Consider the following 115,343-nt stretch of genomic DNA (forward strand, 5'->3'; position numbering starts at 1 on the left):
AACGTTGGGGTATCGCCAAGCGGTAAGGCTCTGGTTTCTGATACCAGCATTCCGAGGTTCGAATCCTCGTACCCCAGCCACATAAGAAAAGCTCGCTTCGGCGAGCTTTTTGCTTTTCTGCGTTTATTGCCTGATGGCGCTACGCTTATCAGGCCTACAATCGTAGGCCTGCATTCAAATTACAACCCTAACGCATATTTCAGCGCCTGGCGCTTAAGTACCCCGGCTCGTTCTGCTGCCATCAGCCCAATATTGCGCATGATCCTCAGCGGTTGCAGATTATTACTGAACCCGGCATAGAACAGATCCATCCCACTCTGCATGATGAAGTTATCGGTCATACGGCGTGTCTGATAGCGTTTCAGCACCTGATGGCTGGACCAGGATTCACCGTAGCTCCGCGCATTCGCCAGCACGTCGATCAACGCATCAACATCCCGATAGCCTAAGTTCACTCCCTGCCCTGCAAGCGGATGAATGGTGTGCGCCGCATCCCCCACCAGCGCCAGTCCTGGCTGAACGTACTGCAATGCATGCCGACGCGTGAGCGGAAACGCCCCTGCTGCTATGGCTGTGACGCTGCCCAAACGCGAAGGGAAATGTTTTTCAATCTCAACCTGCAACTGCGGCATGCTCAGGCTCTGCAACTGGCGAATTCGGGCTGGCGTGTCATACCACACCAGCGACGCCCAATTGTCGAACAACGGCAGAAATGCGCGTGGACCGTCTGGCGTAAATTGTTGCCAGGTGCTGTCGCCAGGATCGCGGTCACATTGCACGCTGATCAACATGCAGGATTGATCGTACTGCCAGGCATGGATACCGATGCCCGCCATTTGCCGAATCCGCGAGTTAGCGCCATCTGCGCCCACCACCAGTTTTGCCGTGATTATCTCGCCATCGGCCAGCTCCAGCTCGTGACGGTCATTGTTACGGTGCAAGGCAATGAGGGAGGCGGGAACACGCAGCGTGACTTTCGGATGCGCCTCCAGCGCCTGCCAGAGTGCACGTTGCAGAACGTTGTTCTCCACCATATATCCCAGCAGCGGTAATTTAAGCTCAGCGGCATCGAACATCACATGGGCGTTTTCCCACTCCCAGGTTTCCAGACGGCGGTATGGGTGGCTACGCATCCCTTGTACCGTATCCCAGACGCCCAAACCTTTGAGTAACGACACTGACGCCGCACTTATCGCCGAGATACGCACATCGGGCTGGCTGTCGGTAACAAATGGCGCAGGGGCGGCATGTTCTATGACCGTCACCGAAAATCCTTGTTGCGTCAGCCCCAGCGCCAGCGCGCCGCCGACCATCCCAGCGCCGACAATGGCTACTTCCGTTGGTTGATTTGTCATGGTCAATCATCCTGTTAGCAATATGCATTAAGTTTACAGGATTTTTTACCCCTTGAGGCTGATAACGGTCATACTGGTCACAACCGCGTCAAAGCATTACACTATGCGCCCTGCATTCCTGGCTACTATTTCGCAAGAGCAAGTCGATGACCAAAAAACTCCATATTAAAACCTGGGGCTGTCAGATGAACGAGTACGATTCATCGAAGATGGCCGATCTGCTGGACGCCACCCACGGGTATCAACTGACCGAAGTGGCGGAAGAAGCGGATGTGCTGCTGCTGAATACCTGCTCAATCCGCGAGAAGGCTCAGGAAAAAGTCTTCCATCAATTGGGTCGCTGGAAGCTCTTAAAAGAGAAAAACCCGAACCTGATTATCGGCGTCGGCGGCTGTGTGGCGTCCCAGGAAGGTGACCATATTCGTCAGCGTGCGCACTATGTCGACATCATTTTTGGGCCACAGACACTGCATCGTCTGCCTGAAATGATCAACTCCGTGCGCGGCAACCGTAGTCCGGTCGTGGATATCAGCTTCCCGGAGATCGAGAAGTTTGACCGTCTGCCGGAACCGCGTGCCGACGGCCCAACGGCATTTGTCTCTATCATGGAAGGCTGCAACAAATATTGTACTTACTGCGTGGTGCCCTACACCCGTGGTGAGGAAGTCAGCCGTCCGTCGGATGACATTCTGTTTGAAATCGCCCAGCTTGCTGCCCAGGGCGTCCGCGAAGTGAATCTGCTCGGTCAGAACGTTAACGCGTGGCGTGGCGAGAACTACGACGGCACCACCGGTTCATTCGCCGATTTGCTGCGTCTGGTCGCCGCGATTGATGGTATTGACCGTATTCGTTTCACCACCAGCCATCCGATCGAGTTCACCGATGATATCGTTGAAGTCTACCGTGATACCCCTGAACTGGTGAGTTTCCTGCATCTGCCAGTACAAAGCGGGTCAGATCGCGTGCTGAATCTGATGGGGCGTACCCACACTGCGCTGGAATACAAAGCGATCATCCGTAAACTGCGCGCAGCGCGTCCGGACATTCAGATAAGCTCCGATTTCATCGTCGGCTTCCCTGGCGAAACGACGCAAGATTTCGAGCATACCATGAAGCTGATTGCCGACGTGAACTTCGACATGAGCTACAGCTTTATCTTCTCCGCCCGCCCGGGTACCCCCGCAGCCGATATGGTTGACGACGTCCCGGAAGCAGATAAAAAACAGCGTCTGTATATCCTGCAAGAACGTATCAACCAGCAGGCGACGGCCTGGAGCCGCCGTATGCTCGGCACCACGCAGCGTATTCTGGTGGAAGGGACTTCGCGCAAGAGCATCATGGAGCTGTCGGGTCGTACCGAAAATAACCGGGTCGTGAACTTTGAAGGAACCCCGGACATGATCGGTAAGTTTGTCGATGTGGAAATCACTGACGTCTGGACAAACTCCCTGCGCGGTAAAGTTATCCGCACAGAAGACGAAATGGGCCTGCGTATTGCAGAAACCCCGGAGTCGGTCATTGCCCGTACCCGTAAAGAGAACGACTCAGGCGTTGGATTCTACCAGCCTTAATCCTCAAGGCCTGCCACCGGGCAGGCCTTGTAATTCCCCTCTTTGTCCCCATCTTCATTGCAATGCTTGCGCCTTTATCCTGTGGCGTGAATAATTTCCTTACAGGCCGGGAATATTCATCTTCCGGCGCCCTATGCATAAGAGGAACAGTTTGAACATAGACACTCGCGAAATCACCCTTGAGCCTGCAGACAATGCCCGTCTGCTGAGCCTTTGCGGCCCGTTTGATGACAACATTAAACAGCTGGAGCGCCGTCTCGGCATCGAGATTAACCGTCGTGACAACCACTTTAAACTGACCGGTCGCCCGATTTGCGTGACTGCTGCGGCAGATATTTTGCGCAGTCTGTATGTCGATACCGCGCCGGTGCGTGGTCAAACGCAGGATATTGAGCCGGAACAGATCCACCTCGCCATCAAAGAAGCGCGGGTGCTGGAACAGAGCGCAGAGAGCGTGCCAGAGTACGGCAAAGCGGTGAACATCAAAACCAAACGCGGCGTGATTAAGCCACGTACGCCAAACCAGGCGCAATACATCGCTAATATTCTTGATCACGATATCACCTTCGGGGTTGGTCCCGCCGGTACAGGCAAAACGTACCTTGCGGTCGCCGCTGCCGTCGATGCTCTTGAGCGTCAGGAAATTCGCCGTATTCTGCTGACCCGTCCGGCGGTGGAAGCCGGGGAAAAGCTGGGATTCCTGCCAGGCGATTTGAGTCAAAAAGTCGATCCCTATTTGCGTCCATTGTATGACGCCCTGTTCGAAATGTTAGGTTTTGAAAAGGTCGAAAAACTGATTGAACGCAACGTGATTGAAGTCGCACCGCTAGCCTATATGCGTGGTCGTACCCTGAACGACGCCTTTATCATTCTCGATGAAAGCCAGAACACCACCATCGAACAGATGAAAATGTTTCTGACGCGTATCGGTTTTAATTCTAAAGCGGTGATCACCGGCGACATCACGCAAATTGACTTGCCGCGTAGCACCAAGTCAGGCCTGCGCCACGCCATTGAAGTACTCTCTGAAGTTGATGAGATCAGTTTTAATTTCTTCCACAGTGAAGACGTTGTACGCCACCCGGTGGTCGCGCGGATCGTTACCGCCTATGAAGCCTGGGAAGAAGCAGAACAAAAACGAAAAGCAGAACTTGCTGCCGTTCGTAAGCATGAAGCCCAAGAGCAAGGACAAAAATGAGTCAGGTTATTCTCGATTTACAGCTCGCATGTGAAAGCAACGCGGGCTTACCGGAAGAAAGTCAGTTTCAGACATGGCTGAATGCGGTGATCCCACAGTTTCAGGAAGAGTCAGAAGTTACCATTCGTCTGGTGGATGAAGCCGAAAGCCACGATCTTAACCTGACGTACCGTGGCAAAGATAAGTCAACCAACGTACTCTCTTTCCCGTTTGAAGCGCCACCGGGTATTGAGATGCCGCTGCTGGGCGATTTGATAATCTGCCGTCAGGTGGTTGAGCAAGAAGCGAAGGAACAGGGCAAACCGCTGGATGCCCACTGGGCGCATATGGTGGTGCACGGTAGCCTGCATTTATTGGGCTACGATCATATCGAAGATGACGAAGCGGAAGAGATGGAATCCCTTGAAACAGAGATTATGCTTGCTCTGGGCTATGAGGATCCGTACATTGCCGAGAAGGAATAAGCGACCGGGCTGATGCCCGGCTGCTCGATATAATGCCGCGCGCTGAATACACGCGTGACGAGCAACCCATTAACTCACATGAGAACCCATACGACGCCATGAGCGACGACAATTCACACAGTAGTGACACATTAAACAGCAAAAAGGGATTTTTCTCCCTGTTACTGAGCCAACTGTTCCACGGTGAACCGAAAAACCGTGACGAACTGCTGGCGCTGATCCGTGATTCCGGGCAGAACGAGCTTATCGATGAAGATACGCGCGACATGCTCGAAGGGGTGATGGACATTGCGGACCAACGCGTTCGTGACATCATGATCCCCCGCTCCCAGATGATTACCCTGAAACGCAACCAAACCCTGGACGAGTGCCTTGATGTCATCATCGAGTCTGCTCACTCGCGTTTTCCGGTGATCAGCGAAGACAAAGATCACATTGAAGGGATTCTGATGGCGAAGGATTTGCTGCCGTTTATGCGCAGCGATGCCGATGCTTTCAGCATGGAAAAAGTGTTACGCCAGGCAGTTGTCGTACCTGAGAGTAAGCGTGTTGACCGCATGCTGAAGGAGTTTCGCTCTCAGCGTTACCATATGGCGATCGTCATTGACGAATTCGGCGGTGTTTCGGGTCTGGTGACCATTGAAGATATTCTTGAACTGATTGTCGGTGAAATTGAAGACGAGTACGACGAGGAAGACGATATCGACTTCCGTCAACTCAGTCGCCACACCTGGACCATTCGCGCGCTGGCGCCCATTGAAGACTTCAACGACGCTTTCGGCACCAGCTTTAGCGATGAAGAGGTCGACACCATTGGTGGGCTGGTGATGCAGGCGTTTGGTCATCTGCCAGCGCGTGGTGAAACCATCGACATTGATGGTTATCAGTTCAAAGTAGCGATGGCCGATAGCCGTCGTATTATTCAGGTTCATGTCAGAATTCCGGATGACTCACCTCAGCCGAAACTGGACGAATAAAACCAGGATTGGACTTAAAATGGCATTTGCCTCATTGATTGAACGCCAGCGCATTCGCCTGCTGCTGGCGTTATTATTCGGCGCCTGCGGCACGCTGGCCTTTTCTCCGTATGATCTCTGGCCTGCCGCGATTGTGTCGCTCATGGGTTTGCAGGCCCTCACCTTAAATCGCCGTCCGCTTCAGTCTGCCGCCGTGGGGTATTTCTGGGGACTGGGACTCTTCGGCTCCGGCATTAACTGGGTTTACGTTAGCATTGCGCAGTTTGGCGGCATGCCCGGCCCGGTTAACATCTTTCTCGTGGTGTTACTGGCCGCTTATCTCTCGCTTTATACCGGGCTTTTTGCCGGCGTATTATCACGCTTGTGGCCAAAGGCCACCTGGCTGCGCGTGGCGATTGCCGCCCCGGTTGTCTGGCAAATAACAGAATTCCTGCGCGGCTGGGTATTAACCGGCTTCCCGTGGCTGCAGTTCGGTTACAGCCAGATTGACGGGCCGCTGAAAGGGCTGGCGCCGGTAATGGGTGTGGAAGCCATTAACTTCCTGTTGATGATGGTCAGCGGTCTGTTGGTCCTCGCCATCGCCACTCGCCAATGGCGTTCCTGTGTCGTGGCGGTGGTGCTTTTCGCCCTTCCTTTCCCACTGCGCTATATCCAGTGGTATACCCCTGAGCCGGAAAAAACCATTCAGGTTTCCATGGTACAGGGCGATATCCCGCAATCGCTGAAGTGGGATGAGAATCAGCTGATCAACACGTTAAAAATCTATCTCGACGCCTCACAGCCTGAGCTTGGAAAATCGCAGTTGATTATCTGGCCTGAGTCCGCGATTCCGGACCTGGAAATTAATCAGCAGCGTTTTCTTAGCATGATGGATGACCTGCTGAAATCGAAAAACAGCACGCTGATTACTGGCATTGTTGATGCGCGTCTGAACAAGAAAAACCGTTACGATACGTACAACACCATCATCACGCTGGGTAAAGACAGTCCGTACAGTTACGACTCCACCAATCGCTATAACAAAAACCACCTTGTTCCGTTTGGTGAGTTTGTCCCGCTGGAATCTATTCTGCGCCCGCTTGCGCCGTTCTTCGACCTGCCGATGTCGTCGTTCAGTCGTGGGCCGTATGTGCAGCCACAACTGCATGCGCACGGCTTCAAACTGACCGCCGCCATTTGCTACGAAATTATTCTCGGTGAACAGGTACGGGACAACTTCCGCCCCGATACCGATTACCTGCTGACCATCTCGAACGATGCCTGGTTTGGTAAATCGATTGGTCCGTGGCAGCACTTCCAGATGGCGCGGATGCGTTCACTGGAACTGGCGCGTCCGCTGTTGCGCAGTACCAATAACGGCATTACGGCAGTCATTGGACCGCAGGGCGACATCCAGGCGATGATCCCACAGTTTACCCGTCAGGTGTTGACTACTAGCGTCACGCCAACGACGGGCCTGACACCCTACGCCCGCACCGGCAACTGGCCGCTGTGGATTATCACTGCATTGTTGGGTTTTGGTGCGGTGATCATGAGTCTGCGCCAGCGTCGTAAGTAATCTCCCTCCCCTTTTGCCCGGTGGCGCTTCGCTTACCGGGCCTACAACTTCCCTCCCGTATTTCACTCTGGCACGTCTATTGCTTTGTTATACAAGATAAATGCGTTTTTGACCGATTGTGCAACCTGGTCGCACCAATACCGTTCGTTGGTAGCGCCAAAATAGTGCAATGACAAATTATTGTCTCTAAACGGTGCGGCGCACTTCGCAAAAATAAACAATAACGCAGCAATATCTTTACATTAAGCCAGACTAAATGTTAACAAACAGTCATAACACTGCACATTAAAGTTGCAGGTGATAACAACACAGACACTCACAATGGGTATCAATGCGTTTCTGACGCAGACGATAAAGGAGTTGGATATGCAATTACGTAAGCTGGCCACAGCAATGCTGGTGATGGGAATGTCTGCCGGTCTGGCGCATGCAGAAGATGCAGCACCCGCCGCAGGTAGCACGCTGGACAAGATCGCGAAAAACGACGTCATCGTCGTCGGCCATCGCGAATCCTCAGTACCATTCTCTTATTACGACAACCAGCAGAAAGTGGTGGGTTATTCACAGGATTACTCCAACGCCATCGTTGAAGCCGTGAAGAAAAAACTCAACAAACCTGACCTGCAGGTGAAGCTGATCCCAATCACTTCTCAGAACCGTATTCCGCTACTGCAAAACGGCACATTCGACTTTGAATGTGGCTCCACCACCAACAACCTTGAACGTCAGAAACAGGCGGCCTTCTCCGACACTATTTTCGTCGTCGGTACACGTCTGCTGGCGAAAAAAGGCGGTGATGTTAAAGACTTCCCGGACCTGAAAGGGAAAGCGGTCGTCGTCACCTCCGGCACAACCTCCGAAGTGCTGCTGCATAAACTGAATGAAGAACAAAAAATGGACATGCGCATCATCAGCGCGAAGGACCATGGCGACTCCTTCCGTACCCTGGAAAGCGGTCGTGCGGTGGCCTTTATGATGGATGACGCGCTGCTGGCCGGCGAACGCGCAAAAGCGAAGAAACCGGACAACTGGGAAATCGTCGGTAAGCCGCAATCCCAGGAAGCCTACGGCTGTATGCTGCGTAAAGACGATCCCGAGTTTAAAAAGCTGATGGATGACACCATCGCCAAAGCACAGACCTCAGGTGAAGCGGAGAAATGGTTCGCTAAATGGTTTAAAAACCCGATCCCACCAAAGAACCTGAATATGAATTTTGAACTGTCTGAGCAGATGAAAACGCTGTTCAAAGAACCGAATGATAAAGCGCTTAACTAACTAAAATAATGGGAGGTTTTCCCTCCCTCTCGATTGCTGCTCAGCACGGACAGACTATATGCCAGGTGGTCGTTCCCCACCTGGCCTGAAAACCGCAAGTCGCTGCGCAACAATCTTCGAGGGTAGCCCTGCTACCCTTTTTTTTCTGGAGTAGATTTATGTCAATAGACTGGAACTGGGGGATTTTTTTACAACAAGCCCCGTTCGGCAACACCACCTATCTCGGCTGGCTCTGGAGCGGCTTTCAGGTCACCGTCGCGTTATCCATTAGCGCCTGGATTATTGCTTTCCTGGTCGGATCCTTGTTCGGCATCCTGCGCACCGTTCCTAACCGCTTCCTCTCCAGCCTCGGCACGCTGTATGTAGAACTGTTTCGTAACGTTCCGCTGATTGTTCAATTTTTCACCTGGTATCTGGTGATCCCAGAACTGTTGCCCGAAAATATCGGCATGTGGTTCAAGTCTGAGCTGGACCCCAACATTCAATTCTTTCTCTCTTCCCTGTTTTGTCTGGGGTTGTTTACTGCTGCACGTGTTTGCGAACAGGTTCGTGCCGCTATCCAGTCATTGCCGCGTGGGCAAAAAAATGCCGCGCTGGCCATGGGCCTTACGCTGCCGCAGGCGTATCGCTATGTTTTGCTGCCGAATGCGTATCGCGTGATTGTGCCGCCAATGACGTCAGAGATGATGAACCTGGTGAAGAACTCGGCCATCGCGTCCACGATTGGTCTGGTGGATATGGCCGCACAGGCGGGCAAACTGCTGGATTACTCCGCTCACGCCTGGGAATCGTTTACCGCCATTACGCTGGCTTATGTGTTGATTAACGCCTTCATCATGCTGGTGATGAGTCTGGTGGAACGCAAAATCCGCCTGCCTGGCAATTTGGGAGGCAAATAATGTACGAGTTTGACTGGAATTCCATTGTTCCCTCTATGCCTTATCTGCTGGCGGGACTGGTCATTACCCTGAAAATTACCGTCACCGCCGTTGTCATCGGGATTGTCTGGGGAACTATTCTCGCGGTGATGCGACTCTCCAGCTTTGCGCCTGTTGCCTGGTTTGCCAAAGCCTACGTCAACGTATTCCGCTCCATCCCACTGGTGATGGTACTGCTGTGGTTTTACCTGATTGTACCGGGGCTACTACAGGATGTTCTTGGACTCTCGCCGAAAGCCGATATTCGGTTGATTTCAGCAATGGTCGCGTTTTCCATGTTTGAAGCGGCATATTACTCAGAGATTATCCGTGCTGGTATCCAGAGTATTTCACGCGGCCAGTCCAGTGCGGCACTGGCATTAGGAATGACACACTGGCAGTCAATGAAACTGATTATATTGCCGCAGGCGTTTCGCGCGATGGTGCCGTTGCTGCTCACCCAGGGCATTGTGCTATTCCAGGATACCTCCCTGGTCTACGTATTGAGTCTGGCGGACTTCTTCCGTACCGCCTCCACCATTGGCGAACGCGACGGTACACAGGTCGAAATGATTCTGTTCGCGGGCGCCGTCTATTTTGTTATTAGCCTGAGCGCGTCGTTGTTGGTCACCTATCTGAAGAAAAGGACAGTTTAATGATTACCCTGAAAAATGTTTCTAAATGGTATGGTCACTTTCAGGTGCTGACCGACTGCTCCACAGAAGTGCAAAAAGGGGAAGTGGTGGTCGTGTGCGGCCCTTCGGGTTCCGGTAAATCGACGCTAATCAAAACGGTAAACGGGCTGGAGCCTGTTCAACAGGGGGAAATTACCGTCGACGGCACCGTCGTTAACGATAAAAAAACGGATCTGGCAAAACTACGCTCTCGTGTAGGGATGGTTTTCCAGCACTTTGAACTGTTCCCGCACCTGTCCATCATTGAAAACCTGACGCTGGCGCAAGTCAAAGTCCTCAAGCGCGAGAAAGAACCGGCTCGCAAAAAGGCGCTGAAACTGCTTGAACGTGTGGGTCTTTCTGCGCATGCCGATAAGTTTCCGGCACAGCTTTCCGGGGGCCAGCAGCAGCGTGTGGCGATCGCCCGTGCCTTGTGCATGGATCCCATCGCGATGTTGTTTGATGAGCCGACCTCCGCGCTCGATCCGGAAATGATCAATGAAGTGTTGGATGTTATGGTTGAGCTGGCGCATGAAGGTATGACCATGATGGTGGTGACTCACGAGATGGGCTTTGCCCGGAAAGTGGCCAATCGGGTCATTTTTATGGATGAAGGAAAAATCGTCGAGGACTCGGAAAAAGAGGCCTTCTTTGCCAACCCGAAATCAGAACGCGCCAAAGATTTCCTCGCTAAAATTCTGCATTAATCTTGCTGGCTGAGAAGTTCGCTTTTTACACCTGAACGATGCCGGATGGCGCTAACGCTTATCCGGCCTACGCAACAGTGCATTTGTAGGCCGGATAAGACGCGTTAGCGTCGCCATCCGGCACAATGCATTACGGCTCAAACGGCCTACGCTGGAACTGGTCGTGACCACATTTCGGGCACAGCGGCAGCACATCCGGGGTGTAGACCGCTAAATGGAAATGGCATTTTTCACAGACCAGATTGCCCAGCCCTACCACCTCTCCGCTATGATAGACGCCGTGGTGGCTCAAATCCTGAAAAACTTCGCGCCACTCCAGCTGCGTTTTGTCGGTGATGTCGGCCAGTTCCTGCCAGATGCTCTCTTTGATCACCCGCATAAAAACGCTGTCGGATTCCTCGCTCTGGCTCTCCTCGTAGCTCATGGCGAACTCTTCCAGGTCACGTCTGACGGCGCGCGTCAGTTCGTCCACCTCCGTTCGTGTTAACTCCCCTGCCTGCAAAACACGTTGACGCGCCTGTGCTACCAACGCGTCAATATCTCGTTCGCCATTTCGCAAGCGTTCGCTTAATGACGCCACCAGTTCACGGTAATATTGAGCAACCTTGTTCATCACTTCGCCTCCTGGGTCGTTAACTGTCTATAATAATAGACGTTATTTGCGTTCCACTCTGCAAGAGTGCCCACAGAGTATGTAAATTCGTGCAAGAATTGTCCTTACGGGAATTCAGAGCAGAATGCGCGAAAGGCTGTTTTGACGCGGGCGTTTGGGCTATGCTATGCGGATCTGAAACACCACCTCTAAGGCTACGTTTGTAGCTGTATTGAAAACAGGACCACTGGCTGCCATGCAAGAGCAATACCGCCCGGAAGAGATAGAATCCAAAGTACAGCTTCACTGGGATGAGAAGCGCACATTTGAAGTAACCGAAGACGAGAGCAAAGAGAAGTATTACTGCCTGTCTATGCTTCCCTATCCTTCTGGTCGACTACACATGGGCCACGTACGTAACTACACCATTGGTGACGTGATCGCCCGTTACCAGCGTATGCTGGGCAAAAACGTCCTGCAGCCTATCGGCTGGGATGCATTCGGTCTGCCTGCAGAAGGCGCGGCGGTAAAAAATAACACCGCCCCGGCACCGTGGACGTATGACAACATCGCCTACATGAAAAACCAGCTCAAAATGCTGGGCTTCGGCTATGACTGGAGCCGCGAGCTGGCGACCTGTACCCCGGAATACTACCGTTGGGAACAAAAATTCTTCACCGAGCTGTATAAAAAAGGGCTGGTGTATAAGAAAACGTCTGCGGTGAACTGGTGCCCTAACGACCAGACCGTGCTGGCGAACGAACAGGTGATCGACGGCTGCTGCTGGCGCTGCGACACCAAAGTTGAGCGTAAAGAGATCCCGCAGTGGTTTATCAAAATCACCGCTTACGCTGACGAACTGTTGCGCGATCTGGACAACCTGGATCACTGGCCAGACACCGTTAAGACCATGCAGCGTAACTGGATTGGTCGCTCTGAAGGCGTAGAAATCACCTTCAACGTGACCGGTTATGACAACACGCTGACCGTCTATACCACCCGTCCTGACACCTTTATGGGCGCCACGTATCTGGCGGTTGCTGCAGGTCACCCACTGGCGCAGAAAGCGGCCGAGAATAACCCACTGCTGGCGTCCTTTATCGACGAATGCCGTAATACCAAAGTTGCCGAAGCTGATATGGCGACCATGGAGAAGAAAGGCGTTGATACTGGCTTTAAAGCGGTTCATCCGTTAACGGGTGAAGAGATCCCGGTGTGGGCGGCAAACTTTGTTCTGATGGAATACGGTACCGGCGCTGTGATGGCGGTTCCAGGTCACGACCAGCGCGATTACGAATTTGCATCAAAATACGGTCTGAATATCAAACCGGTTATCCTGGCGGCTGATGGCTCCGAGCCGGATCTGTCCGCGCAAGCGTTGACCGAGAAAGGTGTTCTGTTTAACTCTGGCGAATTCAGCGGTCTGAGCTTTGAAGAAGGTTTCAATGCTATCGCCGACAAATTAACAGCGCTGGGCGTCGGTGAGCGTAAAGTGAACTACCGTCTGCGCGACTGGGGCGTTTCCCGTCAGCGTTACTGGGGCGCACCGATCCCGATGGTGACTCTGGAAGACGGTACGGTACTGCCGACCCCGGAAGATCAACTGCCGGTGATTCTGCCGGAAGATGTGGTGATGGACGGCATCAGCAGCCCGATCAAAGCCGATCCTGAGTGGGCGAAAACCACCGTTAACGGTCAGCCAGCGCTGCGCGAAACCGACACCTTTGACACCTTTATGGAGTCATCCTGGTACTACGCGCGTTACACCTGTCCGCAGTACAACGACGGTATGCTGGACCCGGAAGCGGCAAACTACTGGCTGCCGGTTGATATCTACATTGGTGGTATTGAACACGCCATCATGCACCTGCTCTATTTCCGCTTCTTCCACAAACTGATGCGCGACGCGGGCATGGTCAACTCTGACGAACCAGCTAAGCAGCTGCTGTGTCAGGGTATGGTGCTGGCAGACGCCTTCTACTACGTTGGCGAGAACGGCGAGCGTAACTGGGTTTCTCCGGTTGACGCTATCGTTGAGCGCGACGAAAAAGGCCGTATTGTTAAAGCCAAAGATGCCGCGGGCCATGAGCTGGTGTATACCGGCATGAGCAAAATGTCCAAGTCCAAGAATAACGGTATCGACCCGCAGGTGATGGTTGAACGTTACGGCGCGGACACCGTGCGTCTGTTTATGATGTTTGCGTCCCCGGCTGATATGACGCTGGAGTGGCAGGAGTCCGGTGTGGAAGGGGCAAACCGCTTCCTGAAACGTGTCTGGAAACTGGTTTACGAGCATACTTCTCAGGGCGAGGTTGTCGCGCTGAATGTCGAAAGCCTGAGCGAAGATCAAAAAGCGCTCCGCCGTGACGTGCATAAAACGATTGCGAAAGTGACCGATGATATTGGTCGTCGTCAGACCTTCAATACCGCGATCGCCGCGATTATGGAGCTGATGAACAAGCTGGCGAAAGCACCGACGGAAAGCGAGCAGGACCGCGCCCTGATGCAGGAAGCGCTGCTGGCGGTGGTCCGTATGCTCAACCCGTTCACACCGCATGCCTGCTTCACCTTATGGCAGGCGCTGAAAGGCGAAGGCGATATCGATAACGCGCCGTGGCCAGTGGCTGACGAAAGCGCTATGGTTGAAGACTCCACGCTGGTTGTGGTTCAGGTTAACGGCAAAGTCCGTGGCAAAATCACCGTTCCGGTGAATGCAACTGAAGAGCAGGTTCGCGAACGTGCTGGCCAGGAACATCTGGTGGCAAAATATCTTGATGGGGTTACCGTGCGTAAAGTGATTTACGTTCCGGGTAAACTTCTCAATCTGGTCGTTGGCTAAGCGCGGGAGGAAGCGTGCGATTTCTGACAACATTGGTGTTATCTCTGGCGGTGCTGACCACCGCCGGGTGTGGCTGGCACCTGCGTAATACCACGCAGGTTCCTGACACGATGAAAACCATGATTCTGGACTCAGGCGATCCAAACGGTCCGTTAAGCCGTGCGGTGCGTAATCAGTTACGTCTGAATGATATCGAATTGCTTGATAAAGATTCGATGCGTCAGGATGTTCCGTCGTTGCGTCTGGGCCGGGTGAGTATCGCAAAAGATACGGCCTCTGTTTTCCAGGACGGTCAAACGGCGGAGTATCAAATGGTGATGACCGTTAACGCCAGCGTATTGGTTCCCGGGAATGACATTTATCCTATCAGTGTGAAGGTATACCGCTCGTTCTTCGATAACTCGCAGATGGCGCTGGCGAAGGATAACGAAGAGGAGATGATCGTCAAAGAGATGTACGACAAGGCTGCCGAACAGTTGATTCGTAAACTGCCGAGCGTTCATGTTGCTGATGCTCAGTCATCCAAAGAAGACGACAAGACTGTTGAGAGTTCAACCGCCGCTCCGGCATCTTCTTCGTCACGCGTCACTACCACGCTGGGTAACTGATGCTTAAGTTGTACCCTGAACAACTCCGCGCACAGCTCAATGAAGGGCTGCGCGCGGCGTATTTATTGCTGGGCAACGACCCGCTCCTTTTACAGGAAAGCCAGGATGCTATCCGTCAGGTCGCTGCCGACAATGGATTTGAAGAACACCACACCGTCACGATCGATACCAGTACCGACTGGGATTCACTTTTCTCGATATGTCAGGCCATGAGTCTGTTTGCCAGTCGGCAAACACTCCTTTTACTGCTTCCCGAGAATGGTCCTAACGCTGCCATCAACGAGCAACTTGCGACATTGACGACCCTTCTGCATGACGATCTCCTGCTGATCGTTCGGGGCAATAAACTCACCAAAGCCCAGGAAAATGCAGCATGGTACACCGCGCTGGCAGCAGCTGGCGTGCAGGTCAGTTGCCAGACGCCGGAGCAAGCCCAGCTTCCGCGCTGGGTTGCCGCACGGGCAAAGCAAAATGGTCTGCATCTGGATGACGCGGCAAATCAGCTGCTGTGTTACTGCTATGAAGGTAACCTGTTAGCGCTGGCGCAGGCGCTGGAACGGCTGTCATTGTTGTGGCCCGACGGGAAACTCACGCTGCCGCGCGTGGAGCAAGCCGTTAACGATGCCGCCCATTTTACCCCTTTCCATTGGGTCGACGCGTTGCTGATGGGCAAAAGCAAACGCGCGCTGCATATCTTGCAACAGCTACGGCTCGAAGGCAGCGAACCCGTGATTCTGCTGCGCACAATACAGCGTGAGTTACTGTTACTGGTTAACCTGAAACGACAATCGGCGCATACGCCGCTGCGCGCCTTATTTGATAAGCATCGGGTATGGCAAAATCGCCGGGGCATGGTGGGCGATGCGCTGAATCGCCTGAGTCAGACCCAGCTCCGCCAGGCGGTACAGTTACTGACACGTACAGAAATTACGCTTAAACAAGATTATGGTCAGTCGGTGTGGGCTGAGCTGGAGGGACTCTCTCTCCTGCTCTGTCATAAAGCACTGGCCGATGTTTTTATTGATGGTTGATTATGAAATCACTGCAGGCTCTGTTTGGCGGCACCTTTGATCCGGTGCATTATGGTCATCTCAAACCCGTAGAAACGCTGGCCAATTTGATCGGCTTATCCCGGGTCATTGTCATGCCCAACAACGTGCCACCGCATCGCCAGCAACCAGAAGCCTCGGGTATCCAGCGCAAACATATGCTTGAACTGGCCATCGCCGACAAACCGTTATTTGTCCTGGATGAGCGTGAGCTGAAGCGCCCCACCGCCTCTTACACCGCGCAAACGCTGCGCGAATGGCGGATTGAGCAGGGCCAGGAATGCCCTCTGGCCTTTATCATCGGCCAGGACTCACTGCTCACCTTTCCCTCATGGCATGACTATGAAACCATTCTGGGCAATACCCATTTGATCGTCTGTCGGCGTCCGGGATACCCGCTGCAGATGGCAAATGAGCAACATCAGCAATGGCTGGAACGCCATCTGACGTCTCTGCCAGATGATTTACACCAGTTCCCTGCGGGCAAAATCTATCTGGCAGAAACCCCATGGTTCAATATCTCCGCAACGTTAATTCGTGAGCGTCTGGAAAAAGGTGAACCCTGCGATGATTTGCTGCCAGAGTCCGTTCTGAATTACATCAATCAGCAGGGGCTGTATCGGTAAACACTTCGCTTAGCGCAGTGAGCACCCGGTTATTCTCCTCGCGGCTACGAATTGCTACCCGGTAAAAACGGGCATCAAGCCCTGGGTAGTTGGCGCAACTGCGAATCAAAATATGTTGCTCCAGCAAAGCCTGTTGTAAATCAATGCCCTTCCTGTCACAGCGTAACAGAAGATAATTCGCCTGGCCGGGATACACCATCAGTCCCGGCAATGCACGCAAAAGCGCATAAAATCGCTGCCCCTCTTGCGCCAGCCACTGCCACGTCGCCTGCTGATAAGCGGTATCCTGCAAAATAATCTCGCCAGCAAGCGCCGCAAACGCATTGATAGACCACGGCATTTGCTGATTGCGCATCTTCGCCACGGCACATTCGTCGCTGTTGACCAGATACCCCAGACGCAGACCCGGTATGGCGTAAAATTTGGTGAGCGAGCGCAGAACCCAGATATGCGGATGTTTTTCCAGTCGCGGAATAAATCCCTGTTGATCAGGAATAAAATCAATGAACGCTTCGTCCAGGATCAGGGCGATCCCTAACGCTTTACAGCGTTCGGCGATCGTCAGGATCAAATGGGGATCAGGCAGCAGTCCGGTCGGGTTGTTGGGCGTACAAAGAAAGAGGCAATCCAGCTCAGGCGTCAATGCGTCGAGGATCGCGTCAGTCAACTGCCAGCCATCGGCTTCGCGAAGCGCAAACTCATGAATCTGACACTCCCCCCACTGTAGCGCCCGACGGTATTCGGCAAATCCAGGGGTCACTATCATCGCGTGGCGCGGTTTGAGGCCTTTAACCAGCGTAAAGATAGACTCTGTTTCGCCATTGCCCGCCAGAATCCACGCAGCAGGAATGTGGTGATGTCGTGCCAGCGCCTGATGCAAACTGAAATATTCCACGTCAGGATATTTCTCTGCACTGGCAAGATTGTCGATGATCGCGCGTTTTAGGCTTTCAGGCATACCCAGGGGATTGATATTTGCGCTAAAATCCAGCAGCTGTTCAGGCAAGATGCCCAACAATGCGGCGGCTTCCCGGGTGTTACCGCCATGTTCACTCTTCAGTAGAGGCATCGTGCCGCTCCGGTTAAAAGCGTCTAGTTTATTGAAAAATCCTTGCGCAATCAGGGCGAATATCATGTTTTGCGTGAATAGGTATCAAGAGGGGAAAAATGCGACTCTGGTTAGTACGTCATGGGGAAACCGAAGCTAACGTAGCCGGGCTATACAGTGGCCATGCACCCACGCCATTGACAGACAAAGGAATAGCACAGGCCAGCACATTGAATACATTGCTGCGTGATGTACCTTTCGAGAACGTGTTTTGCAGTGAACTGGAGCGCGCCCGCCACACCGCGCGGTTAGTCCTGCATGAACGCGACGTTCCGGTGCGTATTTTGCCGGAGCTTAATGAGATGTTTTTTGGCGACTGGGAAATGCGACACCATCGCGATCTGGCACGTGAAGACGCGGAAAGCTACGCCGCCTGGTGCGCAGACTGGCAAAACGCCATTCCCACCAATGGCGAAGGTTTCCAGGCATTTTCGCAGCGCATCGAACGGTTCATCGCACAATTATCTGATTACAAAGAATATAATAACTTACTGGTGGTCAGCCACCAGGGCGTGTTGAGCCTGCTGATTGCACGGCTATTATCGATGCCCGCTACCTCGATATGGCATTTCCGGGTCGATCAGGGCAGTTGGAGCGCCATTGATTTCTGTGAAGATTTTGCCACCTTAAAGGTTTTGAACAGCCGGGCAGTCTGGAAGCCAGGTGAGTAAAACGCTCTTTTTTCACTTCAGCGGCGTCGCGATCATTGACACCCCCTGACAGGCTGATATCCTCCGCAGCCAGACTTTTTTCGTCGTTCAGAGCTTCGCAGAAATTGTTTTACAAAAATGGCGATGCATTCTGTTGCGTGGGGTGGGATGATAGCCCACTTTCTAAAGCCTGTTCGGTGACTTTTGTCCCGACATCGCCTCTGGTTCAGGTATACTAACTGGCCTTTTTATCTCTATTCATACCCCAGGGGGAAAACTTGCAGGGTAAAGCACTCCAGGATTTTGTTATTGACAAAATTGATGACCTGAAAGGTCAGGACATCATCGCCTTAGACGTTCAGGGTAAATCCAGTATCACCGACTGCATGATTATCTGCACCGGTACATCCAGCCGTCATGTTATGTCCATCGCCGACCACGTGGTACAGGAATCTCGCGCTGCCGGCATGCTGCCGCTCGGCGTTGAAGGTGAAAACGTCGCGGACTGGATCGTCGTTGACCTGGGCGATGTCATCGTTCATGTCATGCAGGAAGAGAGCCGTCGTCTGTACGAACTGGAAAAACTCTGGAGTTAATGCGTGAAGCTTCAACTTGTCGCTGTTGGCACGAAAATGCCTGACTGGGTACAAACGGGATTTACGGAGTACCTTCGGCGTTTTCCAAAAGACATGCCTTTTGAGCTGATAGAAATTCCAGCGGGAAAGCGCGGCAAGAACGCGGACATTAAACGCATACTCGACAAAGAGGGTGAGCAGATGCTGGCCGCCGCAGGCAAAAACCGCATCGTCACCCTGGATATCCCAGGCAAACCCTGGGATACGCCGCAACTGGCGACAGAACTGGAACGCTGGAAGCTGGATGGCCGCGACGTCAGCCTGCTGATTGGCGGCCCGGAGGGATTATCTCCTGCCTGTAAAGCGGCGGCAGAACAAAGCTGGTCCCTCTCTGCGCTAACGCTTCCCCACCCTCTTGTGCGGGTGCTGGTCGCAGAGAGTCTGTACCGGGCGTGGAGCATTACCACCAATCACCCTTATCACCGTGAGTGATCGTTTAAGCCTTGAGTAGATTAAGCAGCGGATGAAACTACAGAATTCTTTTCGCGACTATACGGCTGAGTCCGCGCTGTTTGTGCGCCGGGCGCTGGTTGCCTTTTTGGGTATATTGCTGCTGACCGGCGTGCTCATCGCCAACCTTTATAATCTGCAAATCGTGCGTTTTACCGATTATCAGACCCGTTCAAATGAAAACCGTATCAAACTGGTGCCTATCGCCCCCAGTCGCGGGATCATATACGACCGTAACGGTATTCCCTTAGCCCTTAACCGCACCATTTACCAGATAGAAATGATGCCGGAAAAGGTGGATAACGTTCAGGAAACGCTGGATGCGCTGCGCAGTGTCGTCGATTTAAACGATGACGATATCGCTGCCTTCAAAAAAGAGCGCTCGCGCTCCCACCGCTTTACCTCAATTCCCGTTAAAACGAACCTGACAGAAGTACAGGTGGCGCGTTTTGCCGTCAATCAGTACCGTTTTCCCGGCGTGGAAGTGAAAGGCTACAAACGTCGCTACTACCCGTATGGTTCTGCGCTGACCCACGTCATTGGCTACGTTTCGAAGATTAACGACAAAGATGTCGAGCGCCTTGATAAAGACGGCAAACTGGCCAACTATGCCGCAACGCATGATATCGGTAAGCTCGGTATTGAGCGTTATTACGAAGAGGTTCTGCACGGTCAGACGGGTTACGAAGAAGTTGAAGTCAACAACCGTGGTCGCGTGATCCGCCAGCTCAAAGAGGTGCCGCCGCAGGCCGGGCACGACATCTACCTGACGCTGGATCTCAAACTTCAGCAATATATCGAAACGCTGCTGGCAGGCAGTCGTGCCGCTGTCGTGGTGACCGATCCCCGAACGGGCGGCGTACTGGCGATGGTCTCCATGCCAAGTTACGATCCTAACCTCTTTGTCGATGGCATCTCCAGTAAAGATTATTCAGGTTTGCTCAACGATCCGAATACGCCGCTGGTTAACCGCGCCACCCAGGGCGTTTATCCTCCCGCCTCGACGGTGAAACCGTATGTGGTGGTATCTGCGCTCAGTGCAGGCGTGATCAACCGTAATACCGGTCTGTTTGACCCAGGTTGGTGGCAGTTGCCAGGTTCCGAGAAGCGCTACCGCGACTGGAAAAAATGGGGGCATGGCCACCTTAACATCACGAAATCACTGGAAGAGTCGGCGGATACGTTTTTCTATCAGATTGCCTATGATATGGGGATAGACCGCCTCTCCGAGTGGATGAGTAAGTTTGGCTACGGTCATTATACCGGGATCGACCTCTCCGAAGAGCGTTCCGGCAACATGCCGACCCGCGAGTGGAAGCAAAAGCGCTTTAAGAAACCGTGGTATCAGGGTGATACCATTCCGGTGGGTATCGGTCAGGGATACTGGACCGCGACGCCTATCCAGATGAGTAAAGCGCTGATGATCCTGATCAACGACGGTGTGGTGAAGGTTCCCCATCTCCTGATGAGTACAACAGAAAACGGTAAACAGGTTCCCTGGGAACAACCGCCCGAAAAACCGGTCGGGGATATCCATTCGGGCTACTGGGAACTGGCTAAAGACGGGATGTATGGCGTGGCAAACCGTGGGAACGGTACTGCGCATAAATACTTCGCCAGCGCGCCTTACAAAATTGCCGCAAAATCCGGTACCGCGCAGGTCTTTGGTCTGAAAGCCAATGAAACCTACAATGCGCACAAAATTGCCGAGCGTTTACGTGACCATAAACTGATGACGGCATTCGCGCCGTACAACGATCCCCGGGTTGCCGTGGCTATCATCCTTGAAAACGGTGGTGCAGGTCCGGCGGTAGGTACGATCATGCGTCAAATCCTCGACCACATCATGTTGGGTGACAACAACACCAATTTGCCAGCGGAAAACCCAGCGGTTACAGCGGCGGAGGACCAATAATCATGACGGATAATCCGAATAAACGAACGTTCTGGGACAAGATTCATATCGATCCCACCATGATGCTTATTCTGCTTGCGCTGCTGGTATACAGCTCACTGGTTATCTGGAGCGCCAGCGGCCAGGACATTGGCATGATGGAGCGAAAAGTAGGGCAAATCGCCATGGGTCTGGTGGTCATGGTGGTGATGGCGCAGATCCCCCCTCGAGTCTACGAAGGCTGGGCACCCTACCTGTATATTATCTGTATTATTTTGCTGGTGGCGGTCGATGCCTTTGGCGCAATATCCAAAGGGGCACAACGCTGGCTTGATCTTGGCATCGTGCGCTTTCAACCCTCTGAGATTGCAAAAATAGCGGTCCCTCTGATGGTCGCGCGCTTTATCAACCGTGATGTCTGCCCGCCATCATTAAAGAACACGGCGATCGCGCTGGTATTGATCTTCATGCCAACGCTGCTGGTTGCAGCACAGCCCGACCTTGGCACTTCGATTCTGGTCGCGCTTTCCGGTCTGTTCGTGCTGTTCCTTTCCGGCCTGAGCTGGCGACTGATTGGCGTTGCCGTGGTGCTGGTTGCCGCGTTTATCCCCATCTTGTGGTTCTTCCTGATGCATGACTATCAGCGCCAACGCGTAATGATGCTTCTTGATCCGGAAACCGACCCTCTGGGTGCGGGTTATCACATTATCCAGTCTAAAATTGCCATTGGCTCCGGTGGCCTGCGCGGCAAGGGTTGGTTACACGGCACGCAGTCGCAGCTGGAATTCTTACCCGAACGCCATACCGACTTTATCTTCGCGGTGCTGGCGGAAGAGCTCGGTCTGGTCGGTATACTCATTCTACTGGCACTTTATATTTTGCTGATCATGCGCGGGCTGTGGATTGCCGCCAGAGCGCAAACCACCTTCGGCCGGGTCATGGCTGGCGGTTTGATGTTGATATTATTCGTTTATGTTTTCGTAAATATTGGTATGGTGAGCGGTATTCTGCCCGTTGTCGGGGTTCCACTCCCGCTGGTCAGTTATGGTGGCTCCGCACTGATCGTGCTGATGGCCGGGTTCGGGATTGTCATGTCGATCCACACCCACAGAAAAATGTTGTCGAAAAGCGTGTAAGGGGTACGCAATGCGTAAGCAGTGGTTTGGAATCTGCATCGCAGCAGGAATGCTCGCGGCGTGTTCGAGTGATGATGGTCAGCAACAAACGACCGTCGCACCTCAGCCAGCGGTATGTAATGGGCCGATTGTTGAAATCAGCGGAGCCGATCCGCGTTTTGAACCGCTCAACCCAACGGCAAATCAGGATTATCAGCGCGACGGTAAAAGCTACAAAATCGTGCAGGATCCTTCTCGCTTTAGCCAGGCTGGGCTCGCCGCTATTTATGATGCAGAGCCGGGTAGCAACCTGACCGCGTCAGGCGAAGCGTTCGATCCTATGCAGCTTACCGCCGCGCACCCAACGCTGCCGATCCCCAGCTATGTGCGAATCACTAACCTGGCCAACGGTCGCATGATTGTCGTTCGTATCAACGATCGCGGTCCTTACGGCAATGATCGGGTGATTTCACTCTCCCGTGCCGCTGCCGACCGACTGAATACGTCGAACAATACCAAAGTGCGGATTGACCCTATTATTGTGGCTCAGGACGGATCGCTCTCCGGACCCGGTATGGCGTGTACGACCGTTGCGAAACAAACTTACGCCCTGCCCTCTCGCCCTGATCTCAGCAGCGGCATGGGAGGTGCGTCTTCCGCACCAGAACCGACACAACCACAAGGTGATATTCGCCCGATCAGCAACTCGACGCTAACAAGCGAAGATTCTGCCGGGGCGCCAGTCAGCAGCAGTGGTTTCCTGGGGGCGCCAACTACGTTAGCGCCAGGCGTACTGGAAGGTAGCGAACCGACGCCTGCACCTGCGCCCACCACGACGTCACCCGTCACCACTCCCACATCAAGCGCGGCAGTAACGCCAGTCTCATCGGCGTCTACCAGCGGTCACTTTGTGGTTCAGGTCGGTGCCGTGAGCGATCAGGCTCGCGCGAAACAGTATCAACAGCGCTTAAGCCAGCAGTTTGGTGTATCGGGTCGCGTAGTTCAAAACGGGGCAGTCTGGCGTATTCAACTCGGGCCTTTCGGCAGTAAAAACGAAGCCAGTACCCTGCAACAACGTTTGCAATCCGAAGCTCAATTACAGTCCTTTATTACCGGCGCGTAGCGGTGTAAAGCAGGCATCTGAACTGTCAGTTTTGTCAATGACGCTAACAAAGTCATGCCGAAAGTCAGATGCCTGCGGGTATAGCATTTGCTATAGTAGGGCACTTTTTTTAATTTCATCACGGATGTCGTAGTTCAGACCATGAAGACCACTTTTTCCGCTCGTTTCCTGCAGCGCATGGCGCTCACCACGGCTCTTTGCGCAGCCTCCCTATCCGCTGTGCATGCCGATGACCTGAATATTAAAACCATGATCCCGGGTGTTCCGCAGATCGATGCGGAGTCATACATCCTGATCGATTACAATTCCGGAAAAGTCCTGGCAGAGCAGAACGCTGACATGCGTCGCGACCCGGCAAGTCTGACGAAGATGATGACCAGCTATGTCATCGGTCAGGCAATGAAAGCCGGTAAATTTAAAGAAACGGATCTGGTTACTGTTGGCAACGACGCCTGGGCGACAGGCAACCCGGTATTTAAAGGTTCATCCCTGATGTTCCTGAAACCTGGTATGCAGGTTCCAGTTTCACAGTTGATCCGTGGTATTAACCTGCAATCCGGTAACGACGCCTGCGTCGCGATGGCTGATTTCGCCGCGGGTAGCCAGGACGCCTTCGTCGGCCTGATGAACAGCTACGTTAGCGCGCTGGGCTTGCAAAACACGCATTTCCAGACGGTGCATGGTCTTGATGCTGACGGTCAATACAGCTCTGCGCGCGACATGGCGCTGATCGGTCAGGCCTTAATCCGCGACGTACCTAACGAATACTCCATCTACCGGGAAAAGGAATTTACCTTTAACGGTATTCGTCAGTTAAACCGTAACGGTCTGCTGTGGGATAACAGCCTGAAGGTCGACGGTATCAAAACGGGCCACACTGATAAAGCAGGGTATAACCTTGTCGCTTCTGCGACCGAAGGTCAGATGCGTTTGATTTCTGCGGTGATGGGCGGTCGTACTTACAAAGGGCGTGAAACAGAAAGCAAAAAACTGCTGACCTGGGGCTTCCGTTTCTTTGAAACCGTAAACCCATTGAAGGTCGGCAAAGAGTTTGCTTCTGAACCCGCCTGGTTTGGTGATACCGATCGCGCCTCGTTAGGTGTCGATAAAGATGTCTACCTGACGATCCCGCGTGGTCGAATGAAAGACCTGAAAGCCAGCTATGTTCTGAACACAACTGAATTGCATGCTCCACTGCAGAAAAACCAGGTGGTCGGCACAATCAACTTCCAGCTTGATGGTAAAACCATCGAGCAGCGCCCACTGGTGGTGCTGCAGGAAATTCCTGAAGGTAACTTCTTCGGTAAAATCGTTGATTACATTAAGTTAATGTTCCACCACTGGTTTGGTTAAAAATTGAACACTTGAAAGTGTGATTTCCATCCCCATATACTAAGCATCAGTAAAACTCCCGCTTTTGGCGGGAGTTATTATTTTATTTACGTTACGCCGGAGCTGACATGAAAACCAAACTTAACGAACTGCTTGAATTCCCTACACCATTTACTTACAAAGTAATGGGGCAGGCGTTGCCTGAGCTGGTTGATCAGGTGGTTGAAGTGGTACAGCGCCATGCGCCAGGTGATTACTCCCCGACGGTAAAACCAAGCAGCAAAGGCAATTACCACTCGGTCTCTATCACCATCAATGCTACCCACATTGAGCAAGTAGAAACCCTGTATGAAGAATTAGGCAACATCGACATCGTTCGTATGGTGCTGTAAGTCGTATTACCGTGGTTACCCGGCGTCGTCCGGGTAACAGCGTTTCCCTCTGTGTTATACTCTCCCCTCTTTAATTCATTCTCTACGGAGATGCCGTTTTGTATCAGGATAAAATTCTTGTCCGCCAGCTCGGTCTTCAGCCTTACGAGCCCGTTTCCCAGGCTATGCACGAATTCACCGATACCCGCGATGAAAACAGCAATGATGAAATTTGGCTGGTTGAGCATCATCCTGTCTTCACGCAAGGTCAGGCCGGTAAAGCGGAACACGTATTAATGCCGGGAGATATTCCCGTAATCCAGAGCGATCGCGGCGGGCAAGTCACTTACCACGGCCCTGGCCAGCAGGTGATGTATGTACTGTTGGATCTTAAGCGCCGTAAGCTGGGCGTACGTGAGCTGGTCACGTTGCTGGAACAGACTGTCGTCAATACCCTTGCCGAGCTGAATATCGACGCGCATCCGCGTGCTGATGCGCCAGGTGTTTATGTTGGCGAAAAGAAAATTTGCTCTTTGGGCTTACGCATCCGTCGCGGCTGTTCATTTCATGGTCTGGCACTTAACGTAAATATGGATCTCTCGCCGTTCTTACGTATCAATCCTTGTGGCTACGCAGGGATGGAAATGACCAAAATATCTCAATGGGATAGCGAAGCGACAACCGACAATGTACGCCCCCGATTGCTGGCGAACATGTTAGCTTTACTTAACAATCCAGAGCATGAATATATCCAGGCGTAATCCGTAAAATATAATGACCCATATATTTTTGGGTCATTAACTATATACACTTTGAATGCTTTACTTCTCCGCCCACTTTCTATACTTTCAATTAATCAACTATAACGTCGTTATGGAGTCCACTTTATCCAACCGTATGATGAATTGGCGGACTATATGAAAAATAAAGAATATTTTTCGACTCTTTTATTGAAAGAAATACAGATAACAACATTGATTAACTTTCAATCTAAAATATATATTTAGAATATTGTATTTATTACATCATTCATATCACGAATGATTCCGGAGCAAAAAAGTGAATGACAATAACCTGTCTGAAAAACGTCCCCCCGAACATCAACTAGAAGAAAAGCCTCAAATATTCAAGACACTAAGAAATATTGATCTTAACCTTTTGACTATTTTTGAAGCGGTTTATGTCCATAAAGGCATTGTTAATGCTGCCAAAATTCTCAATCTGACGCCGTCTGCTATTAGCCAGTCTATTCAAAAACTACGGACGATATTCCCGGACCCCTTATTTATTAGAAAAGGTCAGGGCGTTACGCCAACCACTTACGCCACACACCTGCATGAGTATATCAGCCAGGGCCTGGAATCGATTCTTGGGGCACTGGATCTGACAGGCAGTTACGATAAGCAACGCACGATTACCATCGGTACAACCCCTTCTGTCGGCGCGCTGGTCATGCCTGAAATCTACAAAGCCATCAGGCAGCGTTACCCGCAACTTCTGCTGCGCAACATTCCCGTCAGCAATGCGGAAAACCAACTGGCCCAGTTTCAGACAGACCTGATCATCGACAACCACACCTATAACAATCAGACGATACACCGCCACGTCTTGTTTACAGACACCATGGAGCTTGTCTGTCGTCAGGATCACCCTTTGCTTTCGGCATCACTTACCGAAGACAATCTGAAGAATGCAGAGCATACCCTGCTGATGCTGGAAGGTCAGAATCTGCACCCGTTACGTCAACGTGTGCAAGAGATGTTCCCGGAACGGCAGGTCAGTTTTAGTAGCTACAACATCTTTACTATCGCGTCGATGATTGCGAACAGCGATGTAATCGGCATGATGCCTGCACGTTTTTACACGTTGTTTAGCCATTGCTGGCCGCTTAAAAATATTCCTTACGCCGATCTCAACGATGAAAAAATCGCATTTTCGCTGCATTACAACAAAGTGAGCCTGCGCGATCCTATTCTTGAGAACGTTATCGACATCATACGCGATGCTTTCCGATGTGAAGATGTTGCTGCTTAGCCAGCCGGGAGGGTGGATGAAGAGCACAAAACAACAACTATTTTACATTTTGCCGGCCACTCAGGCTGCTTTATGGCCCGTTTCAATGATATACTGCGTATAGCTAATTCAAAAATAGTTGATAAATACAACATTCCCTTGAATTGAAACGCTTACCTTCGTTATTCGCAACTGGAACACGCACGCTATGAGTAAACCCATTGTGATGGAACGCGGTGTTAAATACCGCGATGCCGATAAGATGGCCCTTATCCCGGTTAAAAATGTGGCAACAGAGCGTGAAGCCCTGCTGCGTAAACCGGAATGGATGAAAATAAAGCTTCCAGCGGACTCCACTCGTATTCAGGGCATCAAAGCAGCAATGCGTAAGAATGGCCTGCATTCTGTCTGCGAGGAAGCCTCCTGCCCTAACCTGGCTGAATGTTTCAATCACGGTACCGCGACGTTCATGATCCTCGGCGCGATTTGTACTCGCCGATGTCCGTTCTGTGACGTTGCACATGGACGTCCGGTCGCCCCGGACGCCAACGAACCGTCAAAACTGGCGCAGACGATTGCTGATATGGCGTTACGCTATGTTGTCATCACCTCCGTCGATCGCGACGATCTGCGTGATGGCGGCGCTCAGCACTTTGCTGATTGCATTACGGCCATTCGCGAGAAAAGCCCGACGATCAAAATTGAGACGCTGGTACCAGACTTCCGTGGCCGTATGGATCGCGCGCTGGAGATCCTCACAGCAACACCACCGGATGTCTTTAACCATAACCTGGAAAACGTTCCGCGTATCTATCGCCAGGTTCGCCCGGGGGCTGACTACAATTGGTCTCTGAAGTTACTGGAACGCTTCAAAGAAGTGCATCCGGAGATCCCAACCAAATCGGGTCTGATGGTCGGTCTGGGTGAAACCAACGCTGAAATCATTGAAGTTATGCGCGATTTACGTCGTCATGGCGTGACCATGCTGACGCTGGGTCAGTATCTGCAGCCAAGTCGTCACCACCTGCCGGTACAGCGCTATGTCAGCCCTGAAGAGTTTGATGAGATGAAAGCGGAAGCGATGGCGATGGGCTTTACCCATGCCGCATGTGGACCGTTTGTTCGTTCCTCTTACCATGCAGACCTGCAGGCAAAAGGACTGGAAGTTAAGTGATCGTGTAACACTCATTTACATTTCAGACAAAAAAAACCGGCAAATCGCCGGTTTTTTTCTCTGTAGAGTATAACGTGCGGACATCCTGCTCCGGGTATTACTCTTTGTGAGAGAGTTTCTCAGCCTGAACGTCGCCGCTTGCGTCTTTCTTCGCTCCGGCATCTTCATCGTTCATCGCTTTCTTGAAGCCTTTAATTGCCGATCCCAGGTCTCCACCCAGCGTACGTAACTTCTTGGTACCAAACAGCAGAACAACCAGTGCGGCAACCACCAGCAGTTTGGTAATACTAATCTCACCCATAGATACCTTCTTAACTTAAAACAGGCTGCGTTACGCGCCGTATTAACCTGAAAATTGTAACGGTCTTTTGGCGCGCGCACACAATAGCAATCTGTAACAAGGTGAATCAAGCATTGTTTAAAAATACGTCATAATAATTGCGGTGGCGCAAATCGTCGGTTATGTAACACCGGAAGTTGCGCCCGGACCTGGCGAACTCGCTGCGCGGAAACCTCCGCCATAATCAATGTCGGTGTCTCGGCGGCAGCGGCTACTGTGACGCCAAACGGATCGATAATACGGCTTTGGCCAATATTTTTGTTACCGCACTCCCCAGCGGCAATCATATAGCATGTAGTGTCCAGCGCTCTGGCAGCCAATAACGTTGACCAATGATGCTCCTTAAGCGTCCCTCTGACCCACGCAGCAGGGAGCACCAGCACTTCCGCCCCCTGAAGCGCCTGCGCCAATGCCAGCTCAGGAAAGCGCAAATCGTAACAGGTCATCAGGCCAACCTTCATATCATCAACCTCCAGCAGCGGCGCAATGGCATCGCCTGCGTCCACATTGCGGGACTCTTGTATCGAGAAGGCATCGTAAAGATGAAGTTTCGCGTAATGTGCAACAATCTTGCCCGCACGCAGAGCGACCAGCATATTAAATGCCCGCCCCGGCGTGGAGGGAACATGAAGGGTCAGAATTGTCGTCATGGCATTGCTGGCACTCTCACGTAACAAGAGAGTCAAAAAGCCCCCTTCCAGAAGCTGGGCTGATTTTACCGACAAGTCGGGGTCAAGATCGTCACGCGCCAATAACGCCTCTGGCAACACCAGCAACGCTACCCCATTTTCTGCCGCCTGAGACATTAACGAGACGCATGTTTGTGCATTTTTCTCCCACAAGGGACTCACCGCAAACTGCCCTGCTGCAACGAACATATTCCCTCCACTTACGTTTGTTGAACTCGCCAAAGAGGATTATTCAGCGTTACACTCACCCCTATACCAATCAAATAGCAGGATTGTGTTGTGTTACAACTTCTTTTAGCAGTTTTTATTGGTGGCGGTACAGGTAGCGTTGCACGCTGGCTGTTGAGTATGCGGTTTAACCCGCTGCATCAGGCGCTCCCTGTTGGCACACTCGTGGCAAACTTATTGGGTGCTTTTATCATTGGTATGGGGCTTGCGTGGTTCAATCGCATGACGAATATCGACCCGATGTGGAAAGTGCTCATCACCACGGGCTTTTGCGGCGGCTTAACGACATTCTCTACCTTCTCAGCTGAGGTCGTTTTTCTGCTACAGGAAGGACGTTTTGGCTGGGCTATGCTTAATGTGCTGGTCAACCTGTTAGGGTCTTTTGCAATGACGGCAATGGCCTTCTGGCTTTTTTCAGCGTCGACTGCGCACTAGGAGCGAAAAAAAACCCGCAATTAAGCGGGTTTTGAATTCTTGCTGTCGTATGCTTACAGAGCGGTTACGTTTGCAGCAGAAGGGCCTTTGGCACCGTTAGTGATTTCGAACTCTACGCGCTGACCTTCAGCCAGAGTTTTAAAACCATTGGTCTGGATTGCAGAGAAGTGTACGAACACGTCTTTGCTGCCATCTTCCGGAGTAATGAAACCGAATCCTTTGGACTCATTAAACCACTTAACGTTACCTTTAATCTTAGACATCAAAATTACCTTTACATGAAAAATAGACACAAATGCTGTGTCGGGTATCAGTACATCAATTGTGGTGCATTTTGTCCAGTCGAACTTTGCCAAAAAGTGATAAATGTCGCGTTATTTTTTAACTCACCGTTATTACACTTTGTTTTTATTGATGTTTTTTGATTAAGAAAAGTCCGGAACTCAGGCATCAGAACTGAAAGCGCATCCATGCAAAGTAGACATTCCCGTTGTTATAGGTCCCAGGGATGTAAGTCATCTGGAATGTCGCGGGCCCATAGCCAATGGAAGCCAGCGGTAATAAAACGGGAACAGGGATATAATTCCAGTTATCGCGCGCGGTGGCGCCCGCCGTAAAACCTAACCCCATATGAAAATTCTCATCCGCTAGCGGTCGCCAGGTTTTTTCCCAGCCATAGCCTCCAATCGGCTCCCACTTATTATAAGAATCCTTAAAGGCCATAATATAAAGACCGTGCCAGTTACCTTTATCATCCCAGCGTGATTGACCAAACCCCACGCCCCACGGACGTTCATTGTAACGATCCGTTTTCTCCTTATCGTAGGCAAATCGCGCATGCCAGGTAATCGCTGGGACATAAAGATCATAATGTTCAGGCTGTTGCCAGGTTTGCGCAACATTCTCCTTCAGCGTATCAAGCCACCCTTTGTCTTCTGCAAAGACCTGAGGCAGGAGTATCAACTGAGCAAACAGAAATGAATAAATAAGAAAATACTTTTTAGCGACAATCACAACATAATTACCATTCTTGGGTTCGACGGCGATCGTAACAAAGCCAACTCAAATGAAACCTTAACAAAAAGGGAACTGAGAAAAATCGCAAAGTGCGGGTGTTCTATTGTCTGCGATTGTATTTCCTAGCAGGAATAACGCTCACAAATCCCCACCCTCATTGTATGGAAATAGACTCAACCTTATTTAAATCCAGCCATTACTTGCAAATTAACAATATCGCATCAAATTCACATCAAATTAAAAACAAATGAGATTTTGTCTAAAAAAAAGGCTGCCCTGCATTGAATCCGTCTTTTTATTGATTTCAATCAGCAAGGGAATACGGTTTATTCGGCACATTTTTATACTATTTTGAAGTCATTTACTTCGTTTTCACTTTCTGGGTGTCCATGCGACAGGGGAAATAATGTTGATATTTATTGAACTCCTTATAGGGGTTGTGGTTATTGTGGGTGTAGCGCGCTACATCATTAAAGGCTACTCAGCCACCGGCGTATTATTTGTTGGTGGGTTAGTACTGCTAATTATCAGTGCGCTCATGGGGCACAAAGTTTTACCCGCCAGTGAAACTGGCACAGGCTATACCGCGACGGATATCGTTGAATATATTAAAATTCTGCTAATGAGTCGCGGCGGCGATCTTGGCATGATGATCATGATGCTGTGTGGTTTCGCCGCTTATATGACGCATATTGGCGCCAACGACATGGTGGTCAAATTAGCCTCTAAGCCCCTGAAGTATATCAACTCGCCCTATTTACTGATGATCGCCGCGTATTTTGTTGCCTGCCTGATGTCGCTGGCCGTTTCCTCCGCAACGGGGCTTGGCGTACTGCTGATGGCGACCCTCTTCCCTGTGATGGTCAACGTCGGTATCAGTCGTGGTGCAGCCGCTGCAATTTGTGCTTCCCCGGCAGCGATTATTCTCTCGCCAACCTCTGGTGATGTCGTATTGGCCGCAAAAGCAGCGGAAATGCCACTGATCGATTTTGCATTCAAAACCACGCTGCCTATCTCAATCGCCGCCATTATCGGCATGGCGATCGCCCACTTTTTCTGGCAGCGTTATCTGGATAAAAAAGAAAATATTTCACATGAAATGCTCGATGTGAATGAAATCACCACCAGCGCGCCCTCTTTTTACGCAATACTGCCGTTTACCCCGATCATTGGTGTTCTGGTGTTTGATGGCAAATGGGGCCCGCAACTGCACATTATTACGATTCTGGTTGGCTGCATGTTGTTTGCGGCTTTGCTGGAATTTGTTCGTGGTTTCAATACGCAAAAAGTATTTTCCGGACTGGAAGTCGCGTATCGGGGAATGGCGGACGCCTTTGCTGGCGTGGTCATGCTGTTGGTGGCGGCGGGTGTGTTCGCTCAGGGTCTGAGCACCATCGGTTTTATTCAGAGTCTGATCTCTATTGCCACCTCTTTTGGCTCAGCAAGCATCATTCTGATGCTGGTCCTCGTGATTTTGACCATGCTCGCGGCCATGACGACAGGCTCCGGTAATGCGCCTTTTTATGCCTTTGTGGAGATGATCCCGAAACTGGCGCACTCTTCCGGCATTAATCCGGCTTATCTGTCGATTCCCATGCTGCAGGCGTCAAATCTGGGACGTACTATTTCCCCGGTATCCGGCGTAGTCGTTGCCGTTGCGGGTATGGCGAAAATCTCTCCTTTTGAAGTGGTGAAGCGGACATCTGTCCCGGTGATGGTGGGACTGCTGATCGTCATTGTCGCGACTGAAGTCATGGTGCCAGCCTCATCCGCGATCGTTGGCGGCTAACGTATCAATGCCGGGTAGCGACGCTCATTGCACCGCTATCCGGCATAGCCGAATCATCCTCCGTGGTAGATTCGTTGCGGCCTGCCAATCTTACCGTGAACGATCTCTGCAACAATCAGATGGCGACCTGCACAGTATTCCAGATAGCGCCGGGAGGTCGTCCGGCTAATGGTCAGCGCCTGCGCCACGGTTTCTGCGGTATGCTGAACCGTCGGATCACTAAACAGCTTGAGTATCGCATTAAGCGTTAACGCATCGATTCCCGTAGGTAGATCGCCTTTGGATTCTCCCCTGGCATATGCATTAAACATTTCGTCAATTTGCCGCTGACTGGCGCTGTCGTTACCCGCCAGCATGCGCCGGCGCTGCTGATACCGTGTAAGCGTTTGACCGAGTCGCTCATAGGCAATCGGTTTGATAAGATAATCAAACGCCCCGCTGCGCACGGCCTCAGACACCGTATCCATATCGCTGGCCGCCGTGGTAAAGACAACGCCGCCGGGATAGCGTGACTGCGTCAATTCGTGGAGTAACGTGATGCCCTTTCCGTCTGGCAGATAGTTATCCAGTAAAATGAGCCCAGGCTTAAAACGCTCAATCATCATCCGGGCCTGCGCCAGATTCCCGGCAAGCCAGATCTGTTTAAAACCCGGAATATGGCGAATATATTCCGCGTGCATTTCCGCCAGCAGCGTTTCATCCTCAACGATCAGTATGCTTAATGGTTCCGTCATTGTTTTTTTTCACTTTCGGAAGAAATAGAGAAAACAAGGTGCCGCAAGGATCATTGTCTTCCAGCGTAATGATCCCCCCACAGCGCCCCACATAACTTGCAATCAAATACAGTCCAATGCCATGTTCTCCAGGTTCGTCAGTTCGCGTACTGACCCCCTGTTCGAATATTTTTTCGCGCAATGCCTCAGGAACGCCGCAACCCTGATCGGCAACTTCGATGATGACTTCATCCCCTTCGTCGCTCAAAAAGAGCTCAACGACATTATTTCCTTGCGGAGTCCGCAAACTGGCTTCAAAGGCATTATCGAGCAGATTCCCGACAATCGCCGCAAACTCTGTGCTATCAAGCCCTTCCGGAAGCTGGTGTAACTGGCTACCGGGCACAATCGTCATCTGGAGCCCTAACTCCCGCGCACGCTGCACTTTGCCAAACAGTAGACCGGCGACCTGACGGTCGGAAAACGCGCTACGCAGGCTGTCAATAAGCTGTTGCTGCGCCTGCGATTCCCCCTGCACCATCTCCCGGACGCGATCATACTCCTTCATTTGCAGCAAACCATTGAGCGTGGACATCCAGTTTAGATGTTCATGGCGCAGAGTTCTGAGACTCTCAACATATTGTTTGATTTGGCTTAGTTGCGCATTAAGGGTAGAAATCTCATCTTTGCTTCGAAAGCTGATGATCGCCCCAAGTAACTCGTCGCCAGAGCGGATCGCCTCGCGATTAGCAATAACACTGAGCCCATTAAAATTGGCCATCACATTCTGGCGTGGCTCCGCGATCTCCTGAGTGAAAAAATCTGCGGGTTTCACCACCTCTTCAATCGGTTTTCCCAGCCACTGCCTCCCGGGAGAAGACAAACCCAGCATTTTCCTGGCGCTACGGTTAATGGCGGTAATAAACCCTTCAGGATCAACGGCAATCAGCCCTTCATAGACAGAACTAAACAACGCCTCCTGCTGGCGTACCACCCGCGCGATTTGCTTTGGTTCCATCCCCAACATCTGGCGGCGAATATGGGAAGCAAAAAACCATGAAAGTAGCATCAGTAGCAACAATAACAGGACAAATACGCCCGCCATCGGTAATAAAAAGTCCAGTCGCCAGCTATCGATTTTGCTGACCAGATAACCAATCGACACCACACCGATCACCTGACCACTCTCATTGAATATCGGCGTCTTGGCGCGCATCGCCATGCCGATAGACCCCTCCCCCATAATAAAATAGCTTTCACCCTTTTCAAGCGCGCCGGGTTTGGTGAACTGCATGGGCTGACCAATTTTTGCCGGATTCGGGTGGTAGAGGCGAATCGAATTGCGGTCGCCGATCACGACATAGTCGAAATCGGTATCGCTCTGCAGTTTATCCGCAATGCTGGCTAATCGTGTGTAATCACGGTGTTCGACGGCAGAGATAATGCTGTCATTCGAGGCAATGATCTTCGCCTGGTTCATCGCCATATCCCTGACATGGGTCACCAGATAGTCCTCGAAACTCGCAGAAAAATACCGCGCCAGGGCCGCGATGATAAAAATAGAAACCACCAGAATAAGGAGAAAAATGCGTAACGGAAACGCAAGGCGCCGGAAAAAAAGAAACTGCTTTTTATTTTTATGAGCGGGCATTATTGTTCCTTACCTATGTCAACCGGTACACTTAACGCATAGATGTAATAAAAATGTTTTCTTCCGGAAGAAGAGAATAATCTAAGATCGTTACAGATTCCCCACCTTAAATCAATTAAACAAATTAAAACCACGCCTTAAATGATCGTTAAGTTAATTAAAAAACTTAAAACCATAAAACACATAAAAACCATCTAACTCTTTGTGAAATAAATCAAAATTTACCTCTTTAATACTCCTTACGATGTATATGTCAGGGAGAAAGAGGACTAATGGCGAATAAAAAAAGCAAAACGCCCTGACGTAAACAAAACGTTATCAATTGACAAAATTGCACAACAAACACAAAAACCCAGCAACAATATATATCTTCAGGAGCCTTTTCACTATGTTTGAAAATAATGTGTTCACACAAGTCAAACGCTCTGAAAATATAAAAATGGCGGCGATCACGAAATTCCTGAAAGAGAATGATCTGAGCGTGGATACCACCGTTGAAATATTCATAACTGTTATGCGTGACGATCACCTTATCGCCTGCGGTGGCATTGCTGGAAATATCATAAAATGCGTGGCCATCAGCGAATCAGTACGGGGCGAAGGTTTAGCGCTAACGCTGGCGACTGAGCTTATCAATCTCGCCTATGAAAGACACTGCACACATCTCTTCATCTATACAAAAACCGAATACGAAGCGCTGTTTAAACAGTGCGGTTTCGCAACGCTGACCAGCGTACCCGGCGTGATGGTGCTGATGGAAAACAGCACCACACGATTAAAACGCTACGCCGAATCCCTGGCAAAACAGCGGCGGGACGGCAAAAAAATTGGCTGTATCGTGATGAATGCCAACCCATTCACACAGGGTCACCGGTACCTGATTCAACAAGCGGCAGCACAATGTGACTGGCTGCACGTGTTCTTAGTCAAAGAAGATACATCCCGTTTTCCGTACGAAGATCGATTTGATTTAGTGCTCAAAGGGACTGCGGATATCCCGCGATTAACCGTCCATCGTGGCTCCGAATACATCATCTCCCGCGCCACCTTCCCGTGCTACTTCATCAAAGAGCAGAGTGTTATCAACCACTGCTACACCGAAATCGACCTGAAGATTTTCCGTCAGTACCTGGCGCCCGCACTGGGCGTCACCCACCGTTTCGTGGGTACTGAACCGTTTTGTACCGTCACCTCTCAGTACAACCACGATATGCGTTACTGGCTGGAAACGCCCGCGCTTCCCGCCCCACCCATTGAGCTGGTGGAAATTGAGCGGCTGTGTTTTCAGGAGATGCCGATTTCCGCCTCCTGGGTACGCAAGCTGCTGGTTAAAAAAGATCTCACGGCTATCGCGCCGCTGGTGCCTGAAGCCACTCTGCACTATCTGCAGAACATGCTTGAGCGCAGCCCATCCAGCGCGACAGTCTGCCAAAAGACCCCCGCATTAGAAACAGGTGAAAAATGAAAATAAACCAGGCAGCCGTCGCCGGCACCCTTGAGTCTGGAGATGTGATGATACGCATCGCTCCGCTCGACACGCAGGAAATCGACCTGCAAATCAACAGCAGCGTTGAAAAACAGTTTGGCGATGCTATCCGCACGACCATTCTGGACGTGCTCTCACGCTACGATGTGCGCGGCGTACAGCTGAATGTCGATGATAAAGGCGCGCTGGACTGCATTTTACGCGCCCGACTGGAAACCCTGCTGGCGCGCGCCAGCGGTATCCCGGCACTGCCCTGGGAGGATCGCCAATGATTTCCGCCTCCTTACAACAACGTAAATCCCGCACCCGTCGCAGCATGCTGTTCGTACCTGGCGCCAATGCCGCCATGATCAGCAATTCGTTCATCTATCCGGCAGATGCGCTGATGTTCGATCTGGAAGACTCTGTCGCCCTGCGTGAAAAAGATGCCGCTCGTCGTCTGGTATACCACGCCCTGCAACACCCACTTTATCGCGATATTGAAACCATTGTGCGCGTTAACGCCCTCGATTCTGAATGGGGTATCAACGACCTGGAAGCCGTTGTCCGCGGCGGCGCCGATATTGTGCGTTTACCGAAAACCGACACCGCGCAGGACGTTATCGATATTGAAAAAGAGATCCTGCGTATTGAGAAAACCTGCGGTCGCGAAGCCGGTAGCACCGGTTTGTTAGCCGCCGTGGAATCGCCGCTGGGCATCACCCGCGCGGTCGAAATTGCGCATGCGTCTGAACGTCTGATCGGTATTGCGCTGGGCGCGGAAGACTACGTACGTAACCTGCGTACCGAGCGTTCGCCAGAAGGTACCGAGCTTCTGTTTGCACGATGCTCCATTTTGCAGGCGGCGCGTTCTGCCGGTATTCAGGCGTTTGACACTGTCTATTCCGATGCCAACAACGAAGCGGGTTTCCTGAATGAAGCTTCGCATATCAAGCAGCTGGGTTTTGACGGCAAGTCGCTCATTAACCCACGCCAGATTGAACTGCTGCACAACCTGTATGCCCCGACGCAGAAAGAAGTGACCCATGCCCGTCTGGTAGTGGAGGCCGCTGAAGCCGCTGCTCGTGAAGGCCGTGGCGTCGTTTCTCTGAACGGCAAGATGGTAGACAGCCCGGTTATTGAACGTGCTCGTCTGGTGCTTTCCCGCGCAGAACTTTCCGGCATCCGCGAAGAATAAGGCAAAAAAAATGACGCAGAAAATCGAACAACTTCAACGACAGGAACGGGTAACAGCCTGGAGTCGCCGCGCGGAAAGTGAACTTTCCGCCTTTCAGAGCAGCTCAAAACAGAACCTGCAGGCGCAAAAACCGCGCAACAAAAAACTGTGTGCCGATCTCGAAGAAGCCATTCGCCGTTCCGGTTTGCAGGACGGTATGACTATCTCTTTCCACCACGCTTTCCGTGGCGGCGATCTGACGATCAACCTGGTCATGGACACGATCGCCAGAATGGGCTTTAAAAATCTGACCCTGGCCTCCAGTTCGCTCAGCGACTGCCACGCGCCGCTGGTCGGTCATATCCGCAAGGGTGTGGTTAGCAGTATCTATACCTCCGGTCTGCGCGGACCGTTGGCGGAAGAAATTTCCCGCGGATTGCTGGAAGAACCCGTGCAAATCCATTCACACGGTGGTCGTGTACACCTTGTGCAAAGCGGCGAATTGAGTATTGACGTGGCATTCCTCGGGGTTCCCTCCTGCGATCCTTTCGGTAACGCCAATGGTTATACCGGTAAAGCCTGTTGCGGTTCTCTGGGCTATGCGAAAGTCGATGCCGAAAACGCGAAACAGGTCGTGCTGCTGACCGAAGCGTTACTGCCCTATCCGCATAATCCGGCCAGCATCGCTCAGGATCAGGTGGATCTCATCGTGCAGATCGACCAGGTGGGCGATGCCGATAAAATCGGTGCTGACGCGACCCGTATGACCACCAACCCGCGCGAGCTGCTGATCGCCCGCAGCGCGGCAGAAGTAATCGCCAACTCTGGCTACTTCAAAGAGGGATTCTCCCTGCAAACCGGAACCGGCGGCGCGTCTCTTGCCGTCACCCGTTTCCTGGAAGACAAAATGCGCAGCCGCGATATTCGCGCCGATTTCGCGTTGGGGGGGATCACCGCCACCATCGTTGACCTGCATGAGAAAGGGCTGATCCGCAAGCTGCTGGATGTACAAAGCTTTGACCGCAATGCCGCCGAATCACTGGCCCGCAACCCGAATCACATCGAAATCAGCGCCAACCAGTACGCCAACTGGGGTTCTAAAGGGGCATCGGTTGACCGTCTGGATGTCGTGGTACTGAGCGCACTGGAAGTGGACACTCACTTTAATGTCAACGTGCTGACCGGTTCTGACGGCGTATTGCGTGGCGCATCCGGTGGTCACTGCGATACCGCCGTTGCCGCAGCCCTGTCTATTATCGTCGCGCCGTTGGTACGTGGTCGTATCCCGACGCTGGTAGACAATGTGACTACCTGTGTAACCCCAGGTTCCAGCGTTGACATTCTGGTGACAGACCATGGCATCGCCGTCAACCCGGCGCGTCCGGAACTGGCCGAACGTCTGAAAGAAGCGGGAATGAAAGTGGTGTCGATCGAATGGCTGCGCGAACGTGCGCAACTGCTCACCGGTCAGCCTCGCCCGATTGAATTCACCGACCGCGTGATTGCCGTGGTGCGTTACCGCGATGGTTCGGTCATTGATGTCGTTCATCAGGTGAAGGAATAAACCATGCACCTGCTTCCTGTTAATAATGCCACCCGTCATGCGGTTTCTATTCCCGAGCTGCTCGCCAGCCGTGATGAGAGACAAGCAAAGCAACACGCCTGGCTCGCGCGCCATGCTACACCACTGATCTCCTTTACCGTGGTAGCGCCAGGGCCGATTAAAGACAGCGAAGTCACCCGCGGCATCTTTAATCACGGCGTGAATGCTCTGCACGTACTGATGCAGAAATCTGGCTGGTTTATCAGGGAGCAGTCCATCGTGGTTTCAGCCAGCGGGCCGGAAGCGCTGTTTGCGCTTGAAGGTCCGGCCCGCGACATCAAGCTTGCCACGATCGAACTTGAACATCAGTCCCCACTGGGACGTTTGTGGGACATCGATGTGCTGACCCCAGAAGGGGTCATCGTGTCCCGCCGCGATTTTGCGCTTCCGCCTCGCCGCTGTCTGCTGTGTGAGCAAAGCGCCGTTGAATGCGCGCGGGGTAAAACCCATGCGCTTTCCGAACTTCTCATTCACATGGAGGCGTTGCTGCATGATGCCCAATAACGCAACGTCGACCACGACCACCGCCCTGTCCCCCTCTTTGCTCGAAGACTGGGCAACGCTGGGATGGCGCGCCATGATGACCGAGGTGAATTTATCGCCCAAACCCGGTCTGGTGGATCGCCTCAACTGCGGTGCGCACAAAGATATGGCGCTGGAAGATTTCCACCGTAGCGCCCTGGCAATCCAGGCCTGGCTGCCACGCTTTATCGAATATGGCGCTTACAGCGCGCAAATGTCGCCAGAGGACGTACTGAAAGGCCTACGTCCGATTGGGATGGCTTGCGAAGCGGACATGTTCCGCGCGACCGCCGGGGTAAACACGCACAAAGGCAGCATTTTTTCACTGGGATTGCTGTTTGCCGCCGTGGGTCGCCTCCATCAACGACACTCCCCAATCACTCCCGAGACGCTCTGTCACACCGCCGCAGCATTTTGCGCAGGAATGACACAGCACGAACTGCGCCAGAACAATCAACAACTCACAGCAGGTCAGCGTCTCTATCAACAATTGGGGTTAACCGGTGCACGAGGTGAAGCTGAAGCAGGTTATCCGCTCGTGATTCATCATGCGCTGCCGCACTACCGTGCTCTGCTGGCTCAGGGGCGAGATCCTGAACTGGCGTTACTCGATACCTTACTGCTGCTGATGGCGATGAATGGGGATACCAACGTCGCGTCTCGCGGTGGGGAGCAGGGGCTGCGCTGGTTACAGCAGCAGGCAAAGAGTCTGCTGCAAAACGGGGGGATACGCACTCCCGCCGATCTTCATTCTTTACGGCAGTTCGACCAGCAGTGCATTGAGCGCAACCTCAGCCCAGGAGGGTGCGCCGATCTACTGATTGTCACCTGGTTTTTAGCCCAAATTTCGCAAGTTAACCATTAACACAATTACATAAAAGATCCTTTCCGGAGAATCACTCATGTCTTTATCTAAAGATAATATATGGAAGTTGTTGGCCCCATTGGTAGTAATGGGCGTCATGTTTCTTATCCCTGTCCCCGATGGGATGCCCCCTCAGGCCTGGCACTATTTCGCCGTTTTTGTGGCGATGATTGTCGGGATGATTCTGGAGCCGATTCCGGCGACAGCCATCAGTTTTATTGCCGTTACCATTTGCGTGATTGGCAGCAACTACCTGCTGTTTGATGCCAAAGAGCTGGCGGACCCCAGTTTTGATGCCGGTAAACAGGCGTTGAAATGGGGGCTGGCCGGTTTCTCCAGCACCACCGTATGGCTGGTATTTGGCGCCTTTATTTTCGCTCTGGGCTACGAAGTGACTGGTCTGGGACGTCGAATCGCGCTGTTCCTGGTGAAATTCATGGGTAAGCGTACCCTGACGCTGGGCTATGCCATTGTCATCATTGACATCCTTCTGGCGCCGTTTACGCCCTCTAACACGGCGCGAACCGGGGGGACCGTATTCCCGGTAATCAAAAACCTGCCGCCGCTGTTTAAATCATTCCCTAACGATCCTTCCGCACGTCGTATCGGTGGGTATCTGATGTGGATGATGGTGATCAGTACCAGTCTCAGTTCTTCCATGTTTGTCACCGGCGCGGCACCGAACGTACTGGGTCTGGAATTCGTCAGCAAAATTGCAGGTATTCAGATTAGCTGGCTGCAATGGTTCCTGAGCTTCCTGCCAGTGGGCATTATTTTGCTGATCGTTGCGCCGTGGCTCTCATACGTGCTCTACAAGCCGGAAGTCACCCACAGTGCGGAAGTCGCTGCATGGGCTGGTGACGAGCTTAAAACCATGGGCAGTCTGACCCGCAAAGAAACAACGTTGATAGGCCTGGTACTGCTCAGCTTAGGTCTGTGGGTTTTTGGCGGCGAAATGATCGACGCCACCGCCGTTGGTCTGCTGGCCGTCTCTCTGATGCTGGCACTGCATGTTGTGCCGTGGAAAGACATTACCCGTTATAACAGCGCGTGGAACACGCTGGTCAACCTCGCTACGCTGGTGGTGATGGCGAATGGTCTGACCCGCTCTGGCTTCATCGACTGGTTTGCTTCTACCATGAGTTCTCACCTGGAAGGCTTCTCGCCTAACGCAACGGTGATTGTCCTGGTGCTGGTGTTCTATTTTGCGCACTACCTGTTCGCCAGCCTCTCCGCACATACCGCGACCATGCTGCCGGTTATTCTGGCGGTCGGTAAAGGTATCCCGGGCGTGCCGATGGAACACCTTTGTATTCTGCTGGTTCTTTCGATCGGTATCATGGGCTGTCTGACGCCTTATGCGACTGGCCCTGGCGTCATCATTTACGGCTGTGGCTATGTGAAATCCAAAGACTACTGGCGTCTGGGCGCGATCTTTGGCGTCATCTACATCGCGATGCTGCTGCTGGTGGGTTGGCCGATTCTGGCTCTGTGGAGCTAATCCCCTTCCGCATCACAGTATGAAAATGATGCCAGTCAGATAAACCTGACTGGCATTTTTTATGGTTAAATAGATGATATACAGTATTTCTATATATCAGAATTAATCATGAAACCAATATGGCGTTACAGTCCTCTACTGGCCGCATTTCTGCTTCCAGTCTCCACGGTGAAAGCCGACGAACTTCAGGCGAAACAGTACGGTGATTTCGACCGCTATGTGTTGGCGCTCTCCTGGCAAACCGGTTTTTGCCAAAGCCAGCATGAACGCCAGCGTCAGGAACCTGACGAATGCCGTCTGCAAAAAGAAACGCAGGACAAAGCCGATTTTCTGACCGTGCATGGACTGTGGCCAGGCCTGCCTAAATCCATTGCCGTCAGAGGCGTGGATGAACGCCGATGGATGCGCTACGGCTGTGCGACCCGCCCGATCCCCAACCTGCCGGAAGCCCGCGCCAGCCGTAAATGCGCTGCCCCTCAAACAGGGCTGTCGCTGGAAAGCGCCGCGAAGTTGAGCGCGGTGATGCCCGGTGCCGGAGGACACACTTGCCTTGAACGCTATGAATACGCCAAACACGGTGCCTGTTTTGGTTTTGATCCGAATGTCTATTTCAACACAATGGTACGCCTAAACAGCGAGGTTAAGCGCAGCGCGCTGGGAGATTTTCTGAGAAGCCATTACGGTAAAGCCGTCAGCCGCGCGGACTTTGATGCCGCCGTGGTGGCAAGCTGGGGCAAAGAGAGCATCAAAGCGGTGAAGTTGAGCTGCCACGGAAATCCCGCCTACCTGACGGAAATGCAGTTTTCGTTACATGCAAACGCCATCAACAAGCCGCTGGCTACCGCCTCTTTTGCATCGCAACCGCATCCCGGCAACTGCGGCAAACGTTTTATACTGGATAGCGTCGGATATTAAGCCCCTGAAACCGGTGCATAAGCCGCGCCGGTTTAACGCCAATTGCGCTTCGCTCATCTCCCTGTGGAATAAAGAGGATCAGCGCAGAACAATCTGTTCAGCCATTATGACTGGATAAACGTCAGCAGGTCCTGATTAATCTGGTGTTTATGGGTGGTACAAATACCGTGCGATCCCCCTTCATAGATTTTCAACTGCGCGTCAGGCAACATCGCCGCCGCCGCTTTACCGCACGTTTCAAACGGTACGATTTGATCATCATCGCCATGAATAACCAGCGTCGGAATCGTCATTCTTTTGAGATCGTCCCGCAGGTCAGTCTCTGAAAACGCCTTAATACAGTCGTACAGGGCTTTTATTGACCCTTGTAACCCTTGCTCGACAAAGCTCTCACGCACCGCTTTTGACTCTTTTTCTCCAGCCCGGTTGTAGCCATAAAACGCCGCGGTAAGCTCATAAAAAAATGCGGCGCGATCGTTGACGACGCCTTGCCGAATCCCATCAAACACCTCTTTCGGTACGCCGTTGGGGTTAAAATCGGTTTTGACCATGATGGGCGTCACTGCGCCGATCAGTACGGCTTTCGCAACCCGCTGTGTCCCGTGTCGACCAATGTAGCGTGCGACCTCGCCACCGCCTGTCGAATGTCCGACATGCACCGCATCTTTTAAATTCAGGTGCGACGTCAACTCGGCCAGATCATCGGCATACTGATCCATATGATGACCGTCCCAGGGCTGTGCCGAACGGCCATGTCCCCGACGATCGTGAGCAATCACGCGAAACCCTTTCGATCCCAAAAAAAGCATCTGATCTTCGAACGCATCTGCCGTCAATGGCCAGCCGTGGCTAAAGACGATGGGCTGCCCGCTGCCCCAATCTTTAAAGTACAGATAACTGCCATCTTTTAACGTGAGTTTGTCGTACTGGCTCATGAGCTCTCCTTCAAGGAAACGCTGAGTATGTGGACCCGCCCGCGGCGAGCGCTTAAAAAGCATAATGCAAATTTGAGAACGATCCCGTTTTTCGGCTAAAATTCACTCAATGCTATAAACGCTATCAATGTTAAGGATTTGCCCGAATGTGAACTAAATCACTTCAAAGAAGGGGTAAGTCTCAGTATCATCAGGAAAGCTAAACCCTCGCCGCCAGACGGTGAGGGTTTTCTTTTGGGATTATTTACCTGCGCTACTCGCAGTATCGACGACATGGAGTAATAAATGTCCAGACCAACTATTATCATCAACGACCTCGACGCCGAACGCATCGACCGCCTGTTGGAGCAACCTGCGTTTGCCGGTTTACCGATTGCTGATGCGTTAAACGCAGAGCTGGATCGTGCCCAAATGTGTTCACCAGAAGAGATGCCGCATAACGTCGTGACCATGAACAGTCGGGTGAAATTCCGTAACCTTGCCGACGGCGAGACGCGCGTTCGCACGCTGGTCTACCCGGCGAACATGACGGACAGCAGCACCCAATTGTCGGTGATGGCTCCGGTTGGCGCTGCCCTGTTAGGTCTGCGCGTTGGCGACACCATTCACTGGGAACTGCCAGGTGGCACCGCCACGCACCTTGAAGTGCTGGAGCTTGAATACCAGCCTGAAGCGGCAGGCGATTACCTGCGCTAACGCTGTCTTTTCAAAGCCAAACGCGTTATTTTGCAGAGGATGCATTCGCATCCTCTTTCCGGTTAAATATCAACCAAATTTATCATTCCTGCTTTTTTTACGACGAACTAACCTGATTGGGGTATCTGTCGGTGGAAAAGTGTATGGCTGAGGCTCTCGGTATCACGGTAGTGTATATCCTGATAGCAGCGATTCTCGTTGCCGCTGTGCTATTTCTCGAACAGCACTGGTAATCCCTTATTCTCAGTATTGTCTCCTCTTTGATCCTTTAAAAACCTAAATCTGTGCCGTGACTGACAGAATCATATTCATTAATATGATGTTATATGTTCATGCGATAACAAGGAGAGACTGCTTATGTACAAAACAATCATTATGCCGGTTGATGTTTTCGAAATGGAACTGAGCGATAAGGCCGTACGCCACGCTGAATTTCTGGCGCAACAGGATGGCGTCATTCATCTGCTGCATGTCCTGCCGGGTTCCGCCAGTTTGAGTTTGCATCGGTTTGCCGCCGATGTTCGCCGTTTTGAGGAGCATCTGCAGCACGAAGCGGAAACCCGCCTGCAAACGATGGTCGGTCATTTCAGTCTTGATCCTTCACGGATTAAGCCGCATGTTCGTTTTGGCAACGTGCGGGACGTGGTCAACGACTTAGCGGAAGAACTGAAGGCGGATGTGGTGGTCATTGGGTCACGAAACCCGTCAATCAGCACCCATCTTCTCGGTTCTAATGCGTCAAGCGTTGTCCGCCATGCCAACCTGCCCGTGTTAGTCGTGCGTTAATTCGCCCAAGTCTGATACTGAAAAGCCCTGCCTGGAGAGAGTCCGGCAGGGCTTTTTGTTGTAACTGAAGATAATAAAAAAACCGCCCGGAATTTCACAGGCGGTTTGAGCTTGCAGGTGACAGTCTTACTGTCTTTTTTTATGCGGTCTTCGTGCGAATCAGATAATCAAACGAACTCAAGGAAGCTTTGGCGCCCTCGCCTGTCGCGATGATTATCTGCTTGTACGGTACGGTGGTGCAGTCACCGGCGGCGAATACGCCCTTCACGCTGGTTTCACATTTCGCATCAATGATGATTTCACCCATGCGGTTACGTTCAACAGCGCCTTCCAGCCAGGTGGTGTTCGGTAACAGACCAATCTGAACAAAAATGCCCGACAGTGCCACGTTGTGAACATCGCCGCTGACACGGTCACGGTACTCAAGCCCAGTGACTTTGCTGCCATCGCCTTTCACTTCTGTGGTCTGCGCGTTCAGGATGATATCGACGTTTTTCAGGCTGCGAACTTTATCCTGCAGCACCTGATCGGCTTTCATCTCCGGCGCAAATTCCAGCAACGTCACGTGCTCCACAATGCCTGCCAGATCGATAGCCGCTTCCACACCGGAGTTACCACCGCCAATCACTGCCACGCGTTTGCCTTTAAACAGCGGGCCGTCGCAGTGCGGACAGTACGTCACACCTTTGGTACGATATTGGTCTTCACCCGGTACGTTCATATTGCGCCATTTGGCACCCGTCGCAATGATAATGCTGCGAGCTTTCAGCACCGCACCGGATGCCGTTTGAATCTGGTGCAGACCACCTTCTTGCGCGGCAGGCACCAGTTTGCTGGCGCTCTGGCTATCAATCACATCCACATCGTAATCATCGACGTGCGCTTTTAATGCCCCCGCCAGCTTCTGACCTTCGGTTTTCGGCACTGAGATGTAGTTTTCGATATCCACGGTATCGAGTACCTGACCGCCAAAACGCTCGCCCATCAACCCCGTGCGAATGCCTTTACGCGCAGAGTAAACAGCCGCCGCAGCGCCCGCCGGGCCAGAGCCGACAATCAGCACATCATACGCATCACGCTTGTTCAACTCTTCTGCTGCGCGTTTCTCTGCGCCGGTATCCACTTTCGCGACGATTTCCGTCAGGGTCATACGCCCCTGGCCGAACTCTTTCCCGTTAACATAAACCGCCGGAACGCCCATCACGTTACGTTCAGTGATTTCGTTCTGGAATGTCCCGCCGTCGATTGCCGTATGCTTAATACGTGGGTTCAGCACTGCCATCAGGTTCAGTGCCTGCACCACGTCCGGGCAGTTATGGCAAGAGAGCGAGTAATAGGTTTCAAACTCAAAATCACCGTCGATTTCGCGAATCTGCTCAAGCAGCGTCTGCGCTTCTTTCGACGGATGACCACCGGTCCACAACAGTGCCAGTACCAGAGAGGTAAATTCATGCCCCAACGGGGAGCCGGCAAAACGCGGTCCCTGGGTTGAACCCGGGTTGGCTATCAGGAATGACGGCTTGCGTACGGCCAGGCTGTTATCTTCTTTAAAGGTGACTTTCTCTGACAGTTCGGCAATTTCAGTCAGCAGTTCCTTGATTTCCGCCGATTTGGCGCTGTCATCCAGCGTGGCAATCAGCTCAACAGGTTTCGTCAGTTTCTCAAGGTAAGCCTTGAGCTGGGTTTTCATGTTAGCGTCGAGCATCGTTAATCTCCTGCTTTAAAAACATCATCATGCAAGCAGCCTTGCGGGCAGCCTGAATGCGGCTTGCATCATAGTGTTGGAATGAAATGGGCGCTGATGCGCCCATTGATTGCCGGGTGGCACTTCGTTTACCCGGCCTACGATGTTGTAGGCCCGATGTGTAGGCCGGATAAGCGCAGCGCCATCCGGCTTCGAAGCGCCTTAAAGGCTTAGATCTTACCAACCAGGTCTAAAGACGGTGCTAAAGTCGCTTCGCCTTCTTTCCATTTCGCCGGGCAAACTTCGCCTGGGTGAGAAGCCACATACTGAGCCGCTTTGATTTTACGCAGCAGGTCAGACGCATCGCGGCCAATGCCTTCAGCGGTAACTTCGATTGCCTGGATGATACCTTGCGGGTCAACAACGAAGGTTGCGCGGTCAGCCAGACCTTCATCTTCACGCATGTTGTCGAAGTTACGGGTCAGGGCGCCAGTCGGGTCGCCGATCATCGCATATTTGATTTTCGCGATGGTTTCAGAGCTGCTGTGCCATGCTTTGTGAGTGAAGTGGGTGTCAGTAGACACAGAGTAAACGTCTACGCCCAGTTTCTGCAGTTCATCGTAGTGGTCAGCAACGTCGCCCAGTTCAGTCGGGCATACGAACGTGAAGTCAGCCGGGTAGAAGAAGAAGACGCTCCAGCGGCCTTCGGTATCTTTTTCGGTAACTTCGATGAATTCACCGTTTTTGAACGCCTGGTTTTTGAAAGGTTTAATTTTAGTGTTAATCAAGGACATCTATACTTCCTCCGTGTTTTCGTTGAGTTGTAAGTTAACGAAATTTTTCCGATTCGGCTAATGCGTTTCCATTATCAAATCAATAAGCGTTATCTAACAACTGACGCATGACAACTTTGTGAACCCTAAGCCGCCACCGGCGACAAAAAGTAAAAAGGCCCCCTTTTCAGGCGGCCCCATTACCTGAACTACCCGTAGGTAACTTCAGTGCCAGTGAAACTGGCTATGTGTTGCGCTCTACATTACCTTAACAAAGGCTGTAACAGCGAAGGGGATTACAACACCCCACTGAAGAAAGGGCAATCATCCGGCTTAAGGTCTTCTCTATGGCTGCGATAGGTTTGATCATCGACCTTTCTTTCGCACTGATTTTTAAGGAAAAATAATGCTAAAACGAACGCTATTGCTGACTCTCCTCCCTCTCATCGCTCAGGCGGAAGAACTGCCAGCGCCGGTCAAAGCCATCGAAAAACAAGGTATTACAATCCTGAAATCCTTCGATGCGCCGGGCGGGATGAAAGGTTACCTGGGAAAATATCAGGACATGGGCGTCACCATTTATCTCACCCCGGACGGCAAACAGGCGATCTCCGGGTACATGTATAATGAAAAAGGTGAGAACCTCAGCAATGCATTGATAGAAAAAGAGATCTATGCACCAGCCGGGCGAGAACTGTGGCAGCGCATGGAAAAATCATCCTGGTTGTTAGACGGTAAAAAGGATGCGCCCGTCGTACTTTATGTGTTCGCCGATCCTTTCTGCCCTTACTGCAAGCAATTCTGGCAACAGGCCCGCCCCTGGGTAGAATCCGGCAAAGTACAATTACGAACCCTGCTGGTTGGCGTAATCAAGCCTGAAAGCCCGGCAACTGCCGCTGCGATTCTGACCACGAAAGACCCGGCAAAAACCTGGCACGACTATGAAGCATCGAACGGCAAACTCAAACTTGAAATCCCGACATCCGTTCCTCCTGAGGCGATGCGTATTCTGAACGTCAATCAAAAAATCATGGACGATCTGGGTGCTAACGTCACACCCGCCATCTACTATTTGAATAAAGAAAACACGTTGCAGCAGGTTGTAGGATTGCCAGAAAAAGCACAGCTGGATGCAATGATGAATAGCCGTTAACGTAATATTAAGGGTGATTGTTCTCATTCCAGTCACCCGGTTAAATCACTCACTTCGCTTATCGCATAATGCAGGAGTCAGCACTCAAGAAAGCATCGTCATTGACTACCTACAGATTGTGATGTTCCGGGGCGTCTATACATCATTATTTTTATTCAACATAACAATATGAGTAACCGTGCGTCGTTAATTAATAAATGATTTGCAAAATATATATTTCGAATTAACTCACTGTATCAATCAGAAAACATCACCTCCCTCAGTTCAACTAAGTTAATCCATATTTATTATTGATCGCCGAAAAACATTCATAAATACAATACTTTAAACTGTTGCATGTTTAAATAATTGGCATATCTTATAATAAAACATTTCGAGTAAAATCAATTTAATATTGAGAGCCACCGCCAAAATGTCCATCTATAAATACCCGCTTGACAAAAATGTCCTGGAGGCCGCGCAAGAGCGCATTGTATGGACGCTTGAAACGCTCCCACGGGTCTGTGTTTCATTTTCTGGCGGTAAAGATTCTGGTCTCATGCTGCACCTGACCGCGACCCTTGCCCGTCAATTACAGAAAAAGATCTGCGTATTATTCATTGACTGGGAAGCGCAATTCTCTTGCACCATTGAGTATGTTCAGGCGCTACGAAATGAATATTCCGATGTCATCGACGAATTTTATTGGGTTGCCTTGCCGTTGACGACACAAAACGCATTATCCCAATACCAACCCGAATGGCAATGCTGGGCCCCGAATACAGACTGGGTGCGCCAACCGCCACCGGATGCGATTACCGACCCCGGCTATTTTCCTTTTTATCAGCCAAATATGACCTTTGAGCAGTTTGTTCGTTTTTTTGCTGACTGGTTTTCTAACAACCGGCCCGCCGCAATGCTGATCGGTATCCGGGCCGACGAGTCTTACAACCGATTTGGCGCCATTGCCTCCTTACAGAAGCAGCGTTTTGCTGATGACAAACCCTGGACAACTTCCGCGCCGGGTGGACACACCTGGTACATTTACCCAATGTATGACTGGAAAACCGCAGACATCTGGACCTGGTTTGCGAGGACAAACAAACGCTGTAATCCATTGTATAACCTGATGTATCAGGCTGGCGTACCAACCCGCTACATGCGGATTTGCGAACCCTTTGGCCCGGAGCAGCGCCAGGGACTGTGGCTGTACCATGTCCTCGAACCCGAACGCTGGGCGGCGATGTGTGCGCGCGTGAGCGGTGTGAAAAGCGGCGGTATCTATGCGGGTCACGACAACCATTTTTATGGTCATCGAAAACTCTTAAAACCCGATCATCTAAGCTGGAAAGAGTACGCCTTACTGTTGCTGAATAGCATGCCGGAACAAACCGCCGAACATTACTGCAATAAAATCGCCGTCTATTTACAGTGGTATAAAAAGAAAGGTCTGGACGATATTCCCCAAACGCAGGATAGCGATATTGGCACAAAAGATATCCCGTCATGGCGACGTATCTGCAAAGTGCTGCTGAATAATGATTACTGGTGCCGGGCACTCTCTTTCAGTCCAACAAAACCGAAAAGTTACCAGCGTTATAACGAACGCATGAAAGCGAAACGTCAGGAATGGGGAATACTATGCAACAACGATTAACTCAGGAATTAACCCACTTTCTCTCGGCACTGCCGGAAGAGGAACGGATCCGCGCCATTAATGAGTTCAGAATGGCCATCCACAGCGTCAGTCCTTTTCGTCATGAACCTGTCGACTGCGTGTTGTGGATTAAAAATGAACACATTACACCAAACGATTACAACCCCAATAATGTGGCGCCGCCGGAGAAAAGGCTGCTGCTCAAATCGATTGAAGCAGACGGCTTCACACAACCGATCGTCGTGGCGCAATCCAGTTCAGAGGATTACGAGATAATAGATGGTTTCCATCGGCACGAATTAGGAAAAGGAAAAGCGGCGCTAAGAGCGCGTCTGAAAGGTTATCTACCCGTCACATGCCTGGAGCGCACGCGCCATGAACGTATTACGTCCACGATTCGCCATAACCGCGCACGGGGCCGCCACCAGATCCATGCCATGTCGGAGATCGTTCGTGAACTGTCGCAACTGGGCTGGGACGAGAAAAAAATCGGCAAAGAGTTAGGGATGGATGATGATGAAGTGTTGCGTCTGAAACAAATCAACGGCCTGCAGGAGTTGTTTGCAGGTCGCCAATTTTCGAAAGCCTGGACAGTGAAATAACGGCAAGGTGAATCTGCGTTCAGCCGCTGAAAGCAGCCTCACCGCGTAAGAAAGAATGAAGAGCATCCGTTAGCAACAACGCGCGCCGCCTTTTCCCCCATAGCGCGCGTCCTGCCGCTCACGGAAAAATTCTTCATAGGTCATCGGCGTTTGGTCCGGATGCGTGACGCGCATGTGCTCAACATAGTTGTCGTAGTCCGGCACGCCAATCATCAATCTTGCCGCCTGGCCCAGGTATTTCCCGGCTTTTGAAAGCGTATCAAACATAGCGGTTACCTGTTATGCAAACGCCCTCTCCGGTCGGAGAGGGCTTAATAGTTGAAGATTAGTGCGCGCTTTTCGCCTGCGCCACGATCTCTTCTACATTTTCCGGCATCGACTCATACGGCGTCTCTTTTGCCGTCGGTTTGTCGACCTTCAGGGCCGCCAACGCGGTCTTTATGGAGAACAGCGCCAGTACCACCACCACCACCATGAAGAAGACGGTCAGACCGGCATCCAGACGGTTGTTAAACACCAGCTGTGACAACTGCGATTCGGTGTACTGCGCCGGGATCTTGCCGCTGTCAATCATCGCCTGGAATTTATTGGCGATAGCCAGGAAGCCCACTTTGTTGTCCGGGCTAAACGCTTTTTGCCAGCCAGCGGTGAGCGTACAAATCAACAGCCAGGACGTGGGTACTAACGCAACCCATGCGTAACGCTGACGTTTCATCTTGAACAGGACCACAGCGCAAAGCATCAACGCCATACCCGCAAGCATCTGGTTGGCAATACCAAACAGCGGCCACAGGGTGTTAATTCCGCCCAGAGGGTCAACCACGCCCTGATGCAGGAAGTAACCCCAGGCCATCACGCAGAGCGCGGTCGCCAGCAGGTTGGCAGGCAGTGAATCGGTGCGTTTCAGCCCCGGAGAAACCACGCCCAGCAGATCCTGCAGCATAAAGCGCGCTGCGCGGGTTCCTGCGTCCACCGCCGTCAGAATAAACAGCGCTTCAAACAGAATCGCAAAGTGATACCAGAACGCGACGTCCATCATACCGCCGAGCGCACCGTGCAGAATGTAAGCCATCCCCACCGCCAGCGTCGGTGCGCCGCCCGCACGCGAGATAATGGATTGTTCACCCACTTCATTGGCGATTTGATGCAGCGTGTCCGGCGTAATCGCAAAGCCCCAACTGCTCACCACCTGCGCCGCAGAAGCCACCACATCGGTGGTACCGGCTGGCGCCAGCACAGCCATTGGGCTGTTCATGGCAAAGTAGACGCCCGGATCGATAATACAGGCGGAAACCAGCGCCATAATGGCAACGAAGGATTCCATCAGCATGCCGCCGTAGCCAATAAAACAGGCCTGGCCTTCGTTCGCCAACATCTTCGGCGTGGTGCCGGAAGCGATCAGCGCGTGGAATCCGGACACCGCCCCACAGGCAATCGTGATAAACAGGAACGGGAACAGATTGCCCGTCCACACCGGCCCTGTACCGTCAACAAATTTGGTCAGCGCAGGCATAGTCAGCGTGGGTCGCATAATCAGAATGCCGACCGCCAGACCCACAATGGTGCCAATCTTCAGGAAGGTGGAGAGGTAGTCACGCGGTGCCAGCAGCAGCCATACGGGCAGGACTGCCGCCACAAAACCGTACCCCACCAGCATCCAGGTCAGCTGTACGCCAGTGAAATCAAAGTACGGCGCCCAGGTGGGACTTTGGGCCACCCAACCACCAGAAATGATGGCAAAGACCAGGAAAACCAAACCGATGACCGACACTTCGCCAATCCGTCCGGGGCGCAGATAACGCAGGTAAACCCCCATGAAGATCGCCAGCGGAATGGTAAACGCCACGGTATAGGTTCCCCACGGGCTGTGGGTCAGGGCTTTGACGACAATCATCGCCAGCACCGCCAGAATAATCACCATGATCATAAAACAGGCCACCAGCGCAATGACGCCTGCTGTGGGACCCATTTCCTCTTTGACCAACTCACCCAACGAGCGACCGTCGCGGCGAGTCGACACAAACAGCACCATAAAGTCCTGCACCGCACCGGCTAATACCACACCAGCCAGCAGCCAGATCATGCCGGGCAGGTAGCCCATCTGCGCTGCCAGCACCGGTCCCACCAGCGGGCCCGCGCCAGCAATGGCGGCAAAATGGTGACCGAACAGCACTTTTTTGTCGGTAGGGACGTAATCCAGACCGTCGTTATGACGCACAGCAGGCGTCATACGCGTCGGGTCAACCGCCAGCACATTTTTGGCGATATACAGACCATAAAAACGGTAGGCAATGAGATAGACACAGACCGACGCCACCACAATCCACAGCGCGTTGATCTGTTCACCACGGTTTAACGCAATATATCCCAGCGCAAATGCTCCCATTACAGAGAGCACTGTCCAGACGAGGTATTTCCCTGATTTATTCATGGTTGTTGTCCGTTTGCGTGTTCCAGAGAGATGTTACATTTTGTTTCTATAACACCTCTGCTGGTTTTAACAACATGACAACTTCATAAACCAGATATATCACTGATCATTTACATCGCATTGTTAACTAGATCACTCCATTCACCTGCTAACCCTGCAATATCATTTTATTTTGCCGACGTTACCCCAGAACCGCAGTCCCTAAACGGCAGGTGCAACAACGCCGTCCTTGTTCATCAAAAACAGCAATTTCCCAACTCTGATTTTGCCGTCCGAGATGCAGCGGCTGGCACACACCGCGCACTTTTCCCTGTGATACCGCCCGGTGATGAGTGGCGTTCAGTTCAGTACCGACAACGCACTGCCCGTCGCGGGTCATCAGATAACCCGCCATTGAACCCAGCGTCTCCGCCAGCGCCGCTGACGCCCCGCCGTGCAGCAAACCAAACGGCTGATGCGTCCGGGCATCCACCGGCATTTCCGCTTCCAGCACGTCGTCACCGAGTCGGGTATAGACAATGCCAAGATGCGCCACCATCGTGTTCTGGCTGGTGGCATTCAGTTCTTCAAGCGTTAAATGGCGTTTCCAGATCATCGTTATGCCCCCAGCGTTGAGCCGCCATCAACCACAATATCCTGCAGCGTAATGTGGCTCGCCAGATCGGAAGCCAGAAACAAAATGGTATTGGCGATTTCCTGTGGACGCGCGATTTTCCCCAACGGAATGCCGAGTTTAAACTGCTCGCCAAAACCGTGAATTCGCTGCTGTTCGGCGTCATCACTGACCCACAACGTGCGCTGCATGTCGGTGTCCGTTGAGCCCGGTGAAACGAGATTGCATCGCACGCCGCTGGCGGCCAGTTCCAGCCCGACGGTCAGTGCCAGACTTTTCAGCGCCGCTTTCGATGCGCCATAAGCGCTCATGCCAATCCGCGGCGTATGTGCGGCATCGGAAGCCACGGTGACGATGGCTCCCCCCTGCTGGCGACGAAACTGCGCCATCGTCTGCTGGAAGAGATTAAACGCGCCGCCCACGTTGACGGCAAAAGTCTGCTGCCATTCATCAGCGCTGAGTTCATCCGTGGCGCCCATACGCAAAATTCCCGCAGCGTTTACCAGCACGTCCAGACGTTCGGTTTTTTGCAGCAGGCGCTGACACACTTGCGCTACCTGCTCACGCTGTGCAATATCCAGTACCTGGGTCGCAAACGGATAGTCGTCGCACGTAAATTCACGATCGAACCCTGTGACGTGCGCGCCAGCGTCGACAAACGCCCGCGCCGTCGCATAGCCAATGCCTTTTCCGGCACCGGTCACCCAGACGGTTTTGCCCTGAAAATCAAAACCAGCCATCATTTCACCTCGCGGGAAAGCAGCGCCCACCAGGCGTCAATCGTCGGGTTCTTCGCTAACATGACAAAATCGATGTCGCTGTGCACCTTACGCCAGCGTGCCGCCAGCGCCATCATGCGCACCGAATCCAGACCGTAGTCGATCAGGTTTTCATCGTCCATCGGCTCGTCGGACTCATCCAGCAACGGCAGAATAGCCGCCCGCAGCGCCTGTTTGCTGGCAGGAACCGGTGTGGGCAACAGGTCTTGCGTCATGACCACCCGGCCAGTACGTCCCGCCACATAATTCAGCGACATCAGATGTTCGTCACGACTAAAGTCGGCCAGCGCATCCGCCACCATAAACGGCTTAATATCACGCATGAAAGCATCCGTTGCGGTAGTCATACAACCAATGTGCGCATACACCCCGGTAATGATCAGCTGGTTGCGGCCGGTTTCTTTCAGCATTTGCTCCAGCGGAGAACGGTGGAATGCACTGTAACGCCATTTCACCAGCACGTTATCGGCTTCGTCCGGCGCCAGCGGCCCGACTATTTTTTGTTGCTCAGGAGAGCGCGTCAGCCCCGGTCCCCACATATCGTTCAGCAACGCCCTGTCTTCATCACTTTGCTCTTTAGGCTGAGCGGTGTAATAGACCGGAATATGGTTCTCTTTACAGTACTGACGCAGTGCGGCGATATTGGCGATCACCTGCTCCATCATCGGACAATTATCGCCCCAAAAGCTGACGAAATAGTCCTGCATATCATGGATAAGCAGCGCGGCCCGCTCCGGTTCAACGTCCCAGTTCACTTTGCTGGAGGGAATATCAAGTGCGGTGGGCAGCGCGTAAGCCTGCAGTTTAGGAATAGCCATTTTTATTTTCTCCTTCAGGCAGGTGCCCGTGACGCCAGCCACTGACGTAATTGTTTTTTATCGACTTTACCTACCGGGGTCAGAGGCAGAGCCTCAACGCATTCCACACGGTCTGGTAATTTGAATTCCGCAACGCCCTGTTCACGCAGGAAGCGTCGTATCTGTACCGCGCGCAGCGGCGATTTCACCACCAGATACGCGCAGCTTTTCTCCCCCATCAGCTCATCTTCCATGCTGACCAACGCCGCGTGGATCACCGAGGGGTGACGCAATAACAGGTTTTCGATCTCTTCGGCGGCGATCTTCTCCCCACCGCGGTTGATCTGATCTTTTTCTCGCCCCTGCACCGTGATGTATCCGGCTTCGTCTATCGAGATCAGATCGCCGGAGCAGTAAAAACCGTCGGCATCGAATGCATTGGCGTTATGCTCAGGACTTTTGAAATAGCCGCGAAAGGTGTACGGCCCACGCGTCATCAGGCGACCGGTTTCCCCTTGCGGCAGCGGATTGCCCTCGGCATCCGCCACCCAGACTTCATCATCCGGACACATCGGGCGACCCTGGGTATGAATAATGCGCTCCGGGCTGTCGTCCAGACGGGTGTAGTTCACCAGCCCTTCGGCCATTCCAAATACCTGTTGCAACTGGCAACCGATTTCGGCCGGAATGCGTGCAGCCAGCGTGGCGGAAAGCCGCGCTCCTCCCACTTGCAGCAGCTTCAGCGACGCCAGCTGTGCGTTACTCCCCCATTCGCCAATGGCCTGAAGCCACAGGCTGACTGCCGGAGGCACCAGCGCCGTTGAATTGATCTGATGTTTTTCAATGAGCGGGAAGCACAGCGTGGCGCTCGGATCGGCGGCCAGTACCACGGTTCCCCCCGCGAGGAACACGCCCAGCGCTCCCGGAGAACTCATGGCATAGTTATGTGCCGCCGGAATGGCGCACAAATAGCGTGTCTCTTCGCTGAAATGGCAGATTTCGTTACTACGGCGCACGCTGTAGTAATAGTCGTTATGGGTACGCGGGATCAGTTTCGGCGTGCCAGTTGTGCCGCCCGAAAGCTGAAAGTACGCCACTTCATCGGCAGGCGACGGCGTCGCAGTAAAATCTGCAGCGGGTTGATTCATTGCCGCGCACAGGTAGTGTTCGCCCTCGTCATTAAGCAATTGCACGACGCGAACAGACGCGTGTTCAGCAATAAACGTATTCAGGAAATCATCCCCGGCGAACAACGCGTGCTGGCGATCGGCGATCAGCAGCGTCGGTTCAATTTGCTTTGCGTAGGCATTCAGTTCGGTTCTCTGATGGCTGAACAGCGCCAGAACCGGGGCCACGCCAATCTTCAACAGGGCGAAAAAGGTGATGTATAACTCCGCCACATTGCCCAGTTGTACCAGCGCAGTATCACCCGCATTAATCCCCTGACGACGCAGACTGCAGGCCAGATTCTCCGAGGCTTGATTGAGTTGGCGATAGCTCAGGTGACGCTCGCCCTCAATCACCGCCGTTTTATCGCTCAGCGCATGGCGGGTCAGAATGTCCGTTAAGGGCAAATCCTGCCAGTACCCTTTTTCACGGTAACGACGGGCAAATTCGTCTGGCCACCGGGTGAAAGGAATGTTCATCATCGCTCCTTAATGCAGTCCGAACACATTCAACATGGTGGATAGTTTCGTACCCGTTTCACGCCACTCCGCAATTGGGGAGGAAGCAGGCACAATTCCCGCACCGGCAAAGAAACGCACCTGATTCTGGCGTAACGTCGCACAGCGGATCGTCACAACCCATTCGCCGTTGCCTTCGGCGTCGCACCAGCCGACGATGCCGCCAAACAATTCACGGTCAAACGGTTCAAGTTCCGCGATCCACTTTTTCGCGACCTGATGCGGGAAACCGCTCAACGCCGGAGTCGGGTGCAGCAGACACGCCAGCGTCAGGGCATTCTCCTGGGCGTTCGCTTTGCCTTCAAACGGTGTACCAAGGTGCCACAGCGTGGGGGTGGTGATCAGTTGCGGGGAGGACGGAAGCTGCAATTCACGGCTACGATCGCGCAGCACCATTTTCATCGCCTGAGTGACCAGGTCGTGTTCATGACGGTCTTTTTCAGACGCCAGCAGACGATTACCCGCCTCTCTGTCCAGCACATCATCAGGCTGGCGGCGAGCCGACCCAGCCAACGGCAGAGAACTGAAATGATCGCCCTCTTTACGCAGCAGTAATTCCGGGCTGGCACCGAGCAACACCCCGCCGTCTTCCAGCGGGACATGGTAGTTGTAACTAACAGGGTTCTGCGCTACGAGGCGTTCCAGCAAGGCTCCGCTATCGATATTGTCGTCGGTGGTGATATCAATCAGACGCGACAACACCACTTTGTCAACTTCCGGCGTCGCCGTCAGCGCCGCCGCTTTCGCCACCATCTCCTCAAAATCATCCTGCTCAGGAATGGCTTTACGCGCAACGACGTTCAACGACGGATACTCAGTGAAATAGCGCGATGACTGTTGCTTTGCCGGGCGGGAAAACGTCTGACAGGACTCCGGTATAAACAGCGACGAAGGCTGGCGTGTATCAAAGGGAATCGCGCCGACCATGACCGGGTTTTTAATCCCCTGCGATTTGGCCCTGGCAAACAGCGCATGTAATTTTTGTTGAAACGGGCTATCAGGGGAATCCCCATCCACAGCAGGTTCATCAAAGCGGGCGAAGCATCCGGACGTCGTAAAACTGCGATACGGCGACATAAAGAAAAAATGATCGGGGGCAAGCGTTGCCATTTTCTGCTGTACATCCTCGGCCAGTGACGTATCCATATCATCCTCCAAAAATGATAAAGGTTTTAATAATGATTATCATTTATATTTTCGGTCGCTAACCTAAAAGCAAACAGACGGCATGTCAACTCTTGCGCTAACACATTGTGCGACTTTGACTTGCATCCCTTCTCGCCAACAATGAAAATGAGAAGCATTAACTTCACTGATAACAGGAACTGATTTGTGAGATTACCTTTTTTGCCTGGCCTGCTGATTGGGCTCTTCGTTTTCGGATTCTCCTCAGCCCACGCCGCTGACTGGCCACGTCAAATCACCGACAGCCGTGGAACACACACGCTGGAGCACAAACCTGAGCGTATTGTCTCGACCAGCGTCACACTGACCGGTTCGCTGCTGGCCATAGACGCGCCGGTTATTGCCAGCGGGGCCACCACGCCCAACAACCGCATCGGTGACGATCAGGGGTTCTTGCGCCAATGGAGCGAGGTGGCGAAAGCGCGCAAGCTGAACCGTCTGTACATTGGCGAACCCAGTGCTGAAGCGGTGGCCGCACAGATGCCCGATCTCATCCTGATCAGCGCCACCGGCGGCGACTCTGCACTGGCGCTTTACGATCAGCTCTCTTCCATCGCACCGACGCTTATCATCAACTATGACGATAAAAGCTGGCAGTCGTTGCTGACGCAACTCGGCGAGATCACAGGCCAGGAAAAACAAGCGGCGCAACGCATTGCTGAATTTGATCGGCAGATGGCGGTGGTAAAACAACAGATTAAACTACCGCCACAGCCGGTCAGCGCGCTGGTGTACACCGCCGCCGCACACACCGCCAATTTATGGACGCCTGAGTCTGCGCAGGGCAAGATGATGGAGCAACTCGGCTTTACACTGGCCGCGTTGCCAATCAACATGCACACCAGCACCAGTCAGGGTAAACGCCACGACATCGTCCAGCTCGGCGGTGAGAATCTGGCGGCGGGTCTGAACGGCGAGGCGCTGTTCCTGTTTGCTGGCAACAGCAACGACGCCGATGCCATTTATGCCAACCCGTTGCTGGCACACCTGCCTGCGGTACAAAGTAAACGCGTTTACGCACTGGGCACCGAAACGTTCCGTCTGGACTACTACAGTGCGACGCTACTGTTGAACCGTCTTGCCGCCCTGTTTTAATTTATTTTGCCGGATGGCGACTAATGCCTTATCCGGCCTACATATCCCGTAGGCCTGATAAGCAAAGCGCCATCAGGCACTTGCAGGCGTCTGGCGAAAACGCCGCAACTCACTCAGCAACAGCAGCAGTAATAACCCCACAATCACCAGTCCAAATCCACTTACGCTTGCCGAGGCGACCGGTGTCATCATCGCGCCGAGACCGCCTAACAGCGCCGCGCCGATAGCATCCCCAGTGACGTTCTGCGCCGTCCACAGGCCGTTAATCCTGCCGAGCATCGATTCCGGCGTTTGCGTTTGTAGCATCGTGTATTGCAGTAACGAACTGATGGCGCTGAGCCAGCCAAACAGCGCGAGGCAAATAACGCCCAGCGCCCAGACAGTCATCAGGCCAAACAAGCCAATCGCCAGGAAGGAACCTACCGTGGAGGCCAGCATAATCAGACCGGGGCGTACGCTGTGAGCCAGTTGTCCGCTGGTCAGCGCGCCTACCGCTGCGCCGAGGGGAATGGCGGCATAGAGAAACCCAATTTGCGCCGCAGACATGTGCCAGTTCAGCGCCAGCGCCGGATAGAGCACCCGCACCGCGCTCGCCATGGTCAGTAAACCACCGAGCAGCGCAATACCACCGATAAGCGGGCTGGCAAACAAAAAGCGAAACGCCGCCAGCAGCGATTTAAGCGGATGCTCACGCGGCTGAGGCGGTGGAGGCAACAGCGGAAGTCGCAATAACGGCAGCAATGTTATAAAGGTGCCAGCGGCAGCCAGACCATAGTTCCAGGCCACGCCGCCCGTGGCTAACAGCAGTCCGCCCAGCATGGGTGAGATCACCGACCCTAGGCGAACCGTCAGCATCGTTATGGCCCCCGCCTGCATCAGATTTTCACGACCAACCAGCGCTGGCGTTGCCGCCAACAGCGCGGTGACCCCCAGAGAAGCAAAGAAACCATCCCATAAGCCAAGCAGATAAATTGCCAGTAGCGAAGGTTCCGGCAGCAGCGCGTTCAGGCACAGGCCAATGAAGCCAATACCACAGGTACCGCGCGCCAGCAGGATCACTTTTTTACGCTCATAGCGATCGGCCAATACGCCGCCCACCATCAGACCCACAAACATTGCGCTACCGGTCAACGTCACCGACAAACCGACCTGCCACGTTGAGTGGGTCATCATCTGGATCTGTACCGGAACCGCCACGCCGAGCAAACCCAGCGAAACGATGGAGATAAAACGGGCAAGGAAAACCGCACGGAATGCCGGGTGCGTCTTCAACAGGCTGAGATTCAACAGCCAGGATTGTCGATTCATTACAACGCCTTAATACGAGCTTTTTTAAATATCCATTCAGAGGCTGCACATGCTAACATAACCAAATAAGATCGATAACGATAATTACTATCATTATCAGGGAAGTTGATATGTCATGCTCTATTTCCGTGACGCGCGCAATCGCCGTCCCCGGATTGTTGTTATTACTTGTTCTCGCCACCGCATTAAGTCTGGCTATAGGCGCAAAACCACTGCCAGCCTCTGTCGTTCTGGACGCACTGACCGGTAGCTGTCAAAGCCCTGACTGCGTTATCGTGCTGGATGCGCGACTGCCGCGTACGCTGGCCGGATTACTGGCCGGTGGCGCGCTGGGTCTTGCCGGTGCCTTAATGCAAACGCTCTCCCGCAACCCGCTAGCCGATCCGGGCATTCTTGGCGTTAATGCCGGCGCCAGCTTTGCCATTGTTCTGGGCGCCGCACTTTTCGGCTACTCCTCCGCAGAAGAACAACTCTTGATGGCATTTGCCGGTGCCCTTGCGGCGTCGCTGATTGTAGCGTTTACCGGCAGCCAGGGGGGCGGTCAGCTAAGCCCTGTACGCCTGACGCTGGCCGGTGTCGCGCTCAGCGCGGTGCTGGAAGGGCTATCCAGTGGAATTGCCCTACTTAACCCGGATGTGTACGACCAACTCCGCTTCTGGCAAGCGGGCTCGTTGGATATCCGCAGTTTGCAAACGCTGAAGGTGGTACTGGCACCGGTACTGATAGCAGGCGTCGTTGCGTTATGCCTGAGCCGGACGCTCAATAGCCTGAGTCTGGGCAGCGATACCGCCACGGCGCTCGGCAACAAGGTGGCGCGTACTCAGATTATTGGCCTGCTGGTGATTACCGTGTTATGCGGGAGCGCAACGGCAATTGTCGGTCCAATCGCGTTCATTGGTCTGATGATGCCGCACATGGCACGCTGGCTGGTGGGAGCCGATCACCGCTGGTCTTTGCCCGTCACACTTCTGGCTACCCCCGCCCTGCTGCTGTTTGCCGATATCATTGGTCGTGTGATTGTCCCTGGCGAATTACGCGTTTCCGTCGTCAGCGCGTTTATTGGCGCGCCGGTACTCATTTTCCTTGTCCGACGCAGACAACGCGGAGGCGCCGTATGAAACACGTTTCCCGCCGTCTGATCCTCTGCTGTCTGTGGCTGCTGTTCGGCGCGGCATGCGTCAGTTTATGGAGTCTGCGCAGCGGCGGCGTCACGCTGGATACCTCGCAAATTATCGCTGCATTGTTGGGAGACGCTCCGCGTAGCATCACGCTGGTCGTCACCGAATGGCGTTTACCGCGCGTGCTGATGGCGCTGCTTATCGGCGCAGCCCTTGGCGTCAGCGGCGCAATTTTCCAGTCGTTAATGCGTAACCCGCTGGGAAGCCCGGATGTGATGGGGTTCAACACTGGCGCATGGAGCGGCGTGCTGATTGCCATGGTGCTATTTGGTCAACATCTGACGGCGATTGCACTGAGCGCGATGTTGGGGGGGATACTCACGTCGCTGGTGGTCTGGGCGCTTGCCTGGCGTAACGGTATTGAGACCTTCAGGCTGATTATTATCGGCATCGGCGTACGCGCGATGCTGGTGGCATTTAATACCTGGCTGCTCCTGGAAGCCTCTTTAGAGACGGCGCTGACCGCCGGTTTATGGAATGCGGGTTCGCTCAACGGGCTGACATGGGCGAAAACCTGGCCCTCAGCCCCGTTGATCGTCGTCATGCTGGTTTGTGCGGCGCTTCTGGTACGGCGTATGCGTCTGCTGGAGATGGGGGATGACAGCGCCTGCGCGCTCGGTGTTAGCGTGGAGCGGTCCCGCTTGCTGATGATGCTGGTGGCGGTGGTCCTGACCGCCGCCGCGACGGCACTCGCCGGTCCTATCTCCTTTATCGCGCTTGTCGCGCCACATATTGCGCGTCGCCTCAGCGGCACCGCTCGCTGGGGATTAACCCAGTCAGCCCTGTGCGGCGCGTTATTACTGCTGCTCGCCGATCAGGTTGCCCAACAACTGTTTATGCCTTATCAGCTCCCGGTGGGCGTTGTTACCGTCAGTCTTGGCGGCATTTATCTTATCGTCTTGTTAATTCAGGAGTCCCGCAAAAAATGACCGAATCAGTAGCCCGTTTGCGTGGCGACCAGTTAACGCTGGGGTACGGCAAATTTACCGTGGCAGAAAATCTGAATGTCGCTATTCCCGACGGCCATTTCACCGCCATTATCGGACCGAATGGGTGCGGAAAATCGACGCTGCTGCGTACGTTGAGTCGCCTGATGCCCCCCGCCAAAGGACACGTCTGGTTGGATGGCGAGCATATTCAGCACTACGCCAGTAAAGAAGTGGCCCGTCGTATCGGTCTGCTGGCGCAAAATGCCACTACGCCCGGCGATATCACCGTACAGGAATTGGTCGCGCGTGGTCGCTATCCGCATCAACCCTTGTTTACCCGCTGGCGCAAAGAAGATGAAGAGGCGGTCATGCGCGCCATGCGCGCCACGGGGATCACAAACCTGGCGACACAAAGTGTGGATACACTTTCCGGCGGACAGCGACAGCGTGCCTGGATAGCCATGGTGCTGGCGCAAGAGACGTCCATCATGCTACTGGATGAACCCACAACATGGTTGGATATCAGCCACCAGATTGATCTGCTAGAGTTGCTGAGTGAACTGAATCGTGAGAAAGGCTATACCCTCGCCGCTGTCCTGCATGATTTGAATCAGGCCTGTCGGTATGCCACGCATCTGATTGCGTTACGTGAAGGCAAAATAGTGGCACAGGGCGCGCCGAAGGAGATTGTGACGTCGGAACTGATTGAAGAAATCTATGGGCTGCGTTGCATGATCATTGAAGACCCGATCGCTGGAACGCCTTTAGTCGTACCGCTTGGGCGTTCCAAAAACTCGTCTCCGGACGCCCTCTCATGATAGCCGGAGGGCTCCCCCTCCGGCAGACCATCAGGTCAACCGCTCTTCCATTGAGAGAGTTTCCCCCATCTTGCGGGATATCAATGCATGGCGCAGTAATACCCCACCACATGCCACCATGCCACCCAATAACGCCGCCAGAATAACGATGATAGATTTGCGTGGACCATCTTTCTTCACAGGCAGAGAAGGCGCCAGTTGGTATTTAAAGGGAACAAATTTGACATCCCTGACATTCATCGCGCTCAGTTGCTCAACGTTGTACTGGCGATTACGTAATTCTGCGTTAATTTCGTCGACATCCGTCACGGATTTTTCGATTTGTAGTTTACGTGCAATACCGTCAGCACCCAGTGAAATAGAGAAATCAGGGTCATCTTTTACTGCCTGACCGTTACTGTAAACAGGCTTCTTGATCCCGGCCGCATTAGCGATCTCCAGTGAGTAATTGAGTCGCTGAATATTGGCTTCGAGCTGGTTTTTGAGTCTGACCCGATCCATCACCAGTCGCTCTTTTTCAAAACTGGTTTTTATTTCCAGCTTGTTGCGAATATTCTCAATAGACTCTTTCACAACGAGATCGGAAATAAACTGGATATATCCTGCAAGAACCTTTTGTGCCTCTTCTTGCGTCGGAGCGGTAAAACTCAAAGTCCACGACGTATATAACGACGTTTCATTTTTCTTACCTGCATTACTGTCGACCGCTTTCATTTTTTCACTCAGCGCCACGATTGACCGGTGCAAATCCATCTCATCGATATTGGCATCTTTCAACTGATCCATAACGTAAGGTGATGAGCGGAGGTAGTCTTCGAGTAATGAAGGGGATTGAAACTTCTTGATAAAAAGGTTGAATACGCCGCCACGATCGACGCTCACATCCAAATCCAGCACCCGCAGTTTCGTCAGGGTTTTCTCAAGCCCCTGCCACTGAATAGGTTCAGGCGGTGTGACAATCGCCTCGCTGGTCCACTTTTGCGGTAGGAGAAATGAGATCAGTAACCCGATACATGCAAAAGCAAAAACGACAGCAACAATTCGACTTTTCGCACGCCATAAAACATCAATGAGGTTTAATAAATCAATCTCATTACTATTACGGGTTGCCGATGCGGGTTGCCAGGCAGTAAATTCCGAGTCTTTTTCGTGTTTAACATTAAGTGATGACATACCGTATAACCTGAGTACAAAACTTGATGAAAGAATCCTTCTTTGACACGATTCTAACAGCTACTCAGAATTATCCGAAACGATCTTTGTATAATAGTCCTCATCAAACACATTATTAGGAATTGTGCTTACCCTCTGGTTATGTTTCATTTATGTTAAATAGCAATCAATACAAACAAAAACCCATAATAATTAGCTCTTATTATGGGTTTGTATAATGATATTATCTGAAAGCGTCCAGAAAACGCCCGTTATATGCTAAGCAGCTCACGAATTATTGGGCCAATATTCTCGAACGCGGACGGCGAAATAATATCGACATGCGCGCAGTCCTGACGGTAGATATCCAACCCGGCTATCCACGGAGCCCAACTCCGCTCAGGGCTAACGCCTTCCGGTAACGTTCGTTGGGCCACAAAGAGTGTGGCCCGGCCATCAAACGGTACGCTACGCGCCGTGGTGAGCAAGCGTACCGCATCCGCATAATTTCCTTCTATGGCCGAAAACAACGCCTCGCTGGCATGCCCATGCTGAGCGGACAGAAACGCTTCACGCTCGCGGTCGATCTCGGCCAACACTTCCGGATCTAATCCGTTAGCCTCCTTCTCCTGCCAGTTTTGCGTTTCCGGCGGCCAGGTATCCAGCAGACCGAGGAACGCGACGTTTTCCCCTCTGGCGCGTAAGCGCGCAGCGATTCCTTGCGCCAGCGTCCCTCCCAGAGAATACCCCAGTAAATAGTACGGACCATGTGGCTGCTGTTTCAGCAGCGTCGCCAGATGGTGCTCACAGACCTCATCAAGGTTCGCCGCCGTCTGCATTGGACCATAGGGTCGTGGCGACTGAATCCCCATGATTGACCACTGTGGCGCGAGGTAGCGCGCCAGGACGCTAAACTGCCAGGCAAAACCGGAAGCCGGATGGAAACAAAACAGCGTCGGCCCATCGCTTTCGCGCAGCGGTAATAGCGTTTCGAATCCCAGTCGCCGGGAGTGCTCGTCTTCAACAGTATCCAGCAGCGCACTCAGTTGTGCGACGGTGGAGGCCACCATAATCTGACCCGGTGTGACCTGGCGCGAGAATGTCTGACTCAACTGCGCGGCCAGTTTCATCGCCAACAATGAGTGCCCCCCCAGCGCGAAGAAATCAGCTTCCACATCGTTGACCTCGCATCCCAGCATTTGAGCAAAGGTGTTAGCGATTGTCGTTTCCGTACCGGGCAGCGGCGCACGCCCCTGCGTACGTTGTGTCACCTGCGGCATCGGCAATGCTTTGCGATCCAGTTTTCCGTTGGCGCTCAGCGGCAGTTCCGCCAGTTGAAGCAGCACCACCGGAACCATATGCTGCGGGAGTTTTTCACGGAGCTGTTCCTGCAACGCGGTTACGTCCAGAGGCAAACCGGAACGTGATACCAGATATCCCACCAGTTGTCGGGCATCGCCGCCCGTTGCCACCGCCTGATTAAACACACAGGCATGAGCGACGGCATGCTCGACATCCGGCAGCATTTGCATCACGCGGTCGATTTCCCCCAGTTCAATACGCTGACCCCGGATCTTAAGCTGATCGTCACTGCGCCCCAGATACTCTACAGCGCCAGAGGTGAGCCAGCGCGCCACATCACCAGTGCGGTACATCCGTTCACCCGGCGCAAACGGATCGGCGATAAAACGACTTGCCGTTAAATCCGCCCTTCCCAGATAGCCTTGCGCCAGTTGGATGCCGGTCAAATACAAATCCCCCGCCGTTCCCGGAGGCACCGGGCGCATCATGGCATCGAGGATCCGCAGACCGGTATTCCAGACCGGATAACCGATCGGCACGCTACTTCCGGTCACCGCAGCAAGTTCATCGCCACAGGCTGGATACCAACTGACATCCACTGCCGCTTCCGTTGGCCCATACAAATTATGCAGCGGCGCGCCGGTCAGCTGTTGCCACTCGCGACACAGGTCGCTGGGCAGAGCCTCTCCACTGCAAAAAACTTGCTGTAACGAAGCACAACGTTTGCGGGCGGTTTCAGATGTCAGCGAAGCGACAAACGCCGCCAGCATTGACGGTACAAAATGCGTGGTGGTCACGCCGTAGCGTGCAAAGAAATGCTGCATCGCCAGCGGATCGCGATGCGCCTCCGGCTCCGCCATCACCAGCCTGGCACCGGCAATAAACGGCCAGAAAAACTCCCACACCGAAACATCGAAACTACACGGCGTTTTTTGCGCCACCACATCGTCTGTCGTCAGCGAATAATGATCCTGCATCCACAGCAAACGGTTCACGATCGCCGTTTGCCCCACCATCACCCCTTTCGGTCTTCCCGTCGACCCCGAGGTGAAAATGATATATGCAGTATGGTGTGGCTGAGAAAGTGCTAATGGCGCGGTGTCGCCAGCCGCCAGCGGCTCGCTGTAGCACAGACTTTCCAGGCCTGGAATCCCGCTAAACCGGCCCCATTGCTCATCGGTGGTAATCAACAGTTTCGGCCGCGCGTCTTCCAGCATCATTCGCAGTCGGTCGTCCGGATATCCCGTATCCAGCGGTAGCCAGGCGGCACCGGCTTCGACAATGCCATGCAACGCTAACGTCAGGAACACCGAGCGCGGCAACGCCACCGCGACACTGTCCCCCGGTCTCACCCCACGTTCACGCAGTAAATTGGCGAGCGCCACCACCTGCTCACGCATTTCACGATAGCTGAACTGATAGCGCGCATCCGCCAGCGCAGGGGCATCCGGCGTTTTACATGCCTGTTCCGCCACCAGCGCGCTGAGCGTGGTCGACGGGATATTCACCGCCGTCGCATTCACCTTCGCGAGCTGTTCATACTCGGTAGGCAACAGCATATCGGCATCGCCACAGCGCAGCGAAGGATTTGCCGCAAACTGGTTAATCAGCGCCATCAGACGCGAAGCATGCTGAACTAAGGTTGCTTCCTCGTAACGCTGTTTATTGGCGAGGATTTCAATACTCAGGCCGTCCTCTTCATCAGGGAAGAGCGCCAGTTCCAGATCGTTAACCGGTCCCGTCGCTAGCGTGTGGGTAATAGCCTGAATGCCAGGAATTTCCAGTTGATAGTCAAACACTTTCACGTTCAGAACCGGGCCGAATAACGGTTCGCCGCCCGCCGCACGTCCGCTGTCGCGGACAATCTGTTCGGCGTCATAACGCTGATGGCGGCGCATTTTTTTCAGTTGTCCGGCAAGACGCGTCGCCAGTTCCGCAAGACTTTCTGCCGCCCTGATGTTCACTCCCAGCGGCAGAACATTCAGCACCGGCCCCGTCGCGGTCAACGCGGCCGATCCCATCCGCCGCATAAAGATAAAGCCGGCGGTGTAATCAGGGCGTCCACATAACCGCCCAAGCCATAGTGATACCAGCGCCAACGCGAGATCTGCGCGCTGCACATGGGGCATACGGGTTGCCAGTTGGCGGAACATGCCTTCCGGCGCGTTCAATTTCATGCGCAAAACATCAGCGCTGGCGGTACCGCCAGACAAGGGGGCGGAAGAGAGCGATGCGGGAGGCGGTAACTGAGTGCGCTGTTGTGACCAAAATGCCCCATCACGCTGATACGCTTCACTGTCACGGTAGCGCTGATACTCGTCCACGACCTCGGCAAAGGGGGTAAACGGGGAGTCCGGTGTTGGTTCTCCCCGTTGCCATGCGCGGTAAATGGCGGCGATCTGTCGCGTAATGGCCGGGAAACTAAAGCCATCCACCAGCAAATGATGATAGCGTTGATACCAGTACCAGCGAGTGTCATCCACCTGAATCAATAAGTGCAGGGCAAGCGGTTTTCCGCCATCGGCCCGCAGATTTTGCCCGAGATCGGCGTGCATCACCGCCAGCGCGGCGGCGACGGGCGCAGATTCACCGCGCAGGTCGATGATCTCCGGCTCGGCAATCGGTAACTGTGGATCAACCCATTGCCAGACGTCTCCGTTATCTTCCGTGAACCGCAAACGCAGCGTGTCAGCCTGTTTCATTCCCGCCACGGCCGCTTTCGCCAGTAAAGGCGCGTCCAGCTCGCCGCATAATTCCACGTAATGCGCCACACTCCAGGCGGAAGGCAGAGAAGAGAGCTTTTCCGCCATCCAGATCCCCGGCTGCGCGGCGACTAAAGGTAAACGTTGGGTCATTGTGCCTCCTGCACATCGGCATAATGGGCGGGCGTCAATGTCGTCCAGTGGGTCGCCAGCCATTGTTGGCAGTCTTCTTGTGATTGCGGCTCGCACACCACCTGCCAGCCCGCGGGCAGTGAACACTGCAGAGGCCAGAGACTAAACTGGCGCTGCGCATTTTGCAGAATGTAAAACTGTCCCTGCGGATTATCGAAGGGATTACTGAATTCCATACTCAACTCCTGTCGTGGAAACCCGCCCGGATCAGGCCTGATTGTTCTGGTGCTCGCGGGGGTCAGTCAGCGGTTGCCATAACGTCATCAACCCCTGCATTAATCCGCCGCGCCAGCAAAGCGCATCATGTCCGCCGTCAACCTGACGCCAGCACACCGATGGCTGCACGTTATGCAACTGGCGGTAAAGCGCCTGATTCGCCTCAAAAATGATTGGTTCTCTGATGCCCGCCTCCAGCACAATGCGCAATCCCTGTGCCGAAACAGCGCCCGTCTTCAATTGCTCAGTAACGATCCCTTCCTGGTGAGCACCGCGATGCGGCCACCAGTAAGATCCCGATTGACTCAGCACACAGCCAAATCGCTCAGGCCAGTGCAGTCCTGCGTACAGCGACGAAAGTCCGCCAAAACTTTGTCCGGCTACGATCGTCTGCTCAGGGCTATCGCTAAAGGGCGCGACGGCTTGCACTTGCGGCAATAACTCCTGCTGAACCGCCAGCCAGAAGTCGGCGTTGCACGGCAATTCCCGGCTACGGTGAGGGGTGTCGATGGCATCGATCAGCAGATAAACCGCAGCCGGAAGCTGCTTTCGGGACGTGAGCGAGGTGAGAGCGGGCCAGACCGGCATGCTCTGCGCCCAAAACTGCCCGTCCAGCAGAATCGCTAGTGGACGTTTCTCCCCGGAATTTTTCCCGGTGGTAAACACCCACACGCGTCGGGTGTTGCCCAGACGTTCGCTGCGCCATTGCAAACAACGCGGGGGGGTATCCGGTTTTTCAGGGCGATCCCATCCTGGCTGTACCGGGGCATCGGGCATTTCCAGCGCCGAAACGGCATGCCCTCTTCCTCCTGTCCAACTGACCGGGTTGAGAGGATCGGCAATCGCCTGCGGTAAAAGTTGTCGCCATCCTTCACGAAGCGCTGTGCGGTCAGGCGCTTCACCGGCTACCAATGAGGTAAAAATATCGTCACGCGCAGACGGGATAAAACAGTAACTGCCCCGCCAGCGGGCGCTAAGTTCCGTGCTCCACTGCCAGACATCCGTCCCGGCAAGGCGCTGCATTGACTGCGGAATGGAATTTTGATGATGATCGGTGACACCCGTGATGTAGACCCATACACGGCGTATCGGGGAGTGATTTTCTGTTCCCTGCGGGTCGCGCCACCAGAAAGTGACCCGGCAATCACCGTTTTCCGTACGTACCCATTCAGGTCCATTTTTTGACTGCCACCAGCTATCACTTCCCACCGAAAACGCTGCCACCAACATAACCCCATGTTTATTGTGCAATTTTTCATTCATCGCTGAAATATATTGATAATATTATTGATAACTATTTGCATTTGCAATAGCGTATTGTCGCGCTGTGGGAAGCGCGAACAGTATTTCACCACTTATAAACGCTCTGGCACTGCGTGCTTTTCTGGAATGGAGGGTCTTCGCAGAGGCGGGCGACATCAGGCTAACTCCCCTTTACCGGGCGACGTTGGCACACGTGGCTAAAAAAAGCAGGACATACAATGAACAAGAAGATTCATTCCCTGGCCTTACTGGTCAATTTAGGGATTTATGGGGTAGCGCTGCCCGCACTGGCAGAAGAGACAGCAGACACCCCTGCCGTCGCCAATGAAGACACTATCGTGGTGACCGCCGCCCAACAGAACTTACAGGCACCGGGTGTTTCCACCATCACCGCTGATGAAATCCGCAAAAATCCTCCCGCCCGCGATGTGTCGGAAATCATCCGCACCATGCCTGGCGTCAACCTGACGGGCAACTCCACCAGTGGTCAGCGCGGGAACAATCGTCAAATTGATATTCGCGGGATGGGCCCGGAAAATACCCTGATCCTGATTGACGGCAAACCGGTCACCAGCCGTAACTCTGTGCGCCTTGGCTGGCGCGGTGAACGCGATACCCGCGGTGATACCTCCTGGGTGCCGCCGGAGATGATTGAGCGTATCGAAGTGCTGCGCGGTCCTGCCGCAGCCCGTTACGGTAATGGCGCCGCCGGTGGCGTGGTGAACATCATCACCAAAAAGGGCAGCAGCGAGTGGCACGGTTCGTGGAACACCTATTTCAACGCGCCGGAACATAAAGAAGAAGGTTCAACCAAACGCACCAACTTTAGCCTGAACGGCCCGCTGGGCGGGGATTTCAGTTTCCGTCTGTTCGGTAATCTCGACAAAACGCAGGCCGATGCGCGTGACATCAACCAGGGCCATCAATCGGAACGTACTGGCAGCTATGCCGACACGTTGCCTGCGGGTCGTGAAGGGGTGATCAATAAAGATATCAATGGTGTTGTACGCTGGGATTTCGCCCCGCTCCAGTCTCTGGAATTCGAAGCCGGTTACAACCGCCAGGGCAACCTCTACGCCGGTGATACGCAGAACACCAACACCAACCAGCTCGTGAAAGATAACTACGGGGAGGAAACGAACCGTCTGTATCGTCAGAACTACGCCCTCACCTGGAACGGCGGCTGGGATAACGGTGTCACCACCAGCAACTGGGTGCAGTATGAACATACCCGTAACTCCCGCACTCCTGAAGGTTTAGCGGGGGGGACCGAAGGGATCTTTGACCCGAAAGCATCGCAGAAATATGTCGATGCCGATCTGAACGACGTGACGCTGCACAGCGAAGTGAGCATTCCGTTCGATCTCTTCGTGAATCAGAACCTGACGGTGGGTACCGAATGGGCCCAGCAGCGCATGAAGGATATGCTCTCCAACTCGCAAACCTTTATGGGCGGCGACATTCCGGGATCGTCCAGTACTGACCGAAGCCCGTACTCCAAAGCGGAAATTTTCTCGCTGTTTGCTGAAAACAACATGGAGCTGACCGACAGCACCATGTTAACGCCGGGCCTGCGTTTCGATCATCACAGTATTGTGGGCGACAACTGGAGTCCGTCCCTGAACCTGTCTCAAGGGCTGGGCGATGACTTCACCCTGAAGATGGGTATCGCGCGTGCCTACAAAGCGCCAAGCCTGTACCAGACTAACCCGAACTATATTCTGTACAGTAAAGGTCAGGGCTGTTACGCCACGGGGGCTGCCACCGGCATCGGTTGCTACATGATGGGTAACGATGACCTGAAAGCCGAAACCAGCATCAACAAAGAGATTGGTCTGGAATTCAAGCGTGACGGTTGGCTGGCGGGCGTGACCTGGTTCCGTAACGATTATCGTAACAAGATTGAAGCCGGTACGACGCCGCTCAGCAGAACGTCCATCTCCAACAAAGGGAAAACGACCTACACCGATATCTATCAGTGGGAAAACGTACCAAAAGCGGTGGTAGAAGGGCTGGAAGGGACGTTGAACGTGCCGGTTAGCGAAACCGTAAACTGGACCAACAACATCACTTACATGCTGCAGAGTAAGAATAAAGAAACCGGCGAACGTCTGTCGATTATTCCGGAGTACACGCTGAACTCAACCTTAAGCTGGCAGGTACGTCAGGATGTTTCTCTGCAATCAACGTTCACCTGGTACGGCAAACAAGAGCCGAAGAAATACGATTACCAGGGCAAACCGGTAACGGGTACGGATAAACAATCCGTCAGTCCGTACAGCATTGTCGGTCTGAGCGCGACCTGGGACGTGACGAAAAACGTCAGTCTGACCGGCGGCGTGGATAACGTCTTTGACAAACGTCTGTGGCGTGAAGGTAATGCGCAGACCGTCAGCGATACTAAAACCGGTGATTTTATGGCAGGCGCTGGCGCGTACACCTATAACGAACCGGGTCGTACGTGGTATATGAGCGTAAATACCCACTTCTGATGCTGATTCCCCCTCTCCTCATGGGGAGGGGGATTTCCTGAAAAGCCATGCTAACTCATCACTCAACCCTCTCTTTTGCCGGGCACACGCTGCACTGTATTGCGTTCGACCCTGACAGCTTCCATGAGCACGATCTCTTCTGGCTCCCGCATCACGCACAGTTACACGCAGCCGGACGAAAACGCAAAGCCGAGCATTTAGCCGGGCGCATCGCCGCCGTCCACGCGTTGCGTGATTACGGCAGTAAAGCCGTTCCCGCTATCGGCGAACAGCGCCAGCCGTTATGGCCTGCGGGTTTATCGGGCAGTATCAGTCATTGTGCAACGACCGCACTGGCCGTTGTGTCGAGGCAGCCAGTGGGTGTGGATATCGAGGCGATTTTTACACCGCAGATGGCAGAAGAACTGACAGGCAGCATCGTTGATAATGAGGAGCGGGAGATTTTACTCTCCAGCGCCCTTCCTTATACTCTCGCCTTAACGCTGGCCTTTTCCGCCAAAGAGAGTCTGTATAAAGCGTTTTGTGGAAGGGTCAATGCGTGGCCGGGATTCGACAGCGCGAAAGTCATCGCGATAAACGCAAGCCGTATTAGCTTGCGTTTAACCGCACTCTTTTCACCCAACGTCGTCGATCATGTCGTTAACGTCGAGTGGCAAACTTATGATGAATGTGTCATCACGTTATGCCTGGCGCATCCTACATTCCAGGAAACAGCACGCCGTTCCCCGGCGCTTCACGATCCAGATGGATAAAGTTCAGATGCCGCTCGTACTGATCGAGAATATCGGTGATCACCTGCTCTTTGCTGTAGTCCATCAGATCGTTCCCCTGACTGCCCTCAAGCAGAAAGGTTTCCAGCCGGTAGTAGGTCGATTTCCCACTACGCGCCCGATAAGTAAAACCGGGGATCGCATACTTTTGCGGCCAGATCTGATAAACGAAGTTACGTTCATCGCCCAGATTCACCCGCAAATCCAGATGACCGAGTGCTTCCCCCTCTTCCGGCGGCAGGCTTGAAAGCACAACGTTCGCGCCGCGCAGTTTCAGCTCATGCGCCACCTCTTCCATGGCCGGAAAACAGACCGTCTCCATCATTTCGCGGGTATAACGGGTTCCCGGATAGTTCATCAGCCGCGACAACCGTTTTTTCCAGCTCAACCGGTCCTGAACGCCCATCGGGCGCGGAGCAGTGTTCCGGTTGGCGCTTTCCCGTCGGTAATCTTCAACCTTCAGCGATTTATACAGTCCGGCCATAATAAAGAAGATCACAAAGCTGAAGGGCAGTCCCATGATCACCGTCGTGTTCTGTAACGCGGAAATCCCATTGGTCATCAGCATACCCAGCGTCAACAGACCAATCGCCACCGACCAGAACACGCGCAGCCAGGCGGGCGCATCGCTGTTGATATCTTTCAGTTTCGAGGTGAAATTCCCCAACACCAGCGCACCGGAATCCGCTGAGGTCACATAGAACAGCAGCCCGGTGATTGTGGCGACAGACGCGCTAAAGGTAAACGCCGGATACTGCGCCAACAGACTGTAGAAACCGCGCTCAGGATGGGTCATCGCCTCTTCGGCAAAACCGGCATCACCGTGGATGATCTCGTACAGCGCGCTGTTACCAAACACCGACAGCCACAGCAGGGTGAAGGTGAACGGAATAATCAGGGTGCCGAAAACAAACTGGCGAATCGTACGTCCACGGGAAATGCGCGCCAAAAACAGGCCGACAAACGGCGACCACGCCACCCACCACGCCCAGAAAAACAGCGTCCAGCTATTCATCCACTCGACCGGACGGTCAAAGGCAAAGCTGTTGAGCGTCATGCCCATAAAGCGGTTCACGTAGTCGCCCACGTTCAACACCAGCGCGTTGAGCAGAAACGAGGTTTCGCCCATAAACAGCACAAAGAGGATCAGCCCCAGCGCCAGCAGCACGTTGAGTTCCGACAGCACGCGGATCCCTTTATCTACCCCCGAGGTCACCGAGATTGTGGCGATCACCACCGAGAGCACAATCAGCGCCGCTTTCGCCGCCATCGAATCCGGAATATCAAACAGCACGCTCAGCCCGTAGTTGAGCTGTACCACGCCAATTCCCAGCGTGGTGGCGATACCGAAAATCGTGCCGATAACCGCCGCAATATCGACGCTATGACCGATAGGTCCGTTGATGCGCTTACCGAAAATCGGATACAGCGCCGAGCGGATCGTCAGCGGCAGATTATAGCGGTAGCTAAAATAACCGAGCGCCATCCCCATCAGCGCGTACATCGACCAGCCGGTCAGCCCATAGTGAAAAAGCGTCCACACCATCGACTGGCGCGCCGCTTCAATGGTCTGCCCCGCCCCTTCCGGCGGCTGCATATATTGAGAAACAGGCTCAGCCACCGAGAAGAACATCAGGTCAATACCAATCCCCGCCGCGAACAGCATCGCTGCCCAGCTTAGCAGGCTGAATTCAGGTTTCGATTGTTCCGGGCCCAGCTTGACCGAACCGAAGCGCGAGCAGGCAATAAAGATAACAAAAACAATATAGAGCGTGGCGGCGAGCAGGTAATACCAACCGAACGTTTTGGAAACCCAGTTGAGGGTACGGCCAATCCAGATGGCGGAAAAATCACTAAAGAAAATGGTGGTCAGGGAAAACAACAAAATCAGTCCGGCTGACGTGTAAAAAACAACGGGATTGATTTTGTCCTTTTCTCCGTCGGTAACAAGGTTCGTCATCGATTACCTCAGATTAAGTAACGCTGACTACTCTGTTGAGCAGCAAACTCCTGGAGACTCTGTAAGGTTATTGTACGCTTACCAAAAATAACCTTATACACAGAAATGAAATAAGAATAATTATTTGTTTTTAAATGAAAAAATTAAACACCCCTGAATATCTCCTTAACGAAATCAGCCAATCGATATAACAATTAATACACATTTTATATTGAACGTCCAATCAAAAAACGGTTAAATACATAAACACAACTGATGATTGGAGCAGTAAAAAATGCCCAAAGTGGGGATGCAAACCCTTCGCCGCAGGCAGTTGATCGACGCCACGCTGGACGCCATTAATGAGGTTGGCATGCACGATGCCACCATCGCGCAAATAGCCCGTCGCGCCGGGGTTTCGACCGGCATCATTAGCCACTACTTCAAGGATAAAAATGGGCTGCTGGAGGCGACGATGCGCGACATCACCAGCCAGCTTCGCCACGCTGTTTTACATCGTCTGCATGCGCTGAAAGACGCCCGCGCCGAGTTGCGATTACGCGCCATTGTGGCGGGGAATTTCGATGACAGTCAGATAAGTCAGGCGGCAATGAAAGCCTGGCTGGCCTTCTGGGCGAGCAGTATGCATCAACCGATGCTGTTTCGGCTGCAGCAGATCGCCGGTAAACGTCTGCTCTCCAACATCGTTTACGAGTTCAGGCGTGAGCTTTCGCATCAACAGGCGCAACAGGCGGGCTACGGGCTGGCGGCACTGATTGACGGACTGTGGCTACGCGCCGCACTCAGCAACGAGCCGTTCAATCTGAGTCGCGCTCAGGCGCTGACCACCCATTTCATCAGTCAACATTTGCCGAAAACCACTGACTAACCGAGGAGAGCGTATGTCCCGAATGGCAGAACAACAGCTTTACATTGACGGCAGATACACTGCCGCCACCAGCGGTCGCACCTTCGAGACTACCAATCCCGCCAACGGTGAAATCCTGGCCACCGTACAGGAAGCGGGCCGCGAGGATGTCGATCGCGCCGTGAAGAGCGCCCAACGTGGGCAGAAAATCTGGGCAGCGATGACCGCGATGGAACGCTCGCGGATTTTGCGCCGGGCGGTGGATATTCTTCGCGAGCGTAACGACGAACTGGCAACACTGGAGACGCTCGACACCGGAAAGCCGTTCAGCGAAACCGCCAGCGTCGATATCGTGACCGGCGCCGATGTGCTTGAGTATTACGCCGGGCTGATCCCGGCGCTGGAAGGCACGCAAATCCCGCTGCGTGAAACCTCTTTTGTTTACACGCGCCGCGAAGCGCTGGGCGTCGTCGCGGGCATTGGCGCGTGGAACTATCCGATCCAAATCGCCCTGTGGAAATCCGCTCCGGCACTTGCCGCAGGCAACGCGATGATCTTCAAACCCAGTGAAGTCACCCCGCTCACCGCCTTAAAGCTGGCAGAAATTTACACTGAAGCGGGTCTGCCGGACGGCGTCTTTAACGTGCTGCCGGGGACTGGCGCCGAAACCGGGCAATGGCTGACCGAACATCCAGGCATCGCGAAAGTATCCTTCACCGGTGGCGTCGCCAGCGGCAAAAAAGTGATGGCGAACTCAGCGGCATCCTCGCTCAAAGAGGTGACGATGGAGCTGGGCGGGAAATCACCGCTGATTATTTTTGAGGACGCCAACCTCAATCTTGCCGCAGACATCGCCATGATGGCGAATTTCTATAGCACCGGCCAGGTTTGCACCAATGGCACCCGCGTGTTTGTTCCGACACGGATGAAAAGCGCCTTTGAACAAACCATCCTCGCCCGCGTAGCGCGCATTCGCGCAGGCGATCTGTTTGACCCGTCCACCAACTTTGGCCCGCTGGTCAGTTTTTCGCACCGCGAAAACGTTCTGCGCTATATCGACAGCGGTAAGGCGGAAGGTGCAACGCTGCTCTGCGGCGGCGAGGCGCTGAAAGGCAACGGCTTTGACAACGGCGCGTGGGTTGCCCCGACGGTCTTCACCGACTGTCATGACGAAATGACCATTGTGCGTGAAGAAATTTTCGGCCCGGTGATGTCAATCCTGACTTACGAAGACGAAGACGAAGACGAGGTCGTGCGCCGCGCTAACGATACGGACTACGGACTGGCGGCAGGCGTGGTGACCCACGATCTCAACCGCGCGCACCGCGTGATTCACCAACTGGAAGCGGGGATCTGCTGGATCAATACCTGGGGTGAATCCCCCGCCGAAATGCCGGTTGGCGGTTACAAACACTCGGGCATTGGTCGCGAAAATGGCGTGATGACGCTGCAAAGTTACACCCAGGTGAAATCCATCCAGGTTGAGATGGGTCAGTTTCAATCCCAATTCTAACCAGGAGGTTTATTTGCATTTTGACTACATCATTATTGGCGCCGGCTCCGCCGGCAACGTGCTGGCGACACGCTTAACAGAAGACAACGATACCACCGTACTGCTGCTGGAAGCAGGCGGTCCGGACTATCGCGCCGACTTTCGCACTCAAATGCCCGCCGCCCTCGCCTTCCCCTTACAGGGCAGGCGCTATAACTGGGCCTATGAAACCGAACCGGAACCGTACATGAACTATCGCCGCATGGAGTGCGGGCGAGGAAAAGGGCTGGGCGGATCGTCACTGATTAACGGCATGTGTTATATCCGCGGCAATGCCCTTGATCTTGACAACTGGGCGCAGGAACCGGGTCTCGAACACTGGAGCTACCTCGATTGCCTGCCCTACTACCGTAAAGCGGAGTGCCGTGATACCGGCGCTAACGACTATCACGGCGGCGAAGGCCCGGTGAGCGTCACCACCCCAAAGCACAATAACAATCCCCTGTTCCATGCGATGGTAGAAGCGGGCGTCCAGGCAGGATATCCACGCACCGACGATCTCAACGGCTACCAGCAGGAAGGATTTGGTCCGATGGACAGAACCGTCACGCCACAAGGGCGTCGCGCCAGCACCGCGCGGGGCTATCTTGATCAGGCCCGGAAGCGCCCGAATCTGACCATCATCACCCATGCTCTGACCGACCGTATCCTCTTTGACGGTAAAAAAGCGGTGGGCGTGGAGTGGCTGGAAGGCGACAGCACCCTTGCAAATACAGCGACCGCGCGCAAAGAAGTGCTGCTTTGTGCCGGGGCGATTGCCTCGCCACAGATCCTGCAACGCTCCGGCGTGGGCGATCCGGCGCTGCTCGCCGCCTTTGCGATTCCGCTGGTACACCCTCTGCCTGGCGTCGGCGAAAATTTGCAGGATCATCTGGAGATGTACCTGCAATATGAATGCAAAGAACCGGTGTCGCTCTACCCGGCCCTACAATGGTGGAACCAGCCGAAGATTGGCGCAGAATGGTTATTCGGCGGCACTGGCACGGGCGCCAGCAACCATTTTGAAGCGGGAGGGTTTATCCGCAGCCATGACGGGTTTGCCTGGCCGAACCTTCAGTACCATTTTCTGCCGGTCGCCATTAATTACAACGGTTCTAACGCCGTCAAAGAACACGGTTTTCAATGCCACGTGGGATCGATGCGCTCCCCCAGCCGGGGCCATGTACATCTGGCATCACGTGATCCGCGTGAACACCCGGCCATCCTGTTCAATTACATGTCGGCGGAGCAGGACTGGCAGGAGTTTCGCGACGCGATTCGCATCACACGGGAAATCATCAACCAGCCCGCGCTGGATCAATACCGTGGCCGGGAAATCAGCCCGGGAATTGACTGTCAGACCGATGAACAACTGGACGCCTTTGTACGCGATCACGCCGAGACGGCGTTCCATCCCTGCGGGACCTGTAAAATGGGGTATAACGAGATGGCGGTGGTGGATGGCGAAGGGAGAGTCCATGGCGTTGAGAATCTGCGCGTGGTGGACGCCTCTATTATGCCGCAAATCATTACCGGCAATCTGAACGCCACCACCATCATGATCGGCGAGAAAATTGCCGACGCCATTCGCGGTCGTACACCACTGGCCAAAAGTACCGCCCGTTATTATGTGGCAGGCGATACGCCAGTACGAACAGCGCCGCAGCGCTAACACGGACTCCGCTCTGGGCGCAGAGCGGAGACGCACTTATGCTTCGCGACACGCCACCAGCGTTTTTCTCTGCTGGCCGTGCTCATCAAAATTCTCCGGTGCCAGCCAGCATTGCAGCGCGCGATCGCATTGCGGCCATTCGCCGTCAATCATCGACAGCCAGTCGCTGTCACGATTACGCCCTTTGCGCACAATTTTTTGCCGAAACCGGCCTTCATAGACAAAACCTAATCGCTCCGCCGCCTGGCGCGATGCCGTATTCAGCGAATCGCATTTCCATTCGATGCGACGGTATCCTTGCGCAAACGCATGGCCCAACAGTAGCCAGATTGCTTCTGTACCCAGCACCGTCTGCTTCATTCGCGGTGACCAGGTCACATGCCCAATCTCGACCGACCCATGCTCCTGCTCAATCGCCATATAGCAAACCAGCCCTACTGCACGTACCGAGCGGGCATCAATCACGGCAAAAGGAACCAGCGTCTCGTCACGGGCTTTGCCATCGAGCCAGCGGGTTGTCGCCTGCACGCTTTCCGGGCGTTCGCTGGCAAGCCAGGTCCAGTCACGCTCATCGGCGGCCTGCGCATAAGCATCGAAAAGGTCAGCGGCATGGCGTTCAGGTTCGAGGGGTTCCAGTCGACAATAACGCCCGTCAAGCGCAACACGGGAAAGCCGTGACGCCCCCGTCCAGTCCGGCAGCGCGTCGCCCACCGTTTGTCCATACAGATTAATTTCCGGCACAGTTCACCCCAGCAGATTGGTCGTTAAATTTTTATATCAGTTTGCTTGCGGCAAGAAAAGACACCGCCCAGGAAATCATCAGTCTGGTGAATAAATACCGTCTTCTATAATGAGGAATAAACACCCACACACGAGTCCGCTATGCCGCTACCCGACTTTCATACCTCCACACCGTTTACGCTGGGCATTGAGCTGGAAATGCAGGTGGTTAACCCGCCGGGTTATGATTTGAGCCAGGATTCCTCACACCTTATTGATGACGTCATCCCCCATCTTCAGGCCGGAGAAGTGAAGCACGATATCACTGAAAGCATGCTGGAGATGGCAACCGGCATCTGCCATAACATCGACCAGGCTGCCGCACAGTTTTCGGCGATGCAGCAGATTATCCTAAACGTTGCAGCAAACCACCATCTCGCCATTTGCGGCGGCGGCACCCATCCGTTTCAGACGTGGCAGCGCCAGCAAGTCTGCGACGATAAACGCTATCAACGTAACCTGGAAAGCTTTGGTTATCTGATCCAACAAGCGACCGTATTTGGTCAGCATGTGCATGTCGGTTGCGCCAGCGGTGATGACGCCATCAACCTCCTGCACGGCTTGTCCCGCTTTGTGCCGCATTTTATTGCGCTTTCTGCCGCATCGCCCTATATGCAGGGTTCAGACACCCGCTTTGCCTCCTCGCGGCTGAATATCTTCTCTGCCTTTCCGGATAACGGTCCCATGCCGTGGGTCAGCAACTGGCAGGAATTTGAGGGTCTGTTTCGCCGTCTGAGCTACACCAGTATGGTCGACAGCATCAAAGATTTGCACTGGGATATTCGCCCCAGCCCTCACTTTGGGACGGTAGAAGTCAGAGTCATGGATACGCCGCTGACCCTGAGCCACGCAGTCAATATGGCGGGGTTGATTCAGGCCACCGCCTGCTGGTTGCTCTCTGAGCGCCCGTTTAAACATCAGGAACGGGATTACCTGCTGTATAGATTCAATCGTTTTCAGGCGTGTCGGTACGGTCTGGACGGTATTGTGACGGATGTACACACCGGCGAGCATCATCGACTGGCGGACGACACGCTGCGTCTGCTGGAAAAAATCGCCCCCTTTGCTGACAAGGTCAATGCCGCCAGCGCGATTGAGGCATTGCATCTGCAGGTGAAAAATGGGCTGAACGAGGCGCAGCAAATGCGTCATTTCATCAAGGAGGGCGGTTCGTTAACCGGTCTGGTAAAAAAACATACTGAAATCTGGGCGGGACTTTAACGGTGTGGTTTGCGTTACCTGACGATATCCCGGACAATGGCTTTTTAACTCAAGTTTAACAATGCCATGAAACACCCCCTTGAATCGTTGATGACCGCTGCCGGTATTCTGCTGATGGCGTTTCTCTCTTGTTTGCTGCTGCCCGCGCCGTCGCTCGGCCTGGTGCTGGCGCAAAAGCTGGTTGCGACCTTTCATTTGATGGATCTCAACCAGTTTTACACCCTGTTGTTTTGCCTGTGGTTCCTGGTGCTTGGCGCCCTCGAATACCTTGTGATTCGTTTTATCTGGCGGCGCTGGTTCTCACTGGCGGAGTGAATCGCGAAGGCCGTGCCATTGCGCCTCCCGATGCTGTTTAGTGCGCACGGCTATGATTTTCTTTACGGTACGCACCGGGCGGCTGGTTAAACGTACGGGTAAACACCCGCGTAAACGTCTGCTGCGAATCAAAGCCGTATTTCAGACAGATGTCATACACTTTCTGGTCTGTATCGCGCAAATCACGCGCGGCCAGTCGCAGTTTACGCTGCCGAACGTAGCGCCCCAGATTCTCACCTTTGTACTGCAAAAACAGGCGTTGCAGATGCCACTTTGAATAGCCCGCATGACGCGCAATATCATCAATGCGTAACGGCTGATTTAAATTATCATCAATCCACGCAACAATTGTTTCGATAACCCGAGCGGAAATCGTCATGGTGCTCTTCCCTCTTTAAAAAGAATCCTTATTCCCACCAGGCCGTAAACGACTGCGTTGGGTCAGCCAGATTTACCTGCTCGCCTAACGTCGGCGTCAGCAACCGGTAGTCTTTATTGCGACTCGCAAACGCCAGACGTTTATACGGATCGTCCCAGGTGTGTTTCGCTAGCACAAAGCGCCCTGCATGGCCGGGTAAAACCGCCTTTGCATGCAGGTCCTGCGCGGCCCTCGCCGTTTCTTCTGGCATCATATGGATGTACTTCCAGTCCTGGTCATACTGGCCGTTTTCCATGATGGCCAGATCCACGGAGCCAAACTGTTCCCCTATCGCTTTAAAATGCGGCCCGTAACCCGAGTCGCCGCTGTAGTAAATTCGCTGTTCTGGCGTCTCAAACATAAAACTCGCCCACAAGGTCTGGTTGCGTTTAATACCCCGGCCAGAAAAATGCCGGGCAGGCAAGACATGAACCATCAGTGAGTCATCGACTCTGACTGACTGGTTCCAGTCGCGCTCTTCAATGATGTCGCTGTTCATTCCCCAGTAGCGCAGATGCGAACCGACGCCCAACGGAACGATCGCCCGTTTAATCTTCGGTATTAACGCCGTGATGGTGGCGTAATCCAGATGGTCATAGTGATCGTGCGAAATAATCAGCAGATCGATGTCCGGCATCGTGTGTGCCGTCCAGGGATAATTCCCGGCAAACGCTTTGTTTAAAAACGAAAACGGCGCGGCGTAGTTGCTGAATACGGGGTCAATCAGAATGCGTTTGCCTGACAGTTGCAGATACCAGGAAGAGTGCCCCAGCCAGATAAGCGTCTCTTGCGCCTGCGGCAAACCGGCAATATCGGTAGGCACCAGCGGCAAGGGCTGAGGCGGTCGCGCATTTTCCCGTTTCGCCACCAGAAACTCCCACCACGCGGCAATCATCCCTTTATCTCCGGTATAACCCGGCGTAGGCAACGCGTTGCGAAACGCGCCATCGCGATAGTGCGGCGACTGTTCAATCCGGGTTAATTGGCTGCCTTGCGGCGCCTGACCAAACCCGGGATTAAGGACAAACGGCAAACTGGCTGCTGAGGTAATGAGCATAATAAAAACCACACAAACTGTGAGACGCTTCATATCCTGACCCGAAAACGCGCACCTTTCCGATGGTTTGCGCGGCTGACTCTTGATTATGAGTGAGTAGGCACTCATTATAGAAAGCGAACGTTTCCCGTCAAGATGATTTTCAATCTTTGACATTCGCCGTTGCGGCGCTGCACATGCCGTGATTCAATCGTATTTTCTTACAGACTTAAGGGTAAAGTGTAGTGGCTCGTCCGAAGAGTGAAGACAAAAAACAGGCATTACTGGAAGCCGCAACCACGGCGATTGCGCAATCCGGCATCGCGGCATCGACGGCGGTCATCGCCCGGGGCGCAGGGGTTGCAGAGGGAACGTTGTTTCGCTATTTCGCGACAAAAGATGACTTAATCAACGCGCTTTATCTCCATCTGAAACAGAATCTCTGCCAGTCCATGATGGCGGAACTGGATCGTTCGATTACCGATGACAAGACCCTGACCCACTTCATCTGGAAGAGCTACATCAACTGGGGTCTGAACAATACCACCGGGCATCGCACCATTCGCCAGCTCGCGGTCAGTGAAAAGATCACCAAAGAGACTGAGCAACTGGCTGATGACATGTTCCCTGAACTGCGCGATCTCTGCCATCGCTCCGTGCTGCCGGTTTTCATGTCTGAGGAATACCGCGCGTTTGGCGATGCGCTGTTTCTTTCACTGGCGGAAACGACCATCGAGTTCGCCGCCCGCGATCCCGCCCGCGCCGATGCGCTCATCTCGCTGGGTTTTGAAGCGATGTGGCGCGCCCTGACCCGTGAGGAAAAATGATGGATGGGCAAACCCTGCATGAATGCGCGAAACGCATCGCGCTTGAACTGCCCTTTACCGAGCTCTGCTGGCCATTCGGCCCGGAATACGATGTCTTTAAAGTGGGGGGCAAAATTTTCATGATTGCCTTAGCGCATCAAAGCCGCCCACTGATTAATCTGAAGTCCGATCCACAAAAATCACTGCTTAATCAGCAAATTTATCCCAGCATTAAGCCTGGCTATCACATGAACAAAAAACACTGGATCTCCGTGTATCCGGGCGACGATATCAGCGAGTCACTGCTTCACGATCTGCTGAATGATTCCTGGAACCGGGTGGTCGATGGCCTGGCGAAAAAAGATCAGAAACGGCTGCGCCCCACCTGATTTATCGTTGGCGCGGATAAGTGTTTTTGCATTTTTCTCTCTTATCTTTTCTGCGCCAACCCTGTACTCTGCTGGCAGATAACACACCCGCAGAGGGTGCCAAAACACTCAGGAGTATTTATGGATATCGTTTCTGTCGCCTTAAAACGCTACTCCACTAAGGCGTTCGACCCCAGCAAAAAACTGACCGCAGAGGAAGCTGAAAAGCTGAAAACGCTGCTGCAATTCAGCCCGTCCAGCACCAACTCTCAGCCGTGGCATTTCATCGTGGCCAGCACTGATGAAGGTAAAGCGCGCGTTGCGAAATCTGCCGCCGGGAGTTTTGTGTTTAACGAACGCAAAATGCTCGACGCGTCCCACGTAGTGGTCTTCTGTGCCAAAACGGCTATGGATGACGCCTGGCTTACCCGCGTCGTGGATCAGGAAGAGATCGATGGCCGCTTCGCCACGCCAGAAGCCAAAGCCGCTAACCACAAAGGCCGTACGTTCTTCGCCGATATGCACCGTAAAGAACTCAAAGACGACAACCACTGGATGGCAAAACAGGTTTACCTCAACGTGGGTAACTTCCTGTTGGGCGTGGCGGCAATGGGCCTTGACGCTGTTCCCATCGAAGGTTTTGCTGCCGACATTCTCGACGCAGAGTTTGGTTTGACGGAAAAAGGCTACACCAGCCTGGTCGTCGTTCCTGTCGGACATCACAGTATCGAAGATTTTAACGCTGCCCTACCGAAATCGCGTCTGCCTCAGGAAACTACCCTGACGGAAGTCTAAAACGCACTCTCCGTGCCGGATCACGGCGTTGCCTGAGATCCGGCCGATCAATGATCTGCGCATTGTCTCCCCTGCCCGCATTTGCATATTTTCTCTACAACCGTCATCATAGGTCTCTGTTTATTAAGGAGACATTATGCAGGAATTGATATCTCAGGTAGAGGAGTTAGGCATTGAAATGAATCACACCACCTCGCTGGTGATGATTTTTGGCATTATTTTTCTGACTGCCATTATTGTGCATATTATTTTGCACTGGGTAGTGCTGCGTACCTTTGAGAGACGTGCGAAGGCCAGTTCCCACCTGTGGCTGCAAATTATTACTCAGAACAAGCTGTTCCACCGACTGGCGTTTACCTTGCAAGGTATTATCGTCAACATCCAGGCCGTGCTGTGGTTACACAAAGGAAGCGAAGCGGCAGGCATTCTGACCACCTGTGCGCAGCTGTGGATCATGATGTATTCCCTGCTGTCGATGTTCTCCCTGTTGGATGTGATCCTAAACCTGGCGCAAAAATTCCCCACTGCGTCTCAGCTTCCGCTGAAGGGGATCTTCCAGGGCATTAAGCTTATCGGCGCGATTCTGGTCGGTATTCTGATGATTTCGCTGTTAATTGGTCAATCGCCCGCGATTCTCATCAGCGGTCTCGGCGCCATGGCCGCCGTGTTGATGTTGGTGTTCAAAGACCCCATTCTCGGGCTGGTCGCCGGGATCCAGCTCTCTGCCAACGATATGCTCAAGCTGGGCGACTGGCTGGAGATGCCGAAATATGGCGCAGACGGCGCGGTGATCGATATCGGCTTAACCACAGTGAAAGTGAGTAACTGGGATAATACCATCACCACCATCCCGACCTGGTCGCTGGTGTCCGACTCGTTTAAAAACTGGAGTGGCATGTCCGCGTCCGGTGGCCGTCGAATCAAACGCAGTATCAATATTGACGCGACCAGCATTCATTTTCTCAGTGAAGAGGAGCTGCAAAAGCTGAATAAAGCGCACCTGTTAGCGCCTTATCTAACCTCGCGTCATCAGGAAATTAATGAATGGAATCAACAATTATCGGCTCCGGAGTCGGTCCTCAATCACCGTCAGATGACCAATATTGGTACCTTTCGCGCCTATCTGAATGAATACATACGTCATCACCCGCGGATTCGCAAAGATATGACTATGATGGTGCGCCAGCTGGCGCCGGACGATCACGGCTTACCGATCGAAATTTATGCGTTCACCAATACCGTCGTCTGGCTGGAATACGAGAGCATTCAGGCCGATATTTTCGATCACATTTTTGCGGTCATCGAAGAGTTCGGCTTGCGCATCCACCAGTCGCCAACCGGCAATGATATTCGGTCGTTATCGGGCGCGATTCAGCGCTAATTAGACGTCCAGGGATGATGCCGATCTCATCAACAGGATGAGATCGGCGATTCGTTAGCGGGCTTTACGGCGCAGCAATTTGAAGGTCACAAACAGGAACAGAACCCACACGGGCAGTAACATCGCCGACAGACGCATATCGTCGATCGTACACATCAGAACCAGAATCATCGCCAGAAACGCGATGCACAGGTAGTTCCCGGCAGGATAGAGAAGCGCCTTGAACTGCGTGTCACGTCCCTTACGACGCATTGCAGCACGAAAACGCAGGTGCGCAAGGCAAATCATTACCCAGTTCAGCAGCAGGGTCGCCACCACCAACGCCATTAACAGGCCAAACGCCTTTTGCGGCAGCAGGTAGTTGATCAAGACCACCAGCGAGGTGACCGCCCCGGAAAGCAGCAACGAGTTCACCGGCACGCCACGACGGCTGACACGGGTTAAGAATTTCGGTGCATTGCCCTGAACGGACAGCCCAAACAGCATCCGGCTATTGGAATAGACGCCGCTGTTATAGACCGACAGCGAGGCCACCAGAATGACAAAATTCAGCGCTGAGGCCACCGCATTGCTGTCCAGATTGTGGAAAATCATCACAAACGGGCTGCTGTTAGATTTCACCTCGACCCACGGATAAAGCGCTAACAGCACCACCAGAGAACCGATATAAAACAGCAAAATACGGTAAACCACCTGATTCACCGCTTTCGGGATGCTTTTTTGCGGATCGCACGCTTCCGCCGCGGTAATACCAATCAATTCCAGCCCGCCGAAGGAGAACATGATCACCGCCAGCGAGAGAATTAAACCGTTCCAGCCGGTGGCAAAAAAGCCGTTATAACGCCAAAGGTTCTCAATGCTTGCGTGCTCGCCGCCGCTGCCGGAAAAGAGCATCCACAGCCCGAAACCGATCATACCGATGATTGCCAGCACTTTAATTAACGCAAACCAAAACTCCGTCTCGCCATACAGACGCACGTTCACCAGGTTTACCGCATTAATAATAACGAAAAAGACGGCGGCCCAGATCCAGGTCGGGACATCGGGCAACCAGTATTGCATGTAAATACCGGCCGCTGTCAGCTCCGCCATACCCACCAGCACAAACATCACCCAGTAGTTCCAGCCGGAAAGGAAGCCTGCGAACGGTCCCCAATACTTGTACGCAAAATGGGCAAAAGAGCCAGAAACCGGTTCTTCAACGACCATTTCGCCCAACTGACGCATGATTAAAAAGGCAATGATCCCGGCGACACCGTAACCCAGCAAAACGGCCGGACCGGCCATCTGAATGGCAGGGCCAATTCCCAGAAAAAGACCCGTACCAATAGCGCCCCCGAGGGCAATCAATTGAATATGACGGTTTTGTAACCCTCGATGAAGCGTCGGTTCACTGTTCGACGCGGCATCTGACACACTGGTGTCAGATGCAGTTGACGCGTTTTTCACGCCCTACCCCTGTGTCGTTTTTATTGAGGCGCTCCTTTTAACATTTCGACTTCGTTGTCGCAAGGCACAATCCGAGGGAACGGAGAACGCGAAAACCGGCGTTTAAAGCGCCACAGAAGCCCTAATATTGCGGGAAACAGATAATTTTCATGAATTCCAGTGGACGAAAAGGCGTCGCAGACCACAGAATGCGTTTTAATATTTTTTCTGTATTTTCAAACGGGTGTCTCAGAACTATTCTCTGTCACTCATTTTTAAGCCATGCCAGGCAACAGTTTTCATGAATAAGATCATTAAACGGCTAGAGATCGTCAAAAGCGCCATCGAACTCGAAGATGAAGAGATCATCTTGCAGCAGCTCGTTTACCTGAAAGACGACGCTCTGGATGCCGCCATTGGGTCGATTGCCCACGCCCTTGAAGAGAGACGCTTCAGCGACGCCCTGGCTGAGATTACCGCCTGGCTGGACGCTCAGCGCGCGGTGTCAACATGGCAGGATCCGGCTATCGCGGCCGCCAAACTGGAACTGAAAGCACTCGAGTCCCAGTTACACGCGCTGATCGACAAGCGTAATACCCGCCTTCAGATCCTCGATGACTTTAATGATCTCTACCACCTCCGTCTTGGCCCATTAATGAGCCGCATTTTGGAATTACGCCAGCAACTGGCCACTAGCGCGCAACGCAAACAAGAAGCCGAGCTCAGGCGCAGAGAAAAGGACTACCAATCCTGCCAGCAGTACATTTCACAGGCGATCGATCAACTGGCGACCCTCAAACGGCACTGGGTGAGTCTCAGCTCAACATCCCAGGAAGCGGCGGAGGTTCGAAAACGTGTTCAACAACAGACCGAACTTATCACTGCCCTGCTGGCTGAGATTCGCGAGCTGGAAAATGATTTTACCCGTCAGGAGGAGAGCGCCACTCGCCAGGCACGCGAAAACGCAGATAACGAATATGCGCAATACCGGGAACAGCAGCAGGATGCGCTGCATCGCCATGACCGGGACCAACACCTCTCTGCGGATGAGCGCAACGAGCTTAAGCGCCTGTGGCGTCAGGCAAGCCGACTCTGTCACCCTGATGTCGTCGCCGACGCGTTGAAGGAAAAAGCGCATCAGATGATGGTTCAGCTTAACCAGGCCCGCCAGAATGCGGATCTGGCGACCATTCGCGCGCTACTCACCCAGCTTCATCGTGGTCTGGAACCCATGATGGCAAGCGAGAGGCTGAACAATTCCGAACACCTGCATGCCAGAATAGCGCAGCTCAGAACACAGATTAACGCCCTGCAAAAAGAGATTACTGAACTGGAGTCTGAAAACGCCTGGCGTCTTGCAACATCCGTCCAGGATAAAGAAGCCTGGTTATCTGAGCAGGAACGCTCCCTGGCGGGCATCCGCGACACGCTGGAAGAACAAATGAAACAGGCTGAGCAGGAGATCCAGGCAGGCTAAACCGCGAAAATCCGCTACCTGCCAAAACGTTTCTTAGCAAGTTACATTTTGTTATTTAGCACCAATTGCAAAATTAAAATCAAAACACTAAATAATTTAGATAATCTAGCACAAAACACCACGTGGATGATAAATCTAAAAATTTAAACCCAATAACATCTTTTCACCCTCCATTTTTCTCTTTTCTCTGCCCTTTCCCCCTCAGCATGCCAGGAATTTTCTTAGCCATCTTCCCCCTCCAGAAAACGTGACGAACATCACGCTGAAATATAAGAACTCTTAATAAATTTCATCATGACAACTTCGGATTTGGCTGTCTTTCGCCGATGAGTCACCAGACGTTACAGGCCATCCATAAGTGAAATCTATCAATCATACCCAGTGTACTGAAATAAACGATTTATCATACATTTTGGCTAAGAGTAATATTCACCGTAAGAATAGTTACAAATTCAAATAAAGACAGCGAATATCGAATAAATCAGGATGCCTGAACAGCGTTCAGTACGCGCACGAATATACGCCTGTATCTAACCGTATTTATAAAGTGAGACAGACCCTTTTTTAATGGTTGAAAAAAGGGGCGGTACGCTGTACCCAAATTCAAGGAGATCGTGATGTCAAAAGCTATTTTTTTAGGTGAGTCATTTTACACCTGGCTTGGCATGCGAGATATCTTGCGCGGTACGACGTTATTTGTCGATATGGAATTTCATTCTTCCCGGACACTTTTGACGGGAAAAGAAATATCACAGAACGCTGATTATCTCATCATTAACCCGAGTGAAAGTGAGGCTTTGAAATACGCCGGAATTATCCGCGCGATGTCATTGCGCCCTTCTGCGACGATCATCGTTTTAGCCGATGAAAACACGTTCTCACTCTTCCAGACCGTTTGCGGGATGCGCCTGGAATTTCTGGATGATCGTGGTTCTCTCGATGCAATCCTGCAAAAAATGACCAGTATTATCAATGGTAAAAAGCCATGTGCGCCTAAACCATTAGCGAACCCAATGACGGTCAATGAGTTTAACGTGATGATGCTGTTTGCCCGCGGCTGGTCGCTGTCCCAAATCGCCGGGGCATCGCACAAAAGCGAGAAAACCATCAGCGCCTATAAAAGCAATATTGCCAAAAAACTGGGACACAATAATACCCGACTGAAATATATGATTTCTCAGTATAGCCAACTGTAGCTCACTGGCTTAAGGAATTAACCACCAGATATTTTAATATCGCGTCTTATCTTCACCATTTTAATTCTGCTTCGTTCGGAAGGGCTTTCTATTTTTCAAAAATCGACACTCAGGCAGCACTCCGCGAGCCAAACACAGCCAACAACTCAACGTATTAACACATGCAAAACAGAAATGCAGATGAGGGTTATATATGAATAAGGTTTACAGCATTATTTGGAACGCGGCGCTCGGTCTCTGGGTCGTCGTTTCCGAATTATCCCGCGGGAAGAAAAAAAGCAGCACGCGTAAATCTGTGAGCATCATCGCGGCGACCGCATTAACCGGCGTATCCATGGTCGCCACCGCAACGCCAATGAACACCTACGGCGATCATGTTATTTCCAAAGATTTCAGCAAACCGATCTCCGCAGGCGTACACAGCGGGACTTTTGACTACGGTTTCTTATATAAAGACGAGAACGCGTCCCAACAGCTGAACATCAAAGGTAAACTCCCGACCATTGAGTACGGTCAGAGCGGCGTCGTCGATTCCACCACCATCAAGGAACTGTTGGAAGCGGGCAAAATTACCCTGACGGCCACCAGCGCCGATGGTCAGACCACCTCGAAGATCACCACCGTCGACCAACTGTCTGGCTACCTGTTCCATTATCAATCCTCCACGCCTTCGCAAAATGTTGATTTCGGTATTTCCGATCCTGCCGACCCGGAAAACACAGCGTCGATCAAAGTGTTCGACACCCAAGATCTAGAGAATTTTCTTAGCGTTATGGATCTAGGCTCCGTCGTTTTAAATACCTACGACGCCAATCAGACAAAAATTTATAAGCAGTTTGGCTTTGCCCTTGCCGATAAGGGCGCGACGGCCAACCTGAACATTGGCGATGATACGCAGAATGCCAGCGCGAAGGCCAATACCATTGAGTTAATGGCCAAAGACTCCTCGCTGCTGGAAGCACAAAACGCGGGTAGTAAGGTCAACTGGCAATCGGATAACTACGTCAAGTTTGGCGCAGCGCCGGTCGTTCCGGGTAAAGAATTTCAGAGCGGCACAACAACCGATACCTTCGGCCACGACGTCACCATCATGACCTACGGCTATGACAAAGACGGAAAAGTGGTCGAGACCGGCAACAAGACCTTTTCGATCAGCGATGTCACAGGTTTAGCCCAGTTCAATGACTGGTTGCTGGGCAACAGCAGCGATGCCGCCACCTCTCCTGATGGCAAAAAAGTCAGCCAAATTCAGCTGTGGCTGGATGCGGGCGTGGTCACAAAAGTCTCTGACGCACAGGCCAAATATGCCTCGCTTATCGACGACCTGCTGAAGTCCGACAAGGCCGCCGATAGCGTCAACTGGGATTACGACGTCTGGACCGACGGCCTTGCGCATAACAACAATGCGACTGCGGGTAGCGGCGAGCTACATGCTGTCTACGCCAACGGCCAGGGAACCACCGGGACTATCCAGAAGGGTTCCATTCTGGCGGTTGACGGCAGTATTAATGGCGTCATGAAAGCGACGGACGGTGGCACCCTCAATAACGAGGGTGAACTTAACGCCTTACGTACCTCTGGCGGACTGAGTCTGGCTGTCGGTATGCTGGCCGATAATTCGACCGCCACCAACAACGGCATCATCAACTCCGGGCTGTTTATCGACAAGAACGGCAACCAGAACGTCAACAGCTACGGCGCGTACGGGATGCAGGGACAAGGCTCCAGTACCGTCACCAACAATGGCACCATCAACCAGGCCATTACCACGGATGACTACGGTACCGCCTCTGCCGCCGATCCCTGGAACAACACCAGACCTAACACCTCTCTGACACTGGCTATCGGGATGCAGCTGTCCGGCGAAACGACCGGGGTTAACAAAGGGCAAATCAATGTCGTGGACGGGCGCAAAGATGGCCAGTCCTTTGGCAAAGGCACCGCCTATGGTGTTGAAGTGGATGGCAAATCCACGTTCGTCAACGAAAAAGGCGCCTCCATTTCTCTGGGACGCAATGCCAACGATACGACCCAGGATGTGTTAATGCCTGGCGGCTCCAGCCAGAGCGCCGGGATCCTGACCAAAAGCGCGGGCGATGTCACCAACAACGGTACTATCACCCTCGGCACCGGTGTGCGTAATGCCTCTGGTATTCTGGTAGGCAACGCCACCGGTAATGTGATTAACACCGGCACCATCACGGTGAACGGTGACAAATCAGCCGGCAACAGCCAAAACCACGGGATCTCTGTCCGTGACAGCGGCGCTGAGAACAACCAGGTCATCCGCAATGATGGCCAAATTAACGTCAACGGCACTGATAACGTCGGTATTCACATCAGCGCGAGTAACAAAGCGGCAGAAGCCTCCACCAGCGCCACTGGCACGATTACCGTCGCGGGCACCGGCGGAACCACCGACCGCAACTATGCCGTTTGGGTTGAAGGGAACGATGCGAATCGCGCCACCGCCAATGTGAATTCTCACATTACGCTGCAGCAGGTCGGTAATATCGGCGTGCATGTGCGTGACAACGCCGTAGCCAACGTCGACAGCATCAGTAGCCCTACCTTCAATAATACTGACCAGATTGGCTACTATCTGTTTGGTAAGGGTGCGACGGCCAATATCGGCAAAGCGGTGATGGATGACAACGGCCAGGCGCGGACGACCATTTTCCGTATCGCCAATGGCGCGGAGTTTAATGGGAACACCAAAAACCCGATCACCGGCACCAGCTCCAATCTTGAACTGACCTTAAAGGGTGAGAATTCAACGGGTGTTCTGGCGACCGGCGTAGGCAGTACGGTCGATACCGGCGAGGCCAGGTTCACCGTAGAAGGCACTGGCGCCGCCGCCCTGCTCATCGAAGGCGGAGCCACCGGGAGCATCAGCGATAAAACGACCATTAATTTGACCGGTACCGACACCACCGCCGGGATTGTCGACGGCCAGGCGCATAAGCTAAATGGCAAGCCCGACGGCAATGCTCAGAACACCACACTCACGTCCAGTGCTAATATCACCTCTGCCGCTGGCGGCAATAACGTGATTGCCTACGTGACGAAGAATCTGGGCAACCTGATCCTCGATGGCAAAGCCCTTATCGATCTCGCCAGCAAAAACAGCATCGGGGTGGACGTACAACAGGGCGGGCGCTTTACCAACAATTCCACGTCTGCCCTGCACGTCGCCGATGGCATTGGCGTTCGCGCCTCCGGTAACGATGCGCAGATTAAAAAGCTGGGCACCATTTTGGTGGATGACGGCACGGCCGGTGTTCTGTTAGCCAAAGACGCGCGTCTGAGCATCTCCTCTGCCACGGGCGGTCAACCCGACAAGATCACCACCAACGGCACCGCCGACGGCATCCGTCTGGAAGCGGGTGCAGGTTCGCTGAACGCACAGGGCGTCACCATCAGCGCACTGGGCAGCGGTGCGGGGATCCAGAACAATGCGGAACGGTCAGACATTACGCTTAACGATGTCACCATCAACGCCAACGACGGTCCGGGCATCCGCACCAGCGTTGAGCTGAACGTGAAAGACGGCGACAACAATAAACTGAACGTAACAGGCGCAGGCACCGGTTTTGCTTTTGAAAAACAAGATGGTAGCGACGCCACTGGCAATCTGAACATCGGCACGGGCTACACCGTACGGGTGCATAACGACACCAACAACGCCACGGGTAGCGGTATCCTCGCCAAAACCAACGGCAATCTCACGACTAAGGCCAACATCACCGTTGAGGATACGACCGGGGATTCCGCCATTATTGCTAAAAATGTCTCGGCATTGAGCAACAGCGGAATCATTATCTCCAACAGCACCAGCGGCAAAGCCGTGATTGATGCCAGCGGCGATAACGGTAAATCGATCACCAACAGCGGAACCGTACAGGCAGCCAGCGATCGGGCGATTGCTATCCAGTCAGGTCTCGGAAATGACACCATCAATATCAGCGGCAAAACCGTCGGGATCATCAATACCGGTCGCGGCAGCGATAGCTTTACCTGGAACAACGGCACCTTTGCCGGTGAAGTGAATTTCGATGGCACTAACGGGAACAACAAAGCGAACATCGGCAACGTCTCTCTGAAAGAGACTCGCCATATCACTACCCAGGCGGGAGGCGGTAACGCCCTCACCTTCACCAATACACACGGCGATGCGGCCAAAATTGGCAGCCTGACGGCGGATAACCTCAGCTCCGGCACCAATATTGGCGATGGCTGGGATTCGTTGACCCTCACCGGCGCGCAGGCAGACATGCGTATCGTTGAAGATCTGAAGCTGAAAAGTGAAACCATTGCCGTTAACGATGGCGCGACGCTGCGCACGGGCGATCACCGTGAGGCAAGCAGCAGCGCGGCAACGATCAACAATTACGCGGTGAAAACCAGCGGTACCGGCAGTCGGGTGATCTTTGATACTCAGGGCGACGGCGTCGGCGCACAGCAAGTGTATTCCGGGATTATCAGCGGCGACGGTCGCTTTGAACGCGCGGCTGGCGGCACCACTATTTTTACCGCCAATAACAGCTATACCGGCTCCACCACCATTGATAATACCGGGACGCTTCAGTTAGGCGTTGGCGGCACCAGTGGCGGAATTGCTGAAGTTTCCACTATTCTCGATAACGGCCTGCTGGCGATTAACCGTTCTGACGATGTGCGGTTAAATGGGGTCATTTCCGGGAGTGGCGCGTTGCAGCAGATTGGCGACGGTACGACGCGTCTGACGGGTGACAACACCTATCAAGGGCAGACAACCGTCAAAACCGGGACGTTGCTGATCAATGGCGATCAGAGTGCAGCGACCGGTGCGACGGACGTCAACGGAAGTGCCACGTTAGGCGGGGTTGGCGTGATTGGCGGCGACGTTGCCATGAATAACAGCACGACCATCAGCGCAGGCGATGGCGGCGCGGGTACGCTGACCATTAAAGGCAATCTGAAACTGGGCAACCAGACCACCTCCGACTTCCAGCTTGGACAAGCCTTTGTGCCAGGCGGCGCGCGTAACGATTTAATCGATGTTGCAGGCGACCTGAAGCTGGACGGTACGCTGAACGTCACCGAAAGTGCAGGCGGACAGTTCGGCCCTGGCGTCTACCGCATTTATAACTACGGCGGCAACCTGGACAACCAAACGCTGGATCTGGGCAGCGTGCCGAGTGGTCAGGATAAGAGCAATATTTTTGTTCAGACCATCCTGAAAAATCAGGTGAACCTGGTCAACGCCAACGGTGTCACTCTGCAATTCTGGGACGGACAAACGTCAGGCAGCAATCACGGTAAATCCGGTATTGAAGGCAATGGTGCTATCGACGGCGGCGACGGCAAATGGATGGCTATCGGCGACAACGGCGACAACAACTGGACGCAACAAGACGGCAATGGCAACGCACCGTGGGCGCAAAAAGCCTTCGCCATCTTTACCGGCAAAGCAGGCACCGTTGAGGTGGATGACGCCGCAGGGAAAGTTGCGTTCTCCGGCGCGCAGTTTGGCACCGACGGTTACGTGGTCAAAGGCGATGCGCTGAACGGTTATGCCACCACCGCAGGCGGCAACGAACTGATGCTGCGCGTCGGCGAAGGCGCCGCAGGGGCTGACGTTACCGCAACCATCGAGTCGCGTATTCTCGAAGGCGACAGCGCCGATAAACTGACGCTGGTGAAAACGGATTTGGGTCGTCTGATCTTAACCGGCGAGAACGAATACCGTGGCGGAACGCGCATTGACGGCGGTACGCTGCAAATCTCCAGCGACAAAAACCTGGGTCAGGCAGGAACGGGGCTCGCCATTAACAATGCCTCAACGCTGCAACTGGGCGCCGATCTGAGCACTGACCGGACCATCACCCTGGGCGCGAATAAAGATGCCGAGGTCTTTGATCTGAATTCGCATCACTTCACCCCAACCGGTGATATCACGGGTGCGGGTAAACTGAAGATCACCAGCAGCTCCAGCACGGCGGGCAGCACCCTGACGTTTGACCAAGCCAACAGCTACCAGGGCGCGACCGAAATTGCCGGGACAGGTAAGGCCAACAACGTCACGGTAAACGTCAGTAAAACCGGGGCATTCGGCAGCAATGCGAGCAGCACTGTGGATGTGAACAAAGGCGCTACGCTCAACGTCAGCGGCGCAGATACCAGCCTGCAATCGCTCACCATGAACATTGCAGACAGTCTGTTAACGCTGGCCGATACGGTCACCGCAGCCGGTTCAACCCTGAATTTGACCGAGAAAGCGAAAGCCATCTTCTCGCAACAGGCGACAGCGGAAAACGCCAAAATCAACCTGAACAGCGGTTCAACCGCGGTGTTCACCGACAACACCACCGCAGGAAATTCACGCATTGCGGTTTCCAGCGACAGCACCCTGGCGCTACAGGATGACGCCAGCGGCGGCACCGCGATAGTGACCAACAGTGGGCTAATGACCTTTGCCGATAACGCTATGGCGGAAATGGCTCAGGTGAAAAACCAGGCGGGCGGCAACGTCGATATTCGTGGCGTCAATAGCGCGACCTCTATCGGTTCACTTTCCGGTGCCGGTAACGTTGAGCTGGGCGATAAGCGTTTGTCACTGGGCAATCTGAGTCTTGATGACACCATCAGCGGCATCATCAGCGGCACTGACGGCAGTCTGGTGAAAATCGGCAACGGTACGCTGACCTTAACCGGCGATAACACCTATACCGGCACCACGGATGTCGACCAGGGCGTCCTGCTGGTGAACGGGAATCAGTCTGCGGCAACGGGTCTGGTGACGGTGAAATCCGGCGCTACGCTCGGCGGCGACGGAATTATCGGCGGTACCGTTAATGTGGACGACAATGGTCACATCACGGCGGGCGCCGCGCTGAATAGCGTCGGTAAACTCACCACCGGTTCCCTGAACCTGAGCGACAATTCACAACTGGATTATCAGTTCGGCCAGGCCAACACGCCGGGGGGCGCATTTAACGATCTGATCAACGTGAATGGCGATCTCACCCTCGACGGTAAGCTGAATATTGAAACCACACCAGGCGGAAGTTTTGACGTTGGGGTTTACCGCGTCATCAATTACACCGGCACATTGACCAACAATGTGATGGATATTGCCGATGCGCCAGAAGCGGCAGACAGTCTGTACGTGCAGACCTCGGTCAAAAACCAGGTCAACCTGGTCAATCACGCCGGACTCACCCTGCGCTTCTGGGACGGTACCGGGGGTGAAAACGGCGAGCTGAAAAACAATGGCGTGATCAACGGCGGCGACGGCATCTGGCAGTCCAGTAAAGGCAACGACAACTGGACCACCGACGAATCCACACCGGAAGGTATTCTCAACGCGCCGTTCACCGATGCCGCATTTGCCGTCTTCGAGGGTGAAGCGGGCAATGTGACCGTCGATAACAGCAAAGGTGATGTCATCATCAGCGGGGCGCAGTTCGCCACTGATGGTTATCACGTAGGCGGCGAAGCGATTACGACCAACACGGCGAATACGCTGATTCGTGTCGGCGACGGCACCGTGGATGGCGCGAAATACACCGCCACCATCGACAGCCAGATTCGCGGCACCGGCGGTCTGAATAAGGGCGATTTGGGGACGCTGATCCTCAATGGCGACAACACCTACAGCGGCGGTACCACCATTACGGCCGGTACGCTGCAGGTTTCCGGTGATAAGAATCTGGGTGCGCCAGAGACAGGCATCACCTTTAACGGCGGTACGCTGAAGTATGGCGAAGCGTTCAACACGGCGCGTCAGGTCACCCTGGAATCCGGTGGCGGCACCTTCGACACCAACAATCACAATGTGGCACTGCTGACGGACGTCGAAGGTAACGGTCATCTCACCAAAACCGGCAAAGGATCATTGACGTTAACCCAGGACAACAGCTACACCGGTGGCACCACCATCGCACAGGGCACATTGCAACTGGGCACTGGCGGCAATATCGGTAGCATCCAGGGCGACATCGTTGATAACGGCGCGTTAAATATCAACCGTGCCAATACCTATGCCATCAGCGGCAATATCAGCGGTACAGGCATGTTGCTGCAAACCGGTAGCGGTACGACAGTACTGGAAGGTTCCAACAGCTACAGCGGCGTCACGCTGGTAGCCAATGGCGAACTGCAAGCCGGTGGCGAAAACACCCTGAGCGCGGCATCGCAGCACTATGTTCTGGAAGGTACGACCCTGAACACCCAGGGTTATAACCAGACGGTAGCAGGACTGGATAACAGCGGGGATGTTTCACTCCTCGGTCAACAGGTCGGCTCAACCTTAACTGTTAAAGGTGATTACAACGCGAAAGGCGGCACGCTGAAAATCGCGGCCTCGCAGGACGCCAGCGGTAAAGGTATTGCAGACCGTTTGGTCATCGACGGCGGTAAAGCGAGCGGAAGTACACTGCTGGATGTTGACGGTTCCGGACTGGGCGCGCCGACCGTCGGCGATGGTATCGAAGTCGTTACCGCGCTGAATGGCGCCACCACCACTGCGCAAAGCACGCAGGATGCCTTCCATCTGGCCTCTGACCGTATGGCGGCCGGTGCCTTTGAATATCAACTGCACGCCGGTAACGCACAGGGTCAGGGAGAAAACTGGTATCTCAGAAGTGAATACCGTCCAGAAACGATGCTGATCAACGGCCTCGCGAGTGTAGTACGCCAGGGCGATCTCAGCCTGCTGGGTAACATGCACCAGCGTATGGGTGATGATATCAAGCCAGGCATCGATGAAGACAACCGCGCCTGGGCACGGATGATCGGTTACTCCGGAAAAACCAAACTGGATGATGCAACGGGGACAGAAACCAGCAGCCATACCACCGGGATTCAGGTCGGCGCCGATCTCTACGGCGGCGCGAACTGGAAAGCCGGGGTTTACGCCAGCGTTCTGGATATCGACAGCAGCGTGAATGGCACCAAAGTTGGCAGCGCCGGTAAAGGCGGCAATATCGACGACAATGGTTTCTACATTGGCGGTTATGCCACCTGGTTCTCTGAAACCGGCATGTACGTTGATAACGTTCTGCAGTACGGCAACCATGATTCCCGCCTGGCGGCATCGGGTAATAGCGATTCGTACACCGTGAAAGGCAACACGCTGACGGCGTCAACAGAAGTGGGCAAACCGTTCCGCTTAGGCGCCAGCGCCTGGAGTCTGGAACCGCAAGCTCAGTTGATCTATCAGTACAGTGACTTTGACGACAGCACACTGAATGGCTCAACCAAAACGAAGGTGAAAATGGATACGGCGGATTCGTTCACTGCCCGCCTCGGCGTTCGTCTGGTGGGGGATTACGACACCAATCACGGCAAAATCCAGCCTTACGGTCGTGTAAACCTGTGGCAGGGTCTGGGTTCAAAAGACAAAACGCACTTCAGCAACGCTGTGACGACCACGACACTGGAATCGTCTCAGCAGTATTCCAGTACCGAAGTGGCGGCCGGTATGACCTGGACGATTGACAGAGATTTGCAGGTCTACGGTGAATTGGGCACTCAATTCAGCAATGGCGGAAGTAAATCGCAGGTTGAAGCGCCGATTAATGCCTCCATTGGCTTTAAAAAGATGTTTTAATCAAAAGTAAAAATAACTGTTCACCACCTCAAATAGAGGTGGTGAACAATTAAAATCAAAAGCCTTCTGCTTTAACAGAAGGCTTTTTTATGGTCTGGATTTAGGGGGAGATTGTCGTTGCAGAAGTGAACGATTAAGAGCCTATCCCAGTAGGCGTAATTGGCGTAGTCAGTTTGGACACGGACAGCGCGGAAAAACCGGAGCGTACACGTAGTACGTGAGGATTTGATTCGCTACGCTCACCCTTACGGGCCGCCCAGGGGCGTTCAAAGGTAAACCTTTGTGAGCACTGCCCAGGGCCAAAATGACAAGTGAAATAGCCTAATGGGATAGGCTCTAATAATTGAATTGTGTTAAAAATGCGGGAATGTTTTCTGCCGGGACAGGATGCGAAATATAATAGCCCTGCGCTTTATCGCAGCCAATACGAATTAACCGGTCTAACTGTTCCTTACTTTCAACACCCTCAGCCAGAACTTCAATACCAAAATCATGGGCTAACACGATAATACCTTCCACGATCTTTGACGATTTTGTATCAGGCTCAATCTCTGCGACAAACGCTTTGTCGATTTTTAAGGTATCGAACGGATATTTCAGCAGATAATCAAGATTGGCATGTCCGGTACCAAAGTCGTCAAGGGACAATTTTACCCCCATGGCTTTAAGCGCGGACATATTCGCTGAGGCGACCAGGCTGTCACGAATCGGTGCAGTTTCGGTGACTTCAATTTCGCAGCGACTGGCGGCAAGTCCTGAGAATGCCAGATTTCGCCTGACACGTTCAGGTAACTCGGGATCGCTGAGTTCCAGCGCGGAAAAATTGATCGAGAGCGAAATATTTTCTGGCCACCGGACCGCAACATCCCAGGGAGGATTCGAAACCATCTCTTCGACTGAAGCAATACTGCCGCTTTTTTCCAGCAGCGTAATAAAGATATCAGGGGAAATCATTCCCATGTCGGGGCTATTCCAGCGCATTAATGCCTCAAACCCACAAATCTTTTGAGTATGTAAATTCAAAATGGGCTGATAGACCATATAAAGTTGACTGGTATTCAACGCTCCCTGTAGAGCTCTGAGAACATCATTGGAATTAAACACCCTCCTCCTCCTTAAAAATACAGCTAAAACGGCGAGTCCCGCCAAATAAAAATGACTACACGCTCAGCCCCTGTGAGTATTATATACTCTACATAATTCGAGTTGCAGAAAGGAGGTAAGCCCCAGGAGCTTACTAAAGTAAATGACTGGAGTGAGCGAACGTAACCACAGCACATGCAACTTGAAGTATGAAGAGTATAATTCAAAATCTTCTGATCAAATATGATTCAGGGTAAAAAAGACAACGAATGGTTAAATCTGACAATCAATTTATTCAGGTCTGCAGAGTTCGTTAATCCAAGCTTGAGGATGATCTTCATCTTATGAGTTTGAATTGTTTTATAATTCAGGTTAACTAACTCGGAGATTTCTTTTGCGTTGTAGCCGCCGACCAATAAACTCAGTATTTGTTGTTCCCGGTCGGTAAGTCTTTTTTGTGAGCGAAACAAGCGGGAATGACCCGTCCCCTGTGACAATGACGTGATTTGATTAAAATCGCGTAAGGGTGACTTTTCAGTCAATACGATTGCTTTATCAACATAGAGTAACTCAACACACAGTTTCGCCACCAAACTTTCGGTGATGATGACAATGTTGTTGTCATAGACCTTGAATCTATTTTTATTTAAAAAATCAACAAAATCAGCACAAGACTGCCCGTTATCAATGATATTGAAGAGCATCGTATGATGCCGATACAATGATGACTGACTGATCATCTCTTCGCGCCTGAAGGTTTTAATCGGCACATCTTTACTTTTCAGGAACTCTGAGACGCCACGCCCTACAAAATTATCATTGCCACACATCAACATCCAGTTCACCTTCCTTATAAACTTCTAATTTTATTGCTCATCAAAAAGTTGATAATGATTTTTTCAACTTCAGACTCCTCACGGTGATTTTTAAACTCAAACTTGCACGAAATTTGATGGCAGGAATACAGGTGGTTGTCATCATCAAACTCATTGATCTCCACAACATCGATAACTTGCATATCGAGTTGCAGGTTGCCGAACTGTTCGAATTCCAGCGATGAGGCTTTGATTACCGCATCTTTATGCAAAAAGCGCGGATTCACCTCTTCGGCAATAAGCGCACAACCGCCACGTGAAATGTTTTTAATTTTAAATAAGTAATTTTCGCCGTTTTTGTAGCGCCCAAAGCAGGTAAAACTAAATCCCTTTAGAAACGAGAAACGCTGATGCTGCCTGCGTTGAACAAAAAAAATCATGTCTGGGATAAAATAAACTAATCCACCCGCGTTATCATCTGAGGACTCGCGATCGAACCGGGCGTTGAATTTAATAATTCCGGCTTCACTGTGCAGAATAAAGCATTGAATCTTTTCAGTGACGATATCTTCATGGTGGGAGATGGCGAAGTGTTCGAAGTCGACCTTTTCCAGTTGCGTTACTATGCTGTTGTTTTTATAAACTATTTCAAGTTTCGTCTTCTTGAGAAGCTCTTCACGAATGATGGCAATAATTTCAAATCTATCATCCTTCGCCATACCAAAACTCATCATTAAATCCTTATTATTGTATTTGAGAAACTTCTCATTCTCGTTTGAGATAAACACGAGACAGGCTTCCACTCCTGGTTTCGGATAACCATAATGGATCTCATGTCGATTATTTTGAGCAAAATTAAGTTTTTAGCTATTTTTACTGTTTTATTGATATGTAAAAACATTCATATGTGATGGGTCCTGGCGTAAGTTGTGCCTTAAACCCGTCAAACTTAACCAAAACTTTATAACAAAATTGAATAAAATGGCCCATACCATCGCGATTTTGAAATAAAAAAGGGCAGATTGCAATATAAACAGTGTAGCGGGTATCCGTGGTTTCTTTTCGTTTACAATCGTTTTTTTAATGTAGCATTTAGTTTAAATCAAAAAAGACAAACAAACATAAGTGCAACCTGAAATAGAGAATCAAGCTACCTGAATTAAGGGTAACATTTTAGTTAAGGCGAGCATCTGTCAATCAACACGTACTTTATAGGGGTATTTCGCATATTTTCTGTGCTTTGAAATATACCCCTTTTACAAGCATGGTTTAATGCAGGAACACAGGAAAAAAGACCAGCATTACCTATGCTGGTCTTAAATAGTTTTGTGAGATGATTATATAATTATTGAAAAACAATCATCTCAGACATTACGTTTGCTGATTCCGGTGCCTGCGCAGCCACATCAATTTATACGCTGCCGGAATGATAAACAGCGACAGCAGCGGCGCGGTAATCATCCCCCCAATCATTGGCGCAGCAATGCGGCTCATGACTTCTGACCCGGCGCCTGCTCCCCACAAAATGGGCAACAAGCCAGCGATAATAACCGCGACAGTCATGGCCTTCGGTCTGACACGCAGAACCGCCCCGTGGTATAGCGCCTCATCCAGTTTCTCGGGCGTGAAGGTCTGTGGGTTTTCCAGCGAAGGTTCGGCTTCAATGGCATGACGAAGGTACATCAGCATCACCACCCCAAACTCCGCCGCGACGCCCGCCAGCGCAATAAACCCGGTTCCGGTCGCCACCGATAAATGGAATCCCATCCAGTACAGGAACCAGATTCCCCCCACTAGCGCGAACGGCACGCTGGTAATGATCAACAGCGCTTCGCCCACCCGACGGAAAGCCAGATACAGCAGCACAAAAATAATCATCAGCGTCGTCGGCACCATCAGTTTCAGCTTGTGGTTCGCCCGCTCAAGGAGCTCAAACTGGCCGGAGAACGCCACGCTGGTGCCGGGCTTCAGCTTCACTTTCTCCGCTATCGCTTTTTTGAGATCGTTAACCACCGACACCATGTCACGATCGCGGGCATCAATGTAGATCCAACTGGCGGGGCGGGCATTTTCCGTTTTCAGCATCGACGGCCCCGCAACCACCTTCACTTCAGCCACATCCGCCAGCGTAATTTGTTGCTTCATCGGCGTCAGAATCGGTAACTGACGCAGCGTTTCCGGGCTGTCACGATAACTTTGCGGATAACGCAGGTTTATCGGGTATCGCGCGATCCCTTCCACCGTTTCACCGACCATCGCGCCGCCCACCGCCGAGGTGATGAACAGCTGCACATCGCCGACCGTCATACCGTAGCGCGCGGCTTTTTCACGCTGAATATCAATATTGATATAGCGCCCGCCTTCCAGACGTTCCGCCAGCGCAGAGGCAACCCCCGGCACGGTTCGCGCTACTTCTTCGATTTGCTCTGCGGTAGCATCGATATCGGCCAGCACAGTGCCGGACACTTTAATCCCGATAGGGCTTTTTATCCCCGTGGACAACATATCAATTCGGTTACGGATTGGCGGCACCCACAAATTTGCCAGACCCGGCAAACGTACCGTTTTATCCAGTTCCTCGACTATCTTGTCCATCGTCATTCCCGGACGCCACTGGTCTTGCGGTTTGAGCTGAATGGTCGTTTCCACCATCTCCAGCGGCGCAGAATCCGTTGCCGTTTCTGCTTTCCCTGTTTTGCCAAACACCCGCGCCACTTCCGGGACGGTCATGATTAGTTTGTCGGTTTTTTGCAGCATGTCTGCCGCCTGCGCCGCGGAGATCCCCGGTAATGTAGAAGGCATGTACAGCAGATCGCCCTCGTTAATTTGTGGCAAAAACTCGCCGCCGATATTTTTGAGCGGCCACAGCACGGTCAGGATAGAGAACACCGCCACCAAAAGTGTGGTCTTTGGCCAGTGTAATACTTTCAACAATAACGGATGGTAAACGCGAATCAAAAAGCGGTTGAGCGGGTTGCTGTTTTCTGCGGGGATCTTCCCGCGGATCCAGAAGCCCATCAGAACCGGCGTCACCACAATCGCCAAAAATGCCGCCCCCGCCATCGCCCAGGTTTTGGTGAACGCCAGCGGTCCGAACAACCGCCCTTCCTGACCTTCGAGGGTAAAAATGGGGATAAAAGAGAGCGTGATAATCAACAGACTGATAAACAACGCCGGTCCCACTTCCACCGCCGCATGGGTGATAACGTTCCAGCGGGTGTCGTTATCCAGTTTTTCGCCAGGGTGCAGGTGCCCCCACTCTTCCAGCCGTTTATGGGCGTTTTCGATCATCACAATGGCGGCATCTACCATCGCCCCGACCGCAATGGCGATGCCCCCTAGCGACATAATGTTGGCGTTAATCCCCTGAAAATGCATCACGATGAAGGCGATACACAGTCCCAGCGGCAACGAAATAATCGCCACCAGCGCCGAGCGGATGTGCCACAAAAAGAGCGCACAGACCAGCGCCACAACAATAAACTCTTCCAGCAATTTATAGCTGAGATTGTCAATCGCCCGGTCAATCAGCTGACTACGATCGTAGGTTGTCACCACTTCGACACCTGCGGGTAAACTGCTTTTCAGCGTCGCCAGTTTTTCTTTTACCGCCGAAATCACCTCTCGCGCATTTTTGCCGGAACGCAGGATAACCACCCCGCCCGCGACTTCGCCTTCACCATTCAACTCGGCAATGCCCCGGCGCATTTCCGGCCCGATTTGCACACGGGCGACATCCCGCAAATAGACCGGGACACCGTTTTCAGCGGATTTCAATACGATGTTGTTGAAGTCATCAAGGGTTTGCAGATAACCGCTGGCGCGAACCATGTACTCCGCTTCAGAGAGTTCAACGGATGAACCTCCCGCTTCCTGATTCGAGGAATCCAGCGCCGATTTCACCTCTGACAGGCTGATACCGTACTGCGTCAGTTTCATCGGATCGATAACGACCTGATACTCTTTCACTACGCCCCCCACCGAGGCGACTTCCGCCACGTTAGGGATCGTTTTCAACTCATACTTCAAAAACCAGTCCTGCAAGGAGCGCAGTTCCGCCAGATCATGTTTGCCGCTCCTGTCCACCAGCGCATATTCAAAGATCCAGCCGACGCCCGTGGCGTCCGGACCCATCTCGGCGCTCACGCCCTGGGGTAATTTCCCCTGCACCTGGTTGAGGTACTCCAGGACGCGCGAACGCGCCCAGTACGGGTCGGTACCGTCTTCAAAAATCACGTACACATAGGAGTCGCCAAACTGCGAGAAACCGCGCACGGTTTTCGCACCGGGCACGGAGAGCATGGTGGTCGTCAGCGGGTAGGTCACCTGGTTTTCAACAATTTGCGGTGCCTGACCGGGATAGCTTGTTTTGACGATGACCTGCACATCCGAGAGATCGGGCAGTGCGTCAACCGGGGTATTGATAATGGTCCAGGTTCCCCAGACGCTGAGGAACAACGCCCCCATCATCACCAAAAAACGGTTCGCCACGGACCGGCGAATAATCCATTCAATCATTTACGATTCCCTCAGTGTGAATGGGTCGCCGGAGCGGAGGTGTCGGCTGGCGTGTGCGCCCGCATGCGATCCAGAGCACCGGAAATATTCGCCTCGGAGTCGATCAGGAACAGACCGCTGGAAACAACCTTTTCACCTTCGGTCAGCCCGGAACGAATGGCCGTCATCCCTTGCGATTCGTGAAATACCGAGACGCGCTTCGGCACAAAACGCCCGTCGCTATCGACGGTGATCACCCGCTGCTCTTTGCCGGTATCAATCAGCGCTTTTGACGGAATCAGCAGCATCGGCTCGCTTTCGGTATTCAGTTTCAGATACGCATTCATGCCCGGTTTCAGCGCTTCATCGGGGTTATCCACCAGCAAGCGCACCTGAAGCGTTCGGGTGGTGGCGTCGAGGCTTGGCAGGATGCTCCACTTGCGAATGGTGAACGGTTTATTCGGCCAGGCCGGAATGGTTAGCGCAAACTGGGAGGCATCTTTTATCAGCCAGGCGACAGATTCCGGAACGGCAGCGGCAACCCACACTGGGTCCATCCCCTGGATTTTCGCCACCACGTTATCTTTGGCAATGTTCATGCCGGTGCGTAAGTCAAAGGCGGTAATCACCCCATCAATCGGCGCTTTGAGCGTAAATCGCGTCTGAATTTTACGGGTCGCTGTTAAACGGCGGATATCCTCTTCCGGCATACCGGCCAGCCGTAGCCGCTCCAGAATCCCCTCTACCTGGGTTGCCGTGCCGCCCGTCTCCCGCAGGAGCAAGTATTCACTTTGCGCTTCCACCCAGTCAGGGATCGTCAGTTCGATCAGCGGCGTGCCTTTCTTGATTTTGTCGCCGACCGTCAGCGGGTAGACCTTGTCAATAAATCCGGCGGAACGCGCCTGCACAATCACAAACTGATATTCGTTAAAACTGACATTCGCCGGAAACGTCTGCGCATAATTCAACGCCCCACGGCGTACGGTTTCGGTTTTCAGTCCCAAATTCTGGGTCTGGACAGGATCGATACGCACGCCCGTCGTTGAGGCATCGCCCGCCTCTTCGTCGGCATATTTTGCGACCAGATCCATATCCATAAACGGAGATTTCCCCGGTTTATCAAAACGGGTATTCGGGTACATCGGGTCATACCAGAACAGAACTTTCCGCGCCTCTTTTTCCGGCGCGGGTGTCATTTCAGCAGTTCCGTGCGTTGCAGAATAATATGCATACCCCCCGACAGAAATAATACCGCCGACAAGCATGCTGGCAAAAATAAGCGCGAGATTATTGAGTTTATAAGACGCCATTGTGTTTTCCATTTCTTCATCTACGCTTACCCGCGTTCGGCTGAACGCAGGCAAGAATATAGGCGGCGAGCCCTATGCATTACTGACTGACGTTAATATCCAGCAGCTGCGACAGGTTTCCCTGCTGCACAAAATTAAACGCTACTTTGTCACCGACCTTAATATCACCGAGCTGCGTTTGCGGCGTCAGCGTAAAGCGCATGGTCATTGCCGGCCAGTTCACGGAAGGAATAGGATCGTGGTTAATCGTGATTTTTTTATTTTCCATATCGATGGCTTTCACGATACCCGTCGCGCTGATGGCTTGCGTCTGTTCAGCGGCTGGGGTCGCGTTCATCATCCCTTCGTGTTGATGTTCATTGGCCTGCGCATTCGCTGCGACGAGTGTAAAAAGACCAAAAACAGCAGCTTTAAACGTTGTGGTCATCATATTGTCTCCTGAGTGTGTATCCTGGTGTTATTCCGCCCAACCGCCGCCCAGTGCAGTGAACAGCCTAATTTCATTCACCTGTCGGGCATAATTGAGATCAAGTAAGGTTTGTTGCGTGGTAAACAGCGAACGTTCTGCATCCAGCACGTTGATGTAACTCACCGCGCCGTTTTGATAGAGCGCTCTGGCACGTTGCAAAGTAATGTTCAGGGAATCCAGATAGCGTTGTTGCGCGGTAATTTGATCCGCCAGGCTTTGGCGTAATGCCAGCGCATCCGCCACCTCTTTAAAGGCGTTCTGGATCTTTTGCTCGTAATTCACCACCGACTGCTGCTGGCGAATTTCGGCTAAATCAAGATTGGCCTGGTTACGACCGGCATTAAAAATCGGCAACTCCACCTTAGGGATAAATTTCCACATCCCATTACTGGGATTAAATAAACTGGAAAGATCGCTGCTACTGCCTGAAAGCGAACCGGTCAGCGTAATGGAGGGGAAAAATGCCGCACGCGCCGCACCAATATTGGCATTGGCCGCCATTAATGCGTGTTCAGCTTCCATAATATCCGGTCGCTGTAATAAGATTTGCGAAGAGAGTGAAGGCGGTAATTTGACGCCGTTGATATCTCCGGCGTTCCCCACGTTCTCATTGGGTAACGTTGTGTAGCTCCCCAACAGCAGTTGTAAGGCATGCGTGGCCTGCGCCAGCTCTCCCTGCCGTTTTGCGATGTCAGCCCGCGTACTTTCAATGACGCCCCGCGCCTGCTCCAGCGCCAACACGTTGGTGCTGCCGGTCAGCAGCTGTTTTTCGACAAACGCGTAGGAGCGTTGATAGTTTTGCAATGTTTCCCGCGCGACCTGCAGTTGCGCATAGGCCAGGCGCTGGTTGAAATAACTTTGCGAGACGTTCGAGATTAATAAAATATGCACCGCGCGACGGGCTTCTTCACTGGCGAAAAAGTTCTGTCGGTCAGCTTCGCTCATATTCTTCAACCGGCCAAAGAAGTCCAGATCGAAACTCAAATTTAACCCGGCTTCATATTCGCGGGTCGTACGGGAGTCCCCTTCGACTTTACCACTCCAGCTACCGCTCGAGTCTGCGTTGAGCTGCGGATATCGGTCGGCATCCGTCACCTGATATTGCGCTCGCGCTTCCTGCACCTTCAGCGTTGCCATGCGCAAGTCCCGGTTGTTGCGCAGCGCCTCGCCAATCAGCGTCTTCACCTGCTCGTCCACGAAAAAAGTCCGCCAGCCGGTCTCCTGATACCCCGTTGTCGCGGGGACCATCGCATTTTGCGAGAGGGAAAATTGTTGCGGTACGGGGGATTCCGGGCGCTGGTAGTCCGGCGCCAGTGAACATCCTGTCAGGACAAATAAAGCACTGAGGGTAAGACGCTTAAATGTGTACATAATCCTTTTCGTCCGCCGTGGACCCGTAACCCTAATGTGAAAATGAACTCATACCCCGTACCTTACCGAAATGACTCTGGCTAACCCGTGACAGCAAAATGACAAAACTGTCATTTTCCGAATAACCGATTGCTATCCGATCCGGCTTCTCTAGAATTGAGAGCCCGCACAGTCAATGCGTGAAGGAATAAGTGATGAAGATTTTGATAGTCGAAGATGAAAACAAGACCGGCGAATATCTGACTAAAGGTCTGACAGAAGCCGGATTTGTGGTGGATCTGACCGATAACGGACTGAACGGTTATCACCTCGCGATGACCAGTGATTACGATCTGCTCATCCTCGACATCATGCTGCCAGACGTGAACGGCTGGGATATCGTGCGTATGCTGCGCGCCGCCAACAAAGGGATGCCGATCCTCCTGCTCACGGCGCTGGGCACCATTGAACATCGGGTTAAAGGTCTGGAACTGGGCGCGGATGATTATCTGGTAAAACCGTTCGCCTTCGCCGAATTGCTGGCCCGCGTCAGAACCCTGTTGCGCCGTGGCGCGACGGTGATAGTGGAGAGTCAATTTCAGGTGGCTGACTTAACCGTAGATCTGGTCAGCAGAAAAGTCACCCGCAACGGAACGCGGATCACCTTAACCAGCAAAGAATTCACCTTGCTGGAGTTTTTCCTGCGCCATCAAGGGGAAGTGTTACCGCGTTCGCTGATTGCCTCCCAGGTATGGGACATGAATTTTGACAGCGACACCAACGCCATCGATGTGGCGGTCAAACGACTGCGCGCCAAAATAGACAATGAATTTGAGCCGAAACTCATTCAGACCGTTCGCGGCGTTGGCTATATGCTTGAGGTACCGGATGGCCACTAAGCGGTTTCGCCGCCCTTTCTCGCTGGCGACCCGACTGACATTTTTTATCAGCCTGGCGACCATCGCCGCCTTTTTCGCCTTTGCCTGGGTCATGATCCACTCGGTAAAAGTCCACTTTGCCGAGCAGGATATTAATGACTTAAAAGAGATAAGCACGACGCTGGAGCGAATTCTCAATCAAGGCGAAGAGCCGGAATCCCGCCGTCTGGAAACCCTCCGAAATGTGGTTTCAGGCTACTCAAACGTGATGATTTCTCTCGAAGATGCCAATAAAAAGGCCATTTTTCATTCACCAGGCGCACCTGACCTGCGCGAGTTTATCGGTCGTGCAACGCCGGATAAAAATGCCGGTAACGGCGACGTCTTTTTACTTTCCGGCCCGACCCTGAACATGCAGGGGCACAATCAGGGACACGGCGCTCACTCTACCTGGCGGATGATCCGTCTGCCGGTGGGGCAATTACCTGACGGCAAACCCGCCTGGACGCTGTATATGGCGTTATCGATAGATTTTCATCTGCACTATATTAACGATCTGAAAAACAAGCTGATTATGACGGCCTCGTTGGTCAGCATACTGATTATTTTTATCGTCCTGCTTGCCGTGTATAAAGGCCACGAACCGATCCGCAGCGTGAGCCGACGCATTCAAAATATGACCTCGAAAGATCTTGATGTCCGCTTAGATCCGCAGGCTGTGCCGATCGAGCTGGAACGTCTGGTTATCTCGTTTAATCACATGATTGAGCGTATTGAGGATGTTTTTACTCGCCAGTCCAACTTCTCCGCCGACATCGCCCATGAAATCCGAACCCCGATCACCAATCTGGTGACGCAAACCGAGATTGCGCTCAGCCAACCCCGCAGCCAGAAAGAGCTGGAGGATGTGCTGTATTCCAATCTCGAAGAGTTTGGCCGTATGTCGAAGATGGTGAGCGATATGCTGTTCCTCGCACAGGCAGACAACAATCAGCTCATTCCGGAGAAAAAAGCGCTGAACCTGGCGGATGAAGTGGGCAAAGTCTTCGACTTTTTCGAAGCCTGGGCTGAAGAGCGCGAGGTGAGTTTACGCTTTGAAGGCCGCGCATGCTGGGTATCCGGCGACCCCATTATGTTACGCCGGGCGTTAAGTAATTTACTCTCCAATGCGATGCGTTATACCCCGAAGGGAGAATCCGTCACCGTGCGGCTTTTTGAGGCACAGAATCAGGTGCAGATTATTGTTGAGAACCCTGGAACCCCTATTGCCCCGGAGCATTTACCGCGGCTGTTTGACCGGTTCTACCGTGTAGACCCCTCCCGTCAACGTAAAGGCGAAGGCAGCGGCATTGGACTGGCGATTGTGAAATCGATCGTCATCGCCCATCAGGGGACCGTCGCCGTCACCTCTGATTTACGCGCTACCCGTTTTATTCTGACGCTGCCAAAACATGCTGCGTTTTAATATCGCGTTGTCATGATGCCGGAGAGTTCAGAGCCATCCCACTCAGATGGCTCTGACCGTAAGCGAAACCTTACCAGAAGCGTTTTCTCAGCGCGGTTTCAATCTCAATATCCACCCGATAGAACTGCAAAATGACCCAAACCGCATCGACCAGTGCTTCGGTCAGTGCCGGATAATCATCCTCAATGAGAGTGTTGATCTGCCCGACGGTTTCATCGATATATTCCTGAACGCCTTCTTCAAATTCCTCTTTGGTGGCCTGATTGCGAAAAAAGCTGAAGTTATCCAGTTGTTCAATTAACAGGTCTACCTGTTCTTCAATACTGTTTAACTGGGCAGCCGTAACATCGGGATCGCTGGCTACCGGTTTAAAAAAACTTTTCACTTTGGCTTTCAGTTCGATAATCGTCGGAATTTGGCTTCTCTGCGAGGCCGCACTGCTGGCCTCTGGGCGGGCTTTTATTACCCGCGGTTGTGGTTCCATTGCCTCAATGACGGGTTTATCTTCGCCTGCAGGCAAGACAGGTTGCTCTGGTTCGCTTTCTGCTTTGGTGGGAATGGGCGCAGTTTCCCCCTTGATCTGCTGCTGTAGACGGCGGTGGAAATAGCTCTCTGGCTCAGGGATGGCGAGCGCGTGTTCAAGCTGCGCGTGGCTATACGGCACCATCTGGAGAAGTGCCTCAAATATCTCTTTATAATTCAACTGGATTACGACCACGAGCGGACTGTTGCCATGGCAATCCTCCACCGTTAAATCAGCACCATACTGCTGTAACAGCTTCAGGATCCGCACAGCCGTGGATTCAAAACGAGGAAACTCATTTGAGCCACCGCCGGTGATGGCACACAGGGCAGGCGTGGTGCCCTCACCATTACGCGCATTAGGGTTGGCCCCCTGCTCCAACAGAACGTCGACGCAGGATTGGGCACCGTAGTAGCAGGCGCACATCAACGGCGTAAATTGTTCATCGACTGAAAACTCTTCGAGTTTCGCGCCATGTTGTAACAGAAGCTGAACGGTCTGACGACGTATGGGTCCGGTTATTTCAGCTAACGAGTAGGTCGAAATGGCTTTATGTAAGATAGGGGAGTTATCGTGACCACAATGGGTATGAATATCGCCCCCCTGGTGAATCAACCATTCAAGCAGTTGAGTACGACAAGAAATAGCGGCGGCTGAGACAAAGTTTGTGTCGTAAATATTGGTGAGGCTTAAATCAAGTCCCAATGGCTGCAAATACTCCATCACCTTAATGATCGTTTCCTGGTCTTCTTTCCATGAACCGCGCTGAGTGATGGTCAGTAAGGTCGGTTCTTCTACGGAGCCAAATTTCTTATTGATATCCAGACCATACTGCAAAAAGAGATCGAGAAACTGGGGTAAGAACGTTCTTTTTTCTACCATTGGGTAAATGAGTAATCGTAGATTTGACCAGTTCAACATCTCATACGGTTTACCGTTGTTGACGAACTCACTGTTGGGATCAGCGCCATATTTGAGTAACAGTTCAAGAGCCTGATAGATGTAATCGCGCTTATTGGGATCGGTAAAATGAGGATTATTCAGATACTGGCTAATCAACGGTGCCTGATAAGCGTCTGGTGGCGTCATCTTATAGATGCGATTGATATCGACAGTGACTTTAAGCAGTTTTTCGACTATTCGCAAATCAAACTCTGAGGTCAGCGCCGTGTAGACCAGACTTTTGGCGCGAGAGTCTGCTTTCAGTTCTGGATAATTGTCGAGCAAATATTCGCAATAGTCCGCTGCTTTTTCGTAAACACACAATTCCAGCAGATTGGCGTCATCCCAAAAGCTGCTATCATTGGCCATAATGTAGCGCTCTTTTTTATAATCCGGATAGCGTTTCACCAACGGTGCAAATGCCTCAAGCCCCCAAAATTGGTTTGATCGAATAATATCTTCAATCAGCGTGGTCTCTTCAATATTGAGAGTGATATTTTTATTTATGATATGTACAAACAGCGCTTTACTTTGTTCTGAATATAATATTTCCAATGGGTGATTTAGCTCGCCATTAGTCCAAAAACTCACCGGTTTATTGATATCCAGGTGAGACTCAAGCAGAAGATCTATCATGTCTTTACGTTGGCTTTCCTGATAGACATACTGTGGATCAGGATGAAAAAGGTAGTTGAGCCAACAATTATTAAATTTATTCTGATAATAAAGATCTGCGCCAGCGCTGAGATAAAGCGTCACTAGCTGTGTATTATTGAACTCGATAGCCGAATGAAACGCGCTGAAACCATTACACTCGATGTGTGCCCC

Annotated in this window: 97 protein-coding genes and 1 tRNA gene (1 of these 98 running past the window's edge); 61 read left to right on the forward strand and 37 right to left on the reverse strand. The window is 52.9% G+C overall.

What is annotated here, in order from left to right; genetic code table 11:
• Nucleotides 1–5: 5 nt before the first annotated feature.
• Nucleotides 6–80: transfer RNA gene (locus AC07UY_RS02705), tRNA-Gln, on the forward strand.
• Between the two features lie 99 nt (nucleotides 81–179).
• Here the strand turns inward: AC07UY_RS02705 and ubiF are convergent.
• Nucleotides 180–1,355 (reverse strand): 3-demethoxyubiquinol 3-hydroxylase, encoded by a 1,176-nt coding sequence (gene ubiF / locus AC07UY_RS02710; RefSeq protein ID WP_494700787.1) that lies wholly within the window; start codon nucleotides 1,353–1,355, stop codon nucleotides 180–182.
• A gap of 146 nt (nucleotides 1,356–1,501) precedes the next feature.
• On the opposite strand from ubiF, the gene miaB reads away from it, so the two are divergent.
• From miaB to gltL, 9 genes are all read left to right on the forward strand, one after another.
• Complete coding sequence (miaB, locus tag AC07UY_RS02715) at nucleotides 1,502–2,926, forward strand: tRNA (N6-isopentenyl adenosine(37)-C2)-methylthiotransferase MiaB (protein WP_494700786.1); 1,425 nt, start codon at nucleotides 1,502–1,504, stop codon at nucleotides 2,924–2,926.
• Nucleotides 2,927–3,077: 151 nt separating this feature from the next.
• Nucleotides 3,078–4,124: a PhoH family protein gene (locus tag AC07UY_RS02720; protein WP_203358496.1), complete on the forward strand. Its 1,047-nt coding sequence runs from the start codon at nucleotides 3,078–3,080 to the stop codon at nucleotides 4,122–4,124.
• The gene (gene ybeY / locus AC07UY_RS02725; protein ID WP_203358497.1) at nucleotides 4,121–4,588 is read left to right on the forward strand and encodes an rRNA maturation RNase YbeY; all 468 of its coding nucleotides are present in this window, start codon (nucleotides 4,121–4,123) and stop codon (nucleotides 4,586–4,588) included. Before AC07UY_RS02720 ends, ybeY begins: the two co-directional genes overlap by 4 nt.
• Before the next feature lie 98 nt (nucleotides 4,589–4,686).
• Nucleotides 4,687–5,565, forward strand: coding sequence for a CNNM family magnesium/cobalt transport protein CorC (gene corC, locus AC07UY_RS02730; protein ID WP_192614318.1), 879 nt, complete (start codon nucleotides 4,687–4,689; stop codon nucleotides 5,563–5,565).
• 19 nt (nucleotides 5,566–5,584) lie between these two features.
• Nucleotides 5,585–7,123, forward strand: coding sequence for an apolipoprotein N-acyltransferase (gene lnt / locus AC07UY_RS02735; protein WP_494659353.1), 1,539 nt, complete (start codon nucleotides 5,585–5,587; stop codon nucleotides 7,121–7,123).
• Between the two features lie 366 nt (nucleotides 7,124–7,489).
• Nucleotides 7,490–8,398 (forward strand): amino acid ABC transporter substrate-binding protein, encoded by a 909-nt coding sequence (locus AC07UY_RS02740; RefSeq protein WP_301696374.1) that lies wholly within the window; start codon nucleotides 7,490–7,492, stop codon nucleotides 8,396–8,398.
• A 158-nt stretch (nucleotides 8,399–8,556) separates the two neighbouring features.
• The gene (gltJ, locus tag AC07UY_RS02745) at nucleotides 8,557–9,297 is read left to right on the forward strand and encodes a glutamate/aspartate ABC transporter permease GltJ (protein WP_192611547.1); all 741 of its coding nucleotides are present in this window, start codon (nucleotides 8,557–8,559) and stop codon (nucleotides 9,295–9,297) included.
• On the forward strand, nucleotides 9,297–9,971 hold the full coding sequence (gene gltK, locus AC07UY_RS02750) for a glutamate/aspartate ABC transporter permease GltK (RefSeq protein ID WP_494659352.1): 675 nt from the start codon (nucleotides 9,297–9,299) through the stop codon (nucleotides 9,969–9,971). Before gltJ ends, gltK begins: the two co-directional genes overlap by 1 nt.
• Nucleotides 9,971–10,696, forward strand: a complete 726-nt coding sequence (gltL, locus tag AC07UY_RS02755; RefSeq protein ID WP_162382568.1) for a glutamate/aspartate ABC transporter ATP-binding protein GltL — start codon at nucleotides 9,971–9,973, stop codon at nucleotides 10,694–10,696. The genes gltK and gltL overlap by 1 nt, the downstream gene beginning before the upstream one ends.
• Nucleotides 10,697–10,826: 130 nt before the next feature.
• On the opposite strand, the gene AC07UY_RS02760 is transcribed toward gltL, so the two are convergent.
• Entirely contained in the window at nucleotides 10,827–11,309 is a 483-nt protein-coding gene (locus AC07UY_RS02760; protein ID WP_192611545.1) for a zinc ribbon-containing protein, read from the reverse strand.
• 235 nt (nucleotides 11,310–11,544) lie between these two features.
• Here AC07UY_RS02760 and leuS point away from each other — a divergent pair, with 235 nt between their 5' ends.
• The 4 genes from leuS to nadD are packed head-to-tail and all read left to right on the forward strand — an operon-like array spanning nucleotide 11,545 to nucleotide 16,410.
• Nucleotides 11,545–14,127 carry a leucine--tRNA ligase gene (leuS, locus tag AC07UY_RS02765; protein WP_494659351.1) on the forward strand — a complete coding sequence of 861 codons (2,583 nt, stop codon included), beginning with the start codon at nucleotides 11,545–11,547 and terminating at the stop codon, nucleotides 14,125–14,127.
• A 14-nt stretch (nucleotides 14,128–14,141) separates the two neighbouring features.
• Nucleotides 14,142–14,735, forward strand: coding sequence for an LPS assembly lipoprotein LptE (lptE, locus tag AC07UY_RS02770; protein ID WP_494659350.1), 594 nt, complete (start codon nucleotides 14,142–14,144; stop codon nucleotides 14,733–14,735).
• The gene (holA, locus tag AC07UY_RS02775) at nucleotides 14,735–15,766 is read left to right on the forward strand and encodes a DNA polymerase III subunit delta (protein ID WP_494659349.1); all 1,032 of its coding nucleotides are present in this window, start codon (nucleotides 14,735–14,737) and stop codon (nucleotides 15,764–15,766) included. Before lptE ends, holA begins: the two co-directional genes overlap by 1 nt.
• Nucleotides 15,767–15,768: 2 nt before the next feature.
• Nucleotides 15,769–16,410 (forward strand): nicotinate-nucleotide adenylyltransferase, encoded by a 642-nt coding sequence (gene nadD, locus AC07UY_RS02780; RefSeq protein ID WP_494659348.1) that lies wholly within the window; start codon nucleotides 15,769–15,771, stop codon nucleotides 16,408–16,410.
• On the opposite strand, the gene cobD is transcribed toward nadD, so the two are convergent.
• On the reverse strand, nucleotides 16,385–17,479 hold the full coding sequence (gene cobD / locus AC07UY_RS02785; protein WP_494659347.1) for a threonine-phosphate decarboxylase CobD: 1,095 nt from the start codon (nucleotides 17,477–17,479) through the stop codon (nucleotides 16,385–16,387). The genes nadD and cobD overlap by 26 nt on opposite strands.
• 98 nt (nucleotides 17,480–17,577) lie before the next feature.
• Here cobD and AC07UY_RS02790 point away from each other — a divergent pair, with 98 nt between their 5' ends.
• From AC07UY_RS02790 to lipA, 11 genes are all read left to right on the forward strand, one after another.
• Complete coding sequence (locus AC07UY_RS02790; RefSeq protein WP_203358506.1) at nucleotides 17,578–18,189, forward strand: adenosylcobalamin/alpha-ribazole phosphatase; 612 nt, start codon at nucleotides 17,578–17,580, stop codon at nucleotides 18,187–18,189.
• Between the two features lie 257 nt (nucleotides 18,190–18,446).
• Complete coding sequence (gene rsfS / locus AC07UY_RS02795) at nucleotides 18,447–18,764, forward strand: ribosome silencing factor (protein ID WP_162382576.1); 318 nt, start codon at nucleotides 18,447–18,449, stop codon at nucleotides 18,762–18,764.
• Between the two features lie 3 nt (nucleotides 18,765–18,767).
• Nucleotides 18,768–19,235 carry a 23S rRNA (pseudouridine(1915)-N(3))-methyltransferase RlmH gene (gene rlmH / locus AC07UY_RS02800; protein ID WP_003022725.1) on the forward strand — a complete coding sequence of 156 codons (468 nt, stop codon included), beginning with the start codon at nucleotides 18,768–18,770 and terminating at the stop codon, nucleotides 19,233–19,235.
• Between the two features lie 31 nt (nucleotides 19,236–19,266).
• Complete coding sequence (mrdA, locus tag AC07UY_RS02805; protein WP_203358507.1) at nucleotides 19,267–21,168, forward strand: peptidoglycan DD-transpeptidase MrdA; 1,902 nt, start codon at nucleotides 19,267–19,269, stop codon at nucleotides 21,166–21,168.
• A gap of 2 nt (nucleotides 21,169–21,170) precedes the next feature.
• Entirely contained in the window at nucleotides 21,171–22,283 is a 1,113-nt protein-coding gene (mrdB, locus tag AC07UY_RS02810) for a peptidoglycan glycosyltransferase MrdB (protein ID WP_203358508.1), read from the forward strand.
• Nucleotides 22,284–22,293: 10 nt separating this feature from the next.
• Complete coding sequence (gene rlpA / locus AC07UY_RS02815) at nucleotides 22,294–23,385, forward strand: endolytic peptidoglycan transglycosylase RlpA (protein ID WP_494700785.1); 1,092 nt, start codon at nucleotides 22,294–22,296, stop codon at nucleotides 23,383–23,385.
• Between the two features lie 141 nt (nucleotides 23,386–23,526).
• Complete coding sequence (gene dacA, locus AC07UY_RS02820; RefSeq protein WP_494700784.1) at nucleotides 23,527–24,738, forward strand: D-alanyl-D-alanine carboxypeptidase DacA; 1,212 nt, start codon at nucleotides 23,527–23,529, stop codon at nucleotides 24,736–24,738.
• A gap of 107 nt (nucleotides 24,739–24,845) precedes the next feature.
• Nucleotides 24,846–25,109 (forward strand): DUF493 family protein YbeD, encoded by a 264-nt coding sequence (gene ybeD, locus AC07UY_RS02825; RefSeq protein ID WP_000850547.1) that lies wholly within the window; start codon nucleotides 24,846–24,848, stop codon nucleotides 25,107–25,109.
• 98 nt (nucleotides 25,110–25,207) lie between these two features.
• Entirely contained in the window at nucleotides 25,208–25,849 is a 642-nt protein-coding gene (lipB, locus tag AC07UY_RS02830) for a lipoyl(octanoyl) transferase LipB (RefSeq protein WP_494659343.1), read from the forward strand.
• 298 nt (nucleotides 25,850–26,147) lie between these two features.
• Complete coding sequence (locus AC07UY_RS02835; protein WP_494700783.1) at nucleotides 26,148–27,122, forward strand: YbeF family transcriptional regulator; 975 nt, start codon at nucleotides 26,148–26,150, stop codon at nucleotides 27,120–27,122.
• 187 nt (nucleotides 27,123–27,309) lie between these two features.
• Complete coding sequence (gene lipA / locus AC07UY_RS02840) at nucleotides 27,310–28,275, forward strand: lipoyl synthase (protein WP_494700782.1); 966 nt, start codon at nucleotides 27,310–27,312, stop codon at nucleotides 28,273–28,275.
• A gap of 97 nt (nucleotides 28,276–28,372) precedes the next feature.
• On the opposite strand, the gene tatE is transcribed toward lipA, so the two are convergent.
• On the reverse strand, nucleotides 28,373–28,576 hold the full coding sequence (tatE, locus tag AC07UY_RS02845) for a twin-arginine translocase subunit TatE (protein WP_192611531.1): 204 nt from the start codon (nucleotides 28,574–28,576) through the stop codon (nucleotides 28,373–28,375).
• 128 nt (nucleotides 28,577–28,704) lie between these two features.
• A complete protein-coding gene (locus AC07UY_RS02850) occupies nucleotides 28,705–29,493 on the reverse strand; it encodes a deaminated glutathione amidase (protein WP_494700781.1) in 789 nt (262 codons plus the stop codon).
• Between the two features lie 90 nt (nucleotides 29,494–29,583).
• Here AC07UY_RS02850 and crcB point away from each other — a divergent pair, with 90 nt between their 5' ends.
• The gene (gene crcB, locus AC07UY_RS02855) at nucleotides 29,584–29,967 is read left to right on the forward strand and encodes a fluoride efflux transporter CrcB (RefSeq protein WP_203358514.1); all 384 of its coding nucleotides are present in this window, start codon (nucleotides 29,584–29,586) and stop codon (nucleotides 29,965–29,967) included.
• Between the two features lie 53 nt (nucleotides 29,968–30,020).
• Here the strand turns inward: crcB and cspE are convergent, their stop codons facing one another.
• On the reverse strand, nucleotides 30,021–30,230 hold the full coding sequence (cspE, locus tag AC07UY_RS02860) for a transcription antiterminator/RNA stability regulator CspE (protein ID WP_000034826.1): 210 nt from the start codon (nucleotides 30,228–30,230) through the stop codon (nucleotides 30,021–30,023).
• A 187-nt stretch (nucleotides 30,231–30,417) separates the two neighbouring features.
• Nucleotides 30,418–30,981: a lipid IV(A) palmitoyltransferase PagP gene (gene pagP, locus AC07UY_RS02865; RefSeq protein WP_494659339.1), complete on the reverse strand. Its 564-nt coding sequence runs from the start codon at nucleotides 30,979–30,981 to the stop codon at nucleotides 30,418–30,420.
• Between the two features lie 409 nt (nucleotides 30,982–31,390).
• On the opposite strand from pagP, the gene dcuC reads away from it, so the two are divergent.
• Nucleotides 31,391–32,773 (forward strand): anaerobic C4-dicarboxylate transporter DcuC, encoded by a 1,383-nt coding sequence (gene dcuC, locus AC07UY_RS02870; RefSeq protein ID WP_494700780.1) that lies wholly within the window; start codon nucleotides 31,391–31,393, stop codon nucleotides 32,771–32,773.
• A gap of 53 nt (nucleotides 32,774–32,826) precedes the next feature.
• Here dcuC and dpiA read toward each other — a convergent pair whose 3' ends face one another.
• A complete protein-coding gene (gene dpiA, locus AC07UY_RS02875; protein ID WP_203358516.1) occupies nucleotides 32,827–33,507 on the reverse strand; it encodes a two-component response regulator DpiA in 681 nt (226 codons plus the stop codon).
• On the reverse strand, nucleotides 33,476–35,137 hold the full coding sequence (gene dpiB / locus AC07UY_RS02880; protein WP_494659337.1) for a sensor histidine kinase DpiB: 1,662 nt from the start codon (nucleotides 35,135–35,137) through the stop codon (nucleotides 33,476–33,478). Before dpiB ends, dpiA begins: the two co-directional genes overlap by 32 nt.
• Nucleotides 35,138–35,525: 388 nt before the next feature.
• Here dpiB and citC point away from each other — a divergent pair, with 388 nt between their 5' ends.
• The 8 genes from citC to rna all read left to right on the forward strand — a co-directional run bounded on the left by citC (nucleotide 35,526) and on the right by rna (nucleotide 43,185).
• Nucleotides 35,526–36,602, forward strand: a complete 1,077-nt coding sequence (citC, locus tag AC07UY_RS02885; protein WP_494700779.1) for a [citrate (pro-3S)-lyase] ligase — start codon at nucleotides 35,526–35,528, stop codon at nucleotides 36,600–36,602.
• Entirely contained in the window at nucleotides 36,599–36,895 is a 297-nt protein-coding gene (gene citD, locus AC07UY_RS02890; RefSeq protein ID WP_494659335.1) for a citrate lyase acyl carrier protein, read from the forward strand. The genes citC and citD overlap by 4 nt, the downstream gene beginning before the upstream one ends.
• Nucleotides 36,892–37,800 carry a citrate (pro-3S)-lyase subunit beta gene (citE, locus tag AC07UY_RS02895; protein ID WP_276292447.1) on the forward strand — a complete coding sequence of 303 codons (909 nt, stop codon included), beginning with the start codon at nucleotides 36,892–36,894 and terminating at the stop codon, nucleotides 37,798–37,800. Before citD ends, citE begins: the two co-directional genes overlap by 4 nt.
• 10 nt (nucleotides 37,801–37,810) lie before the next feature.
• Entirely contained in the window at nucleotides 37,811–39,343 is a 1,533-nt protein-coding gene (gene citF, locus AC07UY_RS02900) for a citrate lyase subunit alpha (RefSeq protein WP_494700778.1), read from the forward strand.
• Between the two features lie 3 nt (nucleotides 39,344–39,346).
• Nucleotides 39,347–39,886, forward strand: coding sequence for a citrate lyase holo-[acyl-carrier protein] synthase (gene citX, locus AC07UY_RS02905; RefSeq protein ID WP_494659333.1), 540 nt, complete (start codon nucleotides 39,347–39,349; stop codon nucleotides 39,884–39,886).
• Complete coding sequence (gene citG / locus AC07UY_RS02910) at nucleotides 39,876–40,769, forward strand: triphosphoribosyl-dephospho-CoA synthase CitG (RefSeq protein ID WP_494659552.1); 894 nt, start codon at nucleotides 39,876–39,878, stop codon at nucleotides 40,767–40,769. Before citX ends, citG begins: the two co-directional genes overlap by 11 nt.
• A gap of 37 nt (nucleotides 40,770–40,806) precedes the next feature.
• Complete coding sequence (gene citT / locus AC07UY_RS02915) at nucleotides 40,807–42,270, forward strand: citrate/succinate antiporter CitT (RefSeq protein WP_203358523.1); 1,464 nt, start codon at nucleotides 40,807–40,809, stop codon at nucleotides 42,268–42,270.
• 108 nt (nucleotides 42,271–42,378) lie between these two features.
• Complete coding sequence (gene rna / locus AC07UY_RS02920; protein ID WP_494659332.1) at nucleotides 42,379–43,185, forward strand: ribonuclease I; 807 nt, start codon at nucleotides 42,379–42,381, stop codon at nucleotides 43,183–43,185.
• Nucleotides 43,186–43,289: 104 nt separating this feature from the next.
• Here rna and AC07UY_RS02925 read toward each other — a convergent pair whose 3' ends face one another.
• Complete coding sequence (locus tag AC07UY_RS02925; RefSeq protein ID WP_203358525.1) at nucleotides 43,290–44,120, reverse strand: alpha/beta fold hydrolase; 831 nt, start codon at nucleotides 44,118–44,120, stop codon at nucleotides 43,290–43,292.
• Between the two features lie 285 nt (nucleotides 44,121–44,405).
• On the opposite strand from AC07UY_RS02925, the gene rnk reads away from it, so the two are divergent.
• From rnk to uspG, 3 genes are all read left to right on the forward strand, one after another.
• Complete coding sequence (rnk, locus tag AC07UY_RS02930; protein WP_203358526.1) at nucleotides 44,406–44,816, forward strand: nucleoside diphosphate kinase regulator; 411 nt, start codon at nucleotides 44,406–44,408, stop codon at nucleotides 44,814–44,816.
• A gap of 143 nt (nucleotides 44,817–44,959) precedes the next feature.
• Nucleotides 44,960–45,049, forward strand: coding sequence for a small membrane protein YldA (gene yldA, locus AC07UY_RS02935; protein ID WP_304521075.1), 90 nt, complete (start codon nucleotides 44,960–44,962; stop codon nucleotides 45,047–45,049).
• A gap of 124 nt (nucleotides 45,050–45,173) precedes the next feature.
• The gene (uspG, locus tag AC07UY_RS02940; RefSeq protein ID WP_203358527.1) at nucleotides 45,174–45,602 is read left to right on the forward strand and encodes a universal stress protein UspG; all 429 of its coding nucleotides are present in this window, start codon (nucleotides 45,174–45,176) and stop codon (nucleotides 45,600–45,602) included.
• A gap of 139 nt (nucleotides 45,603–45,741) precedes the next feature.
• Here uspG and ahpF read toward each other — a convergent pair whose 3' ends face one another.
• Nucleotides 45,742–47,307, reverse strand: a complete 1,566-nt coding sequence (gene ahpF, locus AC07UY_RS02945) for an alkyl hydroperoxide reductase subunit F (protein ID WP_494700777.1) — start codon at nucleotides 47,305–47,307, stop codon at nucleotides 45,742–45,744.
• A gap of 209 nt (nucleotides 47,308–47,516) precedes the next feature.
• Nucleotides 47,517–48,080, reverse strand: coding sequence for an alkyl hydroperoxide reductase subunit C (gene ahpC, locus AC07UY_RS02950; RefSeq protein ID WP_162379580.1), 564 nt, complete (start codon nucleotides 48,078–48,080; stop codon nucleotides 47,517–47,519).
• A gap of 385 nt (nucleotides 48,081–48,465) precedes the next feature.
• On the opposite strand from ahpC, the gene dsbG reads away from it, so the two are divergent.
• The 3 genes from dsbG to AC07UY_RS02965 all read left to right on the forward strand — a co-directional run bounded on the left by dsbG (nucleotide 48,466) and on the right by AC07UY_RS02965 (nucleotide 51,450).
• Nucleotides 48,466–49,212 carry a thiol:disulfide interchange protein DsbG gene (gene dsbG / locus AC07UY_RS02955; protein ID WP_276292455.1) on the forward strand — a complete coding sequence of 249 codons (747 nt, stop codon included), beginning with the start codon at nucleotides 48,466–48,468 and terminating at the stop codon, nucleotides 49,210–49,212.
• 412 nt (nucleotides 49,213–49,624) lie between these two features.
• Nucleotides 49,625–50,848 carry a phosphoadenosine phosphosulfate reductase gene (locus tag AC07UY_RS02960; protein WP_494700776.1) on the forward strand — a complete coding sequence of 408 codons (1,224 nt, stop codon included), beginning with the start codon at nucleotides 49,625–49,627 and terminating at the stop codon, nucleotides 50,846–50,848.
• Nucleotides 50,833–51,450: an IbrB-like domain-containing protein gene (locus AC07UY_RS02965; RefSeq protein WP_494700775.1), complete on the forward strand. Its 618-nt coding sequence runs from the start codon at nucleotides 50,833–50,835 to the stop codon at nucleotides 51,448–51,450. The genes AC07UY_RS02960 and AC07UY_RS02965 overlap by 16 nt, the downstream gene beginning before the upstream one ends.
• A gap of 69 nt (nucleotides 51,451–51,519) precedes the next feature.
• On the opposite strand, the gene AC07UY_RS02970 is transcribed toward AC07UY_RS02965, so the two are convergent.
• The 7 genes from AC07UY_RS02970 to entC all read right to left on the reverse strand — a co-directional run bounded on the left by AC07UY_RS02970 (nucleotide 51,520) and on the right by entC (nucleotide 58,901).
• The gene (locus AC07UY_RS02970; protein ID WP_192611510.1) at nucleotides 51,520–51,717 is read right to left on the reverse strand and encodes a YbdD/YjiX family protein; all 198 of its coding nucleotides are present in this window, start codon (nucleotides 51,715–51,717) and stop codon (nucleotides 51,520–51,522) included.
• Between the two features lie 58 nt (nucleotides 51,718–51,775).
• The gene (gene cstA, locus AC07UY_RS02975; RefSeq protein ID WP_494700774.1) at nucleotides 51,776–53,881 is read right to left on the reverse strand and encodes a pyruvate/proton symporter CstA; all 2,106 of its coding nucleotides are present in this window, start codon (nucleotides 53,879–53,881) and stop codon (nucleotides 51,776–51,778) included.
• A 181-nt stretch (nucleotides 53,882–54,062) separates the two neighbouring features.
• Nucleotides 54,063–54,476, reverse strand: a complete 414-nt coding sequence (gene entH, locus AC07UY_RS02980) for a proofreading thioesterase EntH (RefSeq protein WP_203358533.1) — start codon at nucleotides 54,474–54,476, stop codon at nucleotides 54,063–54,065.
• Between the two features lie 2 nt (nucleotides 54,477–54,478).
• Nucleotides 54,479–55,234, reverse strand: a complete 756-nt coding sequence (gene entA / locus AC07UY_RS02985; protein WP_494659329.1) for a 2,3-dihydro-2,3-dihydroxybenzoate dehydrogenase EntA — start codon at nucleotides 55,232–55,234, stop codon at nucleotides 54,479–54,481.
• Nucleotides 55,234–56,091, reverse strand: coding sequence for an isochorismatase (locus AC07UY_RS02990; RefSeq protein WP_494659328.1), 858 nt, complete (start codon nucleotides 56,089–56,091; stop codon nucleotides 55,234–55,236). Before AC07UY_RS02990 ends, entA begins: the two co-directional genes overlap by 1 nt.
• A gap of 14 nt (nucleotides 56,092–56,105) precedes the next feature.
• Nucleotides 56,106–57,716 carry a (2,3-dihydroxybenzoyl)adenylate synthase EntE gene (gene entE, locus AC07UY_RS02995; RefSeq protein ID WP_494700803.1) on the reverse strand — a complete coding sequence of 537 codons (1,611 nt, stop codon included), beginning with the start codon at nucleotides 57,714–57,716 and terminating at the stop codon, nucleotides 56,106–56,108.
• Nucleotides 57,717–57,725: 9 nt separating this feature from the next.
• Nucleotides 57,726–58,901 carry an isochorismate synthase EntC gene (gene entC, locus AC07UY_RS03000; protein ID WP_494659327.1) on the reverse strand — a complete coding sequence of 392 codons (1,176 nt, stop codon included), beginning with the start codon at nucleotides 58,899–58,901 and terminating at the stop codon, nucleotides 57,726–57,728.
• 186 nt (nucleotides 58,902–59,087) lie between these two features.
• On the opposite strand from entC, the gene fepB reads away from it, so the two are divergent.
• Complete coding sequence (gene fepB / locus AC07UY_RS03005; RefSeq protein ID WP_494700773.1) at nucleotides 59,088–60,035, forward strand: Fe2+-enterobactin ABC transporter substrate-binding protein; 948 nt, start codon at nucleotides 59,088–59,090, stop codon at nucleotides 60,033–60,035.
• Between the two features lie 72 nt (nucleotides 60,036–60,107).
• Here the strand turns inward: fepB and entS are convergent, their stop codons facing one another.
• A complete protein-coding gene (gene entS, locus AC07UY_RS03010) occupies nucleotides 60,108–61,343 on the reverse strand; it encodes an enterobactin transporter EntS (RefSeq protein WP_494700772.1) in 1,236 nt (411 codons plus the stop codon).
• A gap of 110 nt (nucleotides 61,344–61,453) precedes the next feature.
• On the opposite strand from entS, the gene fepD reads away from it, so the two are divergent.
• From fepD to fepC, 3 genes are read left to right on the forward strand one after another with little or no spacing between them, the layout of a single operon-like run.
• The gene (gene fepD / locus AC07UY_RS03015; RefSeq protein ID WP_494700771.1) at nucleotides 61,454–62,461 is read left to right on the forward strand and encodes a Fe(3+)-siderophore ABC transporter permease; all 1,008 of its coding nucleotides are present in this window, start codon (nucleotides 61,454–61,456) and stop codon (nucleotides 62,459–62,461) included.
• A complete protein-coding gene (fepG, locus tag AC07UY_RS03020) occupies nucleotides 62,458–63,450 on the forward strand; it encodes an iron-enterobactin ABC transporter permease (RefSeq protein ID WP_494700770.1) in 993 nt (330 codons plus the stop codon). The genes fepD and fepG overlap by 4 nt, the downstream gene beginning before the upstream one ends.
• Entirely contained in the window at nucleotides 63,447–64,268 is an 822-nt protein-coding gene (gene fepC / locus AC07UY_RS03025; protein WP_494700769.1) for an iron-enterobactin ABC transporter ATP-binding protein, read from the forward strand. The genes fepG and fepC overlap by 4 nt, the downstream gene beginning before the upstream one ends.
• 30 nt (nucleotides 64,269–64,298) lie before the next feature.
• Here the strand turns inward: fepC and wzz(fepE) are convergent, their stop codons facing one another.
• The 4 genes from wzz(fepE) to fes form a co-directional block, all read right to left on the reverse strand.
• On the reverse strand, nucleotides 64,299–65,441 hold the full coding sequence (wzz(fepE), locus tag AC07UY_RS03030) for an LPS O-antigen length regulator Wzz(fepE) (protein ID WP_494700768.1): 1,143 nt from the start codon (nucleotides 65,439–65,441) through the stop codon (nucleotides 64,299–64,301).
• A gap of 251 nt (nucleotides 65,442–65,692) precedes the next feature.
• Nucleotides 65,693–69,577, reverse strand: a complete 3,885-nt coding sequence (gene entF / locus AC07UY_RS03035) for an enterobactin non-ribosomal peptide synthetase EntF (RefSeq protein ID WP_494659321.1) — start codon at nucleotides 69,575–69,577, stop codon at nucleotides 65,693–65,695.
• Nucleotides 69,574–69,792: an MbtH family protein gene (locus AC07UY_RS03040; RefSeq protein WP_494659320.1), complete on the reverse strand. Its 219-nt coding sequence runs from the start codon at nucleotides 69,790–69,792 to the stop codon at nucleotides 69,574–69,576. The genes entF and AC07UY_RS03040 overlap by 4 nt, the downstream gene beginning before the upstream one ends.
• 31 nt (nucleotides 69,793–69,823) lie before the next feature.
• On the reverse strand, nucleotides 69,824–71,056 hold the full coding sequence (gene fes / locus AC07UY_RS03045; RefSeq protein ID WP_494659319.1) for an enterochelin esterase: 1,233 nt from the start codon (nucleotides 71,054–71,056) through the stop codon (nucleotides 69,824–69,826).
• A 257-nt stretch (nucleotides 71,057–71,313) separates the two neighbouring features.
• Between fes and AC07UY_RS03050 the strand changes: the two genes are divergently transcribed.
• Both AC07UY_RS03050 and entD read left to right on the forward strand, forming a co-directional pair.
• Nucleotides 71,314–73,587, forward strand: a complete 2,274-nt coding sequence (locus AC07UY_RS03050; protein ID WP_494700767.1) for a TonB-dependent siderophore receptor — start codon at nucleotides 71,314–71,316, stop codon at nucleotides 73,585–73,587.
• A gap of 47 nt (nucleotides 73,588–73,634) precedes the next feature.
• Entirely contained in the window at nucleotides 73,635–74,339 is a 705-nt protein-coding gene (entD, locus tag AC07UY_RS03055; protein WP_494700766.1) for an enterobactin synthase subunit EntD, read from the forward strand.
• Here entD and AC07UY_RS03060 read toward each other — a convergent pair.
• The gene (locus tag AC07UY_RS03060) at nucleotides 74,284–76,317 is read right to left on the reverse strand and encodes a choline transporter (protein WP_301696556.1); all 2,034 of its coding nucleotides are present in this window, start codon (nucleotides 76,315–76,317) and stop codon (nucleotides 74,284–74,286) included. The two genes, entD and AC07UY_RS03060, sit on opposite strands and share 56 nt — an antisense overlap.
• Before the next feature lie 274 nt (nucleotides 76,318–76,591).
• Between AC07UY_RS03060 and betI the strand changes: the two genes are divergently transcribed.
• Genes betI through betA form a run of 3 tightly spaced genes read left to right on the forward strand, consistent with a single transcriptional unit; the run spans nucleotide 76,592 to nucleotide 80,367 of the window.
• Entirely contained in the window at nucleotides 76,592–77,185 is a 594-nt protein-coding gene (betI, locus tag AC07UY_RS03065; RefSeq protein WP_490468314.1) for a transcriptional regulator BetI, read from the forward strand.
• Nucleotides 77,186–77,198: 13 nt separating this feature from the next.
• Nucleotides 77,199–78,677 carry a betaine-aldehyde dehydrogenase gene (gene betB, locus AC07UY_RS03070; protein WP_494700765.1) on the forward strand — a complete coding sequence of 493 codons (1,479 nt, stop codon included), beginning with the start codon at nucleotides 77,199–77,201 and terminating at the stop codon, nucleotides 78,675–78,677.
• A 13-nt stretch (nucleotides 78,678–78,690) separates the two neighbouring features.
• Nucleotides 78,691–80,367, forward strand: a complete 1,677-nt coding sequence (gene betA, locus AC07UY_RS03075) for a choline dehydrogenase (RefSeq protein WP_494700764.1) — start codon at nucleotides 78,691–78,693, stop codon at nucleotides 80,365–80,367.
• 36 nt (nucleotides 80,368–80,403) lie between these two features.
• Here betA and AC07UY_RS03080 read toward each other — a convergent pair whose 3' ends face one another.
• Nucleotides 80,404–81,108 carry a GNAT family N-acetyltransferase gene (locus AC07UY_RS03080; protein ID WP_494700763.1) on the reverse strand — a complete coding sequence of 235 codons (705 nt, stop codon included), beginning with the start codon at nucleotides 81,106–81,108 and terminating at the stop codon, nucleotides 80,404–80,406.
• Between the two features lie 141 nt (nucleotides 81,109–81,249).
• Between AC07UY_RS03080 and AC07UY_RS03085 the strand changes: the two genes are divergently transcribed.
• Nucleotides 81,250–82,368, forward strand: a complete 1,119-nt coding sequence (locus AC07UY_RS03085) for a YbdK family carboxylate-amine ligase (RefSeq protein WP_494659313.1) — start codon at nucleotides 81,250–81,252, stop codon at nucleotides 82,366–82,368.
• Nucleotides 82,369–82,434: 66 nt separating this feature from the next.
• Nucleotides 82,435–82,683, forward strand: a complete 249-nt coding sequence (locus AC07UY_RS03090) for a DUF1158 domain-containing protein (RefSeq protein ID WP_203358551.1) — start codon at nucleotides 82,435–82,437, stop codon at nucleotides 82,681–82,683.
• 37 nt (nucleotides 82,684–82,720) lie between these two features.
• Here the strand turns inward: AC07UY_RS03090 and AC07UY_RS03095 are convergent, their stop codons facing one another.
• Nucleotides 82,721–83,062, reverse strand: coding sequence for a RamA family antibiotic efflux transcriptional regulator (locus tag AC07UY_RS03095; RefSeq protein ID WP_203358552.1), 342 nt, complete (start codon nucleotides 83,060–83,062; stop codon nucleotides 82,721–82,723).
• A 28-nt stretch (nucleotides 83,063–83,090) separates the two neighbouring features.
• Nucleotides 83,091–84,191: an MBL fold metallo-hydrolase gene (locus AC07UY_RS03100; protein WP_494659312.1), complete on the reverse strand. Its 1,101-nt coding sequence runs from the start codon at nucleotides 84,189–84,191 to the stop codon at nucleotides 83,091–83,093.
• Nucleotides 84,192–84,382: 191 nt separating this feature from the next.
• On the opposite strand from AC07UY_RS03100, the gene AC07UY_RS03105 reads away from it, so the two are divergent.
• The 4 genes from AC07UY_RS03105 (at nucleotide 84,383) to AC07UY_RS03120 (ending at nucleotide 87,487) form a co-directional block, all read left to right on the forward strand.
• Nucleotides 84,383–84,964: a TetR/AcrR family transcriptional regulator gene (locus AC07UY_RS03105; protein WP_494700762.1), complete on the forward strand. Its 582-nt coding sequence runs from the start codon at nucleotides 84,383–84,385 to the stop codon at nucleotides 84,962–84,964.
• Nucleotides 84,964–85,332, forward strand: a complete 369-nt coding sequence (locus AC07UY_RS03110; RefSeq protein ID WP_203361301.1) for an MmcQ/YjbR family DNA-binding protein — start codon at nucleotides 84,964–84,966, stop codon at nucleotides 85,330–85,332. Before AC07UY_RS03105 ends, AC07UY_RS03110 begins: the two co-directional genes overlap by 1 nt.
• A gap of 120 nt (nucleotides 85,333–85,452) precedes the next feature.
• The gene (gene nfsB / locus AC07UY_RS03115) at nucleotides 85,453–86,106 is read left to right on the forward strand and encodes an oxygen-insensitive NAD(P)H nitroreductase (RefSeq protein ID WP_203358555.1); all 654 of its coding nucleotides are present in this window, start codon (nucleotides 85,453–85,455) and stop codon (nucleotides 86,104–86,106) included.
• A gap of 136 nt (nucleotides 86,107–86,242) precedes the next feature.
• Complete coding sequence (locus AC07UY_RS03120) at nucleotides 86,243–87,487, forward strand: mechanosensitive ion channel family protein (RefSeq protein WP_494700761.1); 1,245 nt, start codon at nucleotides 86,243–86,245, stop codon at nucleotides 87,485–87,487.
• A gap of 54 nt (nucleotides 87,488–87,541) precedes the next feature.
• Here the strand turns inward: AC07UY_RS03120 and pheP are convergent, their stop codons facing one another.
• Nucleotides 87,542–88,936, reverse strand: a complete 1,395-nt coding sequence (gene pheP / locus AC07UY_RS03125; protein ID WP_494659310.1) for a phenylalanine transporter — start codon at nucleotides 88,934–88,936, stop codon at nucleotides 87,542–87,544.
• A 280-nt stretch (nucleotides 88,937–89,216) separates the two neighbouring features.
• Here pheP and AC07UY_RS03130 point away from each other — a divergent pair, with 280 nt between their 5' ends.
• The 3 genes from AC07UY_RS03130 to AC07UY_RS03140 all read left to right on the forward strand — a co-directional run bounded on the left by AC07UY_RS03130 (nucleotide 89,217) and on the right by AC07UY_RS03140 (nucleotide 101,183).
• Complete coding sequence (locus tag AC07UY_RS03130) at nucleotides 89,217–90,392, forward strand: DNA repair protein (RefSeq protein WP_494700760.1); 1,176 nt, start codon at nucleotides 89,217–89,219, stop codon at nucleotides 90,390–90,392.
• 617 nt (nucleotides 90,393–91,009) lie between these two features.
• A complete protein-coding gene (locus AC07UY_RS03135; RefSeq protein ID WP_494700759.1) occupies nucleotides 91,010–91,588 on the forward strand; it encodes a helix-turn-helix transcriptional regulator in 579 nt (192 codons plus the stop codon).
• A gap of 193 nt (nucleotides 91,589–91,781) precedes the next feature.
• On the forward strand, nucleotides 91,782–101,183 hold the full coding sequence (locus AC07UY_RS03140; protein ID WP_494700758.1) for an autotransporter outer membrane beta-barrel domain-containing protein: 9,402 nt from the start codon (nucleotides 91,782–91,784) through the stop codon (nucleotides 101,181–101,183).
• A 336-nt stretch (nucleotides 101,184–101,519) separates the two neighbouring features.
• Here the strand turns inward: AC07UY_RS03140 and AC07UY_RS03145 are convergent, their stop codons facing one another.
• From AC07UY_RS03145 to AC07UY_RS03175, 7 genes are all read right to left on the reverse strand, one after another.
• A complete protein-coding gene (locus AC07UY_RS03145) occupies nucleotides 101,520–102,332 on the reverse strand; it encodes an EAL domain-containing protein (protein ID WP_494700757.1) in 813 nt (270 codons plus the stop codon).
• A gap of 182 nt (nucleotides 102,333–102,514) precedes the next feature.
• Entirely contained in the window at nucleotides 102,515–103,102 is a 588-nt protein-coding gene (locus AC07UY_RS03150) for a helix-turn-helix domain-containing protein (RefSeq protein WP_494700802.1), read from the reverse strand.
• Nucleotides 103,103–103,116: 14 nt separating this feature from the next.
• The gene (locus AC07UY_RS03155) at nucleotides 103,117–103,812 is read right to left on the reverse strand and encodes a flagellar brake protein (RefSeq protein ID WP_494700801.1); all 696 of its coding nucleotides are present in this window, start codon (nucleotides 103,810–103,812) and stop codon (nucleotides 103,117–103,119) included.
• Between the two features lie 640 nt (nucleotides 103,813–104,452).
• Nucleotides 104,453–107,599, reverse strand: a complete 3,147-nt coding sequence (locus tag AC07UY_RS03160) for a CusA/CzcA family heavy metal efflux RND transporter (RefSeq protein ID WP_494659304.1) — start codon at nucleotides 107,597–107,599, stop codon at nucleotides 104,453–104,455.
• An 11-nt stretch (nucleotides 107,600–107,610) separates the two neighbouring features.
• The gene (locus tag AC07UY_RS03165) at nucleotides 107,611–108,888 is read right to left on the reverse strand and encodes an efflux RND transporter periplasmic adaptor subunit (RefSeq protein ID WP_494700756.1); all 1,278 of its coding nucleotides are present in this window, start codon (nucleotides 108,886–108,888) and stop codon (nucleotides 107,611–107,613) included.
• Between the two features lie 79 nt (nucleotides 108,889–108,967).
• Nucleotides 108,968–109,315, reverse strand: a complete 348-nt coding sequence (cusF, locus tag AC07UY_RS03170) for a cation efflux system protein CusF (protein ID WP_494659549.1) — start codon at nucleotides 109,313–109,315, stop codon at nucleotides 108,968–108,970.
• Between the two features lie 30 nt (nucleotides 109,316–109,345).
• The gene (locus AC07UY_RS03175) at nucleotides 109,346–110,728 is read right to left on the reverse strand and encodes an efflux transporter outer membrane subunit (protein ID WP_494700755.1); all 1,383 of its coding nucleotides are present in this window, start codon (nucleotides 110,726–110,728) and stop codon (nucleotides 109,346–109,348) included.
• A gap of 194 nt (nucleotides 110,729–110,922) precedes the next feature.
• Between AC07UY_RS03175 and cusR the strand changes: the two genes are divergently transcribed.
• Both cusR and AC07UY_RS03185 read left to right on the forward strand, forming a co-directional pair.
• Nucleotides 110,923–111,606, forward strand: a complete 684-nt coding sequence (gene cusR, locus AC07UY_RS03180) for a copper response regulator transcription factor CusR (protein ID WP_203358566.1) — start codon at nucleotides 110,923–110,925, stop codon at nucleotides 111,604–111,606.
• Nucleotides 111,596–113,050, forward strand: a complete 1,455-nt coding sequence (locus tag AC07UY_RS03185) for a Cu(+)/Ag(+) sensor histidine kinase (RefSeq protein WP_203358567.1) — start codon at nucleotides 111,596–111,598, stop codon at nucleotides 113,048–113,050. Before cusR ends, AC07UY_RS03185 begins: the two co-directional genes overlap by 11 nt.
• A 70-nt stretch (nucleotides 113,051–113,120) precedes the next feature.
• Here AC07UY_RS03185 and AC07UY_RS03190 read toward each other — a convergent pair whose 3' ends face one another.
• Nucleotides 113,121–115,343, reverse strand: partial view of an ankyrin repeat domain-containing protein gene (locus AC07UY_RS03190; protein WP_494700754.1) — the 3' portion only. Its footprint extends 222 nt past the window's final position; only the last 2,223 of its 2,445 coding nucleotides appear in the window; its start codon lies off the right edge, out of view; it ends in the stop codon at nucleotides 113,121–113,123.

The sequence above is a fragment of the Citrobacter sp. GW821-FHT02E08 genome, assembly GCF_059421685.1.

Coding starts and splice junctions, on each gene's coding strand:
- AC07UY_RS03185 (WP_203358567.1), top strand. CDS start 111,596: ATGGCCACTAAGCGGTTTCGCCGCCCTTTCTCGCTGGCGACCCGACTG.
- citD (WP_494659335.1), top strand. CDS start 36,599: ATGAAAATAAACCAGGCAGCCGTCGCCGGCACCCTTGAGTCTGGAGAT.
- fepC (WP_494700769.1), top strand. CDS start 63,447: ATGACCGAATCAGTAGCCCGTTTGCGTGGCGACCAGTTAACGCTGGGG.
- rnk (WP_203358526.1), top strand. CDS start 44,406: ATGTCCAGACCAACTATTATCATCAACGACCTCGACGCCGAACGCATC.
- AC07UY_RS03095 (WP_203358552.1), bottom strand. CDS start 83,062: ATGACGATTTCCGCTCGGGTTATCGAAACAATTGTTGCGTGGATTGAT.
- AC07UY_RS03150 (WP_494700802.1), bottom strand. CDS start 103,102: ATGTTGATGTGTGGCAATGATAATTTTGTAGGGCGTGGCGTCTCAGAG.
- entC (WP_494659327.1), bottom strand. CDS start 58,901: ATGGATACGTCACTGGCCGAGGATGTACAGCAGAAAATGGCAACGCTT.
- dacA (WP_494700784.1), top strand. CDS start 23,527: ATGAAGACCACTTTTTCCGCTCGTTTCCTGCAGCGCATGGCGCTCACC.
- miaB (WP_494700786.1), top strand. CDS start 1,502: ATGACCAAAAAACTCCATATTAAAACCTGGGGCTGTCAGATGAACGAG.
- holA (WP_494659349.1), top strand. CDS start 14,735: ATGCTTAAGTTGTACCCTGAACAACTCCGCGCACAGCTCAATGAAGGG.
- dpiA (WP_203358516.1), bottom strand. CDS start 33,507: ATGACGGAACCATTAAGCATACTGATCGTTGAGGATGAAACGCTGCTG.
- AC07UY_RS03040 (WP_494659320.1), bottom strand. CDS start 69,792: ATGGAATTCAGTAATCCCTTCGATAATCCGCAGGGACAGTTTTACATT.
- betI (WP_490468314.1), top strand. CDS start 76,592: ATGCCCAAAGTGGGGATGCAAACCCTTCGCCGCAGGCAGTTGATCGAC.
- AC07UY_RS03160 (WP_494659304.1), bottom strand. CDS start 107,599: ATGATTGAATGGATTATTCGCCGGTCCGTGGCGAACCGTTTTTTGGTG.
- mrdA (WP_203358507.1), top strand. CDS start 19,267: ATGAAACTACAGAATTCTTTTCGCGACTATACGGCTGAGTCCGCGCTG.
- ubiF (WP_494700787.1), bottom strand. CDS start 1,355: ATGACAAATCAACCAACGGAAGTAGCCATTGTCGGCGCTGGGATGGTC.
- citT (WP_203358523.1), top strand. CDS start 40,807: ATGTCTTTATCTAAAGATAATATATGGAAGTTGTTGGCCCCATTGGTA.
- entD (WP_494700766.1), top strand. CDS start 73,635: ATGCTAACTCATCACTCAACCCTCTCTTTTGCCGGGCACACGCTGCAC.
- ybeD (WP_000850547.1), top strand. CDS start 24,846: ATGAAAACCAAACTTAACGAACTGCTTGAATTCCCTACACCATTTACT.
- cspE (WP_000034826.1), bottom strand. CDS start 30,230: ATGTCTAAGATTAAAGGTAACGTTAAGTGGTTTAATGAGTCCAAAGGA.
- cobD (WP_494659347.1), bottom strand. CDS start 17,479: ATGCCTCTACTGAAGAGTGAACATGGCGGTAACACCCGGGAAGCCGCC.
- corC (WP_192614318.1), top strand. CDS start 4,687: ATGAGCGACGACAATTCACACAGTAGTGACACATTAAACAGCAAAAAG.
- dcuC (WP_494700780.1), top strand. CDS start 31,391: ATGTTGATATTTATTGAACTCCTTATAGGGGTTGTGGTTATTGTGGGT.
- cstA (WP_494700774.1), bottom strand. CDS start 53,881: ATGAATAAATCAGGGAAATACCTCGTCTGGACAGTGCTCTCTGTAATG.
- AC07UY_RS03060 (WP_301696556.1), bottom strand. CDS start 76,317: ATGACGAACCTTGTTACCGACGGAGAAAAGGACAAAATCAATCCCGTT.
- AC07UY_RS03140 (WP_494700758.1), top strand. CDS start 91,782: ATGAATAAGGTTTACAGCATTATTTGGAACGCGGCGCTCGGTCTCTGG.
- lnt (WP_494659353.1), top strand. CDS start 5,585: ATGGCATTTGCCTCATTGATTGAACGCCAGCGCATTCGCCTGCTGCTG.
- nfsB (WP_203358555.1), top strand. CDS start 85,453: ATGGATATCGTTTCTGTCGCCTTAAAACGCTACTCCACTAAGGCGTTC.
- cusR (WP_203358566.1), top strand. CDS start 110,923: ATGAAGATTTTGATAGTCGAAGATGAAAACAAGACCGGCGAATATCTG.
- citG (WP_494659552.1), top strand. CDS start 39,876: ATGCCCAATAACGCAACGTCGACCACGACCACCGCCCTGTCCCCCTCT.
- citF (WP_494700778.1), top strand. CDS start 37,811: ATGACGCAGAAAATCGAACAACTTCAACGACAGGAACGGGTAACAGCC.
- lipA (WP_494700782.1), top strand. CDS start 27,310: ATGAGTAAACCCATTGTGATGGAACGCGGTGTTAAATACCGCGATGCC.
- ahpF (WP_494700777.1), bottom strand. CDS start 47,307: ATGCTCGACGCTAACATGAAAACCCAGCTCAAGGCTTACCTTGAGAAA.
- AC07UY_RS02990 (WP_494659328.1), bottom strand. CDS start 56,091: ATGGCTATTCCTAAACTGCAGGCTTACGCGCTGCCCACCGCACTTGAT.
- entA (WP_494659329.1), bottom strand. CDS start 55,234: ATGGCTGGTTTTGATTTTCAGGGCAAAACCGTCTGGGTGACCGGTGCC.
- AC07UY_RS02965 (WP_494700775.1), top strand. CDS start 50,833: ATGCAACAACGATTAACTCAGGAATTAACCCACTTTCTCTCGGCACTG.
- rlpA (WP_494700785.1), top strand. CDS start 22,294: ATGCGTAAGCAGTGGTTTGGAATCTGCATCGCAGCAGGAATGCTCGCG.
- cusF (WP_494659549.1), bottom strand. CDS start 109,315: ATGACCACAACGTTTAAAGCTGCTGTTTTTGGTCTTTTTACACTCGTC.
- mrdB (WP_203358508.1), top strand. CDS start 21,171: ATGACGGATAATCCGAATAAACGAACGTTCTGGGACAAGATTCATATC.
- AC07UY_RS03100 (WP_494659312.1), bottom strand. CDS start 84,191: ATGAAGCGTCTCACAGTTTGTGTGGTTTTTATTATGCTCATTACCTCA.
- AC07UY_RS03110 (WP_203361301.1), top strand. CDS start 84,964: ATGGATGGGCAAACCCTGCATGAATGCGCGAAACGCATCGCGCTTGAA.
- AC07UY_RS03155 (WP_494700801.1), bottom strand. CDS start 103,812: ATGAGTTTTGGTATGGCGAAGGATGATAGATTTGAAATTATTGCCATC.
- fepD (WP_494700771.1), top strand. CDS start 61,454: ATGTCATGCTCTATTTCCGTGACGCGCGCAATCGCCGTCCCCGGATTG.
- gltK (WP_494659352.1), top strand. CDS start 9,297: ATGTACGAGTTTGACTGGAATTCCATTGTTCCCTCTATGCCTTATCTG.
- uspG (WP_203358527.1), top strand. CDS start 45,174: ATGTACAAAACAATCATTATGCCGGTTGATGTTTTCGAAATGGAACTG.
- entE (WP_494700803.1), bottom strand. CDS start 57,716: ATGAACATTCCTTTCACCCGGTGGCCAGACGAATTTGCCCGTCGTTAC.
- dpiB (WP_494659337.1), bottom strand. CDS start 35,137: ATGCCCGCTCATAAAAATAAAAAGCAGTTTCTTTTTTTCCGGCGCCTT.
- AC07UY_RS02925 (WP_203358525.1), bottom strand. CDS start 44,120: ATGAGCCAGTACGACAAACTCACGTTAAAAGATGGCAGTTATCTGTAC.
- entF (WP_494659321.1), bottom strand. CDS start 69,577: ATGACCCAACGTTTACCTTTAGTCGCCGCGCAGCCGGGGATCTGGATG.
- gltL (WP_162382568.1), top strand. CDS start 9,971: ATGATTACCCTGAAAAATGTTTCTAAATGGTATGGTCACTTTCAGGTG.
- AC07UY_RS03135 (WP_494700759.1), top strand. CDS start 91,010: ATGTCAAAAGCTATTTTTTTAGGTGAGTCATTTTACACCTGGCTTGGC.
- tatE (WP_192611531.1), bottom strand. CDS start 28,576: ATGGGTGAGATTAGTATTACCAAACTGCTGGTGGTTGCCGCACTGGTT.
- dsbG (WP_276292455.1), top strand. CDS start 48,466: ATGCTAAAACGAACGCTATTGCTGACTCTCCTCCCTCTCATCGCTCAG.
- gltJ (WP_192611547.1), top strand. CDS start 8,557: ATGTCAATAGACTGGAACTGGGGGATTTTTTTACAACAAGCCCCGTTC.
- AC07UY_RS03130 (WP_494700760.1), top strand. CDS start 89,217: ATGAATAAGATCATTAAACGGCTAGAGATCGTCAAAAGCGCCATCGAA.
- rna (WP_494659332.1), top strand. CDS start 42,379: ATGAAACCAATATGGCGTTACAGTCCTCTACTGGCCGCATTTCTGCTT.
- AC07UY_RS03050 (WP_494700767.1), top strand. CDS start 71,314: ATGAACAAGAAGATTCATTCCCTGGCCTTACTGGTCAATTTAGGGATT.
- ybeY (WP_203358497.1), top strand. CDS start 4,121: ATGAGTCAGGTTATTCTCGATTTACAGCTCGCATGTGAAAGCAACGCG.
- ahpC (WP_162379580.1), bottom strand. CDS start 48,080: ATGTCCTTGATTAACACTAAAATTAAACCTTTCAAAAACCAGGCGTTC.
- AC07UY_RS02970 (WP_192611510.1), bottom strand. CDS start 51,717: ATGTTTGATACGCTTTCAAAAGCCGGGAAATACCTGGGCCAGGCGGCA.
- citE (WP_276292447.1), top strand. CDS start 36,892: ATGATTTCCGCCTCCTTACAACAACGTAAATCCCGCACCCGTCGCAGC.
- nadD (WP_494659348.1), top strand. CDS start 15,769: ATGAAATCACTGCAGGCTCTGTTTGGCGGCACCTTTGATCCGGTGCAT.
- AC07UY_RS02960 (WP_494700776.1), top strand. CDS start 49,625: ATGTCCATCTATAAATACCCGCTTGACAAAAATGTCCTGGAGGCCGCG.
- leuS (WP_494659351.1), top strand. CDS start 11,545: ATGCAAGAGCAATACCGCCCGGAAGAGATAGAATCCAAAGTACAGCTT.
- fepG (WP_494700770.1), top strand. CDS start 62,458: ATGAAACACGTTTCCCGCCGTCTGATCCTCTGCTGTCTGTGGCTGCTG.
- AC07UY_RS03175 (WP_494700755.1), bottom strand. CDS start 110,728: ATGTACACATTTAAGCGTCTTACCCTCAGTGCTTTATTTGTCCTGACA.
- entH (WP_203358533.1), bottom strand. CDS start 54,476: ATGATCTGGAAACGCCATTTAACGCTTGAAGAACTGAATGCCACCAGC.
- entS (WP_494700772.1), bottom strand. CDS start 61,343: ATGAATCGACAATCCTGGCTGTTGAATCTCAGCCTGTTGAAGACGCAC.
- AC07UY_RS02790 (WP_203358506.1), top strand. CDS start 17,578: ATGCGACTCTGGTTAGTACGTCATGGGGAAACCGAAGCTAACGTAGCC.
- AC07UY_RS02760 (WP_192611545.1), bottom strand. CDS start 11,309: ATGAACAAGGTTGCTCAATATTACCGTGAACTGGTGGCGTCATTAAGC.
- yldA (WP_304521075.1), top strand. CDS start 44,960: ATGGCTGAGGCTCTCGGTATCACGGTAGTGTATATCCTGATAGCAGCG.
- AC07UY_RS02850 (WP_494700781.1), bottom strand. CDS start 29,493: ATGTTCGTTGCAGCAGGGCAGTTTGCGGTGAGTCCCTTGTGGGAGAAA.
- AC07UY_RS03085 (WP_494659313.1), top strand. CDS start 81,250: ATGCCGCTACCCGACTTTCATACCTCCACACCGTTTACGCTGGGCATT.
- AC07UY_RS02740 (WP_301696374.1), top strand. CDS start 7,490: ATGCAATTACGTAAGCTGGCCACAGCAATGCTGGTGATGGGAATGTCT.
- AC07UY_RS03090 (WP_203358551.1), top strand. CDS start 82,435: ATGAAACACCCCCTTGAATCGTTGATGACCGCTGCCGGTATTCTGCTG.
- betB (WP_494700765.1), top strand. CDS start 77,199: ATGTCCCGAATGGCAGAACAACAGCTTTACATTGACGGCAGATACACT.
- citX (WP_494659333.1), top strand. CDS start 39,347: ATGCACCTGCTTCCTGTTAATAATGCCACCCGTCATGCGGTTTCTATT.
- citC (WP_494700779.1), top strand. CDS start 35,526: ATGTTTGAAAATAATGTGTTCACACAAGTCAAACGCTCTGAAAATATA.
- AC07UY_RS03120 (WP_494700761.1), top strand. CDS start 86,243: ATGCAGGAATTGATATCTCAGGTAGAGGAGTTAGGCATTGAAATGAAT.
- AC07UY_RS03165 (WP_494700756.1), bottom strand. CDS start 108,888: ATGGCGTCTTATAAACTCAATAATCTCGCGCTTATTTTTGCCAGCATG.